At 47.8% G+C, this 115,343-nt stretch carries 90 protein-coding genes, 1 other RNA gene and 1 pseudogene (2 of these 92 only partly in view); 38 read left to right on the top strand and 54 right to left on the bottom strand.

Annotation, left to right across the window (positions count from 1 at the left end):
• From LL912_RS20815 to mnmE, 10 genes are all read right to left on the bottom strand, one after another.
• Positions 1 to 406 carry the beginning of a glycoside hydrolase family 55 protein gene (locus tag LL912_RS20815; RefSeq protein ID WP_235555539.1) on the bottom strand. It extends 1,829 nt beyond the left edge of the window, so the window shows 406 of its 2,235 coding nt (coding positions 1-406); its start codon is at positions 404 to 406; the stop codon falls past the left edge of the window.
• A 15-nt stretch (positions 407 to 421) separates the two neighbouring features.
• Complete coding sequence (locus LL912_RS20810) at positions 422 to 2,374, bottom strand: beta-L-arabinofuranosidase domain-containing protein (protein WP_235555538.1); 1,953 nt, start codon at positions 2,372 to 2,374, stop codon at positions 422 to 424.
• A gap of 10 nt (positions 2,375 to 2,384) precedes the next feature.
• Positions 2,385 to 3,413 carry a DUF5017 domain-containing protein gene (locus tag LL912_RS20805; RefSeq protein WP_235555537.1) on the bottom strand — a complete coding sequence of 343 codons (1,029 nt, stop codon included), beginning with the start codon at positions 3,411 to 3,413 and terminating at the stop codon, positions 2,385 to 2,387.
• A 27-nt stretch (positions 3,414 to 3,440) separates the two neighbouring features.
• Positions 3,441 to 5,321 carry a RagB/SusD family nutrient uptake outer membrane protein gene (locus LL912_RS20800; protein WP_235555536.1) on the bottom strand — a complete coding sequence of 627 codons (1,881 nt, stop codon included), beginning with the start codon at positions 5,319 to 5,321 and terminating at the stop codon, positions 3,441 to 3,443.
• 21 nt (positions 5,322 to 5,342) lie between these two features.
• Complete coding sequence (locus LL912_RS20795) at positions 5,343 to 8,960, bottom strand: TonB-dependent receptor (protein ID WP_235555535.1); 3,618 nt, start codon at positions 8,958 to 8,960, stop codon at positions 5,343 to 5,345.
• A gap of 41 nt (positions 8,961 to 9,001) precedes the next feature.
• Entirely contained in the window at positions 9,002 to 11,371 is a 2,370-nt protein-coding gene (locus tag LL912_RS20790) for a glycoside hydrolase family 55 protein (protein ID WP_235555534.1), read from the bottom strand.
• Positions 11,340 to 12,608 carry a LamG domain-containing protein gene (locus LL912_RS20785; RefSeq protein ID WP_235555533.1) on the bottom strand — a complete coding sequence of 423 codons (1,269 nt, stop codon included), beginning with the start codon at positions 12,606 to 12,608 and terminating at the stop codon, positions 11,340 to 11,342. The genes LL912_RS20790 and LL912_RS20785 overlap by 32 nt, the downstream gene beginning before the upstream one ends.
• A 143-nt stretch (positions 12,609 to 12,751) precedes the next feature.
• The gene (locus tag LL912_RS20780; RefSeq protein WP_235555532.1) at positions 12,752 to 14,671 is read right to left on the bottom strand and encodes a hypothetical protein; all 1,920 of its coding nucleotides are present in this window, start codon (positions 14,669 to 14,671) and stop codon (positions 12,752 to 12,754) included.
• Positions 14,672 to 15,047: 376 nt separating this feature from the next.
• The gene (locus tag LL912_RS20775; RefSeq protein WP_235555531.1) at positions 15,048 to 15,452 is read right to left on the bottom strand and encodes a helix-turn-helix transcriptional regulator; all 405 of its coding nucleotides are present in this window, start codon (positions 15,450 to 15,452) and stop codon (positions 15,048 to 15,050) included.
• A 237-nt stretch (positions 15,453 to 15,689) separates the two neighbouring features.
• Positions 15,690 to 17,084, bottom strand: coding sequence for a tRNA uridine-5-carboxymethylaminomethyl(34) synthesis GTPase MnmE (mnmE, locus tag LL912_RS20770; protein WP_235555530.1), 1,395 nt, complete (start codon positions 17,082 to 17,084; stop codon positions 15,690 to 15,692).
• An 85-nt stretch (positions 17,085 to 17,169) separates the two neighbouring features.
• Here mnmE and LL912_RS20765 point away from each other — a divergent pair, with 85 nt between their 5' ends.
• Both LL912_RS20765 and truB read left to right on the top strand, forming a co-directional pair.
• Positions 17,170 to 17,958, top strand: a complete 789-nt coding sequence (locus LL912_RS20765; protein WP_235555529.1) for an NIPSNAP family protein — start codon at positions 17,170 to 17,172, stop codon at positions 17,956 to 17,958.
• A gap of 80 nt (positions 17,959 to 18,038) precedes the next feature.
• Positions 18,039 to 18,728, top strand: coding sequence for a tRNA pseudouridine(55) synthase TruB (gene truB, locus LL912_RS20760; RefSeq protein ID WP_235555528.1), 690 nt, complete (start codon positions 18,039 to 18,041; stop codon positions 18,726 to 18,728).
• A 388-nt stretch (positions 18,729 to 19,116) separates the two neighbouring features.
• On the opposite strand, the gene tamL is transcribed toward truB, so the two are convergent.
• Entirely contained in the window at positions 19,117 to 21,360 is a 2,244-nt protein-coding gene (gene tamL, locus LL912_RS20755; protein WP_235555527.1) for a translocation and assembly module lipoprotein TamL, read from the bottom strand.
• Between the two features lie 135 nt (positions 21,361 to 21,495).
• Between tamL and LL912_RS20750 the strand changes: the two genes are divergently transcribed.
• On the top strand, positions 21,496 to 22,233 hold the full coding sequence (locus LL912_RS20750; RefSeq protein ID WP_235555526.1) for a TrmH family RNA methyltransferase: 738 nt from the start codon (positions 21,496 to 21,498) through the stop codon (positions 22,231 to 22,233).
• 67 nt (positions 22,234 to 22,300) lie between these two features.
• Here the strand turns inward: LL912_RS20750 and LL912_RS20745 are convergent, their stop codons facing one another.
• The 4 genes from LL912_RS20745 to dinB form a co-directional block, all read right to left on the bottom strand.
• Complete coding sequence (locus LL912_RS20745; protein ID WP_235555525.1) at positions 22,301 to 23,536, bottom strand: ABC transporter permease; 1,236 nt, start codon at positions 23,534 to 23,536, stop codon at positions 22,301 to 22,303.
• A gap of 25 nt (positions 23,537 to 23,561) precedes the next feature.
• Positions 23,562 to 24,215 (bottom strand): fructose-6-phosphate aldolase, encoded by a 654-nt coding sequence (fsa, locus tag LL912_RS20740; protein ID WP_235555524.1) that lies wholly within the window; start codon positions 24,213 to 24,215, stop codon positions 23,562 to 23,564.
• A 123-nt stretch (positions 24,216 to 24,338) separates the two neighbouring features.
• Positions 24,339 to 24,438: signal recognition particle sRNA small type (gene ffs / locus LL912_RS20735), an RNA gene on the bottom strand.
• Positions 24,439 to 24,490: 52 nt separating this feature from the next.
• A complete protein-coding gene (gene dinB, locus LL912_RS20730; protein ID WP_235555523.1) occupies positions 24,491 to 25,663 on the bottom strand; it encodes a DNA polymerase IV in 1,173 nt (390 codons plus the stop codon).
• A gap of 156 nt (positions 25,664 to 25,819) precedes the next feature.
• Here dinB and LL912_RS20725 point away from each other — a divergent pair, with 156 nt between their 5' ends.
• Entirely contained in the window at positions 25,820 to 26,734 is a 915-nt protein-coding gene (locus LL912_RS20725) for a DUF4382 domain-containing protein (protein ID WP_235555522.1), read from the top strand.
• Positions 26,735 to 26,839: 105 nt separating this feature from the next.
• On the opposite strand, the gene LL912_RS20720 is transcribed toward LL912_RS20725, so the two are convergent.
• The gene (locus LL912_RS20720) at positions 26,840 to 27,307 is read right to left on the bottom strand and encodes a DinB family protein (RefSeq protein WP_235555521.1); all 468 of its coding nucleotides are present in this window, start codon (positions 27,305 to 27,307) and stop codon (positions 26,840 to 26,842) included.
• Between the two features lie 149 nt (positions 27,308 to 27,456).
• Between LL912_RS20720 and LL912_RS20715 the strand changes: the two genes are divergently transcribed.
• Entirely contained in the window at positions 27,457 to 29,193 is a 1,737-nt protein-coding gene (locus LL912_RS20715) for an SGNH/GDSL hydrolase family protein (protein ID WP_235555520.1), read from the top strand.
• On the opposite strand, the gene LL912_RS20710 is transcribed toward LL912_RS20715, so the two are convergent.
• Both LL912_RS20710 and rpsP read right to left on the bottom strand, forming a co-directional pair.
• Entirely contained in the window at positions 29,190 to 29,711 is a 522-nt protein-coding gene (locus LL912_RS20710) for a ribosome maturation factor RimM (protein ID WP_235555519.1), read from the bottom strand. The genes LL912_RS20715 and LL912_RS20710 overlap by 4 nt on opposite strands.
• Positions 29,712 to 29,785: 74 nt before the next feature.
• Positions 29,786 to 30,241: a 30S ribosomal protein S16 gene (gene rpsP / locus LL912_RS26350; RefSeq protein WP_090389462.1), complete on the bottom strand. Its 456-nt coding sequence runs from the start codon at positions 30,239 to 30,241 to the stop codon at positions 29,786 to 29,788.
• Positions 30,242 to 30,686: 445 nt separating this feature from the next.
• Between rpsP and LL912_RS20700 the strand changes: the two genes are divergently transcribed.
• The 7 genes from LL912_RS20700 to LL912_RS20670 all read left to right on the top strand — a co-directional run bounded on the left by LL912_RS20700 (position 30,687) and on the right by LL912_RS20670 (position 37,549).
• Positions 30,687 to 31,169 carry a hypothetical protein gene (locus LL912_RS20700; protein ID WP_235555518.1) on the top strand — a complete coding sequence of 161 codons (483 nt, stop codon included), beginning with the start codon at positions 30,687 to 30,689 and terminating at the stop codon, positions 31,167 to 31,169.
• 8 nt (positions 31,170 to 31,177) lie between these two features.
• Complete coding sequence (locus tag LL912_RS20695) at positions 31,178 to 32,095, top strand: hypothetical protein (RefSeq protein ID WP_235555517.1); 918 nt, start codon at positions 31,178 to 31,180, stop codon at positions 32,093 to 32,095.
• Between the two features lie 106 nt (positions 32,096 to 32,201).
• A complete protein-coding gene (locus LL912_RS20690) occupies positions 32,202 to 33,350 on the top strand; it encodes a beta-ketoacyl-ACP synthase III (protein ID WP_235555516.1) in 1,149 nt (382 codons plus the stop codon).
• Positions 33,351 to 33,673: 323 nt separating this feature from the next.
• Complete coding sequence (locus tag LL912_RS20685) at positions 33,674 to 34,084, top strand: hypothetical protein (protein WP_235555515.1); 411 nt, start codon at positions 33,674 to 33,676, stop codon at positions 34,082 to 34,084.
• 76 nt (positions 34,085 to 34,160) lie between these two features.
• The gene (locus LL912_RS20680; RefSeq protein ID WP_235555514.1) at positions 34,161 to 35,192 is read left to right on the top strand and encodes a BtrH N-terminal domain-containing protein; all 1,032 of its coding nucleotides are present in this window, start codon (positions 34,161 to 34,163) and stop codon (positions 35,190 to 35,192) included.
• Positions 35,193 to 35,250: 58 nt separating this feature from the next.
• Positions 35,251 to 35,832: a TlpA family protein disulfide reductase gene (locus LL912_RS20675; RefSeq protein ID WP_235555513.1), complete on the top strand. Its 582-nt coding sequence runs from the start codon at positions 35,251 to 35,253 to the stop codon at positions 35,830 to 35,832.
• Between the two features lie 331 nt (positions 35,833 to 36,163).
• The gene (locus LL912_RS20670; protein WP_235555512.1) at positions 36,164 to 37,549 is read left to right on the top strand and encodes a LutB/LldF family L-lactate oxidation iron-sulfur protein; all 1,386 of its coding nucleotides are present in this window, start codon (positions 36,164 to 36,166) and stop codon (positions 37,547 to 37,549) included.
• 205 nt (positions 37,550 to 37,754) lie between these two features.
• On the opposite strand, the gene LL912_RS20665 is transcribed toward LL912_RS20670, so the two are convergent.
• A complete protein-coding gene (locus tag LL912_RS20665; protein WP_235555511.1) occupies positions 37,755 to 38,345 on the bottom strand; it encodes a hypothetical protein in 591 nt (196 codons plus the stop codon).
• Between the two features lie 290 nt (positions 38,346 to 38,635).
• On the opposite strand from LL912_RS20665, the gene LL912_RS20660 reads away from it, so the two are divergent.
• Positions 38,636 to 39,937 carry a polysaccharide deacetylase family protein gene (locus LL912_RS20660; protein ID WP_235555510.1) on the top strand — a complete coding sequence of 434 codons (1,302 nt, stop codon included), beginning with the start codon at positions 38,636 to 38,638 and terminating at the stop codon, positions 39,935 to 39,937.
• 6 nt (positions 39,938 to 39,943) lie between these two features.
• On the opposite strand, the gene LL912_RS20655 is transcribed toward LL912_RS20660, so the two are convergent.
• Both LL912_RS20655 and LL912_RS20650 read right to left on the bottom strand, forming a co-directional pair.
• Positions 39,944 to 40,351, bottom strand: a complete 408-nt coding sequence (locus tag LL912_RS20655; RefSeq protein ID WP_235555509.1) for a hypothetical protein — start codon at positions 40,349 to 40,351, stop codon at positions 39,944 to 39,946.
• A 127-nt stretch (positions 40,352 to 40,478) separates the two neighbouring features.
• Positions 40,479 to 43,430, bottom strand: a complete 2,952-nt coding sequence (locus LL912_RS20650) for a VIT domain-containing protein (RefSeq protein WP_235555508.1) — start codon at positions 43,428 to 43,430, stop codon at positions 40,479 to 40,481.
• Between the two features lie 295 nt (positions 43,431 to 43,725).
• Between LL912_RS20650 and LL912_RS20645 the strand changes: the two genes are divergently transcribed.
• Positions 43,726 to 44,295, top strand: coding sequence for a rhodanese-like domain-containing protein (locus tag LL912_RS20645; RefSeq protein WP_235555507.1), 570 nt, complete (start codon positions 43,726 to 43,728; stop codon positions 44,293 to 44,295).
• A 284-nt stretch (positions 44,296 to 44,579) separates the two neighbouring features.
• Here the strand turns inward: LL912_RS20645 and LL912_RS20640 are convergent, their stop codons facing one another.
• The 13 genes from LL912_RS20640 to LL912_RS20580 form a co-directional block, all read right to left on the bottom strand.
• Positions 44,580 to 45,272, bottom strand: a complete 693-nt coding sequence (locus tag LL912_RS20640; RefSeq protein ID WP_235555506.1) for a CPBP family intramembrane glutamic endopeptidase — start codon at positions 45,270 to 45,272, stop codon at positions 44,580 to 44,582.
• Between the two features lie 101 nt (positions 45,273 to 45,373).
• Positions 45,374 to 47,020, bottom strand: a complete 1,647-nt coding sequence (locus tag LL912_RS20635) for a ribonucleoside-diphosphate reductase subunit alpha (protein ID WP_235555505.1) — start codon at positions 47,018 to 47,020, stop codon at positions 45,374 to 45,376.
• Positions 47,021 to 47,203: 183 nt separating this feature from the next.
• Complete coding sequence (locus LL912_RS20630; RefSeq protein ID WP_235555504.1) at positions 47,204 to 48,178, bottom strand: ribonucleotide-diphosphate reductase subunit beta; 975 nt, start codon at positions 48,176 to 48,178, stop codon at positions 47,204 to 47,206.
• A gap of 254 nt (positions 48,179 to 48,432) precedes the next feature.
• Entirely contained in the window at positions 48,433 to 48,750 is a 318-nt protein-coding gene (locus tag LL912_RS20625) for an HPF/RaiA family ribosome-associated protein (RefSeq protein ID WP_235555503.1), read from the bottom strand.
• 151 nt (positions 48,751 to 48,901) lie between these two features.
• Complete coding sequence (fabF, locus tag LL912_RS20620) at positions 48,902 to 50,146, bottom strand: beta-ketoacyl-ACP synthase II (RefSeq protein WP_235555502.1); 1,245 nt, start codon at positions 50,144 to 50,146, stop codon at positions 48,902 to 48,904.
• On the bottom strand, positions 50,143 to 50,700 hold the full coding sequence (locus LL912_RS20615) for a TetR/AcrR family transcriptional regulator (RefSeq protein WP_235555501.1): 558 nt from the start codon (positions 50,698 to 50,700) through the stop codon (positions 50,143 to 50,145). Before LL912_RS20615 ends, fabF begins: the two co-directional genes overlap by 4 nt.
• A 68-nt stretch (positions 50,701 to 50,768) precedes the next feature.
• Positions 50,769 to 51,734, bottom strand: coding sequence for a nitrilase family protein (locus LL912_RS20610; protein ID WP_235555500.1), 966 nt, complete (start codon positions 51,732 to 51,734; stop codon positions 50,769 to 50,771).
• Positions 51,735 to 51,800: 66 nt separating this feature from the next.
• The gene (locus LL912_RS20605; protein WP_235555499.1) at positions 51,801 to 52,616 is read right to left on the bottom strand and encodes an AraC family transcriptional regulator; all 816 of its coding nucleotides are present in this window, start codon (positions 52,614 to 52,616) and stop codon (positions 51,801 to 51,803) included.
• Positions 52,617 to 52,639: 23 nt separating this feature from the next.
• Positions 52,640 to 54,163, bottom strand: coding sequence for a bifunctional phosphoribosylaminoimidazolecarboxamide formyltransferase/IMP cyclohydrolase (gene purH / locus LL912_RS20600; RefSeq protein WP_235555498.1), 1,524 nt, complete (start codon positions 54,161 to 54,163; stop codon positions 52,640 to 52,642).
• Between the two features lie 43 nt (positions 54,164 to 54,206).
• Positions 54,207 to 56,285 carry a ComEC/Rec2 family competence protein gene (locus tag LL912_RS20595; RefSeq protein WP_235555497.1) on the bottom strand — a complete coding sequence of 693 codons (2,079 nt, stop codon included), beginning with the start codon at positions 56,283 to 56,285 and terminating at the stop codon, positions 54,207 to 54,209.
• Between the two features lie 188 nt (positions 56,286 to 56,473).
• On the bottom strand, positions 56,474 to 58,843 hold the full coding sequence (locus LL912_RS20590) for a S9 family peptidase (protein ID WP_235555496.1): 2,370 nt from the start codon (positions 58,841 to 58,843) through the stop codon (positions 56,474 to 56,476).
• Positions 58,844 to 59,097: 254 nt separating this feature from the next.
• Positions 59,098 to 60,753 carry a M28 family metallopeptidase gene (locus LL912_RS20585; RefSeq protein ID WP_235555495.1) on the bottom strand — a complete coding sequence of 552 codons (1,656 nt, stop codon included), beginning with the start codon at positions 60,751 to 60,753 and terminating at the stop codon, positions 59,098 to 59,100.
• Between the two features lie 84 nt (positions 60,754 to 60,837).
• Positions 60,838 to 62,085 carry a PQQ-dependent sugar dehydrogenase gene (locus tag LL912_RS20580; RefSeq protein WP_235555494.1) on the bottom strand — a complete coding sequence of 416 codons (1,248 nt, stop codon included), beginning with the start codon at positions 62,083 to 62,085 and terminating at the stop codon, positions 60,838 to 60,840.
• Between the two features lie 339 nt (positions 62,086 to 62,424).
• Between LL912_RS20580 and LL912_RS20575 the strand changes: the two genes are divergently transcribed.
• The 3 genes and pseudogenes from LL912_RS20575 to LL912_RS20565 all read left to right on the top strand — a co-directional run.
• Entirely contained in the window at positions 62,425 to 63,249 is an 825-nt protein-coding gene (locus tag LL912_RS20575; RefSeq protein ID WP_235555493.1) for an SCO family protein, read from the top strand.
• A complete protein-coding gene (locus tag LL912_RS20570) occupies positions 63,221 to 63,760 on the top strand; it encodes a DUF420 domain-containing protein (RefSeq protein ID WP_235555492.1) in 540 nt (179 codons plus the stop codon). The genes LL912_RS20575 and LL912_RS20570 overlap by 29 nt, the downstream gene beginning before the upstream one ends.
• A 323-nt stretch (positions 63,761 to 64,083) precedes the next feature.
• A pseudogene (locus LL912_RS20565) lies at positions 64,084 to 64,959 on the top strand (PDDEXK nuclease domain-containing protein); the annotation flags it as partial.
• 106 nt (positions 64,960 to 65,065) lie between these two features.
• Here LL912_RS20565 and LL912_RS20560 read toward each other — a convergent pair.
• Together LL912_RS20560 and LL912_RS20555 are read right to left on the bottom strand one after the other, a co-directional pair.
• Positions 65,066 to 65,731: a family 16 glycoside hydrolase gene (locus LL912_RS20560; RefSeq protein WP_235555491.1), complete on the bottom strand. Its 666-nt coding sequence runs from the start codon at positions 65,729 to 65,731 to the stop codon at positions 65,066 to 65,068.
• A 34-nt stretch (positions 65,732 to 65,765) separates the two neighbouring features.
• Positions 65,766 to 66,833 carry a right-handed parallel beta-helix repeat-containing protein gene (locus tag LL912_RS20555; protein WP_235555490.1) on the bottom strand — a complete coding sequence of 356 codons (1,068 nt, stop codon included), beginning with the start codon at positions 66,831 to 66,833 and terminating at the stop codon, positions 65,766 to 65,768.
• 105 nt (positions 66,834 to 66,938) lie between these two features.
• Here LL912_RS20555 and LL912_RS20550 point away from each other — a divergent pair, with 105 nt between their 5' ends.
• From LL912_RS20550 to LL912_RS20490, 13 genes are all read left to right on the top strand, one after another.
• Entirely contained in the window at positions 66,939 to 68,168 is a 1,230-nt protein-coding gene (locus tag LL912_RS20550; RefSeq protein WP_235555489.1) for a hypothetical protein, read from the top strand.
• A 75-nt stretch (positions 68,169 to 68,243) separates the two neighbouring features.
• Positions 68,244 to 69,554, top strand: a complete 1,311-nt coding sequence (gene murA, locus LL912_RS20545; RefSeq protein WP_235555488.1) for a UDP-N-acetylglucosamine 1-carboxyvinyltransferase — start codon at positions 68,244 to 68,246, stop codon at positions 69,552 to 69,554.
• Positions 69,551 to 70,462, top strand: a complete 912-nt coding sequence (gene murI / locus LL912_RS20540; protein WP_235555487.1) for a glutamate racemase — start codon at positions 69,551 to 69,553, stop codon at positions 70,460 to 70,462. The genes murA and murI overlap by 4 nt, the downstream gene beginning before the upstream one ends.
• 101 nt (positions 70,463 to 70,563) lie before the next feature.
• Positions 70,564 to 71,427: a sugar phosphate isomerase/epimerase family protein gene (locus LL912_RS20535; RefSeq protein WP_235555486.1), complete on the top strand. Its 864-nt coding sequence runs from the start codon at positions 70,564 to 70,566 to the stop codon at positions 71,425 to 71,427.
• 143 nt (positions 71,428 to 71,570) lie between these two features.
• Positions 71,571 to 71,726: a 50S ribosomal protein L34 gene (rpmH, locus tag LL912_RS20530; RefSeq protein ID WP_026309617.1), complete on the top strand. Its 156-nt coding sequence runs from the start codon at positions 71,571 to 71,573 to the stop codon at positions 71,724 to 71,726.
• A 129-nt stretch (positions 71,727 to 71,855) separates the two neighbouring features.
• On the top strand, positions 71,856 to 74,117 hold the full coding sequence (locus tag LL912_RS20525) for a glycosyl hydrolase family 95 catalytic domain-containing protein (protein ID WP_235555485.1): 2,262 nt from the start codon (positions 71,856 to 71,858) through the stop codon (positions 74,115 to 74,117).
• 320 nt (positions 74,118 to 74,437) lie between these two features.
• Positions 74,438 to 74,905, top strand: a complete 468-nt coding sequence (rnpA, locus tag LL912_RS20520; protein ID WP_235555484.1) for a ribonuclease P protein component — start codon at positions 74,438 to 74,440, stop codon at positions 74,903 to 74,905.
• A complete protein-coding gene (yidD, locus tag LL912_RS20515; RefSeq protein ID WP_235555483.1) occupies positions 74,889 to 75,119 on the top strand; it encodes a membrane protein insertion efficiency factor YidD in 231 nt (76 codons plus the stop codon). Before rnpA ends, yidD begins: the two co-directional genes overlap by 17 nt.
• Before the next feature lie 177 nt (positions 75,120 to 75,296).
• Positions 75,297 to 75,671 (top strand): holo-ACP synthase, encoded by a 375-nt coding sequence (gene acpS, locus LL912_RS20510; protein ID WP_235555482.1) that lies wholly within the window; start codon positions 75,297 to 75,299, stop codon positions 75,669 to 75,671.
• Between the two features lie 109 nt (positions 75,672 to 75,780).
• Positions 75,781 to 77,520, top strand: a complete 1,740-nt coding sequence (locus tag LL912_RS20505; RefSeq protein ID WP_235555481.1) for a tetratricopeptide repeat protein — start codon at positions 75,781 to 75,783, stop codon at positions 77,518 to 77,520.
• Positions 77,521 to 78,154: 634 nt separating this feature from the next.
• Complete coding sequence (locus tag LL912_RS20500; protein WP_235555480.1) at positions 78,155 to 79,495, top strand: phosphatidylinositol-specific phospholipase C; 1,341 nt, start codon at positions 78,155 to 78,157, stop codon at positions 79,493 to 79,495.
• A 305-nt stretch (positions 79,496 to 79,800) separates the two neighbouring features.
• Positions 79,801 to 81,114, top strand: coding sequence for a phenylacetate--CoA ligase family protein (locus LL912_RS20495; protein ID WP_235555479.1), 1,314 nt, complete (start codon positions 79,801 to 79,803; stop codon positions 81,112 to 81,114).
• Positions 81,115 to 81,209: 95 nt separating this feature from the next.
• Positions 81,210 to 82,331, top strand: a complete 1,122-nt coding sequence (locus tag LL912_RS20490) for a family 20 glycosylhydrolase (RefSeq protein ID WP_235555478.1) — start codon at positions 81,210 to 81,212, stop codon at positions 82,329 to 82,331.
• A gap of 73 nt (positions 82,332 to 82,404) precedes the next feature.
• On the opposite strand, the gene LL912_RS20485 is transcribed toward LL912_RS20490, so the two are convergent.
• A complete protein-coding gene (locus LL912_RS20485; RefSeq protein ID WP_235555477.1) occupies positions 82,405 to 82,800 on the bottom strand; it encodes an RDD family protein in 396 nt (131 codons plus the stop codon).
• Between the two features lie 212 nt (positions 82,801 to 83,012).
• Between LL912_RS20485 and LL912_RS20480 the strand changes: the two genes are divergently transcribed.
• The 3 genes from LL912_RS20480 to fabG all read left to right on the top strand — a co-directional run bounded on the left by LL912_RS20480 (position 83,013) and on the right by fabG (position 86,112).
• A complete protein-coding gene (locus LL912_RS20480) occupies positions 83,013 to 83,573 on the top strand; it encodes a hypothetical protein (protein ID WP_235555476.1) in 561 nt (186 codons plus the stop codon).
• 198 nt (positions 83,574 to 83,771) lie between these two features.
• On the top strand, positions 83,772 to 85,307 hold the full coding sequence (locus LL912_RS20475; protein WP_235555475.1) for an HAL/PAL/TAL family ammonia-lyase: 1,536 nt from the start codon (positions 83,772 to 83,774) through the stop codon (positions 85,305 to 85,307).
• 76 nt (positions 85,308 to 85,383) lie between these two features.
• Positions 85,384 to 86,112 carry a 3-oxoacyl-ACP reductase FabG gene (gene fabG / locus LL912_RS20470; RefSeq protein WP_235555474.1) on the top strand — a complete coding sequence of 243 codons (729 nt, stop codon included), beginning with the start codon at positions 85,384 to 85,386 and terminating at the stop codon, positions 86,110 to 86,112.
• Positions 86,113 to 86,397: 285 nt separating this feature from the next.
• On the opposite strand, the gene LL912_RS20465 is transcribed toward fabG, so the two are convergent.
• The 6 genes from LL912_RS20465 to LL912_RS20440 all read right to left on the bottom strand — a co-directional run bounded on the left by LL912_RS20465 (position 86,398) and on the right by LL912_RS20440 (position 95,801).
• The gene (locus LL912_RS20465; RefSeq protein ID WP_235555473.1) at positions 86,398 to 87,933 is read right to left on the bottom strand and encodes a TPM domain-containing protein; all 1,536 of its coding nucleotides are present in this window, start codon (positions 87,931 to 87,933) and stop codon (positions 86,398 to 86,400) included.
• Between the two features lie 120 nt (positions 87,934 to 88,053).
• Positions 88,054 to 89,304, bottom strand: a complete 1,251-nt coding sequence (locus LL912_RS20460) for an alkaline phosphatase family protein (RefSeq protein ID WP_235555472.1) — start codon at positions 89,302 to 89,304, stop codon at positions 88,054 to 88,056.
• A 10-nt stretch (positions 89,305 to 89,314) separates the two neighbouring features.
• On the bottom strand, positions 89,315 to 90,205 hold the full coding sequence (locus LL912_RS20455) for a metallophosphoesterase family protein (RefSeq protein WP_235555471.1): 891 nt from the start codon (positions 90,203 to 90,205) through the stop codon (positions 89,315 to 89,317).
• 12 nt (positions 90,206 to 90,217) lie between these two features.
• On the bottom strand, positions 90,218 to 90,676 hold the full coding sequence (locus LL912_RS20450) for a hypothetical protein (protein ID WP_235555470.1): 459 nt from the start codon (positions 90,674 to 90,676) through the stop codon (positions 90,218 to 90,220).
• A gap of 70 nt (positions 90,677 to 90,746) precedes the next feature.
• Entirely contained in the window at positions 90,747 to 92,543 is a 1,797-nt protein-coding gene (locus LL912_RS20445) for a RagB/SusD family nutrient uptake outer membrane protein (RefSeq protein WP_235555469.1), read from the bottom strand.
• Between the two features lie 27 nt (positions 92,544 to 92,570).
• Positions 92,571 to 95,801 (bottom strand): SusC/RagA family TonB-linked outer membrane protein, encoded by a 3,231-nt coding sequence (locus LL912_RS20440; RefSeq protein ID WP_235555468.1) that lies wholly within the window; start codon positions 95,799 to 95,801, stop codon positions 92,571 to 92,573.
• A gap of 265 nt (positions 95,802 to 96,066) precedes the next feature.
• On the opposite strand from LL912_RS20440, the gene LL912_RS20435 reads away from it, so the two are divergent.
• Positions 96,067 to 96,684 (top strand): TetR/AcrR family transcriptional regulator, encoded by a 618-nt coding sequence (locus LL912_RS20435; protein ID WP_235555467.1) that lies wholly within the window; start codon positions 96,067 to 96,069, stop codon positions 96,682 to 96,684.
• On the opposite strand, the gene LL912_RS20430 is transcribed toward LL912_RS20435, so the two are convergent.
• The 5 genes from LL912_RS20430 to LL912_RS20410 form a co-directional block, all read right to left on the bottom strand.
• Positions 96,659 to 96,934, bottom strand: coding sequence for a CBU_0592 family membrane protein (locus tag LL912_RS20430; protein WP_235555466.1), 276 nt, complete (start codon positions 96,932 to 96,934; stop codon positions 96,659 to 96,661). The two genes, LL912_RS20435 and LL912_RS20430, sit on opposite strands and share 26 nt — an antisense overlap.
• Positions 96,935 to 97,214: 280 nt before the next feature.
• Positions 97,215 to 97,451 (bottom strand): hypothetical protein, encoded by a 237-nt coding sequence (locus LL912_RS20425; protein WP_235555465.1) that lies wholly within the window; start codon positions 97,449 to 97,451, stop codon positions 97,215 to 97,217.
• Between the two features lie 10 nt (positions 97,452 to 97,461).
• Positions 97,462 to 97,758, bottom strand: a complete 297-nt coding sequence (locus LL912_RS20420; RefSeq protein WP_235555464.1) for a DUF1360 domain-containing protein — start codon at positions 97,756 to 97,758, stop codon at positions 97,462 to 97,464.
• A 78-nt stretch (positions 97,759 to 97,836) separates the two neighbouring features.
• Positions 97,837 to 100,101: a hypothetical protein gene (locus LL912_RS20415; protein ID WP_235555463.1), complete on the bottom strand. Its 2,265-nt coding sequence runs from the start codon at positions 100,099 to 100,101 to the stop codon at positions 97,837 to 97,839.
• Between the two features lie 98 nt (positions 100,102 to 100,199).
• Positions 100,200 to 101,516 carry a hypothetical protein gene (locus tag LL912_RS20410; protein WP_235555462.1) on the bottom strand — a complete coding sequence of 439 codons (1,317 nt, stop codon included), beginning with the start codon at positions 101,514 to 101,516 and terminating at the stop codon, positions 100,200 to 100,202.
• 341 nt (positions 101,517 to 101,857) lie between these two features.
• Between LL912_RS20410 and LL912_RS20405 the strand changes: the two genes are divergently transcribed.
• From LL912_RS20405 to LL912_RS20395, 3 genes are all read left to right on the top strand, one after another.
• Complete coding sequence (locus tag LL912_RS20405; RefSeq protein WP_235555461.1) at positions 101,858 to 104,017, top strand: heavy metal translocating P-type ATPase; 2,160 nt, start codon at positions 101,858 to 101,860, stop codon at positions 104,015 to 104,017.
• Positions 104,018 to 104,371: 354 nt separating this feature from the next.
• On the top strand, positions 104,372 to 106,294 hold the full coding sequence (locus tag LL912_RS20400) for a RecQ family ATP-dependent DNA helicase (RefSeq protein ID WP_235555460.1): 1,923 nt from the start codon (positions 104,372 to 104,374) through the stop codon (positions 106,292 to 106,294).
• 356 nt (positions 106,295 to 106,650) lie between these two features.
• On the top strand, positions 106,651 to 107,382 hold the full coding sequence (locus tag LL912_RS20395; RefSeq protein WP_235555459.1) for an SMI1/KNR4 family protein: 732 nt from the start codon (positions 106,651 to 106,653) through the stop codon (positions 107,380 to 107,382).
• Positions 107,383 to 107,387: 5 nt separating this feature from the next.
• Here LL912_RS20395 and LL912_RS20390 read toward each other — a convergent pair whose 3' ends face one another.
• From LL912_RS20390 to LL912_RS20365, 6 genes are all read right to left on the bottom strand, one after another.
• Positions 107,388 to 108,065: a lysoplasmalogenase gene (locus tag LL912_RS20390; protein ID WP_235555458.1), complete on the bottom strand. Its 678-nt coding sequence runs from the start codon at positions 108,063 to 108,065 to the stop codon at positions 107,388 to 107,390.
• A 146-nt stretch (positions 108,066 to 108,211) separates the two neighbouring features.
• Entirely contained in the window at positions 108,212 to 109,162 is a 951-nt protein-coding gene (locus tag LL912_RS20385; RefSeq protein WP_235555457.1) for a 2-dehydro-3-deoxygalactonokinase, read from the bottom strand.
• An 11-nt stretch (positions 109,163 to 109,173) separates the two neighbouring features.
• The gene (locus tag LL912_RS20380) at positions 109,174 to 110,484 is read right to left on the bottom strand and encodes an MFS transporter (RefSeq protein WP_235555456.1); all 1,311 of its coding nucleotides are present in this window, start codon (positions 110,482 to 110,484) and stop codon (positions 109,174 to 109,176) included.
• Positions 110,485 to 110,494: 10 nt separating this feature from the next.
• The gene (dgoD, locus tag LL912_RS20375) at positions 110,495 to 111,643 is read right to left on the bottom strand and encodes a galactonate dehydratase (RefSeq protein ID WP_235555455.1); all 1,149 of its coding nucleotides are present in this window, start codon (positions 111,641 to 111,643) and stop codon (positions 110,495 to 110,497) included.
• Positions 111,644 to 111,653: 10 nt separating this feature from the next.
• Positions 111,654 to 112,277, bottom strand: a complete 624-nt coding sequence (locus tag LL912_RS20370) for a bifunctional 4-hydroxy-2-oxoglutarate aldolase/2-dehydro-3-deoxy-phosphogluconate aldolase (RefSeq protein ID WP_235555454.1) — start codon at positions 112,275 to 112,277, stop codon at positions 111,654 to 111,656.
• 12 nt (positions 112,278 to 112,289) lie between these two features.
• A complete protein-coding gene (locus LL912_RS20365) occupies positions 112,290 to 113,300 on the bottom strand; it encodes an SMP-30/gluconolactonase/LRE family protein (RefSeq protein WP_235555453.1) in 1,011 nt (336 codons plus the stop codon).
• 238 nt (positions 113,301 to 113,538) lie between these two features.
• Here LL912_RS20365 and ispG point away from each other — a divergent pair, with 238 nt between their 5' ends.
• Positions 113,539 to 115,343: the 5' portion of a (E)-4-hydroxy-3-methylbut-2-enyl-diphosphate synthase gene (ispG, locus tag LL912_RS20360; RefSeq protein WP_235555452.1), read on the top strand. It continues 217 nt past the right edge of the window; 1,805 of the gene's 2,022 nt are visible here — the first part of the coding sequence; the start codon lies at positions 113,539 to 113,541; its stop codon lies off the right edge, out of view.

Genomic DNA, 115,343 nt, shown 5'->3' with positions numbered 1-115,343 from the left:
TTGGAGAATCTACAATGCCATAGTCACCCTGTTCTCCGGTATATGTTTGTCCTGTTTTAAGATTGAGCTGCGCCGTAATTTTATAATTGCCTTTGGGAAAATAAATAATTCTGCCACTGGCAGCGGTGTCTATACATTTCTGTACGGCGGTGGTATCATCATGTGAAGCATCGCCTTTTGCGCCAAACCACTTTACGTTAAAGAGATTCGTGTCTGCACGCAGCCATCTGCCTTGCCCGGCTACTACGATAATGGTACCACGGTTATCGCCGCTGGTGTTGGTGGGTTCCCAGTAAAAATCTCCGCCTCCGCCATCGCCGGGGGCATAGTATCCCAGCAACGTGCAAAGTTCATTGGCTGTGGTGCCCGCTGTCGTTTCTAATACTGAAATGCTTGTGATCGTCATTGTAAAAGGACTTTATTAATGAATAATAGGAAATACAGTCAACCGCAATCTTGTAGTACCGTAGGGAACCAATTCCAGCAACCTCGCTGTACTGTCTGAGTTCCGAAGGCCCTGCTTTGGAGCATCTGTCGTAAACCGGTTCTGCAGCAGCTTCCAGTTATATATAAAATGAGCAGGTACCCGGATCACAACAGGGGTATTACCGGGATCAAAGGGATACCCAGTTGTATCTTTCTTAATAACCTTTAACGTTCGCAGTGCTTCAGCTTTGTCCAATCCATAAGCCCAATTACCCGCTGGCCGGATATCCAGTGCCGGAAAACGGGGATCTGCAGATCTTTTACCGTTCAATTCCGGATAAGCAGCCGTGTCTGCAGTTACTTTTTCGGGAATGGGAAAAGAGAATAAAAGAGGCCCTCGATTGATGATGATGCCCGCGCCGGTCCAGTCAGCCAGCCCGGCCGTCATCGGCAGGATCAGCTCTACCTTATCTTTATTTTGAAATCTTCTATGCAAGGTAATAAAAGAGCCCCTTTTGAGTTGTTCAGCGGAGCGTTTGCCGTTTATGTATAGCACAGGTTGCCGGCACCATCCGGGAATTCTAAAGGTAAACGGCATCTGTACCGGTTTTGATAACGTAAAAGTAAAAAGAACCTTCTCCGAAAAAGGATATTGCGTCGTTTCCCGGATATGCCCCTGAACATCTTTATAGGTAAAATCAAAAGACGAGGGGCCATACAGCGTTGCAACAGGACCACCTCCGTTATTTTTCATCCACATCCGGATCGCATAATTGGGCATGAACCGGTGCACGTTCCCCGCACAACACTCTGTTTCATGACAGGGCCAGTAGGCCATCCAGCCCGTTCCAAACGCATGCACATTGTGGTTGGAGGTACCCGTGGCAATAAACTGGTTGACACTGGAAAAATACTGCAGGGTTTTAAAATCCTTTGAAACCGCTCCTGGCCCAGCATTAAAGGCGGCCCGTTCTATTTTATCTGCCCAGCGCGCCTCCCCTGTGATCATCAGCAGGTAACCCAGCGTCCAGGTGTAATCTGAAATATCGCAGGTCTCATGGCTGGTAATAGGGTTTTTACCGGCCAAAAATTCGTTAGAGCTGGGCACTCCATCCGGCAGCAGATGATAGCGGTCCAGTTTATCCACAGCGCTCATCGCTGCTTGTAAATAGATTTTTTTACCGGTATAGCAATACAGCAAAGCCGGCAGCTTCGCCATTTCCATATACGTCACCCCGTGCAAAATCGTGCTGTCCTGATCCAGGCACCGTTGCAGGTTGAGCTCAAAACCTCCGATCGACCAGGCTTTTTCCGCCAGCGATAAAAGGGCGGAGTCTCCGGTCTTTTCAAAAGTCCACAACATGCCTTCTATGTTGACGACCGCTCTTTTGTGATCCCCGATTTCATCGGGTTGATAACTCAGATAATGGCGGTGCAGCGCTGCGATAATCGCAGGGTCCCGGCTGACATTATAAGCTGCCTGCAATACCCTGAAAAAAACAGCTATGGGCCATTGACTCGCAAACATCGAAGGCCCTAAACGTCCGTTGGCCTGCGGATGATCCAGGGTATGGCGAATACCCTGCCAGGCTTTATGGATCATTGCCGTATCATTAAGTAGATAGCCCAGCCGGAGCAGCCCGTCCGTATAATAAGCGGTTTGCTCATACCGCCACCAGTTGTCGCCATGCTGCTCATTGTCCCTTTGTATTGTGCCCGCCCACAGACAGCTGTTAAAAGGATAAGACAGTACTTCAGGATGTCCGGTCAGGCCGCTGCGCTGTCTTTGCAGAAATTCCAATATCCAGCCTTCAGGACGTGTTGTGCTGGCAGCCTGTTCGGTAAAACGAGACCGTACTTCCCCGGGAGCGGCCTGCGCCTGTAACCGTGCCGGCCAGCCGGCAATAAAGATAATGGAGAGGAGCCAGTATAAAAAGATCCTGCGCATTTGAAAGAAGTTATGGCACTACGGTAATTGTTACCTGCCGCACGGCTTCATTAGACTGGTCGCCGGCCGCATTGATCCCGACAAAGCTGGCCGTATAGGTTCCCGGCGCCCGATAAATGTAACTATAGGACTGCAACGGCGTATTTACTATATTTTTGATGACAGCTGCGGCTGCATCTCGCTTCACTTTCTTTAAATCAACCGGCGAGCTGATCAGCCAGTCATCATTAGCCTCATTATTTACATCCGGACCGGGATCAAAGGTCAACGGGTAAGCATTACGGATCTGGATGCCCTGGTCATTATAAACAGCACTGCTGGCAGACTGGTTCCAGCCGCCGACGTTCCATACATTATAGCCGATATGCCCGTTGTCCGCAGTTCCGGGATGGGATTGGTTACCAAGACTAACCTGTACCCATCCTGCATCATTGAAGTTAGCGATCACCGGCGTTACGGTACCATCATTCAGCCGGTTGGTGATCGTCAGGTTCTGCATGACCCATTTACGCTGGCTGTAGTTTACACTACCATTGTTTTTTACACGGAGTGCGATCGTTACCTTGTCGGCATCATTAAAGTCAGTGAGATCGATCGAATCACTGGTCGTAAAACCGGTGCCTAAATTAGGAGGCCATTTGGTATTACGGCTGGTAATATTGGTCCAGGACGCCTTTTGAACAGCCGCAGCATTATAGTCATCAAGCTGGTCCGAGACGAATAATTGTAGTGAATCAGGACTCACTTCGGTAAGCGGTACTCCCTGCTGCATGGAAAGCTGAAAGATCATTTTTGCGATACCCTTTTCACTTACCCGGTCCCTGTTCTCATATTGTTTTCCCGGTTCACCCGAATAAAACACGATCATGTCCGGGTTGCCGATTAAATTAAAAGCAACAGTATCCCCAACTTTATATTGAAAATCAGCCGTTTCCACACTAAAATTTTCAGGAACTCCGGCAGTACGCTCCTTCTGGCAGGCGGCGCAGGCTATCAGCAAAGCCAGGGAGCTAAAAAAGTAAATATTTTTCGTTGTCATAGTTATTCAGTTGTTATAATTATCAATTTACCATCCCTCATTTTGGGTAAGCGCTTTATCCAGCCTGCGCTCTCCTTCGGGGATTGGCAGCAATGCATATTTTTGAGGGTTCGATAAAAAGTTGGCCGCTGCGTAATTCACTGCAGTTAAATAGACTATCGGTGCATTGGCCGTATTATCGGTTTGTACCGCCTGCATAGCCTGGGTCATTTGTCCCCAGCGAATCAGGTCATTATATCGCTGCCCTTCAAAACAAAGCTCTCTTGCCCGCTCATCCATAAGGTCCTGTATGGTAAAAGTGCTGACATCGATCGCAGCGTTGGGCGTGGCAGGATTGTATCGGAAAGCCCTTCTTCTTACCTGGTTAAAGCATTCGATACCGAAGCTGGTAGGTGCGCCGTGTGTTTTCAGATCTGCTTCCGCGGCCATTAACAATACATCGGCATATCTTAAAATAGGAAAGTTGGAAGAGGTATTGTTCTGGGAGCGCACCGGGGGCAGGTTCAGCTCATATTCCCGCCTCCATTTGGCAACTGGCTGGTCGTAGATGGTAGGGTATCCCTGACCACCCTTGGTTACCGTAACCGATATTACCTGCCCCCCTGAAACAGTTGCCGTGGCAGCCGCCATTTTTGCCGGATCGGTTACTGTCTGCTGCGGAACAGCCGGTAGGGCAACCGAACTGTTATTATAGGAAGTAAAACTGATGTCGGGTGCCGTAATATAACCGGTTCCCGGGTTATCAATGACAATCTTCGTAATTTCACCGGAAGGGCCGGTAAATGCCGTTGCACTTGCCCCGCTTCCTCCACCGCCCGTAAAGTTCACCTGCAAATAAGGATAGCGGGTATTGGTCGTATTTTTATAGGAATAAGTCCCTATATTCCAGTCCCTGCGCTGGTCTCCAGGCGCGTATAATTTGAACAATTTCGGAAAAACGCGGTAAGTTGCGGGAGAGTAACCGATGACTCCCGTAGCAGACGCATCAGGGCAATAAATGCCATTCAGGGCGCCCAGCCGCTGGGTAACCAGGTACGCCGTATTTGCGTAGGCGCCAGAGCTATTGGACTTCGACAGAAAGGCTGCATCCCAGATACCTTCAAGCGTATTATTATCCTGCACGTTATTTTGCATATTGTTGATAAAAAGCTTGCTGTAATCCTGGTTCAATCCATGAATGTGACTATCAATGAGTTTTTTGGACCAAAACAGGGCGTCTTCGTATTTAGAGGCGTCATTCAGCGGATACCCTGCCATTTTCAGATATACCCTCACCAGCAGCGCCTGTACAGCGGATTTCGTCACAACGGTGGTGGTCATGGCCTGCTGGATGCCCGGAAGCAGTGGTTCCGCCTCTTTTAATTCGCTAACGATAAAATCATAAACTTTCTTTTGCGGATCTCTGGGCAACTGAAAATTGGTGCCAAGCGATTCTGAAGTCTGTATCTTCAGGGGCACATCGCCAAAATGATTGACAAGCAAATAATAATAATACGCCCTCAAAAAACGGGCTGCTCCTTTGACGCGTGCCCGCTTGGTTTCATCCATTACCGGCACATTCGCCACAGACATAATGATGTTGGCGTTTTCAATTCCTTTGTAAAGGCAGCGCCAGAAAAGCCAGACGTTGGTATTGTCTGCGGGAATATTATACGCCTCCGGCAATACCACCGAAGCACCAATCCCACTGCGGAACCCTTCATCATTACCGGCCACGAAATACCCCCAGAGTCCCTGTGCAAATAACTGGTCCTGGGAAAGCTGGTTGTACATACCGGCCACCTGTTCATCCAGCTGCGCTTCGGTCGTAAACTCCAGCCCCCGGAAGGTGGTCGGGTCAAGCGAAACATCGCAGGCGGTAAATAAAGTTAGTGCCGATAGCAAAACAAATAATTTAAATCGTTTCATATGAATGCAGTATTATGGATCTTAAAAAGTTGCAGTTATGCCGAAAGTTACGGTGACGGCCTGCGGGTACGCGGTATAATCCAGCCCCCCCGAAAGCGCGGTATAACTGCTGCTGGGCTGTATGAACGTAAACCCGGTTCCTCCTGATACCGTTCCCCCACCCGATAAAAACGGTGCATTGGCAGCATTCTGTACCCTGAAAGTGGATACTTCCGGATCAACACCGGAATAAGAAGTCAGGGTCAGCAGGTTCTGTGCAGCCAGGTTGACCCTTAAGGCGCTGAAGCCCATCTTCTTCAGCAGCTGCCGGGGTAAATCATATCCAAAAGAAACTGTTTTTAAGCGCAAAAAAGACGCGTCTTCAATCAGCCGGGATGTTACTTTTGGCGGACTGTTGGTGATATCACTGCGGGTGTTATATAATGCTCTCGGGTATTCATTCGTCGGGTTATCGGGTGTCCACCGGTTGGCGTACTCGGCATACTGATTGCCGTTCAGGAAATAGCCTCCCGTTGTTGCAAAAACCATCCGATTGGCATTGAGCACCTGGTTTCCATAACTCCATTGGAAAAAGATATTTAATGAAAAACTTTTATAACTTAAATTGTTGGAGAAACCGCCGCTGTGTTTTGGAAGCGGAGTGCCGAGTACCGTTTGATCACTGGTGGAAACGACCCCATCATGATTGATATCTTTATACTTGGCATCGCCCGGTTGCACATTGGCCGAATAAGTGGGAATGCCATTTTTTAGTACGTATTTACCATTAGCCTGTTTATTAAAATCACTGTATTGGTACACCCCGTCCCAGACATAACCATAAAACTGGGAGATTGACTCGCCCACTTTAGCAATCCATGCTGTTGTTGAACTTCCGCCGGGCAAATTTAATCCCGTTTCAATCACATCCAGGCCGTTATAAAAAGATCCGATTTTACTCTTGTTAAAACTGATATTAAAATTGCTCGTCCATCTGAAATTTTTGTTCCGGATATTGATCGTGTTGAGGGTTAGCTCCAGGCCTTCATTAAATACCACTCCTGTATTCTGATATTGTTGAGGTTTTGCTGTTGCGCTATAACCTGAAAGGTAAGGAAGGTCAACTAATAGCAAAAAATTCCCTGTCTTTCGTTTATAATAATCGGCCTCGAATGCAATCCGGTCTTTGAAAAAACCCAGCTCCAGCCCCAGGTCCAGCTGGGTGCTGGTTTCCCAGGTCAGCGCCGGATTGCCGTTGAAAAACGGTACCGAACCCCTGATGTACTGGTTGTTAAAAGGATACCCGAACTGCCCCGCCCCGGCCAGACCGGTCATATAACTGAAATCGCCCACCTTGTTATTGCCCACGCTTCCGTAGCTGACCCTGAGCTTTCCGTCACTGAGCAGGCTACCTTTCAAAAACGGCTCTTCACTGAACCGCCAGGCAGCTGCGCCACTGGGGAAAAATCCCCATTGATTGCCCTTGGCAAATTTCGAGGATCCGTCCAGCCTGCCGGTTCCTGTAAGCAGGTACCGTTGCTTAAATGTATAATTGATCCTTCCGAGCCAGGAGTAGAGCTGCCATAGAGACCCACCGCTGTACACCTGGTTGGGTGTTCCGGCTCCAACGCTTTTTATTCCCAGGTATTCTGCGGATTGCGGAATATTGATTGTACGATATCCGTTGCCATCATTGCGCGCATATTGATAAGTAAATCCGCCGACCACATTAAAGGTGTGGTCCTTGCCGATCTTTCCCCGGTAGGTGAGGATATTTTCATTTAAATAATTGCGGTTTGACTGGGTATTGATCCCGCCATTGATGCCGCTGGTATTGGCGATGGCGCCAAAGATATTGCGGTAAAGGTTCCCCTGCTGCGTGCTGGAATTGTAAAAGAATTCCGATGTGGCATTGGTGCTGTTATAGCCGCCCGAAATACGGAACGTAAAGTTTTTCAGGAACTGGTACTCTAAAAATGCATTAACTGTGCCTGTTCCGTTTATGTTTTTTCGATATTCATTTTGCGCCTGTGCCAGGGGGTTGACAACGTTATTACCTAAATTGGACGCATTGCCATTCAGAAAATCTTCAATAGCCAGGCTATCCATAACGGCATTCAGCAGGTCTTCGCTGCCGATCCCTGAAACCGGCCGGTACTGCCACATGGCCTGGACAACGCCGCCATTGAAGCTGGCCGCCGGTATGGTTCCATATCCGGTTGAATTGGAATAGCCGCCGGAAAGCCCGTATCTGAAATGTTGGTTGATCCTGTGATCAAGAGAAAACTTTCCTTCATAACGTTTCAGTCCGGTGTTAATGATCACACCCTGCTGATCGTAATATGACCCGCTCACTACATAACGGAGCTGGTCTGTGCCTCCCGTAATGTTTATGGCATGCTTTTGAGAAATACCGTCGCGAAGCAGCAGATCCTGCCAGTTGTAACCTTCCACATTCCGGTAATAATCCAGATCACGGGGCCTGATTCCCGTAAGCGAATCGATCTGTCCCAGGTAAAGATCATGATTGCTTTTTACAGGACTTGCAGGTGTACTCCGGATACTATCCATTTCCAGCTGCAACCGGACAAACTCATAAGGTTCCATCATCGGGATCTGCTTACGGGTCCGCTGCACCCCGATGGAATAATTATATGTTACCTGCGTACGACCAACCTTGCCTCTTTTGGTCGTAATCATGATCACCCCGTTAGCGCCGCGCGCGCCATAGATGGCAATAGAAGATGCATCTTTCAACACTTCAAAAGAGGCTATATCATCCGGATTGATCGAATTGATATCCATATTCTCAATAGGAAATCCGTCAACGACAAATAAGGGCGATGCATCCTGAGTTACAGAGCTTCCCCTTATGACGATCTGTGATGCCGCGCCCGGCTGTCCGTCGCGCGGTACCACCGCTACCCCTGCAATGCGCCCGGCTAATGCCTGGTCAAAGGAAGGGACCGGTGCCTTTTGCATATCTTCTACATTCGCTTTTCCAACCGCACCGGTGAGGTCTTTCTTTCGGGAAGCGCCATAACCAATAACAACTACATCATTCAGGTCCGACACTTTTTTAACCATTCGGATCGTAACCGGCTGCCCCTTATAACTGACTGTAACCGACTCATACGCTACATGGTTCACCATTAATACGGCCGGCAAGCCGGGAACTTCGATGCTAAATTTACCCGAAGCGTCTGTAGAAACGGCCTTACCGGATCCTTTAATAGTGATAGTTGTTCCTGAAACCGGGTTACCCTCTTCGTCAAGCACAATCCCTTCGGCTGTAACCGCAAGAGATGGTTGGGTTGGCGTTGCAGGAAGAGCAGCCGTTGTTTTTTTGCGTAAAATGATATACCGGTCATTGATCACCCAATCCAGGGAACTTTTGTCTTTCAAAATATAAGCAAGCACCTTGCGGAGCGGCGTTTTGGAAAAATCCACGCTGACCGTCTCTTTATCATTCAGCTGCTGGTTATTGTAAAACACGGTAAGCCCTGTTTGTGCTTTAATGGCCTTGAACACATCCGCCAGGCTGATCTTGTTATTTTTAATGGATATTTGTTCATTCTGCGCCTTGATATATTGGCTGCTGCAACAAAGACAAAGCACGAGCAATCGCAAAACAATCCATTTAAAAGAAAGCTTCCTCATAAATGTTGTTTATTTTATTATTAGACAGTTTTTAGGCAGTATCAGGGTGAAGTATTTTCGTTTTTCTTGCCGGGTTCCGCAGTTTCTGTTACCAGCACCGATTTTAAAAGCGTATTTGAATGAGTATGTAGTCGCTTTTCAACGGACTTATAAATGTTGTTGTGGATCAAAGCATGCTTTGTACTGATGCCGTCGCCCCCCATCTCAATGGCCATCTTCGCTTTTTTAAAGTGATTACCTTCGATGACCAGGTCTACAATCGATTCCGGGTCACGGCCAGGGGCAGTAGTAATGTAGGAAAAGTCGTCCAGTTGATTACCGCGGACGAGTGTTCCCCTGTTCATTCCCGGGCCTCCCGTACCGATGACCTCAATCTTCTGGTACCCGGAGTGCCCACGGTCATCAATACCATACCAATGGCTATAATTTCCTTCTGTTAGCCGGCAATTTAGTACTTCAATATACCAGTTTGGCTGCCGCCCTCCATACAGGGAGGACCCCCTGCTGACGATACCACCGCTCCGTTTCATTTCCAGGCCATCAATGACACAATCCTGAGCCGACCCGTAAAACTGGTATGCGCCGGCATCCTCTACCCGGTTATTGATAAAATATAAATTGGTCCTCACCGTAGTGATGCTGATAATGGAACTGCTGTCCGGGTTGATCTCGAAAGGAGTATCCAGCAGGATCGTATCCTTACCATGACCGGCAATTCTGCGAAACTGACCTGCACCCTTACCGGAAAGAATAAAGACACCGCCGCCTTTCCATTTATCCGGTGTCCAGTTGGTAGTCTTTGCTTCCGGTGGCAGCCAGCAGGTCCGTGACCGGATGCCCGCAATGGTTCCGGTATAGGCGCCACCGCCGCCGTCGAGTGTCATACATTCCCGGTCGTTGGTATAATCGTAGGGTATGTGATTTCTTGCCTCGTACAGGTTGGTACTCTCATCTATTGTAGCTGCATAACCATAGCCATCAGCCGTTTTAAAACAATCTTCGAAGATCAAGCCTTTGGGATGGATCGCCATATAAGGCTGATTGATCCCGGTTCCAAAGCGGGTAAATTTACTGTTCCGGATCCATCCCGATGCATCGGAAAAAGTGTACATACCTGCGATATTAAAGTCGCAGTTGCGGATCTGCAGATGTCCGTGCAATACCAGCCCGGTCCGGTTCCAGCGGCTGTTGAATTCCTTTTCCATCTGGTCCCGGTTGGCCTTTACCATATACATACCACCGCTTACGGCACCGGATTGACGCACAATAAGATTTTCCAGCAGGATATTACCCTGTTCCTCCACCGGCCCGGTTGACAAGATAACGCCCCAGGCGCGCGTCGCCCATATATTCAAATCTTTCAATCCAAAATCATGAGTGCCGCTGATCAGGCTTACGGGCATCTGGTTGACCGGCCAGTTAAGCGGGTTCCAGAAAAGCTGCGTCCGGGCCGCAGATGCACCTTCGATCAGGGTATTGGGATCCAGGATCAACTCCCCGGTGAGTTGATAGCGCCCATCCGGTACAAAGAGCGTTCCGCCGCCTTTTTTCCCAATCGCGTCCAGCGCATCCCGGAAGGCAGCCGTTTCATCATGTAGCCCGTCTCCAACAGCCCCGAAATCCTTTACATTTATTCTATGCTGCAACCAGCGGGGTTCCGATCTTTTCTCTACATGTACTACAAGCGGTTTGCTCCAGGCAAGATTATTTCCATTGCCATTATGATAATACAACTCATACTGACCGGGCGGTACCGCGTCCGGCACTCTACACCTGATCGAATAAGCATCATAGACCGAATCCACGGGAATCATAATGGTCTGCTGCTTATTTTTTAAAAGAACCCGGCCATTCTTCGGGTTACAGGCAAGGTTTCTTCCCTGTAATCTCAATATACTTCCAGCGACCACAGACGCGCCTTCTCTGGTCATGATCCACTGGACCCGGGGCTGGTTCAGCAAATAAAAAGAGTTTTTACCGTCCTGGTCCGTGAGCCGCAATAAATATATCCCTGCCTTTAATCGTTGTGGAACCACAATTTTGACCGACTGATTATTTGCCTGCCACATGGTTGCAGGATAAAATTGCAGCGACGGGTACTCTGTAATTACGCGATCTTCCTGTTGATTTGACCTGTCCGGCTGTGGTGCGTACACAAACCGAGGATTGGAAAAATCAGGTTGCTGTTCAGGGATCCTGGCCAGGCTGGCCTTGAGCAATTTGTCGAACCCCGCACCAACAATTAATATTGTCTCCCCGGGTCGCGCGTATGCATTGGTAATATGGAATACATGAAGGCTCCCTATGGAAGTTTGTGCCCGCAATTGTAAAAGACTTAAAATAAAAAACGCTGTCAATACTATTCGAAGGGATCTCTTTTTAGCGCAGGGAAGGTAAATGCGATATTCCATATTTTTTTAAATATTCCGGTATAGGTCTGGAAAAATAATTTTGTAATAAATTGTCCATCACTCCGTTAACAGGATCTGGTATCGACCGCACGATAACATCATCAAGTTTTACAGCGGCGTTTTGAAATTGAAAAGCGACCTTTCCCATGGTGATCGGCTGCAAGGTATCTTTTCCTGCTGCCAGTAACCTGCCATCGATAAAGACCTGGTAGCTCTGGTCCAGCAATTGCACTTTCAGATGATGAAAGCGGCCGTCATTCAGTTCATCCACCTGAAGAGATTTTACTAGCTGTATATTCCCGGCACGATGTTTTTCAAAAGAAAAACGATTACCCTCTTTTATGACAACCGAAAAATACTGGTCCATCTGCGGGTATAACACCGAAGTACAGTAGCGCAGCCTGAATTCAAGATTTCCGAAGTTTTGATGCTTCTCCTGTGCCGCAAAGGCCAGCGATAGTTCATAGTCACCCCATTGATCGTCGCCTATTGTATAAAAGCCGCTCCCGCTTTTTGCCCAATATCTGCCTCCTGCTGTGTCATAGGGCAGATAGGCATATTCAATTCCTTTCCATAACGGGTTAAAAGGTCGTTCCGGAGGATTACTAAGGCTGCCGTCATCAAAATTTTCACTGGCTAATATTTCCTTGCTGATCGCATCCGGATACTTAAAATGCTGTTCCGGGGAAATAAAATTTTCTGTATAGTCCGACTGCCAGTCTGTGAACCTGGCGCTCATCAATGGACCGACAGCCGCGTCTGAAGGCCTTTCCGACTCACTGCCGGAGCAGCCATAAAAACCAATTAGCTGGTGAGCACCGATCCTGGAAAAGACGGTGCCCGAATCCAGCCATTGCCTCTTGCCATCAGCACTCTTGAATGCACCCGTGAATGCATTTCCATTACGGGTTAACCGAAGTGTGACCGGCAACGATTGTTTGCCCAAACGTTTATAAGAAGTTGACTGATCTTTTTCCGCCCGGCTGAATAACAGCACCTCTCCGGATGTGTTTACCTCCAAGTGTACATTAGCGGCTCCTGCTGAAGTGTCTGCCCGCATCATAATCCCCGCCGTGCCCATATTAAGCGTTGTAATTGTCACTTCAACAGAGGAACGAGAGCATTCATCATAGGGAAATTCCTGTGGCTGCCAGCAGTAGCTGAATTTATCTGATTCAAAGTAACAATGCCGGGTGTTCCGGGTTTGCAATGTAGCTGTGTCTCTCGTCCAGCTCATCTTTCCTTCTGAAAAGGATCCGAAGTTCGCAAACGTCCACCGGTCGCTAGTCTCGGACAATTGCTGAGCGACTGCATAGCTAGACAAAGATAACAGGCCTAGTAGCAATACATAAGCAAAAGGGTTTCTATTTAAAAAACATTTCATGACTTTTGAATCGACAGGGATAAATGAATCGTTCTTGCGTGAATGCGTAGCGGTAACGCCATCAGGCCGGGGACATGGTTAAACCGCCTTTCCGTTGGATCTGTTTTTTCAAAAAGTTGATCAGTCTCCAGCTTTATAATACAGGTCTTCTTTTGGATTTCCACCTTGCTGTCACTAGTAAAGCGCACTTGGTCTTCCGGCAGGCAGATAAGCGGCAGGAAAAAGACGGGCGAATGGTCGTTACCAGCCGGTGTGCAGGCTGCATCAATAAAAACCTGGCTGTTACGGAATGTGTGTTCAATAACCACCGGAGATTTCGAAGCTGCAACCAGCGGTTGCTGAAGCTCATCGGTTAAACCGGACTCAGACTTTAACCGGCAATACTTCGCGTTTGAGTCAGCAGTGATCGTTGCTGTTTTATCATAAATATTGGAATAGGTCTTTCCATTAGAGGAAACCTCAAACCGTGGCGTCAGGCAAATGGAATCCGGATCGTCATCCCTTTGCATATTGAAGGCTTCCACCATCTGATACCGGCCCATACTGGCAGTGAGCAGCGGACCAGACAGCGGGTGCCATAACATAGTGAGTGCACCACCGGTGGCATGTCCTCCCGTAAAATTATATTCCTGATCATAGGCCGTGAGTGTTGCCACCCATTGGTCAAAAGAGACCAAACATGTATCAACATCTTTAAAATACCTAATCCCGTAGGGCTTTTGCCGCGCCAGCGGCGTCCCGGAACGTTTCACGGGCCATAACTGTGGCTTTGCCAGAAGGGTAGCCAGTGACTTGCTATGGGTAAAAGTATGGTGAATACAGGGCAATATATGATGCGTATAGTTATGCGGCCCACCATAAAGTAATCCACTATGGGTACAGCTTTTCATCAGCTTCAGGTTCTGAAGGCAGGCTGTAAGAAAAGAAGGATTTTCATCAGCCATAAACAGATAGGTAGGTGCACAACCGTCGCTGGTCCGGCTGCCCCAGTAGGTCCATTTGAAATTACGGGTTCCCCAGCTGTTGTCCCAACCGCCATCGGGCAGCATAAACTCCAGGTGTTGCTCCAGGGACCGGGCAAGCTGTTTCGCCAGTTCGCTATCTTCAGTCATCTTTGCATACAATACAAGCGCCGGCAGCGACTCTTCCACGTTATAACCCAGATCAATGGAATAGCAGCCTTTCGGCGAAACCTCAGGTACCGGTCTTCCTTCTCCAAAAAGCAGTTGGTCATTGGGTGTAAAATATCTTTTACATTCTTTTATAAGGGCGGCTGCTTTTTGCTGAAACCGGTTTTCATTCAAAAGTGATCCAATCAATTGCAACGCATAACAACAACTCACCGGGTAATTGATATTACCGGTGAGAATATTGAACTGATCATATAAATAACTGCCTGCCTTTTCCAGCCGCTTTTTCCAGGAAGCTAAACGTACGGGGTCAATAATATCAGAACAATGCCTGATGGTTTCTGCCAACGCAATAGCCGCAAATACGGTAGTACCTTTCCAGTCCGACACATTCACTTCATTCAGCCAGGCGCCGTCCGGAGTACTGACCGCCGCTTCCATCCAGTCATAAAGCTGGTAGGCGGCTTCGCTGTATCGCTTATCTTTTGTTTTTTTTGCTAGCAGCAGTAGAGGGAAAATTGCATCCCCGCTTCGCCCGTGAATCGTTCCGCAAGCAGGACAAAGCAATCCTCCGTGCAATCCCGGATCCCCCGGCCGGTTTACCTGGTATCGTAGAAGTGTACTGCCCCAGACTTCCAGTAATGCGGTGGCTTCTTTTTCAATCAGACCCAGCGTGTCATTAGCAGCAGCAGTCCATCCGGCAGGCATCATCAGGCAGGCGCCGGCCAGTGTTCCGTTTCTAATAAACCGGCGACGTGTCAGGGAATGATGAAAATTTGAATTCATTACGACAAAGTAATTTTTCTGTAACAGAGACAGATAGAAGAAACAGATCGGGTGAACATCACCATTAAAAGTTGAAGTATCTCCTATGTTTATTTACCTAGATTCCCTCTATTTTTATAATTTTGCTTGAAGGATGTATTTACATAAATACGGCTTTCCACTGGCAGGCCCTGGTTTTTTATCGTCAGCCTTCTTACAACACAGTACAGCTTATTCTCCCTTTTTTCAAGAGATGTAACAGCATCTTTGTACAAATACAGGCCCAGGAACTCACGCCGTGTGTAAATTTGCTTTCCCGGGTTCCAGACCGGTGGGAAATAGTCAATAAACAGACTGTATTTGCCGGATTTCAGTAATTTTTTTCTTAACGTTCCCCTCATAGCCCTTCACTTTTACTGATGAAATAATCCAGGACCTGCTGTTTGCTAAACAGCAGCCTTCTACCGATTTTGAGTTTTGGAAAGGCGGGATCTTTGATCTGCCTGAAAAGCGTTCTTTCGGCGATACCGAGCAGTTGTGACACATCATGAACGCTGAGCCACTCCATGTGCAATCGGCCCTTTGCAGGCGTTTGCTGAACGGCAGACGCGGCAGCCTGCGACTGCTCCATTGCCTGTTGATTGGTTGCGAGAATCGTTTTTGTAACCTTTTGCTCTTTCTGGCGCTTTTTATAATTGCGGCTGGCGCACTTAAGAGAGCAAAATTTCGTGACAGTTTTTTGTGCAATAAACGGCTGTTTGCACTGCTGGCAGATCTTTTTAACGCGGATGTTCGTACTCATTTTACCTTGTTTTTAAGGCAATCCACGGTAAATCGCTAAGTGAATGACTGGAATTGCCTATGGCTGCCATCCTCTACCCAACCTTCCCAAAATACCCTTTTTGTTCAATGAACTTTTGGGAAAAGGTACAACACATCCATAAAGAGTGGTAAAATGTAGTAAATCCAACTATGCAACATCTTGCATTTTAAATAGTTATAAAATTTAAGCAAAGCTGCGTCAACTGAAATAACCCCGCTACTTTCCAATGCAAAACTTACCGAATATCGTTCCCAGGATATCGCGATCCACTTCTACCTGGCCCGTGATCGCGCCAAGATAGTGTAAGGTACGACGAATGTCAATGGAAAGCAGGTCGCCAGTTAACCCTGCACGCATGCCGGACTCGATGGCTTCCAGGCTTTCCATCATTTTGGAAAGGGCATCAAAATGCCGGGCATTGGTTACGATGGTATTTTCAGTATGAATGGTTTCGCCTACGGCACGTTCATACATCAACTGCTTCAGCGCTTCGATGCCGGTGTTTTTTTTAGCACTGATGGCGATTTGGGATTTGAGACTTGAGATTTGAGGCTTGAGATTTGAGATTTGAGATTGGGTGCCGGATGCCTGGTCCGTCTTATTCAACACGTCAATTGTTTTTCCGGCAAAGGGCTTCAGCCATTCGATCACGGAAGTATCCGGATCGGTTACATCCACCAGGTGCAGGATGAGGTTGGCTTTTTCGGCGTTTTTCCGGCTACGCTCAATACCAATGCTCTCGATCTGGTCGGTTGTATGCTCGCGGATACCGGCCGTATCGATCAGCCGGAACAATACCCCGTTGATGTTGAGGGTTTCTTCAATTGCATCTCTGGTTGTTCCTGCAATGTCGCTGACAATGGCGCGTTCTTCATTCAGCAATGCATTGAGCAGGGTGCTTTTACCAGCATTGGGCTTACCGATGATGGCTACGCTTACTCCATTTTTAATCACATTACCTAAACGGAAGGATTGTAAAAGGCTTGAGACTTGAGATTTGAGATTTGTGATTAACGCCCCGAATTGTGCCCGGTCTGCAAACTCTACATCCTCATCGCTGAAGTCCAGTTCCAGTTCAATAAGCGCCGCGAAGTTGATCAATTGCTCGCGCAATTTCTCCAGGTCGCCGGAAAAACCGCCACGCAATTGTTGTAATGCTGCCTGTTGTTGAGCCTGGCTATCCGCAGCAATCAGGTCCGCTACGGCTTCCGCCTGCGCCAGATCGAGCTTTCCATTTAGAAAGGCGCGCTGCGTATATTCGCCGGCCTTTGCCAGCCTGGCTCCGGCGGTGATGGCCGCCTCCAGTATTTTTTGCAGAATATACGGAGAACCATGTCCGCTGATCTCGATCACGTCTTCCCCTGTATAGCTTTTGGGTCCGCGAAACAGGGTTACCACCACTTCATCAATGATTGTCTGGTCTTCCGGGGAAATGATATGCCCGAAATGCACCGTATGCGATGACTGTGCCGCCAGCTTTTTCCCCTTAAAGATGGCATCAGCCACCAAAAAGGCTGTTTTACCACTGAGCCGTATAACACCGATGGCCCCGATCCCGGGAGGGGTTGCAATTGCCGCAATTGTATCATCAAAACCAGAAAGCACGTTCATTCTTCAAAAGTACGCAATCAGCTGCAGATGAAAAGAAGCGAAAACCGGCCGCATCCACTAACTTTGCGCTCTTCAATTGTATTCCATGAAACCTGCATTTGCCTTTTTGATACTTCCCCTGCTCCTGTTAGTCGCCGGCCGGCCGGTAGCACCGGCCGCTAAATCGCCAAAAGAATATTTCCGGTTACAGGTATTTTATTATACCAGTGCCCAACAGGAACAGCAACTGGACACCTATTTGCAGCAGGCCCTTTTGCCGGCACTCCACCGGCAGCAACTGCAGCGGATCGGGGTGTTTAAGGTACTTGGGAATGACACTGCTACAGAAAAAAAGATCTATGTGCTGGTTTCCTTTAACAACCTGCAGCAATGGACGCAGCTGGATGAACGTTTACAAACAGACCGGGACTATCAACGGGCTGCAACCGATTATAATAACAGTGCCAATAAAGCAGGGATCTATAACCGCATTGAAACCATCTTTTTAAAATCCTTTTCCATGGCACCGGTATTGCAGGCACCCCGGTTGCCAGGTCCAAAAGAACAATGGGTGTATGAACTACGCAGCTACGAAAGCAGCTCCGAAAAAAGGTTCCGCAGCAAGGTAAAAATGTTCAATGAGGGCGGCGAAATCGGCATCTTCAGACGACTGGGCTTTAACGCTGTTTTTTACGGTGAAGTACTGGCAGGGAAGCGTATGCCCAACCTTATGTATATGACCACCCATGCAAATATGGAGGCCCGCAATCAAAACTGGAAGAACTTTGGAAAGGATACCGCGTGGAGACAGCTGAATACACAGGAAGAATATAAAGAAAACGTTTCTCATATTGATGTTACGTTCCTGAAAGCGACCGCTTATTCTGATCTATAACCCCCCTTTTCTGTGATGCCGGGATGAACAGGGTACTTATACCATTTGAATAAATAATATAATATTATTTTCGCGGGCAGATGAAAAAAGAAGATTTAAAGCACATTGACTTTGCGGAAGGAGCCGTACTGCTCATCGACAAACCACTGGACTGGACCTCCTTTGATGCTGTACGAAAAGTGCGCAACCTGGTCCGGATCAAAAAAGTGGGACATGCCGGCACACTGGATCCGCTGGCCAGCGGCCTGCTCATTATCTGTACCGGGAAATTTACCAAACAGATCAATGCCTATATGGCCAAAGAAAAGGAATATACCGGCACCTTCACCATCGGAGCGGTAACACCTACCTATGACCTGGAAAGCGAGCCAACGGATTTCAAGGCCTATGATCAGCTTACCATTTTTGATATGGAAGCTGCCACCCATCAGTTTATCGGCGATATTTTACAGGTTCCCCCGGCCCATTCTGCTATTAAAAAAGATGGAAAACGGGTTTATGAACTGGCAAGAAAGGGTATCGATGTAAAGCTGGATCCCCGGCCCGTAACCATTTCCCGCTTTGAAATTGATGCAACCCATTTGCCCGAGATCGCCTTTAAAGTCGTTTGCTCTACCGGCACCTATATCCGGAGCCTGGCGCACGATTTTGGACAGGCATTGGGCTGCGGAGCTTATCTCAGCAGTTTACGCCGTACCCGCATCGGTGATTTCTTGGTGGAAAACGCGCTTACGATCGAAGCATTTACCGAAGGAATGAGAGAAAAATAGTTTAAAGTTCAAGGCGTGCCCGCCGTGACGGATTGGATCCGTTTTTATGTTTGTTGTGCTTGCTTCCCCTGCTGGCGATTTTCTATTATCTGTGATATATCGATTGGGGTGAAGATCATCAGGCAGTAATGGCGTCTTTATTTTCCAATTCCCACATTCCCTCACTTTTACATTTACTATTTTACATTCCCGCGGGGCAAGGTTTCAAATTTAAGGCGCAGGTTCTGACCTCTGATTTCTGATCTGATCTCTGACTTCTCATTTTCAGATTCCTGACCCAGATATTTCACCAGGATATGTAGCACTGAACAGGAACGGGATCTTCATTTCCGCACTTCCGCATTTTTCATATTCCCATATTTTCAAATTTCCAAATTCCTCACATGCTCTAAAAAATAAACGGATACCCGATACCGATTTGCAGCTGGCTTCCTTTTATGAAGGGATATGCAAAAAATTTATTTCGATAGGACAGATGGTCGGGGGAAGGGCTGGGATCCTTCACCTTATATGCATAGTCCAGCCGGATCACAAAAAAGCCAAGATCTACGCGTACACCGGCTCCTGAACCAACGGCCAGATCGGTGCCCAAACGGCCCAGTTTAAAAATCTCATCCGGCAGACCTGCTTCTTTTTTTAATAGCCACACATTACCAACATCTGTAAATACTGCTCCGTTTATGGGAATTCCACCCATTTTAAACAGGGGTATCCGGTACTCGATGTTGGCCTCCAACTGCATATCTCCAAAGCGATCGGGAAAGCTGTAATCCCCTTCAAAGCTCTTAATGGTGGAGCCGGGCCCCAGCCGTCTGAGCTGCCAGGCCCGCATGCTGTTTGGTCCTCCGCTATAATACTGTTTAAAGAAGGGCATCTGAGCCCGTTTATCGGGATTTGCCGTAGACTCCAGTTCATATCCGGCGCCTGCAAAACCGCGTAATACCAATGATGTCTTGGTCCATTTATACAGTTTTGCATATTCCACATCCAGCTTTACAAAACGGTAGAGGTGTTTGTCAAAAAGAGCGTTCCGGATCATCCCGGTTAACAGTCCCGACTCTTCAAAATTGGCGCGGATTACATTCGTATTATGTCCGTTGATACTACCCCAGGGCATGATAAATTTTACGATGGAGGAAGTAACGAGTCCATCAGAAAATAAATTCTTAATTGAGGGATTCTTAGCAATCATCCTGTCCAGGCTGTCACGCCGGATCAGGTAAGAGTATTCGATGTTCGGAATCTTCACCGAAAGGTTAAAAGTTCGGTTATTACTGCTGTAATCACGGCCCCGCCAGCCAAATTCATATCCCCAGGCGCTGCTGAAGGAGGTAAGATTAAACAGATAACGCCGCTCCGTACTGGCAGCACTCAGGGTAAACAGCGAACGGAAATTGCCCCGAAAATTTTTCTTAAATCCCATCATCCCCGGGAAAATAAAACGGGGATAGGAGATGGTATTGGTAGCACTGAACTGCTGTGTTTGTATAATATCACCTGCCGTTAATTGCCCGAGCTCCACCAGGTAATTCACATTGGTGCTCATCAGGTTGGCGGCCCGGGCAAAGTTGCGGTTTTGCAGCCCCAGACTAAACCCCAGGCCCACAAAGTTCCCCGAAAGAACACTCTGACTAAAGCTTCCTTCAACATTCGTGGTAAAATTGTATTTTTTTGCGGGCAGCAACTTAATGGCAAAGTCTACTGTATCCTGGTGATCCCGCGGCAGTTGGGCAATATCAACCATACGCCAGGAGCCGATATTGTTAAAGCGGTTCAGTGTTCGTATATAACGCCGCTGATCATACGGATCTCCCTTTTTGAGATAAATATTGGGCGGAAATATTTTTGGCTTGAATGCCTTCCCGTTCTGGATAACGGTAACATTATTCAGTACGGTTTCATTCCGGTTGTTGCCGGAGGTATCGCTACTGTTGGGATATACCACAAAATTTCCTACAAAATATTTACGGATGGCAACACTGTCCTCGATCGGCCGTGTACGGATTTCAAGATTGGCCGTGGGATTTAGCCGTCGGTTCCTCAGTCGCTCCAACTGCAATGCCTGGGCCAGTGGATCGGGAGACGATTGCAGCAACGCCACATCCAGTGTGTCCCATAATCCAAAAAGAAGACCGCGCGAAAACCGGAGATACCCATTGTTGCGGTACAACTCTACCAGGCGATCCATTTCTGCCGATATGGGTGCCTGCGCAAACGGATCGCCTTTTTTAATAAATGCGTTCTTTAAGTTGGCTTCCGTTACTTTCTGCAGGCTATCATTTTGGAGTGCATATGCCAGCGAATCGATCCTTGTAACCTGCCGGGGCCATACCAAAAACTGGATGGAGGCCCGGTGCTGCTGTTCCACTTTTTTTACATCAATTGTATACCCGATCGAATCCTGGAAATAGCCCTGCGCATTGAGGTAATAATGCATATTCTGAATCGACTTGCTGATCTGGCTGGTATCCAGCCGGGGTGGATGCTTGATCACGGACCACAAAACTTTATCAACCCTGCGCGACTGCATGCTATCATCCAACTGTTCATTGAGCCCTGCTTCCAGGCGTTCTTTTTCTTCTTTACTCAAAGCATCCTCCACTTTTACCCGGGTTTCAAAAACAAAGGGCATATCCTCCGGATATTTTTTTACAATGGTAAAAACATTGCAGGAAGATAAAAACAGCAACGTAAAAGCGCAGGCAAAAAGAAGAAATGTATTTTTGAAAGATGTTACCAGGATGAAAAGGTTTAAATATTCAATAAGATGCTTAGTAAATCTGAAATCAAATATATTCAAAGTTTGTTCCAAAAAAAATTCAGGGACACAGAAAACTGCTACCTGGCAGAAGGATCAAAAATAGTGGATGAGGCGCTGAATACACCAGGCGTCACTGTTAAAAAAGTTTGGGCACTGAAAGCCTGGGTGCAGCAGCACCAGATCCGGCATCCGGAAGTGGAAATGGTACCGGTGGCTGATTTTGAGCTGGAGAAGATCTCGCAGCTTAAAACCCCCAATGAAACAGTGGCGTTGATTGAAAAAAAAGACAATGAAAATACCGGGTGGCTGGATGCCTCCAAACTGGTACTGGCGCTGGACGGGATCCAGGACCCGGGAAACCTGGGCACTATTATCCGTACAGCAGACTGGTTTGGAGTGCCGGGGATTGTTTGCAGCGAAGACTGTGCCGATGTTTACAACAGTAAAGTGGTGCAATCAACCATGGGCAGCCTGTTCCGTATCCCCGTTGTTTATACAAACCTTGCTGACTGGCTGAAGCGCCACAACAGGGTTCCGGTTTATGGAGCCGTGCTTAACGGAACGCCCCTGGATCAAAAACAGGAGGCGGCGAACGGGATTTTGATCATCGGCAACGAATCAAAAGGCATCCGCCCCGATGTAGCGGCCTACCTCACGCATAAGATTACGATTGAGCGGATCGGAGCCGCAGAATCATTGAATGCAGCGGTGGCTACGGGGATTTTATTAGCACATCTGATATAGTAGTCGGCATTTAGCCTTCAGCCTTCGGAATTGCAGCTGATCGCTGAATGCTGATGACTGACAGCTGTTACCTGAAATGAATGGCTTTTACCACCTGTACTTTTTTAACAATATAAGTGGGAATCATCAGTACCAGCAGGCATACAAGGAATGTTCCGGAGCATATGGCCAGCACTTCCCACAAAGAAATTTTAACAGCAGCCTGACTGAGATAATAGGCCGTTTCATCCAGCTTGATAAAACCAGTTTTCACCTGCACGTACAATAAGCCCAGCGCGCCCACCGCTCCGGCGATGATACCGGTTAGTGTAATCAGCAAACTGTGCTGCAGGAAGATCTTTTGAACCGTCCAGTCGGTGGCGCCCACCGCCTTTAACACGCCGATCATCCGCATCCGCTCCAGCACCAGGATAATCAGGCAGGTTACCAGGTTGATCACGGCCACAACGATCATGATCGCAATGAGCAGATTACGGGTTACGTCCTGCATATTCAGCCAGTCGAAAATATTGGGCGCAAAATTTTTGATATCCTGGGCATCCCATTCTTCTGGCATCTGGGGCAGGGCGGTCACCTGATCTGTTACAGCACCGATTTTTTTATAATCCTTTAAAAAAATCTCGTACCCACCGATCTGGTCCGGTTCCCAGTCATTGAGCCGGCGGATGAGTTTGATATCGCCGATGGCAAAAGTTTTATCGTACTCCTCGATCCCGGTTTTATAAATCCCGGTTACGGTCAAACGGTCCGGCCTCAGCGAATTATCCGGCCGGATGAAATAGATCAGCACCCGGCTTCCGGTATCCAGTTTCATCTGCCGGGCAGTATATTCGGAAATCATAATCTCCCGGGCATACGTAGAATCAATAAAACGGGGCGGGCGACCGCGTTGCATAAAGGATTGCAGGTTTCCGAAATTATAGGTGCTATCCACCCCTTTAACCAGTACCCCTTCCAGGTCATCCTTTGTTTTTATAATTGCATATCGGGTGGCAAAAGGCTGCACTGTACTTACCTGCGGGTTCTCCTTTATCTGGTTAACAAGTGCAGGGCTGGCATTGATGGGTATTTCTTCCGATACCACATATTGATAAGGGGCCATCTCCTGTATACGGATATGGCCCCAGAAACTAAATACTTTTTCGCTTACCTTTTGCTGAAAGCCGTTGGCAAAGGCCAGTGTAATGATCATTACAGCCACACTGATCGCCGTAGCCACTATGGATAACCGGATAATAAACCGGGAAAAAGAGCGTTGTTTATTAAAGGCAATCCGGTGGGCAATAAAGGAAGCGGTATTCAATTGCGACTATTATTTTTTCGCGAATTTATTGAAGCTTCTTTGCATCATCTAAAAATTTCGCCAATCCGCTGTCGGTAAGCGGATGCTTCAGCAATCCGAGAATAGCATCCAGCGGGCTGGTCACCACGTGTGCCCCCACTTCAGCACAACGAACGATATGATTGGCGCTGCGCATGGAAGCCGCCAGTACCTGGGTTTTCAGTCCCTGGATATTATAGATGTGCACAATCTGTTCCACCAGTTGCACCCCATCCCAGCCCGTGTCATCAATACGGCCAACAAACGGAGATACATATTTTGCTCCGGCCTTGGCACATAAGATGGCCTGCCCTGCATTGAATACCAGCGTACAGTTGGTTTTTATCCCGTTATCGGTAAACCATTTAATTGCTTTTACACCATCCTTGATCATGGGTACTTTTACCACGATATTCGGATGAATGGCGGCCAGTTTTTTCCCTTCTTCTATGATATCGTTGAATTCGGTACTTACTACTTCAGCGCTGATATCGCCATCTACCATTTCGCAGATATCCTTATAGTGCTTCATAATAGCATCGTGCCCTTTAATTCCTTCTTTTGCCATCAGTGAGGGATTGGTGGTTACCCCATCCAGGATCCCCAGTTCATTGGCTTCCCTGATCTGGTCGAGATTGGCTGTATCAATAAAAAATTTCATTACAAACTAATTTTATATTAAAAAAAATATTCCTTACGATCTGTGAATGCTGTTCATCTCAATCGTAAAAATCGAGATCCGTTAAAAACCAGTTGTAAAATTAGGTAAATTAGGGAGAGAAAAAAAAGGCAGGCTACTCACATCGCGCCGCTACAACCACCTATCCTTGCTGTCTTCCGACCCTGGGGAGATTCAGTAGGAGCTGGCCGTATGAGACCTGCCGGCGGCAAATATAGGGTAAAGCACTTAAAAGGAAAAGAATCACTGAAATAAAATCATTTTTTACCGGCTGGTGGCGCTTTCCGGGTAACGGCTTTGGAAACCGCTTCCTTACCAAAGCGGTTCTTAATGGCATCTACTGCTTTGTACAGGTTAAGCTTTTCATCCTGGCGGTTGAACAGGTCCATCTGCATGCCGTCATCCGCCAGCTGACTGAAGCGCACACCAATAAGCCGCACCGGACGCCCCTTCTGGTAAAACTTGTCAAAGATCGCCTTTGCTTTTTCAATCAGTGCATCATCCAGGGCCGTGTAAGCCATCGACTCCTGCCGGCTGGTGGTTTCAAAATCGCTGTACCGGATCTTTACGGTAATGCAGCCCGTTAATTTATTATCCTGCCGGAGGTCGTAAGCATTCCGTTCCGTAAGCGCGATCAGTTTTTTATGCAGGAACTCAGGGTCCGTTTGATTTTCATGAAAGGTAGTTTCGTGGCTCATGCTTTTCTGATCCCAGCGGCCTTCTACCTCGCCGCTGCCGATACCCTGGGACTTCAGCCAGAGGTCTTCACCCCATTTTCCCAACTGGCTCACCAGGAGATCTTTGGGCGTAAGCGCAATATCTTTAATGGTATGCAGTCCCAGCCTCCGAAGCCGCTGTTCGGTTTGCTTACCCACTCCATTGATCTTTTCGATACCCAGCGGCCACAAAAAATCTTTTTCCTTTCCATGCGGAATTTCTAAAAAGCCGTTTGGTTTGGCTTCGTTGGTGGCCATTTTACTGATAAACTTTGCCGACGACAATCCACAGGAAATGGGCAGGCTGGTTTCTTTGATAATATATTCACGCAGCTGGCGCGTATACTGGCTTACACCGAAGAACCGGTCCATACCCGTAAGATCACAATAAAACTCGTCGATCGAGGCCTTCTGGTACAGGGGCACTTTTGAGGCAATGATTTCGGTAACCAGTTTCGAATAGTACCCATACTTTTCATGATTTCCTCTTAGTACCACAGCGTGCGGACAAAGCCGCATGGCCCGCTGCATGGGCATTGCAGAATGTACTCCGTATTTACGGGCCTCGTAGCTACAGGTGGATACCACCCCCCGGTTAGCCGAGCCGCCTACGATCACCGGCTTGCCCTTTAGCGAAGGATCCAGCAGGATCTCTACCGCTACAAAAAAGGAGTCCAGGTCAAAATGAACAATATAGGAACCGGATGTTTGCACATGCAAATTTAAGACAAGCCCCCCCCCGATCTGTAGTACCAGCTGATTTTTGCCCGTTTGTTGTTACCCTGGAGCCCGCACCGCCGCTTGTTCATCTTTTTTTCATTTTCCGCTCCGTTATTAGCTTCTTAAACTTTACACTTTAAATTTTTACTTATGCAAAAGAGTCTGCCGGCAGCCCTGCTTATTATCGGCTGTATTGCTGCCGCCTGTAGCAAAAATGCTGTTGAAAACAGCAGTCAGCCCACTAACAACGCCCAAAACAATACCAGCGCTGCCGGAGGATCAAGAAATCTTTCGGTATTCCTAACGGATGCCCCGGGAAGGTTTGACGCCGTCTATATCGATATTGCATCTGTTGAAGTAAAAATAGATACCAGCATTCACCAGAATGACGACCATTACGGCGACGGAGACAAGGATGAAGACAACGACTCAAAAAGACCCGGCACTCTTGCCCAGGACCGGGATCAGTATGGTAAATGGGTGGCATTGAATTTTAATCCGGGATTGTATGATGTACTGGCTTTAAGGAACGGATTGGATACATTACTTGCAAAGGGAACCATCAATGGTACTGCCAGAAAAATCCGGTTTACCCTGGGCGAAAAAAGTTACCTGGTAAAAGACAGCATCGAATACCCCTTAACGATTGTAAGCGCCCGGAAAAACAACTACCTGTATGTGAACCTGCATCAGGAAAGCCGTCAGGAGGACAGTACCAAAGTGGGCGTATGGATCGATTTTGACCTGGGCAGATCCATCATCTACAGAGGAAACCATTTTTTCCTGTTGCCTGTTCTGAAACCTTTTTGCGACCGGAATGCCGCGCAGATCGAAGGCGCCGTAAAACCCGCAGCAGCCGGAGCACTCATAAAAGTGTATAATGCCACTGATACAGCCACGGCCTTTCCTAACCGCGACGGATATTTTAAAATCCGCGGCCTGAAAACCGGGTCTTACAGTGTCCTTTACGACGCATCCAACGGTTATAAGGACACCCTGGTAAACAATATATCCGTAACAAAAGGGAAAACCACAAGCTTACCCGAAATAACGCTTGTTAAATAGACTTTTGCTTTCTTTTTTCCAGGGGCGGTCTTCTTTTGTAACAGAGACTGCCCTTTTGTATGTCTGCCCTCCTGAGTAATGTTTCCAGGTTCAATTGCGACAACTTTAATCAACTGACCGCAGGTATTTTTTGATCATCACGATCTGCCCCAGATGGTAATGGGCATGTTCCACCTGCCCCTGGAAATTTTTGTAGGCGCTGGAATGTTCCGGCAATACCGGTGCATCCAGTTTTTCTTCGTCAAACCCGCGGATTACTGCTGCCAGTTCTGTTGCCGACCGGAACAACTCCTCTTTTAGAGCTTCCCAATGTTCCGGTGTAGCTTCCGGTACCTCAAATCCATTGTGCGCTGCAATTACCGGTTTTACGCCCCTGCCCCGCTCTGCAACGATCCCGTTCCAGTAAGCGATATGATTTAGTATTGAGGCGATGGTATTGGGCGAAAAAGGTACGGTGGCAAATCCTTCTTTCCAGTCAATATCCCTGATCGCATCTGCAATAGCCACACTGGTCCAGTTGTTTCCCAAATGTACATCTGTCAAATGCTGTGCGATCTGATCCGTTTTCTTCATAGTGCTTGTTTTAAATGAGGCATTAAAAAACCGGCTACAAGGTACTCAAACTTTTTAGTTTCGCCGGGTGGTTTTATCTTTATAGGCGAATACCATTAAAAAAGAATGGTATTCAATCATTTATTACTGCCCAGAATTCATTTTCATACATGAAACAGATACTTTTTGCGATTGCTTTTTTATTGCTCTTTTTTGTTACCGGTCTGAAGAGCCAAACCCGCTGGTACAATCCGTTGCTTGCGGAAACCGCTGTAATTCAAAACCAGGGCTGGACTGAAGAAATCGGTCATTCCTTTACCCGTTTGCCCGAACGCGCCGAGAAGGGAGTGCGCAAGGCCGTTTGGAATCTTTCAAAAAACGCAGCGGGCCTTAGCATTCATTTTTATACGAATGCCCCCGAGATCACGATCCGCTACAGCGTTGCCGGCCCCTTTGCCATGAACCATATGCCCGCTACGGGTGTTTCGGGCGTCGATCTGTATGCCATTGATGAAGAGGGCAACTGGAAACGGGCCTGGGGCTCCTATGAATTTTCCGATACAGTACGTTACCAGTATCAGCACCTTTATCCCAGTCGCTATCATAAAAAGGGATTTGAATACCGGCTATACCTGCCGCTTTACAACAGTATCAAATGGATGGAAATAGGCGTTCCCGAAGATGCCTGGTTTGAATTCATTCCGGTGCTGAAAGAAAAACCGGTGATCATTTATGGCACCTCCATCGCCCAGGGCGGATGTGCATCCCGGCCGGCGATGGGCTGGACAAATATTTTATCGCGCAAGCTCGACTACCCCGTAATCAACCTTGCATTCTCGGGGAATGGCCCCTTTGAAAAAGCAGTGGTAGACCTCATTAACGAGCAGGACGCCGCCGCTTATGTATTTGACTGTCTCCCCAATATGGGCGCACTTTCGCAGGATGAGGTATATAACCGGATCCTTTATGGTGTAACCTCCATCCGTAAACGTCATAAAGCGCCCATCCTGCTTACTGATCATATCGGGTATTTTAATGATCAAACCGATTCCACCCGGGCAGCGATATGGCAACGGCTGAATGCCACGCAATGGAAGGCTTATACCGATCTGAAAAAGCAGGGAATCAAAGACCTGCACTACCTTACGCGGGATTCCATCCGGTTTCCGGTAGACGGCACAGTGGATTATGTACATCCCAACGACCTGGGCATGCAGGCCTATGCAGATGCCTACGAACCGGTGCTGCGCAGCCTGCTGAAAATGCAGGAAGCAACAGCAGGCACCACAAAGCCGGTAAGCCAGCGCAGGGAGGCCGGCGGGTACGAATGGAAAAAAAGACATGCACAGGTGCTTCAGTTAAACCAGGAGCAGCCATCAGCAAACCTCATCATCGGCAACTCCATTACGCATTACTGGGCAGGTGAACCTAAAGCGCATATTGCGAGAGGCGAAAAGAGCTGGAATCAATACCTGAACAATTTCCGGAACCTGGGCTTTGGCTGGGACCGTATTGAAAATGTATTGTGGCGGGTATATCATGGGGAGCTGGACGGTTTTACTGCAAAAAATATTGTGTTGATGATTGGCACTAATAATATTGGCAGAAGTACGGATGCGGATATTGTGACCGGTCTGGAGTTTTTACTGAAACAGATCCGGCAACGGCAGCCGCAGGCGAACATTAAGCTTGTAGGCATTTTCCCAAGGAGAAATACCGAAACCAGGATTGCATCCCTGAATAAACAATTGCAGGCGATTGCTAAAAAGAGGGGATTTATTTTTGCCGACCCCGGCAAATACCTGCTGCTGCCCTCCGGAAAAATTAATGAAGCCTTATTTACAGATGGTCTGCATCCCAATGAGGAGGGCTATTCCCGGCTAGCAAAAGTGGTCAGCAACTTTTAACCCAGGTAGATCTCCAGCAACCCATCCGGCAATTTTACCGTGATGTTTCTATATTGGTGATCCACTTTTTTCAGGCTTTCTTCATGCAGGGGAATCAGCACTTCTTTTCCGCGAATTGTAAGACGGCAAAGCACCTGGTGTGGCTGCTCAATAATTTCCTGGATGACCCCCAGTACCTGTTTGCCATCTTTTACCGTATAGCCCAAAAGACTGATGGGTGCTTTTTTACTGGCATACCGTTTAAAATCGGCCCCGCTCAACCATACTTCTTTCCGCAGCAACGACTTTGCAGCTTCGGGCGTTTGAACCTCTTCCAGTTTCAGATAGGCTTCTTCATCGCTCTTTTTGCGCACGCCCTCTACAAACCAGGGCAAAAAACTTCCTGTGGCGTCTTTAATAAATAGCTGCTGTAAACCGTCAAAAGCCGTATCGCCCAATGCATGCTGAAGGATCACTTCTCCTTTGAGGCCATAAACCCCTGCAATTTTTCCGATGCTGATGTAATCTTCCTGTTTCACTTTTACGTGTGGTTATCGAATAAATAAAAAGCGGCTCAGGGCCGCTTTTTATTTTAAGAATCATTTTTCTACTATTATTCGCCGTTGCCTTCAGCGTTTGCTTCGGGAGCAGCGGTTCTGCGCGGAGCAGCGCTGGCTACTCTGCGTTTAGCTTTTCTTTCCTCAATCGCTTTTGCAGTACGTTTTTTAATTTGCTCGTCATGCTCTGCACTCCAGGCGGTGAATTTCTGCATCGCAGCTGCTTCATCAAACAGTCCCAGCTTTACACCACGTAATAAGTGTTTCAGGTATAACACACCTTTAAAACTTAAAATACGACGCACCGTATCAGTAGGAGTAGCTCCTTTATTCAGCCATTCCAGTGCTTTTTGACGATCCAGTTCAATTGTAGCAGGAATGGTCAGCGGATTGTACGTACCTAATTTTTGGATGAATTTACCGTCACGGGGGCTTCTAGCGTCCGCTACTACGATAAAGTAGAAGGGTCTTTTCTTTGACCCATGTCTTTGCAATCTAATCTTAGCTGCCATTTTAAATAGAAATTTAAGGCTTTTAAACAATAAAATTTAATTCCCATACACCTTATACGGGGCACCAAAAGTAACTCATTTTTGAATAATAACAGTCATGTTTTGATAAGTTTAAAAAAAATAGCAGATTTTAAGATTTTCTTATCATGAAGGTTCTTGCTTCATTAAAGAATTTAAAAAAGACTGTTTAAAACAGATTCCGAATGCTCCCCTGGCTGCATTTAAACGGAATCGTTTCATGGAGGTCAACTTGCTTAAAATCAATTTCTAAAAGGCCAGCGACTTCAGGTTTTAACAATTTTAAAAAATATACCGAACAACTATGGTTTCTTTAATTTCATCCTTAAAAAGAAAACAGAAATAGAAAGTATCGAACCGGTAACGAAATCCTTTGAAAAGCCTGCCGATACTCTCAAATAATCCGTTACTTTTGCAAACTTTATTTATGACGAAGCGGTTTTTAACATTTATTGGAACGATCGGGTTTTTGCTCCTGACCATCAATACTGTTACGGCGCAATCAAAGGCAGCATTTTATACTGCGCTGGCCGGCAGTTCGGTAAAGACCATTGATGCACAGATCAGCCAGGTAGCCGGTTATACCACGGCTGCGGAAGCCCCGGCTTTTATTGGTGCCCTTGAAATGCGGAAAGCAGGGCTGGTGACTGTGCCTGCCAAAAAACTTTCCATTTTTAAGCAGGGGCATAAAAAACTGGAATCGGTTATTAAAGCCAACCCTAAAGAGGCGGAATACCGTTTCCTCCGTTTAATGATCCAGGAAAACGCCCCCAAATCGTTGGGATATTCCAAAAACATTACGGAAGACAGCAAAATGATCCGGGATCAGTTTGCGTTACTACCCGCTGTTACCCAGCAAAGCGTAAAAAGTTACAGCAAGAAATCAAAATCACTGTCGGGCCTTTTATAAATCAAGGTATGAGCAAGCATGTATTAGCGGTTTATTTTACACAATCCGGGCAAACCAAGGAGATCCTGGATTCCTTTTTGCAACCGCTTCTTGCAGAGGGTGTTCAGGTAGATTTTTTGGAGGTTAAAACCCGCCACCAGTTCTCGTTTCCCTGGAGCATTCCTGTTTTTTTTGATACGGTACCGGAGTCGGTGGACGTAATTCCTACAGCCCTGGAACCCTGGTCGGTACCCCGGCAGCAATACGACCTGGTGATCCTGGCCTGGCAACCCTGGAACCTGTCGCCCAGCATACCCATTAATTCCATTTTACAGGATGAGGCGTTTAAAGCATTGATAAAAGGCACCCCGCTGGTAACCATTTGCGGTTGCCGCAACATGTGGATCAATGCCCAGGAAAAGAATAAAAAATTGCTTCAGGAAGCTGGTGCCCAACTGGTAGGCAATATTGCTTTGTTTGACCGGCACCCGAACCATCTTAGTTATTTTACCATTTTTCACTGGCTGGGTACGGGCAGAAAAGACCGTAAATGGGGCATTTTCCCCAAGCCCGGTGTGGCACAGGACGATATTGCCCATGCGGCTGTTTTTGGAGCTACTGTAAACCGGTTCCTGCAAGCCGGCAACTGGCAGGGGCTGCAGCCGGAGCTGGTTGGCCAAAAAGCGGTAGTGGTCAAATATTCCCTGATGTATATTGAGCGCAAAGCCGGGAAAATATTCAAAAAATGGGTCGCCATCATTAATAAACACCCCCAAAACAGAAAAAAAATACTTGTAGCCTATAAATATTATCTTGCGGTAGCATTGCTGATTGCATCTCCTATTATTTTATTAGTAGATTTGATCCTGGTGCGCCCGTTCAGCCAACGGAAGATCCGGCGGCAAATGGACTATTACGCAAGTGTGGAATGGAGGGAAAAGATTTAATCGCTCATTGATCAATAACAGCACTATAGTTGAAGGGTGCGACGCAAGGAAGCTGAAAGGTGTTTCTGCAGCCGGGCCCATAAAAAATAAATGATTAAAAAACATTATGAATTTGAACGACGTTTATATTAACCGTACTGCTCATTATTTCCCCAACAACCCGGTATCTAACGACGAAATGGAGGAATACCTGGGCTATATTAATGGAAAACCATCCAAATCCAGACGAATTGTTTTGAGAAACAACGCCATTACCAACCGCTATTATGCATTGGAAAAAGGCGGAAAGATTACCCATACCAATGCCCAGTTAACGGCAGAGGCCATTAAGGAATTGTTTAAGCAGGACCGGGAAGGCATTAAACAGGTGGATGTGCTTTCCTGCGGCACTTCGTCGCCGGACCAGATGATGCCTTCACATGCCGTGATGGTGCATGGCTGGCTGCCGGAGCTGGGTTCCATTGAAGTGGTATCCCCTGCAGGGGTATGCTGTGCGGGTATGCACGCATTGAAATATGCGTATATGTCGGTAAAGACCGGTGATGCGGCCACCGCCGTTGCTACCGGCTCTGAGCGGTTCTCAGCTTCATTGGTGGCCAACCAGTTTGAAGATGAAGTGCATAAACTGGAAGCCCTGGAGGAAAACCCTTACATCAGCTTTGATAAGGAATTCTTACGCTGGATGCTGTCGGACGGAGCTTCTGCATTCTTGATTTCCAATAAAAAGAATGAAGAAGGCCTGAGCCTGAAGATCGAGTGGATGGAAGGTATTTCCTATGCGGACCATATGGAACCCTGTATGTATATGGGTGCCGAGAAACAGGACGACGGTCATTTGAAAAGCTTCCTGGAATTTAACCATGAAGAGCTGAATGAAAAATCCATCCTGAGCATTAAACAGGATGTAAAATTGCTGAGCCCGAATATTGTGCCGTTGGGCGGAAAGATCCTGCCGGAGCTGTTTGAGCGCCGCGGGCTGAACCCGGATGATATTACCTGGTACCTGCCGCATATGAGCAGCAACTTCTTTAAAGATAAAATATACGACGAGCATATTAAGCTGGGGCATCATATTCCTTACGAAAAATGGTTTGTGAATCTGAGCCGTGTGGGAAATGTAGGGGCCGCTTCTGTATACTTTATGGTGGATGAGCTGTTTAACAGCGGGCAACTGAAAAAAGGCGATAAAGTGTTCCTGCTGGTGCCCGAAAGCTCAAGGTTCAGCTATATGTATGCCTTGCTGACGGCGGTGTAAAAGTGAATCGTCAATGGCCATTCAATGCCGTTTCCTTAAGCGGTTTTTATGATTGCAGCCAATTTCGCTGATTGCACCTGTGGCATGATATTTTTGAAACTATTAAAGCCGGAGCTAAATCTGCGAATCTGCGGCTTTAAGGAAACGATATTGAATGGCAAATAGTCAAAAGTGAAAAGACCTGTCGTTTTTTCACTTTTTTATTTTCAAAATACAAAAACCGCCGAATTTTGCGAGCATCCAGCGATTTTTATCCCCCGATTTAGCGAATATTATATCGCCAATTTTTATTAGCTTGCCTCGTTTAAAAATTTTTTCATCATATGAAAAAAGAAGAAATTCCGCAGGATAATGGTGCGCTTGGTAAAATAGCCAAGGAGGTTACGTATGTAGTAGACGAAAACGGCAATTATTCCACCGCCCAAAGCAGCGGTTGGGATGTAAAAACCGAAGCGCTGAATGTAGCCTGGCACGATGTGGAGGCAAAGATCGAAGCGGCCAAACAAAAAGTGCTGAATAACGAGGCTAGTCCGATCCTGTACTTTATGGAGAAAAAGATCATGGACCTGAACATCCTTGCCTCTTATACCGGCTACTGGAAATGGAGCATCAAAAAACACCTGAAGCCCTCCGGCTTTCAGAAACTATCGGACAATAAATTTAAAAAGTATGCAGCGCTTTTTGAAATAAGCGTGGAAGAATTAAAAGACCCTTTTAACGGGGGTAGCAAGTAGCAAGCGGGCAGTTTTCCCTATTCACTATTTTCTACTCACCATTCACTTCTCACTATTCACTACTAATAAAAAAAACTTGGAACTTCAACATACAAATTTTAAACATCTCCAGGCCGCGCATTGCGAGAACGGCGTTACCACTGCATTACTGCGTCATTACGGTATTACGAAAATTACCGAACCGCTGGCTTTTGGTATGGGCTCCGGACTGTTTTATATACAACTGCCGTTTATGAAGGTGAATGGGGGGCCGGCCATTTCTTTCCGGACCATGCCCGGCCTGATCTTTAAACGTACCTGTACCGCATTGGGTGTTCCGGTTACCCGCAAAAAATTCCGGTCGCATGAAAAAGCCATGCAGGAGCTGGACGAACGCATACTGGCCGGCAAACCTACCGCCTGCCAGGTAGGTGTTTTTTACCTGACCTATTTTCCCAAGGAATACCGGTTTCATTTCAATGCGCATAACCTGATCGTGGTAGATAAAAAAGGAGATGACTATTATATCAGCGACCCTATTATGGAAGGACTCGTTACCATGAATAGTTACGAGCTGGAGCGGGTGCGCTTTGCCAAAGGGGCTTTTGCTCCGCGTGGACAAATGTATTATCCGGGCGATCAGTTGCAGGAGCCCACAGACGAACAAATGAAACAAGGCATTATCAAGGGTATCAAACGCAATTGCAGGGATATGCTGCATATTCCGGGTTCCTTTGGCGGCGTCAGTGGTATTGCCTATACCGGCCGGCAGATTAAAAAATGGAAAACCAAACTGGGCGATGAAAAAGCCCGCAGTTACCTGGCTCAACTGGTGCGGATGCAGGAAGAGATCGGTACCGGCGGCGGCGGTTTCCGGTTTATTTATGGTGCGTTCTTACAACAGGCCCACCCCTACTTAAAGGCCGATGAGCTGTTTGACCTTTCCAAGCAATTTACCGCTACCGGCGACAAATGGCGGGATGCTGCCATCCAGGCTTCCGGCATCTACAAAGGCCGGTTGAACACCCAGGCCGATTACGATAATATGGGTGACCGGCTGATTGAAATATCGGCACTGGAGAAACAGGCGTTTCAACAGCTGAAAGCGCTGATCGGGAAAGTGAAGTAGCCATTTATGAAAGCCGCAACCATTTCCGGACGGCAATGTTATTCCTAAAACAGATTCAGTGGCGCTATCAGGAAGGAAAATAGGATCGAATGGGCTTACAGCCGTTCTGCTGGTTGCAGCCCTGTCTCTTTTTATATTCCCGGAATTCAAAGCGGTGGTGATCCGCGGGCTGATGAGGGTAGGATTTTTTCAACCCCGGGTAGCGGCCATACCTGCTCGGCCGCCTGAAGCTACTACGGGATCCATGCAGTTTATTACGGCAACCGGGGAAACGCATACCCCGGAATCCTTAAAAGGAAAAGTTGTGTTCATCAATTTCTGGGCCACCTGGTGCCCTCCCTGTATTGCGGAAATGCCGGCCATCGATGAACTATATACTACTTTTAAAAACAATCCCAATATGGTATTCCTGTTAGTGGATGCCGACCAGGACCTGCCCAAAGCAGCGGATTTTATAAAGAAAAAGCAATTCAATCTTCCCGTGGCGAGCTTCCGGGGAACGGTACCCACCTCCTGGTATAGCGGTACGCTACCCACTACCGTGGTACTTGATAAAATGGGCAATATAGTGTATCACCACGAAGGAGCGGCCGATTTCAGCAATAAAAAATTCCGGGCGTTTTTGGAAACACTTCTGTAATAGCGCCGAAAAAACCGCAACGTACGCAAAGGACACGCAGGGGCCGCAACGATACACAATACATTTTCTGCATACCACCCCCCAAGAAAATATCAGGCGCAGTTTTTTCTTTCGCCTTTGCACCATTGCCTTTTTCCGATTCAGCAGGTCTCCATGAAGCCTATAGGTCACTCCACTAAATCTTCGCGCGCCTTGCGAAAACCCTTGCGAACATTGCGTTTTAAACTGAACCATGATATGCGCAATAATCTGCAAGCAACACTGCTACAAATCAAACGCGCCTGCCATTCAAAAGAAGGCGAATTCGCCGCATTTGGCTAAATTTGTTCCCATGTCGCATACAGCATCTCAATTTCAAAAGAAAAGCAAGGAAAAGGCTTACGACCGCGAGCACCGGAAGGTAATCAATTTCAATATTTCCCGGTACAATGTAGCCGTACCCGGCGGACAAGCGCAGTTTGCCGACCTGAACCTGGCGCGGGAGCGGGCTAAGAATTTAAAATGGAAAGCGATTGAGGTGCTGGACCAGACCCTTGAAAATTTTGAAGCCAATATTACAAAGCGCGGCACCAAAGTGATCTGGTGCGAGGATGCCAAACATGCCAATGAAGTGATCCTGGAGATCTGCCAGCAAAAAAACTGCAAAACGCTGGTGAAAAGCAAGAGCATGGTAACAGAGGAATTGCACCTCAATGATCAACTGTCTAAGCATGGTATTGAGAGCGTGGAAACAGACCTGGGTGAATACATCCAGCAGCTGGCGGGAGAACCGCCCTACCATATTGTAACCCCTGCGATGCATAAAAGCCGGGAGCAAATTGCAGCACTGTTTGCAGAAAAACTGGGAACCGATCCCAATGACAGCGCAGAAAAGCTTACCCTTACTGCCCGTGAAAAGCTACGTCAAAAATATGCAGAGGCGGAAGTAGGTGTTACCGGCGCTAATTTTATCATTGCAGATATCGGAGGCATCGCCATTACGGAAAACGAAGGCAACGCTAGACTGAGCTGTTCGATGCCCAAAACACATATTGTGGTAGCAGGCATCGAAAAAGTAATTCCTTCCATGACGGATCTTGCGCTCTTCTGGCCCTTGCTCAGCAGCTTTGGCACCGGCCAGCGCATTACCTCGTATAGTACGATTGTAACCGGCCCCCGCCAGGAAAATGAAGTGGATGGTCCGGAAGAAATGTATGTGATCCTGCTGGATAACGGCCGCAGCAAAATGCTGGCCAACGAAAAAGCCCGTGAGGCCTTGTATTGCATCCGCTGCGGCGCCTGCCTGAATGCCTGCCCCGTTTACAAAAACATCGGCGGCCATACCTATAACACCACCTATAGTGGACCGATTGGTTCTGTGATTACCCCACAGCTAAAAGACATGAAAGAGTGGAAGCACCTCAGTAACGCCTCCTCGCTCTGTGGCAATTGTACCGAGGTATGCGCGGTAAAGATCAACCTGCATGAGCTGCTGCTGGAAAACCGGTATGAGGCCGTGGAGGAAGGCTATGCGCCCCTGGCTGAAAAATTTTCCTGGAAGATGTGGAAAACCGCCATGCTCAAACGCAGCATGGTCAATATGGTAAACGGTAGCTTCAAAAGTACATTTATCAATATGGTGGCCGGTGCCTGGACCAAGAATCACAGCAAGCTCAAATTCCCCAAAAAATCATTTAATGAACAGTGGGAAGAGCGGAAGAAACAGGGAAAGGCCTGATATAACTTATGCGAACGGATTCCCGGCAGGTTAACGATCTTATTATTTTTATCCTAACTGCAGTACAGGTGGCAGCTTCGTTGCGTCGCACACTTGTGCTGCAGTGCATCGTTCCTCACTTGCGCAGGCCTCCCGGCCTGTGTATACCGTCACTCATTCCGGCAAATAAGTAACGGCAAGGCACTGGTCACAGACCAGCGCAAGATTAGTCGCTCAAAAAGTCCAGATCAAAATAATAGGTACTCCTCTTTGTTTTATCTACATAGAGATCCGTCTGCTGTTGATTGTCTAAATAGAACGAAAGCGTGATTTTATCTTTTGGAATAACCCGGCTTATAAATTTTTCGATTGTTCCCGTTTGCTGGTTATGATAATTAAAAATAATTACCGCCTGCTTCACCTCTACCTTTTCTACATTTCGTATGGAACCCCCTCCCATGGCATTCCAACTTTGTATCTGCCGTTCAAACGGCAATACCAATAATTCATTGGAGTGTCCGTATTTCTCCTGTTCTTCTGTATAGTGGTGCTCTTTTATATCGCATTGGGTAAGATCTACCGAAATTTTGTCTCCATTGGCTTTAAGATCAGCAATGGCTGTCATAAATTGTTTTTGGACATTTGCCTCCTTTGTTGTTGGCGTATACCGCAAGAATAAAAGGCCGCCCAAAAACAGGACCAGTCCCAATAAATAAAAAAAAGAAGGATGGGGTATCATTTCCCCCGTGTATTTCCTGAAGAAGGTTATGGTTAAAAACCCCAGCCCAAATAAAAGGTACGCCAGTATCCGTCTCATAAGTTGTAAGTTTTTTGTTTCCCAAAAATCAAAAGCACTTCTAAATTATCGTCTCGGGAAGCAGGAATATCATTTATTGGGTAACGTTTTTCTTGCGGCCATTATTTGTTTCGCCTTTTTATTTACTCCAATTATCTTACCGAGGGGTTCCCGCTAAAAATACTCTTTTTTTAGCAAAGGATAAAAATCCAACAAAACCAGGCCTTAAGGCTTAATCCTCTTTCTTTTTTGCGTGAACCCTTTTAGTGTAAAGAAAAAACCTGCAATATTCATCTTATTTTTGAATAACCATGTTGGTTTACAGTGCGTATATCACCCCAAGGTTGCAGTATATTACCCGGTTCTTTTCAAAAGAGCTGGGCACACCGGAGTGGCAGCTTACAACTGACGCCCAGGCGTTCCTTACGGAGCAGGGTGCGCGGATTAATTATTCCACGGAGATCCTGGATACACAATGCCTGCATATTATACCGCAGGGCCTGTTATCCCAAACAGGTATTCAGCAGCAGCCCCTAAACGTTACCCGGTTAAACGGATTGCCGGTATTTTTCCAAACGGGCGGGGCATTGGGTTTCGATATGTTTGCAGCCGCTTTTTATTTGCTGAGCCGTTATGAGGAATACCTGCCTTTTGAAAAAGACCAGTATGGAAGATTTCCGGCTACGGCATCCCTGGCGCATAAAAACGGCTTTTTGAAAACGCCGCTGATCAATTACTGGGCCCGGTCATTAAAAGAACAACTCACCTTAGTGTTCCCAGGTGCATCGTTCCGGGAAACAACCTTCCTGTTTGTTCCCACCTATGATATTGATATGGCCTGGAGCTACCAGTATAAGGGCTTTTGGAGGAATGGGCTTAATTTTATAAAAGAAGCGGTTGGTTTTCAGTTTTCTGCTTTCAGCAAACGCTTTAAGGTATTAACCGGCAAAGAAAAAGACCCCTTTGATCAGTTTGGCTGGCTCAACCGGCTGCATGAACAATACCAGCTGAAGCCTTATTATTTTTTCTTGGTTGCCGAACAAACTAACCGTTACGATAAAAACATTTCGCCGCATAACAAAGCGATGAAGGCACTCGTTACAGATCATGCGATCCGTTATCCCGTTGGCCTGCATCCCTCCTGGCGGAGCAATATTGCATTTGGCGTTCTTAAAAAAGAAAAGGAGCTTTTGTCGGCCATTACCGGCACCGTTATCAATGCTTCCAGGCAGCACTTTTTGAAACTTGCTTTCCCTCAAACCTATCGACACTTGTTAAAGGCCGGTATCCTCTTTGATTTTTCGATGGGCTATGCCGATGATAACGGGTTCCGCGCTTCCGTGGCATCGCCTTTTTGCTGGTATGATCTGGATGCAGAAACCGCTACCGATCTATTGATCTTCCCGTTCTGCTTTATGGAAGGCACGTCTGTCTTTTATAAAAAGGAGGGCCCGGATGCCGGACTGGCGGAGCTGCAAAAACTCTATAACGAAGTAAAAAATGTCAAGGGCTTTTTCAGCATAATCTGGCACAATTCCTCCTTTACAGATGAAGGCGTATTTAAAGGATGGAAACAGGTTTATGAAACCTTTGTAGCCCAACAGCCAGTATAGCCGGGCCTATTTATCTTCCACAACTACTTCGTTTTTGCCGGAAATTTTTTCGATATGGCAGCCGTTGTTTTTAAAAACATAGGGTTCGTTTACAAGGGCCTTTTCGTTCTTAATACCAATGAAACGCAGTTCCGTATTTTTACCTTCTTTTAAAAGCAGCAGCTGATCATCGCTGATGACTCCATATCGGCCGGCATCAGTACCCAGCATCGGACTGCTGGCATGGAAACTTGTATTCGTGGCTACGATGCGCGTGTAAAAAGTATCCAGGGTTACGGCTTCGCCGGAAGCGGTAAGCAATTTGACGTTGAAAAACCGGTACTCCGCAGTACAGATCCGGTCTCCAATCCCCGGTCCTCTTTGACAGGCTGCCAGCAGCAGGGCCCCGAGAAGAAACACCACTATTGTTTTCATAATTGAAGCTATTTTCCTGTAAAACGGCATATACCGGCAAAACGCAACGGGGTGATGCAGGTTTTTAAAAAAGGGAGTAACAAGAATGAAACTCCCTCTTAAACCTTACTTAAACCCTATTAAACCGCTAAAATTCAAATTCAGCTATCAGGGTCTGACCGTCGCTGCGATTGGCATTGCTTCCTTTTGCATCCTGGAATACAATGATCTTGCGCTCTTCATTTCCCGAAGCATACCGCAGGAATACTTCCGCCATCAATGTGGGCGGACCAGCCACCGTAACCTGGCGTTCTCCAAAAAAATTCGTTTTGATCTGATATTTTCCTTTGACGGCTTTCTTTAACAGGAATTGTTCCGGACCAAAACCATCCGTAAAATCATTGCTGATGCGCCCGCCCAGGGAGGTCTCCCGGCTTCCGTAATAACATTCCTCATTCTTAGGATCTGTTACATGCAGGTCAATGTCCGTATGATCCATGTTCCAGTTCAGCACCACCCGGATATCCACCGGCAGCCGGTATAACAGTGCTTTGTCTATTTTTGATGTGTTTACCCTTGCATTGTAGCGGCTGACAATATTATTGAGCTCCATCAGCAATACCTCCTCAATACCCTCATCCCGCGTTCTTGTTTCTTCCGTATAGCTTTGTGTAAGCGCCGTATACAGTGTATCCAGGGCCTGCTGGTATTTCCCGTTGTCTTCCAGTGCCAATGCATAATCGCGATAACTCTGCGGATCCATGGGGCGCCAGTCCAGCACTTTTTTGGTAATGACCAGCTCCTTCCCATAAGCTTCATATTTTTTTAGGATATAGGCTACTGTTTTATACAATACTGCATCCTCCAGCTCCAGTTCTACCAGGTTGCTTACAATGCTTATCGCCCGTTCTGTTTCCTTTTTACGGTAAAACCAGTTCGCCATATCAAAATAAAAGGAGGGAGTTGTCTGGTAATTTTCCCGCAGCCTCAGATAGGTTTTGTACGCCGCATCTGTGTTTGAGGAGCCTTCCATCGGCTTCATGTATGCTGCATCACTTTTTACATCAATGGCGGTCACTTTCCCTCTGGATATGGCCCCATAACCCACCACAACCGTCTCCTCCATTTTTGAAGCGGCCGCATTTAATCCTGCCACTTTTCGCTGAACAAATCCGGCGACATCTGCAGTAGACGTATTCCTTGAAGCTGTTCCTGAAATGGCTTGATCATTAAGCTTACCCGCTTCCTGTACGGGAGCTGCTTCATACATTACGTTCCGGTCATTGACCGGCCGGGGTACGGTAAACTTTTTTGTGGATTGTTTTAGAGGATAGCTTGTATGCCACCATTCTTTCAATTCCTTCATCCGTTCGCGGGCGGCAGCCAGGTAATCGCCCCAGGCTTCTTCCTGTTGCTGCTTTCTTCTTTTTACAAGAGTCTTATACTCCTGCAACAATTCATCCGGCGGCGTGATCTTATACTTTACATAATCCGCTACGTTTTCCAAAACGATCAGGCTTGTGTTGGGCGTTACAATACCAAACTCCTTTCCCAACCGGGAAATGGCCTCCTTGTTCTGATCATAAAAAGGTTCCAGCGCGGCCAGCTGCTGTTGCGCCCAAAAGGTTTCAATCGCCCAGTCACTGGCCGTTTGCTGTGCATCCAGTGTAACAGGGATCTCCTGCTCTACCGTAGTTGCATGTCCGAATTGCAGGGTAAGGGTTACCGGCAGTTTACGGGTAATGCCTGTTATCATCAGGTTTTCTTCCGAAACCACTGTTGTGGCAGGATTAACGCTATTAACATCGTATAAATATTTAATCCCTAAAAAGCGATACGGCTTGCGAAGCAACTTTGCCGCAGCATCTGTTATCTCCATTTCATTGAGGTTAATCAGTTGCCCACCGGTGCTGCTGCTGAAGTAATGCAGCTTGCTGTAATTAGCCACCGGTGTAGCTACCACCGGATAAACGGGTCTGGAGGGCAATTTGCTCCACTCTCCGAAATTGGAAAGACCATCGGTAAAAAAAAGCACGTCGCCACCTCCGGCCAGAAGTTCAGGTATGGTGCTGTAATCCGTGGCGCCATCGTAAGTCATTCCATCCACAGCTTTCATTAATGCTTCGATGGCGCCATTGGATATGGTGTAATCACCCACTTTTTTAGTGGAGGTAGCAACGGCGTAAAGTGTAACCTGTATATTGCTTTTGGTTGCAAACAATTTTTCCAAGAAGGCCCGCTCCTTTTTATGATCCCGTTTCCGGCCGCTTAAGGATTGATCCCATAAAATGGTAAGCTGTTGCAGCGGTTTTACTTCAGGTGCAGGAGGTGTAATTTGTACATTGGTTAAAAAATACCAGGAATCCGCATCCTTTCTTTTGACAAGGCTTTTGGGAGCATTCACCCGTTGGGGAACTGCAATTTTCAACGACTGCTCCGGTGTAAAATCCGATTTGCTGACAGAGGCTTTCCATGCATTTTCCTTTTTCTCAAAAACAAAACTGCCGTCCGGTTTTTCAATAAGCTGTGGCACTTCAACCGTTTCGTATACACAGACCGACAGGGAAAAGGAAGTAATTTTCTTATTAGCCAGCGGCAGATAGTACACCAACTGGCCATTGCTGTTTCGCAGCTCCTGGTTATAGGTAATTTCAATAGTGCGGGCGCCATCCGGGTTTAAAGGATACACCCTGGTTCTGAAATTATTGCCTTCTGTTTTTTCCAGGATACCAGGATCCACCTGCCGGCGCTCAATGCTCTCAAAAACCGCCGTGGCCTTCTCTTTCTCCACCGGTACCGCCTTTCGCGGCACACCATTAATGTCCAGCGCGAAGCCGCTTACACTAACTCCTTCAGGCAGGGGAAAGGTCAGACGCCCTTCTTTTAACCGGTTCGAGCGGTTATAAAAGCGCATCTGCATGGTGGTGGTAGCAATATTCCCTATAATCTTAACATCGGCTGAAAGCTGCTGTAGCACTACCGTCTGGTCTGTATGGTATTTGCCATTTTCATTGATCTCCATTACGGGCACCTGCGCCTGTGTAACAATAGCCAGGAATGATGCAAGGGGTGTTAATATAAGCCGGCAGATCCTTTTCATATACATCTCCATTTCGTTCTTTTGGAATAAGATGCAGAAACGGAAAGATTACATAAACACCCTGGAAAAGTTATTTCATTCATCAACGGCAGGTCCGGGTTCCGGAACCTATGGCCGGCAGGGTTGCAGCAGCAGACGGCAGTCCCATACTCTTGCAGCAATATTTTATTAGCCCTGTTGTTGCGTTTATGCGGGATCCGGCGTTATCCCGGTTTGGAGGGCTGGTTGCCCTGAACCAACCGCAATTCAGACTAACGAAGCGAAACTGATATGTAATTAACTATAAAAAAAGCGTATGAAAAAAAAGCTATTGATTGCAACCGCAGCATCTGTATTATTCTCTGGTAGCGTTTTGCTGTATTCATGTACTAAAAGTAACGCAGAGACCAAAGCATATCCCAAAGCACTGGCCAACTACAGTGATTTTAAAAACCTGGTAAACGTAATAGAACAACACAGACAGGAACGGCTCGTGAGCCTCGATGATTTGCTTCAAATGCAGAAAGAAGCCAATACCGTTCTGCTGGATACGCGTTCTGCCAACCGCTATGCAAGCAGGCATCTGAAAGGAGCCATATCCCTGCCTTTCACAGATTTTACACAAGCCAATCTTAACCGGCTGATTCCCGATGCCAATACGCGTATATTGATTTACTGCAATAATAATTTTCTGGGCGACCAGGTAAACTTTACTACCAAAACCGCAGCGCCGTCGGCAGCCAATAATCATACGCCATTAACCCTGGCATTAAATATTCCGACCTATATCAATCTCTTTGGCTATGGCTATAAAAATGTTTATGAACTGGACGAACTGGTAAATATCTCTGATAGCAGAATCCAATTTGAAGGGGCGGCAAAATAACAGCCACCGGGTTTGCAGGATCTCCGCCTCCGGCTGTTTGTTAATCATAAAAGATACAGCACTTCGATGTTGCATATCTGCCAGCGATTATATCGTAGCTTCGGCTGTTACGATTCAGGTGCCTGCAGCACCCATAAATATTCTCCATTTCATCAGGAATGTTCTGGCTGCGCCGGCCGCAGGGATCCTATATCCGGCTTCCAGGCCTCGTCCAGTAATTTGTTTATTCAGCCTTCCCATGTTCTTATACGGCCGGTCGTCCCGCTTGTTCAAAAAAGACCGCGTTAAACAGCAGACGGCTTTCGCTTTTTAAAAACGCGGAGGTATCCCAGCACCAGCAATGGCAATACAAGCACCTGGAAAAGAAAAAGAAAAAGCGACGGCAGCCCTGCGGGCTTCAGGTCCCCGTTCCGGAATAACCATTGCCGGCCCAGCGGCCCGTTTGAAAACACGATGATATTTACCAGGTTCCATCCCAGGTGCAACCCCACCGGCAGGTATAAAGATCCTGTTCTTGAAAAAGCACAAGCATACATCAATCCGGCAAGGCCGGTGATCAGGAAGATGATCACCATTTGGACAGGATTGCCAAAGACGCCGTATGAAAACCAGTGATAGATACCAAAAGCAATGGCAGCCACCCAACAGGCTTTGGACGCTCCTATATATTTTATCAGCAGGTATAGCAGGGCGCCTCTGAACAGGAGTTCTTCAAACAGGACTGATTTTAATACCCACCAAAAGCTACTGACAAAGTCACGAGGGGTAAACGCAACATTCCATTGCCAGGGGTCCTTTACTACGCCGGCCGTGGCAATATGATAAATGGCATTGACGATGCCGGCCACTATCAACCCCAGCAGCAGCGCCCGCATCCGTCGCTTTTTAGGGAAGATACCCAATACTGTCAGGGACTGCTTTTGAAGCAACCAAAGCAATATCCAGGACAAGGCCAGTTCTACAATAATTCCAAGCATATCGTTTTACTTCCGAATATAAATTATATTCAGGACCATATAAAAAAAGATCAGGGGTTTCTCCTGATCTTTTAAGAATGTATCTGTTCAAAATCGCTTGTTTACGATTCGCAACTGCTGCACACCGTTAGTGTATTCACCAGTTCTTTTGAAACACTCTGACTACGCTGGTAGTACAGGGTTTTTACGCCCAGCTTCCAGGCTTCGATCAGCAATTTGTTTACTTCCTTTACGGGCAGTCCCGGAGGAATGTTCAGGTTCAGGCTCTGTCCCTGGTCAACAAATTTCTGACGGATGGAAGCCTGCTGAATGATCTCCAGCTGGCTGATTTCACGGAAAGTTTTGAATACATCTTTTTCATGCTCCGTCAACCCTTCCAGGTGCTGAACACTGCCATGGTTCAGCATGATGCTGCGCCACACGTCTTCTGTGTCCATTCCCTTTTCTTCCAGCAAAGCTTTCAGGTATTTGTTTTTGCGGATAAAGTTTCCTTTTGATAAACCTGCTTTGTAATAGTTGCTAACGAAGGGCTCAATACCCGGTGAAGATTGCCCCAGGATGGCAGACGAGGAAGTAGTCGGCGCAATCGCCATCACCGTGGTATTGCGGCGGCCATATCCTTTCAGCAATTCCGGTTCGCCATAAATGCGGGCCAGTTCCATCGTGGCCTTTTCTGTTTTTTCATGCAGCTCGGCGAAGATGGAATGTGTGAGCTGCTTGGCCTTCATGCTTTCAAATGCAATCATATTGCGCTGTAAGTATGAATGCCATCCCAAAACACCCAGTCCCAATGCCCGGTGCCGTTTTGCAAAGCGGTTGGCATTGGCCAGGTAATGGTTTCCTTCTGTTTTTGCAATGAACTCCTGCAACACGGCATCCAGGAAGAATACGGCCAGCTTAATGGCATCCGTATCTTTCCATTCATCATACAACTCCAGGTTCAGAGAAGATAAACAGCAGATAAACGATTCATCTTCTGTAGAAGGCAGCATGATCTCCGAACAAAGGTTACTTCCGTTAATGGTCAGGTTATGGTCTTTATATACCTGGGGCTTGTTCTTGTTCACATTATCCGTATAAAAAATATACGGCAATCCTTTCTGTTGACGGCTTTCCAGCACCCGTGCCCATATTTCTCTTTTTGCAATATCGCCATCGATCATTTCCTGCATCCAGTAGTCCGGTACGCACACGGCATTGAATAAATTCTGGATGGGGTGCCCGATATCTTTAATATTCAAAAACTCGCCAATATCCGGATGATCAATATCGAGGTAAGCCGCAAAGGCACCCCGGCGTACCCCCCCTTGAGAAATGGTGTCCATCGCTGTATCAAACAGGCGCATAAAGCTTACCGCACCACTGCTCTTCCCGTTATCCGTAACCGCACTGCCCCTTCCGCGCAGGGAGCCAAAATATGCCGAAGTTCCGCCGCCGATCTTGGTTTGCATGATCACTTCACCCAGCTTGTGAGTAATGCCTTCAATATTATCCGGCATATGTACATTAAAACAGGAGATGGGCAATCCTCTTTCGGTACCCATATTGGCCCATATCGGCGAGCTGAAGCTCATCCAGCCATTCTCCACCATTTCTTTAAAGGCTTCTTTCAGTTCCGGTTTGTACAGACGCTGGGCGGCAGCGGTACACACACGGTCGATTGCTTTTTCTACTGTTTCTCCGTTTAACAGGTATCCCCGGTTCAGGATCTGTTCGCTTTCTTCATTTTTCCACCAAAGCCTTTCCATGTAAAAAATTTATTGTTTAAAGTTCAAGGTTTAAGGTTCAAAGTTTAAGGTTCTATTGTCCATCATTATTTTTATACCAGCTGCAGTGCAGGTAGCCTCTTCCTTGCGTCGCACCCTGCATCGTTCCGGCTATATAGCGTCTTACTTTTCCCCCGCTCTTTTTTGGAGTGGGCAGGATCGCGGCTAAAACAGGTCGTTATATGTAATACTCTTATCGTGCTTGGTATATTCCACCGGCCGTTTTGCAAAGAAATCATCCAGGCTGTTAGCAAAAACCTCTTCTTCAAACCATTGCATTGGCCGGTATTCCTCCAGTGAAACATTGAATTGTTTGGAAAAACCCAATTTTTCAAAGCTCTCATCAACCCGGAACTTCATAAAGTTCAGCAGGTTGGTTTTGTTGATCGTGTCGATCTCCCCTTCGGAGAAGATCCAGTCGATGATGCGGCCTTCCACTTCAATCGAATCCCGCACCAGGGCCATAATGCGGTATTCCATGGCTTCGTCGATCAGTTCGGGATACTCGTCACGGATCTTATTGATCAGGTATACACCCGCATTCGCATGGATCTGTTCATCCACCGAAGTCCAGGCAATAATATTACTTACGTTCTTCATCAATCCGCGGAAGCGGGTGAACGAGAGAATGATTGCAAATTGACTGAAAAGGGATACATTTTCAATCAGGATCGCAAAAAGGATCAGTGACAGCGTGTACTCTTTAGGATCTGCAGATTTGGCATCCTTTAACGCTTCTGAAAGATATTTAATACGTTCTGCAATTACCGGTTCTTCGATCAGTTTGGAAAACTCATCATTATAACCCAGCACTTCCAGCAGGCGGGAGTAGGCTTCAGAATGCCGGAATTCGCATTCTGCAAAAGTGCTGCCAAGGCCGTTCAGCTCCGGTTTGGGCATATGATTATATAAATTACCCCAGAACGATTTTACCGCCACCTCGATCTGTGCGATGGCCAGCAGGCTATTCTTAATGGCATTCCGTTGTGCGGTGTTCAGGTGACTGTGAAAATCCTGCACATCTGCTGTAAAATCTACCTCCGAGTGCACCCAAAATGATTTATTAATTGCTTCTGTAAACTTTAAAACCTCCGGGTACTCAAAAGGTTTATAGTTTACGCGTTTATCAAATAAGCCCATATATAAATATTATTCTTGTTCTTTAAAATCGGTTTTTCAAACGCTGAAAGCAGTGGCGACAATGACCCCGTTGGAAATAGTTGTATTTCCTACCAGGATAAAGCCAGCTTTCTGCCCGAAAGCATCCTATGATGACAAAAAGGGAAGGCTTTTAGTGGCTGGATCCGGGATCTTTTACCAAAAAAGCCGACTACAAATTAATCATATAAAGTCGAGACGCGGGAAACTTGTTATACACAGGCTGTGGAAATATTTTACCCCTTATTTTGCAATTTCCCGATGCGACTGTCCAGCAAATTTCTTATTTTATCCACAGCTCCGTTGAAGGCATGATCTACGGTATCGGCAAAATGCGTTACGGCTTCGGGGTGCAGGTTTCGGGGGCGCACTTCAATGGTGCAGCGCTTATCATGGGTACCGGTTTTACCACTGTTTTCATCTCCAAAAAACACTTCAGCGGTGGTGACATATTCGCTAAAACGATGCAGTTTTCTGGTCAGCTCGGCGCTTACTTTTTCAAAAAAAGCTTCGGAGGCCGTGAAATTATTATCCGTATTCAACCGTATTTCCATAGCGTGATGATTTGATCTACCAATATTACAATTCCGGAGGGAAAAGGTTGGAAGACCAGGAATCGAGAATTGAGATTTCAGATTTCAAATGGGCAATCCGGGATCGGAATGCCTCGCTTCTCGATTCTCAATTCTCGATTCTCAACACTCCTTAACCCTCATACTTCTTAAACACAGAAGTAGCAATATGTCCGCCAAATCCAAACGTATTGCTCATGGCATAACGCACCTCCTTTTCCTGTGCCTTGTGTAAGGTAAGGTCAAATATATCTTTGAACGCCGGCTCAATTTCTTTTGAATTGATCGTGGGTGGTATCACATTTTTTTCAACAGCCTTGATACAGGCGATCGCTTCAACTGCCCCCGCGGCTCCCAATAAATGTCCGGTCATTGATTTGGTGGCGCTGATATTTAGCTTGCTTTCTGTACCAAATACGCGCGCTGCGGCCTTTAACTCGCTTAAATCTCCCTGTTGCGTGGAGGTGGCATGTGTGTTCAAATAGTCGATCTCGCCGGGTGTAATACCTGCATCTTCCAGCGCGGCCAGCATACCCAAACGGGCACCATCGCCTTCCGGATGGGTTCCTGTAAGGTGATAGGCATCGCCGGCCATACCACCGCCCACAATTTCGGCAATAATGGGTGCGCCCCTGCGTTTGGCATGTTCCCATTCTTCCAGGATGATGGCACCGGCTCCTTCCCCAATCACAAATCCATCCCTGGTTATATCAAAGGGCCGGGAAGCGGTCGCCGCTTCTTCGTTGTTGGTAGAAAGTGCTTTTGCGGCGTTAAACCCGCCCACTCCGGTTTCATTGATGGCCGCTTCAGAACCACCGGTAACGATCATATCGGCCTTGCCCCATTTGATATAGTTAAATGCGTCGATAATGGCCGTATTAGAAGTGGCGCAGGCGGAAACAGTGGTAAAATTGATCCCCCGCAAGCCATATTTAATAGAGATGACACCGGAGGCTATATCCACGATCATTTTGGGAATAAAGAACGGGTTGAACCGGGGCGTGCCGTCGCCTTGTGCAAATTCCATCACCTGTTGCTGAAACGTTTGTATCCCCCCGTTGCCCGAGCCCCAGATCACGCCGATGCGATCACGGTTCAAGGTCTCAAAAGAGATGCCTGCGCTTTGCACGGCTTCCGCCACACTGATCAGCGCATACTGGGTGTACAGGTCATAACGCCGGGCCTCCGCCTTTTCGATATAGGTAAGCGGATCAAAATTTTTGAGTTCGCAGGCAAAGCGGGTCTTGAATTTGGAAGCATCAAACTTTGTAATGGGCGCCGCACCACTAACACCGTTGATCAGGGCCTGCCAGAAATCATTTACATTATTGCCAATTGGGGTTAATGCACCCAGTCCTGTTACAACTACACGTTTCATTGTTTATGTATTAATTCGTTTATTAATGTCTGTTTTATTTCTTTAAAATCTTTTTTTCCGGTAACCCGCGTCAACTGCAGTGCCGCAATCATATTGGTGGTAATCATTAATGCTTTTGTCCGCACCGGAAGCTCGAAAAAAAAGATTCCCTGCACTTTTCCTTCCTCCAGTATGGAGATCAGCCAGTTTAGTACCTGTTGCACCATTTTGCCGAGCGCTTCTTGCATTTCGGCATCTACCGTATAAAAATCAGTAGCCAAAGCACCTACCAGGCAGATCTTATTTTCTTCTTTTGCAGCAATATACACATTAAAAAACGCTTCCAGCTTTTCCATCACCGGCTGGTTCTTCAAATCCTGCCGGAGCTGGGCAAACCGTTTCTCATATTCGGCGATAATTGCCAGTCCCAACGCTGTTTTTGTCGGAAAATGATAATGAATAGAGGCGTTTTTAATATGCAGCCGGTGTGAAATGTCTGAAAAACTAAAGGCATTGAAGCCCCGCTCCCTTAAAAGGGCGTCCCCGATGCGTATGATCTCCGACCGCGTACTCATTTCGCTGTCAAAGATACCTACCTATTAGTAGGTAGACAAATTTTCCTTGAAAAAATGTAGCCTGCAGATCAGGGCCCGGACATTTCATCTTTGTTCAGCCAAACCACCTGCTGGTTTGAAGTATGGGCTTTGCCCAGGATGTCTTTGTACAGTTCCGGTCTTCGTGCGTTGATATAGCGATGGCCTCCGGCTTTCCGCAAATGCTCTTTATACAATTTGGCAATTACAAAACCATTTTCAAAAAAACGGCATTCGGCCACTACATCGCCATAGGGATCAATGATCATGGAACAGCCGTTCTTCAGCTGATCGTCGTCCATACCGATCGGATTTGAAAAAATCACATAAGCCGCATTGTCGTAAGCTCTTGCCGGCAGCCACTTCATCAGCCAGTCGCGCCCTTTCATCCCGTCAAATTCCAGTCGCAGGGAGGTGGGATCTTTTTCACGGTTCTCCCATAACTGCGGATCTACAAAACCGGCACCCGGCCGGGTGGAGGGTGTGCACATCGTTACATGCGGCATAAAAATAATCTCGGCCCCCAGTAACCGGGTTGCCCGTACATTTTCAACAATATTGTTATCATAGCAGATCAGGACGCCGCATTTCCAGCCCAGGATCTCAAATACACAATATGCATCGCCGGGCAATAAGTGCGGATTGATAAACGGATGCAGCTTACGGTATTTTGCCAATAGCCCGTTTTTATCTACGCATACATAGGCTTTATACAACCGGTCCTGCGCATCTTTCTCAAACAATCCTGCCAGGATGATGATATCATTATCCATGGCAATTTGTTGCAAACGATGTGTGCTTTCCCCTTCCGGAATCGGCTCGGCAATGGCCGTAAGTGCTTCGCGGGAAAGATGCCGTGCAAAAGTATAACCGGTAATGGAGCACTCGTGAAAAGCGATCACCTGTGCTCCCGCCTCCGCCGCCTTGCGGGAAAGCGATGCGATCACCGAAAGATTATAGGCTTTATCGCCGCTTTTGTTTTCAAACTGAGCCGTAGCAATCTTCAATCCATCCATAAAATTGATTTTGATGCAAAGTTCTTACTTGTAAATCTGCAAAAATTGTATCATTCCGACAAGTCTTCAGGCCCCGCTATTGCCGGCTACCGATCCTATAAAATTACGGGCCAGTTTATGATCTGCGTTCAGATACCCCGTTGGTGTAAGCCCCGTAACCTTCCGGAAAGCTTTGATCAGGTGCGATTGATCGGCATACCGGGCATTATACGCCAGTCGGGTAAGCGACTCGTTAGGATGTTGTTCCAGGTATTTTAAAAACCGGTGTATGCGCAGAATACCCGCATAAGCCGAAGGAGTGTTACCCGTTTCAAAAAGGAATTTACGTTCCACCTGCCGTTCAGAATAACCAAGCAAGCGGGTAAGCTGTCCAGAGGAAATAATGCCGGCATTATTATGGATATAGCAAAGCGCTGCAGTTACAATACCGTCACTTCGATTCGGCATTGCATACGTGCTCCAAAAGTGATTGAGGATGTCGGACCAGGTAGCAATACCAGACGTATACAGCCGGTCGTACAGTTGCTGAATCCGGGTGCCTAAAGCTGTATCCGGTAGCAAAATGCGATCTTTCAGCTGCAATGCCGGTATTCCCAACAACCGGTAAAGCCCGTCAGGCCGAAAAACTATGGCGACGATCCGCACTACGTCCCTTACCAGTACCTCTTCATACGTAGAACGGGCTCCGTACAGGAATGCTTCCGGCAGCATGCTTGTTTCGGTACCAGCCGGCCGGTACAACCTGGCACCAAACGTAAGGACCAGCGAACTGCTCCCGTCCGGGAAAAAACGCAACCATTGCTCCGCCTCGGCTCCGTTAATATCCAGGAACAGGTAATGCCTGATAAAAGGTTTTAATATATCGGAAGGAGGTACCTGCATGGATACCATTAATTTCAGCCTCTTTAGTGCTTGAAATGCCGCATACCGGTGATCACCATCGCCAGGTTATTTTGCTGCGCATATTCAATAGAGTCCTTGTCGCGGATCGATCCGCCGGGTTGAATGAACGCTTCAATACCTGCCTGGTGGCCAATCTGCACACAATCATTAAACGGGAAGAATGCATCGCTTGCCAGTACCGCGCCTTTCAGATCAAAACCAAATTGCCTTGCTTTTTCAATGGCATGACGCAGGGCATCGATACGGCTTGTTTGACCGGCGCCCTTGCCCACCAATTGCTTGTTTTTTACCAATGCAATGGCATTTGATTTTAAGTGCTTGCCGATGATATTGGCAAATTCCAGGTCTGCTTTTTCTGCTGCGGTGGTTTCGCGGCCTCCGGCTTCTTTCCATTCCGCGTAGCTGCCTTTGTCCTGTTCCTGGATAAGCACGCCGTTGAGAACGGATTTGGATTGAGATTTGAGATTTGAGGTTTGAGATTTGAGCTGTAACAGGATCCGGTTCTTTTTAGACTTTAGGATATTCAGCGCGGCTTCATCAAATGCAGGTGCGATCAGTACTTCAAAAAAAATCTCGTTGATGGCATTGGCAGTTGCTTCATCTACCGTACCATTGGTTACCAGCACGCCGCCAAAAGCGCTTTCCGGATCTCCGGCCAGTGCCTCCTTCCAGGCTTCGCTTACCGTGTTCCTTGCTGCTACGCCGCAAACATTGGTATGTTTAATAATGGCAAATACCACCTCTCCGCCTTGCGGAAACTCATGGATCAGCTGCACTGCGGCATCCACATCCACCAGGTTGTTATAGGAAAGTTCCTTACCGTTCAGCTGGTTAAACAGCGCGTCCAGGTTGCCATAGAAGGTACCCGACTGGTGCGGGTTTTCGCCATAGCGCATAGCTTTGGGACTGTTTACAGATTGTAAAAAGTATTCACCGTTGTTTCCGTTAAAATAAGCGGAAATGGCCACATCATAATGCGCTACGATCTCAAACGCCTTTGCAGCAAAGGATTTGCGTTGCTCAATGGAGGTTTCACCGTTTTGCGTTTTCAGCAGTTCTTCCAGGCCGGCATAATCTTTTTTAGCCGCTACCACTACTACGTCCTTAAAGTTCTTGGCCGCTGCACGGATCATGGAGGGACCACCGATATCGATCTTTTCGATGATCAGCTTTTCTTCGTTGGTGCTTGCCAGGGTTTCTTCAAAAGGATACAGGTCTACAATTACCAGGTCGATTTCGGGGATCTTGTATTCTGCCATTTCTGCTACATCCGATTCCAGGTCTCTTCTACCCAAAATACCTCCAAACACGGATGGGTGCAGGGTTTTCACGCGTCCGCCGAGTATGGAGGGATAGGTAGTGAGCTGCTCCACGGGAACCACCTGTATACCCATCTCTTCAATAAATTTTTGGGTACCGCCGGTAGAATAGATGGTAATGCCCAGACGGGACAATTCCTTTACAATGGGTTCCAGGCCATCCTTATAAAAAACGGAAATGAGTGCAGATTGTATCTTTTTGTTCATAAAAACTGAATTGGAGTGCTTATTGAGCCGCAAAGGTAAGCGTTCAAAGGCTCATTACAAAAGCTCCTTTCTCCAAAACCTGATGGCAGGGAATCCCCAGCGAGTCGCAGTCTTGCTGCCAGCGACGCGCCTTCCAGCCTGGCACCGCACCATCGATTACTATCTGCCGGGGCTGTACCCTTTGCAACAGATCCGAAATATACAAACGTGGATTCCCGCTGAGGATCACCAGATCTGCGATCCCGTAAACCGTATCCTCCAACGGCGTCCTGACGAGCAACACCGGCCGTCCGTCAAAGAACAAACGGTCGTTTTTGCAGATCGTTTCGATCGTTTCCGGAGACCGAAGCCGATAGCTGACCGCCGCGGGTTGCAGCACATTTCTGCTGACTGCAGGATCCGCTATAGCCAGGGAGTCGGCATACAACAGCTGATCCCTTCCCCTGATAAAACTCACAGCAGCTCCACGGGGAATATTATAAACGATGATCTGTTTCTGCTGCATTGCCCTGGAAAAGGAAACCATCCGGATCCCCATGATTACACATAGTGCCAGTGCTGCTGCCCATAAACCTTGCTTTTGTTTTTGTATACAGACCACCGCAGCGCCTGTTATAAAAATATAGAGCATCAGTACCTGCGGTATATTTATAACCAACCCTTTCCACAGTGCAAAGGGATACCAGCTCAGCGTTTCAACCATACGATTCATCCACCAGATGATGCCCTCCAGTATGCGGCCGGTAAAAACGGCAAGCGGAGTAACAGGGGCGATCAGTACCAATACCAGTTCGCCGATCAGCACTACACTGGATACCGGTACCACCAGCAGGTTGGTGATCAGAAAATAAACCGGGAACTGGTGGAAATGGTAGACGCTCAACGGAGTAGTCAGAACCTGGGCAGCGATACTCACGGCACAGAGTTGCCATACCGCATCCAGCAACCGGTTATTGATCGTAATAAGGTGATACAGGGGCTTGTAAAAAACAACAATACTCAGCACCGCGGCATAGGAAAGCTGGAATCCTATATCCCACAACCAGTAAGGATTGTAACAAAGTAGTAAAAAAGCCGAGGCAGCCAGCGTATTATAAACAGAAGCGCTGCGTCCCATTTGTTTTCCCAGCAACAGGCAGGTAAACATCACCGCAGCCCGTACGATGGAAGCGGCCGCACCTGCCAGCAAACTAAAAACCCACAGGATCCCCAATACGAGAACCGGATGCAGCCAACGTGTTTGCCGCCTTTTCCGCAATGGACTTAATAAAAAATCGAGCAGCCAGTAGATCAATCCCAGATGCATACCGGAGACAGCGATCACATGCACCACACCTGTATCGCTGTAAGATTGCAGCAGATCCTTGTCGAGGTCATCGCGATACCCGATTAACAAAGCCTCTGCCAGCCCCAGTTCCTTTGCACCATGTATATACTTTTTTAAAATACCCAGGATGGATGCCCGTAGCCGGTACAACCAGAGCCAGACACCGGATTCCTTTTGCATAACCGGTACCGCTATGTCTTTTTGAGTAAGATACACCTGGTGTGTGATCCCGTTCATGAAGGCATAGCGTTTGTAATCGAAGGCTCCGGGATTTCCCGGGTTCCTGATCTCTTGCGGCTTCCTGCTAAAAATCAGCTGAGTACCAGCCCTGAGCCGCTTTATTCCCGGCTCTTTTTTAAAATATAGAATGATCCGTCCGCTAACCGTTTCCGCACCGGCATGGGTGAGCAGGTGCCGGACTCCGGCTTCCGCTTTATAAGAACGTTTTTTTTCAACCGGTTGTTCCAGGAGGGTAACATGCAAATACATGCCAGGCCGGTACTGGTGCTGAAACCAGTTGCCACGTGCCCGCACATCTTTTGCAGCTGTGATCAGCATACCCAGGAAAACAAAGACGGCCGCTATCAGCAATGCTTCTACCCATTGCAGCTGTAACCGCCGGTATCCCCGAATTGTGCGGAACAGCAGGACCATTGCAGCGGATACCAGGAAACCCATCGCGCAGCCCACCACGGGCACCGGTCGATACATATACAACAGAATGCCACCGGCAAACGGAAGCAATAATTTTAAGAACGGCGCCCGGGCCAGGAACAGGTCAGCAGAAGATAACATAGGTGTTGTGTTAGCACCCTGAAGTTACATCATTTTCATATATTATTTTTTTTAAATAAAAATAGATGTCATTGGCAGGCCAGACAACACGTGGGAACATCCTGCAATACGCCGCCGAATCCCGGTGCCTTACCTGCGCTGCAGGAAAACGTCCAATATCCGCAATGATGGGCATCCGGCTTGAATGCCTATTTCTTCAGCGTTTGCTCAAAAATTTTAAAGATCCGTTTATACTCGTCTGTCCAGCTAGCTGGCTCTACAAACCCATGGTCTTCCATAGGATAGGAAGCCAGTTCCCAGTTGTCTTTTTTTAGTTCCATCAGGCGTTGTGCCAGTTTCACCGCGTCCTGGTAATGTACGTTTACATCTACCATTCCATGACAGATCAGCAGGTTGCCCTTTAGTCCTTTTGCAAAATAGACCGGCGAACTTTTATGATAGGCAATACTATCGGTAAACGGTTCGTTCAGAATATTGGAGGTATATCCATGGTTGTAGTTGGCCCAATCGGTAACCGGCCGTAGCGCTGCCCCGCTCGTAAATACATCCGGCATTGTAAACAAAGCCATCAGGGTCATAAAGCCCCCATAAGACCCGCCATATATGCCCACTTTTGCAGGATCGATCTTATAGGTATCGGTTAAATATTTTACGGCATCTACATGATCGGTCAGATCCCTGCCACCCATATGCCGGTAAATACCGGTACGCCAGTTGCGGCCATAACCGGCACTACCCCGATAGTCGATATCCATTACGTAATAACCATTGTCCGCAAGAAGATTATTGAACATATATTCCCGGAAATAGGAGCTCCACCATTTATGCGCATTTTGCAGGTATCCCGCGCCATGTACAAAAAGCACCGCCGGCATACCGGGTTTGGGATTCTCCGGTTTGTAAACCCTTGCATATACCGGTGCCCCATCCCTGGCAGCAAAGGAGATCACCTCCGGTATACGCCAGTGATACTGGAGATACGCCTTTGACTGCGCCATATGCGTGATCTGGACCAGCTTTGCACCTGCTTTGTTTTCCTGCAGAAACAGCTCCCAGGGCCTGTTGATATAAGAATTCCGGATGGCCAGGTATTTTTCATCGGGCGACAGGTTAACCTCATTAGCGCCCTCAAGCGTGGTAAGTCTTTGGGCTGTTCCGGTTTTTATATTCAGTTTATAAAACTGCTTTTCGCCCGGGTGTACCTCGTTGGTTGTAATATAAAAGGATTGCTTATCGTTGGAGAGTTTCGCGTCCTGTACTTCGTAGTTGCCTTTTGTGAGCGCCCGTTCGGTACCGGATGCCAGGGAATAAAGATACAGATGCGAATATCCGGTACTTTCGCTTTGAAACCAGGCCGTTTCACTGTTGATCCACCCGATGGAACGCGGGTCAATGCCCGGCCCGCCGACCCAGGCATCATCGTGTTGCCGATTCACCAGTTTCAGGTTCCTTGTGGCAGTATCCATCAGCATCAGCCACCGGTCTTTGTTATCATCGGCATATACGTCCAGCAGGGCGTATTTGCCGTTGGGCGACCACACTACACCCCATATATTTACATTACGGAGCGGCGGATCTTTTTTTAGCTTTTCCCATTGCGCCGGATAGTCTTTTACAAATGCCGGTATGTCACGGATGCCGGGGATCAGTTCGGTGTTAATTTTATAGGCTGTATCTTTTATACGATCATAAACAAAAAAACGCGCGCTGCCCTGGGGACTGCCCACTTTTGTGCGACCGGAAATATCGGTGGTATAGCCGCTTTCCGTTACATAATCCGGTACGACAGTTCTTTTACCGTTTCCTGCAGTGTACAGCTGGTAAGTTACAAACCGCCCATCGGGACTGATGGCAACTCCTGTGAGCATATTACCTCCGAGATAAACCGGCCGCAGTTCTACCCGCTCCACTGCTTTTTGATAACGCGCTGTAGCAAGACGCTTGTTGCTCCGTTCCCGCAATACATCCATGGTAGCCAGTTGATCCTGTTTTAGCCATTCCTCCTCTGCGTTTCCTTTTTTATTTTTATCTGCCGGCGCATCGCTTGTAAAATTGGTCAGTTGTTGGGATGCACCGGTAGCAATGTCCCAGGAATAAAGATTCTGGCCACGGGTATATACGATTCGTGTATCGTTAAAGCTGAACACAGGGTTATATTCTCCTTCCAGGGTTTGTGTGACCCGCGTTACCCTGCCGCCGGATGCCCGGTAATAGACATCTCCCTCCTTTGCCCAAACAGCTGCAGTCCGCTTGCCATTGTAGCGCAATTGGTATGCATATACAGCCCGGAGCTGTTCTTCCGGCGCCAGCTTATGCGGAGTTTTGTCTGCCATGGTTACCCGGTATAGTGAATCAGCCGGATTACGATCGGGATTCCAGTTAAACAACAACGTATGCCCATCATTTGCCCAAGCTATATCAGCGGGAGAACTGCCCATCCATTTCGGATCACGCATGATCTCCTCTACGGTTAATACTCCCGGGTTATTCTGTGCTGATACAGTAACAGCGGCCATCATTGCAGCAACTGCAGTGGTTTTTGTCAATAGACTCTTCATATTGTAAAGCAGAAAATTTATTTACCTGTTTGACCTCGGTGCGTCCGCCCATGGTGAAACACAATTACATCCGCTTTACAAAAATAAGGGACAGGTACTTTCAGATGCCTTGAGCGCTCAACATTTTCCTGTTCTGCTAACTCATAATGTAATGATGCCGCAGGAATCGGGGCCTGCTGTTATGAATAGCTCCAGAATATGGGAACAGGCCTATACTTCGTATTCCTTAAAGGAAGCCGGCATTCCGGCTGCAGCTATTTTGTCCGCTCCGCGGCGGTCTTTTCCCGTTCGGCTTTAAACTCAGAACCCGCCTTCCATCCGGGCCAGGCATGCCCGTAGGCCAATCTTTTACCAACCCTAAAAAGCAGTTGCAGATCATCCACTGCCCCGCTCAGATCCCAACTGGCCTGATATTCATCCGAAGGGCCATGGTAATGCTGTGCATTAAACTCCTCCTGCATTTTTTTACCATATGCTGTTCCCTTTCCCACCACATCGATCCCAAAACCCTGTGCCAGCGCCGGCACGCCCGCTTTGGCAAAACTGAAATGATCCGAGCGGAAATAATGCCCGGCCTCCGGGGTCGCATCATAAGAAATATAGCGGCCCAGTTTCCCGGCTTCCTCCTTTAAAAGATCTTCCATCTCCGATTGCCCCTGTCCAACCACCATGATATCCTTTGTGCGGCCATAATTGTTCACCTCATCCACGTTCAATACGCCAACCGTTTTTGCAAGCGGGTACACTGGGTGCTGTGCATAATAAGCCGATCCCAGCAACCCCTGCTCTTCTGCAGTTACGGCCAGAAAAACGACGGTACGCTCGGGTGGGGTTTGCCGGCTTTTCCACACTCTGGCAAACTCCAGCAAGGCAGCCGTACCGCTGGCATTGTCCAGTGCCCCGTTATAAATAGAATCGCCTTTTGCATCTGGTTTGCCAATACCGAGGTGGTCCCAGTGCGCGGTATACAATACATATTCATCGGGGTATTTGCTGCCGGTAACCTTCGCAATTACATTGTGCGATTTGCTGCGCGTAACCTTCGTTTTAATATGGGTGGAAACGGTTTCATTCAGCGGCACTGCTTTAAATCCGGGTATGTCTGCTTTAGCAATGATCGATGTATCCTGCCCGCCGGCAACGATCAGCTTTTTTGCCGCTTCCATGGCGATCCAACCCTGAGCCTCCAGTAATTTTTCATCTTTATTGTCGAGCCGCAACTCTGATTCATTCCAGCTGTTCTGCACCACGCTGAACGGATAGCTGGCTGCGGCCGTGCTATGGATCACCAGACAGCCGCGGGCGCCCTGCCGGGCCGCTTCTTCAAATTTATAGGTCCAGCGGCCGTAGTAGGTCATCGTTTTGCCTTTAAACAGCGTCGTATCCCCATTATTAAAACCAGGGTCGTTCACCAGTACCATTACAATCTTTCCTTTTACATCCAGTCCTTCATAATCGTTCCAGTTATATTCAGGAGCCACCACGCCATAGCCTGCAAATACTACCGGCACATTCTCCAGGTTTACAGTGGCCTCTGTTTTCGGCGTTGACAACACATACTCGTCAAATCCCTTTAATTGCAGGGCTCCGTTTGGAGTACGCACCTGCATGATGGTATCGGGCTGCGACAGGATATCGATCATCGGTACTTCCTGCAGATAGCTGCTGCCATTACCCGGCTCCGCTCCCAGCGAACGGAACTGTTCCTGCAGATATGCGATCGTTTTTGCTTCTCCATCGGTAAAAGGTTTGCGCCCCTGGAATGCATCCGAAGACAGGATCTTGATATGCTTTACAAGGCTATCTGTATGGAATACCAGGGACTCCTCTTTACCAGCGCCGTTTTTTGCCAGGTTATTACAGGATATATAAGCAAGCGCTATTAATACACCAGCGAGCAGTTTCTTCATTGAATATTTATTTTGAGAATTGAGATCTGAAAACGCAAAAAAACATACTATCAACCTGAATTCTCCAAATCTCAATTCTGCAGACTATTTCTTCCCGATCCGGAACAACCTTCCTTTTTCTCCATCAGTAATTGCATACAATGCCCCATCCGTGCCCTGTGCCACATCCCGGAACCGCTGCTGCTGATCGGCCAGCAAGCGCTCTTCGCCCACTACCTTATTATTTTCGATCACCAGTCGCACAATATGCATACCGCTCAATGCCCCGATAAACAAATTATTTTTCCACTCTGGTATCAGGCCTCCGCTATAAAAAATAGCGCCGCTGGGCGACACCACCGGATCCCAGTAATACACCGGTTGCTCCAGACCGTCTTTTTGTGTAATGCCCTCCCCCACCTTTTTACCACTGTATTCCAGTCCGTAAGTGATGGTGGGCCAGCCGTAGTTCTTCCCGGGTTCAATCCGGTTTACTTCGTCGCCGCCCTTGGGCCCAAATTCGTCTTCCCAAAGATCACCGGTAACCGGGTGAATGGCCAGTCCCTGCACATTGCGATGCCCGTAGGACCAGATTTCCGGGCGGGCACCGGCCTCGCTAAATTTGGGATTACCGGGGGCCGGCTTCCCTTCTTTTGTGATCCGTAATATCTTACCCAATGCAGAATTTAAATGCTGGGCCTGCGGGCGGGATACCGTATCGGAGCGCTCGCCGGTGCTTACAAAAAGATTTCCTTCTTTATCCCATACCAACCGGCCACCATAATGCAGTTTACTGGGGAAGGCCGGCAGAGCCTGGTAAATAACCGTTGCTCCTTCCACCGTTTTTTCATCAGCGGCCAGTTTCCCCTTGCCTACGGCGGTTAGGGTCCCGGGAGGAACATCCTGCGAAAACGTAAAATAAATGGTGCGGTTCGACGCAAAATCCGGATCAATGGCCACATCGAGCAATCCGCCCTGCCCTTCACTGTTCACTTTTGGCAAACCGGTGATGGGCGTACTCAATTGACCGCTGGTAGTGGCAATACGAAGGGTACCATTCTTCTCCGTGATCAAAAAACGCCCGTCTGGCAACGCAGTGATGCCCCAGGGATTTACCAGTCCGTCGGAAAGCATTTTTACATCCAGGGCCGTTTGGGTATGTACGCCTTTTATACGGGTTTGTCCCTCAAATGCCGGTTTATAATCGCTGTTGGGCGTTTTGGTTTCTACAGCGGCTGCGGAAGAATCGGTATCTCCGCCGGGCTTGGCATTATGTGATTGATCATCATTACAGGCAATGAGCAGGGAGGCCGCCAGCACCCCTGTTAACAGTGGTTTAGCATTAAAATACATTGTAGGATCATTTTAGAGAGTCTAAAAATAGTACAAATCCTATGAAATGGGGCGGTTTTGCATACAAAATCAGGGCTATGGCATCCGACGATATTGCCGCAGATGCACAGATCCCCTTGACCGCTGCCGCAAATTTTTTGGAGCACCTGCCACACATCTGCAAACGTGTGGCATTTAAAACAGCAAGCTTAACCCCGCGCTTAAACTATTTTTATGCCGCTGTGCTGCTAACAAAACAACGCAAAAGCGTTTCATATAGAAAATATATTTCTTAAAAAAACGAAGCCTTTAAAAGCTTTTTACGACTTTTGCGGCTCGAAATCTTTAATTAAGTTTGTTTTGAACAAAAAGGCAATATACGGTCTCCTCATTGCGATCATTTTACCGCTCACCTGCTATTTTATCATCAAGCATTACAGCGATCAGGCCGTGGTATTACCGCAGCGTTATTTTCCGGACTCGATCAACTCCTCGCTCAAAGATGGCAAAAAGGTTTCGGATACGGTATGGCATCGCCTCAGCGATTTTAAGCTGACCAACCAGCTGGGGGAAACCGTTACCCTGGATAAATACCGGGGCAAGATCATCATTGCCGATTTTTTCTTTACGCATTGTCCCACCATCTGCCCGCCGCTCACCCTCAACATGAAGCGGTTGCAGGGCTCGATTACCAATTCGGAACGGGTGGGTGACCGTACCAATGATGACGTACAGTTTATCTCTTTCAGTATTGATCCTGAACGGGACTCGGTGCACCAGCTGAAAGCCTGGGCCGACCGTTTCCAGATCAATCCCCAGCAATGGGACCTCCTGACCGGTGACAAAAAGACCATTTATGACCTGGCGCTGAAAGACATGCGGATTGGCCTTGTGGACGGAAAAGGTATTGATACCAGCTTTATCCATACCGATCATTTTGTATTGATTGATAGCAGCCGGGTGATCCGGGGATTTTATCATGGGCTCGATAGTGCCTCCCTGGCAAAGATTTCCCGCGATATTGTATTGCTGACACTTGAGAAAAACCCCAATGAAAAAAGTGCGCTCTCCGGGCAGTTCAATCTCCTGGCGATCGTGTTCTTAGTGGCCGCCGTAATGGTAGGCTTATTCCTGATCGTGTTTAAAAAGAAAAAAAATGTTGACCCCGTCGTGGACCAAAAATGATAAGAAGGCCAACCTTCTTATCTATACTTTTTCCGTTATCGTATTTGCTGTGGTAGTAGCGCTGGGACGTGTTCAGCTGAACATTCAGCCGGGTTTTGACGTACATATTTTTGCGCGGATCAATGCCGTCATCAACTCCGTTGTTGCCGTACTTTTGGTGATAGCCCTGTTTGCTGTCAAAAGCGGTAAATACCTGCTGCATAAACGGCTGATGCTGGTGGCCATGGTGCTTTCCATCCTGTTCCTGGTGAGTTATATTGCGCACCACCTGCTAGCGGGTGACACCAAATTCGGCGGCACCGGATCCATTCGGTTTATTTATTACTTCATTCTTGGTACACATATTCCGCTTGCGGGCATCATCCTTCCGTTTATTTTATTTACGGCGTACAGGGGCCTCATCGGCGAATATCCCCGGCACCGGAAAATAGCCCGCATTACCTGGCCCATCTGGTTCTATGTGGCCGTAACCGGTCCCATCATTTATATATTAATCAGTCCGTATTACTAAATCAGTCCTATCTGTTTGATCTTACAAAAGGGGCCACAGTACTTTCCGGTCCCTTTGGCAACAATTATATTTGTTAAATCCATCGCTGCATTGAGGACCCCGCCAGTCCGTTGAACACCATTTATAAAAATTATTTTTCATGCTTTTTTAGTAGTGTCTTCATAGCAGCAACGTCTTTCTTAACAGCAGACGCCGGATAAAGGCTTTTTATATACAACCTATGAACAAGATAACATCTAACCAAAGCAAGGAGAAAAATACCTCCTCAAAAAAGCGGTTATCACCGGAACAAGCGCTACTCGCCGATCTCTCACAGCTTATAGATCAAAGTTCAACATCAATTTGTACAGCAGGCAAACAGTGCCCTTACGATGCTTTTTTGGCATATTGGCAAGCGCATCAATGAAGATATCCTCCAAAACAGGCGTGCCAGTTATGGCAGACAGATCGTGCCTGCATTGGCGGCACAATTAAAAGCCCGCTACGGTCGCAATTTTGAAGAAAAAAACCTGCGCAGAATGCTGCAGTTTGCAGAACAATTCCAGTCAGAGGAAATTGTCGTGACGCTGTCACGACAATTGAGCTGGTCGCATATCCTGGTATTGTTACTACTGCAAGACCCGGAATCAAAACTGTATTACGCCCGCATAACAGCCAACAATGTATTGAGTGTAAGGTCATTGCGCCATCAAATAGCCACTAAGGAATATGAACGTACCACCATTGCCAATTTACAGAATACCCGCAATCATCCGGCGCTTCAAAACAATTTCAAAGACCCTTACTTCCCGGATTTTCTTGGTCTTCAAAATACCTACCTGGAAAAAGATTTAGAAGCCGCTATTTTAAAAGAACTGGAAACCTTCATCCTTGAGTTGGGAAGCGGTTTTGCTTTTATTGATCGCCGGAAAAGAATGATCATTGACGGGGAAGACTTTTACCCGGACCTCCTGTTTTATCACCGGGTTTTAAAACGGCTGGTAGCCATAGAACTGAAGCTCGGGAAATTTGAAGCCAAACATAAAGGACAAATGGAGCTTTATCTCCGGTGGTTGGGCAAGCACGAAAGGCAGGAAGGTGAGCTTCCTCCGGTTGGTCTGATTCTTTGCACAGAAAGCAGTCGTGAACAGATCGAGTTACTGGAAATGCATAAGGACGGCATTATGGTGGCGGAATACTGGACCGAGTTACCCCTTAAGAAAGAATTGGAAAAGAAAAATACATCACATCCTTATAAAAGCCCGCGAACGCATCGAAAACAACCGGCTGTTGGAATCATTAGCGCCTGCCGATTAGCTCCTGATCTTATTTTGGAATCACTTTCAAATTGGCAAAACTACCATCCGACTGATGCCCGGTCCAAAAACCAATACAGCCTTCGCTCCTGCTGCTTAACCGCATTGCCACCAGGTCAGGTTCCGGATGATTATTTACAAATACCCTTACTTCCGAGTGATCAATGACCACACGCACATGAAACCATTCATCCGGTTGAGGAGGATGTTTGAGCGCCTGTTCATATTGATTGGGATGTTCAGTCCTGAGTTTTTTCCAGTCGTTGTCCGGCAATGAAATATACTGAACAGAATGGCTCCTTCTCGTTGTATCGGTTGCCTGAAAATTAAACGGGCGGAAGTAAACCACCTCCATGGTGCTGTCATTTAAGCCGTGAAACGCAATGCCAACAAAGCTTTGCTGTAATAGATCTCTTCCCTTTACATCAAATTCCAGGATGCCATTGTCCAGCTGATAGCCGGTCAGCCAGGCCACTCCATAGTTGTCCTTTGCATTCAAATAAAGGATTTTCTTATTGGCTGAATCCTTCAGCAGCGTCACATTGCGGTTAAAAACAGTCATCTTTTTTGCGGCAGCCAGTTTATCCAGCTCAGGTTTTAATTCCCTTACAGACTGCCCCTGGGAATGTATTGCAAAAAATGCCAGCGAAATCAATACAAATGTTTTTAGCATCATTTCTGTTTATTGGTTAAAATTTAAAGGACGATTCTTATTCTCTGCTTTCCGATTCATGCTTCTTGGTCCTGCTGCTGAAAATACCAGCAGCAATATCATATCCATCCGACTTCGGAGAAAGGTTCAGGTACCCTTTTTGCATTCCATCCATCTCCACTTCATTTAGCACCACGCTGGCTTTTTTCCGGATATGGTTTTCTTTAAAATTGTTTTTATCAATGGGAGCCAGCCCCCCGGCAGTGCGGTATACACCGGTATAATTTTTATTATTGGCAATAATAGAATTACTGAAGGTGTATTCCGGATAGGTATCTTCGGGGCGTAACCAGAAGAAATTACAGTTTGACACCACATTATCCCTGAATGAGAAGTCGTCCGTAAAAGGTCCGAACCAGACCGCCGCTTCGTAAGCTCCGTAAATAATGGAATGTGTGAGCGAGAAATCCTTTATTCCCCGGAAAAGCAGCAACGCATTTTTACAGCCGTAAAAGATACAATGCTCCACTTCTGTGCGCGACCCATGTGCCCAAAGCGCACCCTGTATAGGCGCAACATTTTTATCTCCTACAAAATAACATTGTGCAACTTTTAAACCACTGTAAAGGGTATCTTCTTTTTTTACCGGATAATAATAGTTTACACCCGGATGAGCGTTTCCGGTAAACTTCAGCCCCTGTATTACGACATTATTGGCCGCAATGAGCAAGCCTACGCAATGCGGAAATTTCCGGTTAGGATCATTGTTGTTGCCGGAAACCGATTGGATCACGGGCATTTTTTCCGGCGTCCAGGCCGTGTCATCCGGCATTACAGTAGCTTCAATTGTAAACCGGGCGCCGAACCCGTAGGCTTTTCCTGTGGCAACTGTTACCTTATTTTTAAGCAGGTACAAACCAGGCGCCAGTTTAATGGTAATGGCGGCATTACCAGGAAGCGCCGCTGCAGCCAGGGCCGCTTTTTCCAGACTGGCAAACGGTGCATCCGATGTGCCCGGAGATTGATCATCTCCTTTTACCGGGTCTACAAAAATGGTTTGGGCACCGGCACCATGGCAGGCAATGATCATCATCGCCGCTGAAAACAATTTTAGGAGGTTTCGCATTTTTATGATTTAGTGAAAAATAACAGCACAAATTTGTACGCACTGCCAGAAATTGTAAATTCATAGCCTGTTCAAGTTTGTTCAAATCGCATCACAGCATTGATTATGGATGAAAACACAGATTATTTACTAAAATGCCGGGAAGCGGTCGAAAAAAAACTGGCCTGGGGCGATCCTTCAGGGTGGCAGCACCAGGACTTTGAAAACCTGGGTGACCGTATCTTTGAGTTGACCGGGGTGGTATTGAGTGCCAGTACGCTCAAGCGCATCTGGGGCAAAGTGCAGTACAACAGTAAACCCAACCTTAGCACGCTGGATGCCCTGGCCCGGTTTATCGGATTTTCTAACTGGAGGACTTTTACTGCAGCCCAGGACGTTTCCCAAAATGAAATACCCTTGCCGCAACCGAAAAAACGGAGCGCAGGCAAGGTTGTTATATGGCTGCTGCTGGTTGCTGCGGGAGTCCTCGGGTTTGCCCTGATAACAAAAACCTCAAAAAAGATCACCCATGGTATTGTGCGTTTCTCCAGCAGACCGGTGACCAGGGGGGTACCCAATACGGTGGTTTTTGAATACGATGCCCGCCAATCAAGTGCCGACAGTGTTTTCATCCAGCAAAGCTGGGATCCCAAAAGGCGGTTCCGTGTTGATAAAAACGGTCGTCAGTATGCCAGCACTTATTATTTACCGGGTTATTACCGTGCAAAGCTGATCCTTAACGATTCCGTAGTAAAAGAGCATGATGTGTATATAGAATCCAATGGATGGATGGGTGCCCTGGACCAGGAGCCGGCGCCCATCTACCTGGGAAACCGGATCTTTAAACCGAAAGGACAGATGGGAATCACCGAACAGGATCTCCGCGAGCTGCATATAGACACGCTTAAAACAGCCCCCAAACTGATCCTTACCTATGTAAGCCGGAGTATAAACCTTAACAGCACTCATTTCCTGCTGAACCTGCAACTCCAAAATACCTATACCAGTATTCACAACGCTGTTTGCCGGAAAACAACTGTCACCCTTCTGGGCACCGAAGGCGCCATTGTGATTCCATTGTCCAGGACCGGATGCACGGGCGAACTCAACCTGCTGCTTGGCCCCAAACAGTTTGTAAGCGGCACTACAAACGACTTGTCTGCATTTGGAGCAGACTTTAGCCGGCCGGTTGCCCTGCAATGTATTTCAAAACAGGGCAGGATTAAAATAGCCATTAATAACAGGCCGGCATTCGAAGGCCCGTTTAAAGCCCCCATTGGTAGCATCACCGGCATCAGGATCGGCTTTGAGGGTGTAGGTATGGTTCAATCTGTTGAATTAAAACCCGCAGGATAATCGACAATACTCCGTTTTCGTTTTATCTTCGCCGACTGTTGGCACTATTAATTTTTAACCGGCAAATAATCTGGCATGAATGTATTTGAAGTAAGAGGAGGAAATCGTTTAAAAGGAGCAATCCACCCGCAGGGTGCAAAGAATGAGGCGTTGCAAATTATTTGTGCGGTACTACTGACTCCCGAAGAAGTGACAATCAAAAACATCCCGGATATCCTGGATGTGAACCTGCTCATCGAGCTGCTTGCGGAAATGAATGTGGATGTAAACCGGGTAGATCGGAGCACCTGCATCTTCCGGGCAAAAGATGTAAATATCGACTACCTGCACAGCGAGGCCTTCCGTAAAAAAAGCGGAAAGCTGCGCGGCTCGGTAATGCTGGCGGGAGCCATGCTGGCACGCTATAAAAAGGCATTCATCCCCAAACCAGGGGGCGATCAAATCGGCCGCCGCAGGCTGGACACCCATGTGATTGGTTTTGAAAAATTTGGTATCGATATCAATCATAATGAAGAAGACGGTTTTTTTCACCTGTCGGCAAAAGAGCTGAAGGGTACTTATATGCTGCTGGATGAGCCCTCCGTAACCGGCACCGCCAATGTAGTAATGGCCGCAACCATGGCTACGGGAACTACCACCATTTACAATGCGGCCTGCGAGCCCTATCTGCAGCAGCTTTGCAAAATGCTGAACCGGATGGGCGCAAAGATCAGCGGTATTGGCAGTAACCTGCTGACGATTGAGGGTGTAGATTATCTTGGCGGTACTGAGCATACGATCCTCCCGGACATGATCGAAGTCGGCTCTTTTATCGGCCTGGCCGCCATGACGCAGAGCGATATCCTGATCAAAAATGTAAGCGTTCCGGACCTGGGTGTAATCCCGAATCGTTTTGAACAATTGGGTATCCAGCTTGAAATAAAAGGCGACGATATCCACATTCCCTCCCAGGAAAGTTATACCATCCAAAAATATTTCGATGGTGGCGTGTTGACCATCTACGACCACCCCTGGCCGGGCTTTACGCCGGATTTGTTAAGCATTGTGCTGGTAACCGCCATCCAGGCGCACGGAAGCGTGCTCATTCACCAGAAAATGTTTGAGAGCCGTCTTTTCTTTGTAGATAAGCTTATTGATATGGGCGCCCAGATCATTCTCTGCGACCCGCACCGCGCCGTAGTAATTGGTCTTGGCCGCGAACGGAGGTTGCGCGGCATTACCATGAGCAGCCCGGATATCCGTGCCGGAGTGGCCTTATTGATTGCCGCGTTGAGCGCGGAAGGAAAAAGCATTATCCAGAATATTGAACAGATCGACCGGGGATACCAGCAGATCGACACGCGGTTGCAGGCCCTGGGAGCGGATATTAAGAGAAGTCAGAAATGAGCCATCAGCCATCAGATATCAGCAACCAGCTGTCAGCAATCGGACAGCAGCTATCAGCCATCAGCAATAAGACCGCAGCTGTCAGCAGTAATGCAGCGCCCATCGGGGTGTTCGATTCTGGTTATGGCGGTCTGACGGTATTGAAAGAACTGGTCAAAGTGTTGCCGCAATACGATTATCTGTACCTGGGCGATAACGGCCGCGCCCCTTATGGCAACCGCTCTTTTGAAACCGTGTATGAATATACCCTTCAATGTGTGGAATGGTTCTTTCAGCAGGGCTGCAGCCTGGTGATCCTGGCCTGCAATACGGCCTCTGCGAAAGCCTTGCGCAGTATCCAGCAGAACGACCTGCCCCGGATTGCTCCGGACAAACGGGTATTGGGCGTCATCCGTCCTACAACGGAAGTGATTGGTAATTATTCCGAAAACGGGGAAATCGGTATCCTGGCTACAAAAGGTACAGTTCACTCCGGATCCTATCCCATCGAAATCCATAAGTTTTTCCCTGGAATGAGGGTATACCAGGAAGCCTGCCCTATGTGGGTGCCCATCGTAGAGAACAACGAAATCGATACGGCCGGTGCCGACTTTTTTATAAAAAAGAACCTGCATTCCCTGTTTCTGAAAGGCCCAAAAGTGGATGCCGTGTTGCTTGCCTGCACGCATTATCCTTTATTAAAAGACAAAATACGCGAACATCTGCCCATTGATGTAAAACTGATCTCCCAGGGAGAACTGGTAGCAGAAAGCCTGGCCGATTATTTCCGCCGGCATCCGGAGATGGAGCAGCGCTGCAGCAAGAACGGACAGCTGCAATTTTTCACCACTGATTCCACCGAAGATTTCGACAGCCATGGCAGTTTGTTTTTTGGAGCACCGGTTAGCAGCACCCATGTAGCCCTGTAATGCACACCCCGGCGCGTTATAAAAAGGGATTGGAATCTGCCCGATTTCTGCTAACTTCAAGGAACCATCTCACTATTTTTTTTACCAAAAACCGGAATGCAATGAACAGAAGTTCCTTCCTCAAAACGATCGCCGCAGGCGCAGCAGGCTTATATGCAGCCAACCTGTTTGCGGGCAATGCAAAGAAAAAATACATGGCCGTGCAATTGTTTTCCGTAAGGGAAGCCGTGTCAAAAAACCTGGAAGGCACGCTGGAAAAACTGGTTGGGATTGGCTATAATGAACTGGAAATTTATGGATACGACGGCCTTTTTTTTGGCAAAACGCCCGCTGAATTCAAAACCATTTTAAAAAATACCGGAGTAAAAGTGGTGAGCTCGCACCATCTTACCGGCTTCGAATTAAAATCAAAGGGAACATTGAAAAACGGCTGGGAGCAGGCTGTGGAGGATTTACATTCAATAGGGGCGCAATATATGGCCTGTGCTTACTTATTTCCCAATGAAAGAACCACTGAGGTATACGCGGCGCTTCCGGACCTGCTCAACAAATCCGGCGAAAAAGCCGCTGCTGCCGGAATCGGGTTTGCTTATCACAACCATGATTTTGAGTTTGAGAAGTATAATAACACGCTGGTATACGACCACCTCATCACCAACACCTCCTCAAAGCTGGTAAATATGGAACTAGATCTGTACTGGATCAGCAAGGCCGGAAAAGACCCGGTGGCCTATTTTAATAAATATCCTGGCCGGTTCCCGCTTTGGCATGTAAAAGACATGGAGGCGGGCACCGGTGCAATAACCGAAGTGGGGCATGGGACTATTAACTTTGACCGGATTTTTGCCGCACGGAAAACGGCCGGATTAAAAAAATGGTTTGTAGAACAGGACACCAGCAAGGGCGATATCTTTGAGAGCCTCAAATTCAGCTATGATTACCTGGCAGAAAAAAAATACATTTAGACCCGTTAGCGCCATTTTCCCCGTTTTTCCCTACCTTTGCCGTCCTTTCACAAACCAACGGGAGTGGTGTCCTGTGGTGGAAACTTGAAAACCAGCATGTTCTCCCATGCGCATTCAAAAAATAGTGAAAATTTAAAGATATTATGAAACGTACATTTCAACCCCATCGTCGTCGCCGTAAAACCGTTCATGGTTTTCGTAAACGTATGCAAACCGCTAACGGCCGTAAAGTACTGGCCAGCCGCCGTGCAAAAGGACGTAAGAAATTAACAGTTTCTGACGAGCGGAAGTTAAAGTAAGCCGTCACGAACACTAAAGAAATTGTAGCTCCGGTATCGGGGCTATTTTTTTTGCTCCGCAGCCTTTTGTGCAAACGATTGCTCCTTCTTCCGGGACGCGAATCCCTAAAAATAGTTGTAAGTTCGGGAATGATGAACCGTTTACACCGCTTGCCCGCGTTAATAAGTTGCCTATTATTTTCCTTATTTGTAACCGCACAGCCCGCGGCCAGGCACAACCTGGAATTTGATCACCTGGCGTCCCGCTGGGATGAGGCCATGCCGCTGGGCAATGGCATGCTGGGCGCCCTGGTATGGCAAAAAAAGGACCGCCTCCGGTTGTCGCTGGACCGTGCAGATCTCTGGGATGAACGGAAGGCCCTGGATCTTTCAAAATTCAGCTTCCGGTGGGTGGAGCAACAGGTATTAAAAAAAGACTACAAACCGGTACAACAATTAGGTGACCACCCCTACGACAATAGCCCTTATCCAACCAAATTGCCTGCGGCAGCATTACAATTCAACCTGAAAGAACTGGGGCAGGTAGTATCCAATAAGCTCGATATTGCAACCGCTATAAATACAGTAACTTTTCAGTCCGGCGCCGTATTCCGCACTTATATTCATGCCACACAACAAACCGGGTATTTTGAATTTGAAAACCTGCCTGCTGCTGTTACCCGGCAGCTGATTCCCGAGCTGGAAATTCACAACTATAATTCCGGGAAATCTGCTGCGGAAAACGACAACAGCCATTCGGGCGAAGGCCTGGAGAAGCTGGGCTATACCAAGGGAACCGTAGCTTCCGGCGCCAGCAGCATCCGCTATCACCAGCCCACCTACCAGCACCACTACTTTGAAGTACTGGTGCGCTGGGCGAAAACGGGGAACCGGCTTACCGGCTCCTGGACCATTTCCAATGATAGGCCGGCCTTCCTGCCGGAATCCGGTTTAAAAGCAATTGAAAACAGTCACCGGCAATGGTGGACCCGCTTTTGGAACCAGTCTGCAGTACAATTGCCGGATGCCGCAGTTGAAAAACAATATTACCTGGAACTGTATAAGCTGGGAGCCGTAAGCCGTAAAGGAGCGCCGGCCATTACCCTACAGGCTGTATGGACTGCCGACAACGGCAGCCTGCCCCCATGGAAAGGCGATTTTCACAATGACCTGAATACACAACTGAGCTACTGGCCGGCCTATACAGGGAACCATCTGGAAGAAGCCGCCACGTTTACCGACTGGCTTTGGAAGATGCGGGCAAAAAACCAGCAATACACCCGTCAGTATTTTGAAGTAGAAGGGCTAAATGTTCCGGGTGTTGCCACCCTCAGTGGCGACCCCATGGGCGGCTGGATCCAGTATTCTCTATCCCCCACGGTAAGCGCCTGGTGCGCCCAGCACTTTTACTGGCAATGGAAATATTCAATGGATGAAGCGTTCCTGAAAACCCGGGCGTGGCCGTACATTCATGATGCGGCCGTTTACCTCGAAAACATAACACGGCTGCAGCAAGGCACCCGAAAGCTTCCCCTTAGCTCCAGTCCGGAATACAATGACAATGCCATCAATGCCTGGTTCCGCGACTGGACCAATTTTGACCTGGCTTTAGCAAAGTTCCTGTTTACGGCAGCAGCTGAAACCGCAGCAGCTATGAAGCAGCCCGCAGAGGCCGGGCGATGGAAGCAGCGGCTGTCCGAACTGCCGGCTTATAACGTGAACGAAACCGGTTTAACGATTGCACCCGGGCAAAGCATGGAGTCTTCGCATCGTCATTTCTCACCATATATGGCCATTTACCCGCTGGTCTTACTAGACGTTAATCGTCCGGAAGATAAACGCATCATCGAAAAATCGTTGCGGCACATTGAGGCAAAAGGCACCCGTGCCTGGTGCGGCTATTCGTTTAGCTGGATGGCCTCCCTGTATGCCCGTGCGCAGCAGGCCGACAGCGCCCTGCGGCAATTACAGATCTTCGCCTCCAACTTTTGCTCGCCCAACAGCTTCCATCTGAACGGAGATCAAAAAGGCGGGCAATATTCCGGGTTCACTTACCGTCCGTTTACACTGGAAGGCAATTTTGCTTTTGCGCAGGGCGTGCAGGAATTATTACTCCAAAGTAAACAGGGCTATATAGCGGTTTTTCCGGCCGTTCCTGCCAGCTGGAAAAATGTCCGTTTCACCAATCTTCGTGCGGAAGGAGCCTTCCTCATAAGTGCGGAAATGAAAAACGGCGATATCAGCCGCATTAAAATTGTAGCAGAAAAAGGCGGGCGGGCAACATTTAAGCTCCCCTTTCTAAAATTCAGGATCCATGCACAGAGCAATCTGCAGATGAAAGAATCCGGCAACGGGTTTGTACACCTGAACGGCAAACCCGGCGGGATGGTAGTGCTCGGCAGTGCAGGTTAAGGATCCCCGGTTGCGGAATACGATTATTGGGTAACCAACTTCTGTACGGCTATCCGCTTTGCTTGCGTCGCACCCTTTGACTTCAGTACTTCTATCAGCAATTAAAGCCAAATTTCAGGGGTAAAGAACGCTGTTCTGTATATATAAATTTTATATCATTTCTTAAAGCCGCGGATCCCGCCCGGGGCGTGACCAATTTCGCTGATTATAAGCGGCGCCTAATCTGCGGATCAGCGACCTTAATGAAGTTGAAAACAAAAAATTCAAAAAATTTTTCGCACTTAACACGGCAATTATAAAAATCGCTTAAGGAAACGACATTGATATATAAACGACCGGCAGGTACTGAAACAAGGCAGATCATCTTATTTTTGCATTTTATCCATTTGCAGCAGTCAAAAACATATCCGTTTCCAAAAAGCGCCCGGTTAAAAAGCCGTAAAACGCTACAGGAAGTTTTTAGTAACGGTAAACGTTTGCATTCCGGCTTTATAAAGTTGTTCTACCTTACCGGGCCGGCAGCACAGCCAGACATAAAATGCGGTGTGGGAGTCAGCAGCCGGTATTTTAAAAAAGCAGTGGACCGGAACCGCATCAAACGTCTGTTACGGGAAGCGTACCGGCTGCAGCAGGAAGCATTAAAACAAAAGGTGCTTCAAACCCAAAACCAGGTTTCGTTGTTTTTATTGTTTACCGGAAAAGAACTCCCGGACTATGAAGCCGTTTATAAACAAACCGGCAACCTGTTACAAAAATTAGCCGACCGGATCAATGAAGTGGCTCCTTAAAATAGCAAGTCTGCCGTTTATCGTACTGATACGGTTCTACCAGCTGGTCATTTCCCCCTGGATGGGGCCCAAATGCCGCTATACGCCCACCTGCAGCCATTATGCGCTGGAAGCATTTAAAAAATACGGGCCCTTTAAAGGATTCTGGCTTTCGTTCAAACGCATTTCCCGCTGTCATCCGTGGGGAGGAAGCGGGTATGATCCCGTGCCATAGGACCCGTTTCTTGTTCCAGGGCTACCATGTAAAAACTAAAAAAGAGCAAAAAAAACAGATTAAGAAAAAGCGAGCAGCGAATGGGGAACATACCGTATCAATTTCCAGAGATCGGGGAACATCGAGTATAAAGCGGCAATAACGTGAAACTTTAACCATTAAACCTGGAACAAAAATATGATCACCGGACTTGGACTTGACGTAATCGAAACCGAACGGGTAGCAGAAAAGATCCAAAAGGAACAAGGCTTCCGTGAACTGGTTTTTTCTGCAGAGGAGATCGCCTATTGTGAACCCAAGGCACACAAATATGAGCATTATGCTGCCCGCTTTGCCGCCAAGGAAGCCTTCTTTAAAGCGCTGGGAACGGGCTGGGCAACGGGTACCGCTTTCAATGAAATTGCCATTTTAGGCGATGAGAACGGGAAGCCGGTACTGCAACTAAACGGTCAAACTGCTCAAACCCTGCAACACCTGGATCTGAAAAAGATCAGCGTATCGCTCAGCCACCTGAAAAATATCGCCGCCGCTGTAGTCATCATCGAAGCATAACCCGCCCTGTCTCGGCAATCCGGCGAAGCAGTCGGTTCCACCGCACATTCCGGACATCTCCGCTTCTTTTGCTTTAATAATCACCTATTTTTACATTAAGTTTGTTGTGGTGAAACTCCTATTTTGTCTCTGCCTGATTGCAATATGCCCGCCCTCGGCTGCCCAGGATGCCGATATTATTCCTTATCTGGAAGCATGGAGGGTTTCGGACCGGTCGCAAAGCTACCGGGCACAGGTATTTTTCGACTCCCTCCGTATCCATAAAAGCGAGGCCATCTACCGGAAAAAATACCTGGATCATATTGCAAAGCTCCGCCAGTATCTGCAGCGGAACCCTAACCGGCGATTAGAAGTACGGTTGATGATGTTTGAGATCATGGCGGGCAGGGAATACCAGATGGAAGAACGCTATTATACGACTATTAATGAAGCCATTAAAAAAGCCTACCCGTTGCGGGACGACCAGCTCAATGCCGAACTCTACAGCATCCGGGCCGATATTCCCCCTGCACCGGAAACACATCTTTTGTATAACTTAAAGGCTATTGAGATTCAGCGCAGGATCGGGTTTGAGCACTTTCCATATGTTCAGAACCGATTTTTTGGAGTGAGTTATGTGTTATATGGACAAGGCGATTACATACAGGCCATCGCATACGGCCGTCAGTGTCTTAAGAAATGGACACTGGACTCCACGCACCGCGATTCCAGGGTTTTTATTTTTCAATGCGATATCCTGGGAGCCGCTTATAAAAAACTCAACCAGTTCGATAGCGTCCGGAAGTATTATAACCGGATACTCCAGGCATTAAATGAGGAACCAGACCAGAAGGTAGCCTCGCTTTGGCGGGGAATCGCCCTGGGAAATATCGGGCAAACCTATACAAAAGAGCTACGTTTTTCGGAGGCGCAGCCGCTACTGACCGAATACCTGCAAAATAGCCTGGTCTATCCCGATTCACTCAATATTGCGATGGCGCAAAATGCCTTTGCCTCTTTTTATTTTCAACAAAAAAAATATGACCAGGCCCTGCTTGCCGCAAGACAGGCCTGGCAGATCGCCAACCGCCAGCATATCTATGCAGAACTGACCGCGGCGGCCGACCTTTTGAGTGCCATTTGCCGGCAAACCGGACAGGCGGACAGTGCCTTTTATTACCACGAGCGCTCCGATAGTTATAAAGAAATTACAAGAGAACGGATTAAAAAAAGAGAGCTGTCCGTAGTCAACGCCCAGATCGCTTTTGACAACCTCAGGTATTCACTGGTATTGGCTCAATCCCTGGCCAATAAAGAAAAAAGCATTCGAAACGCTGTTCTGGCGGGCATCGTATTGCTTACAGTCATTGCACTGTTATTGTACAACCGGAAGCGGGTAAAAGACCAGTATCAAATGCGGGTTATGGCGCTAAACCATGATACTGCAAAAAGGGATATACAGGAGGCCAGGGAAAAAATATCGGTTTTCACCAATAACCTCATTGAAAAAAACGAATTAATCCGGAATTTAGAACAGCAACTGGCCAATACACGACCCGCCGGATCTGAAATATCAGAACAATTGCTCAACTACCCGCTGCTCACCGAAGAAGGATGGGAGCAGTTCCGGAATGCGTTTACCAAGGCCTATCCCGCGTTCTTCAACAATCTGCGCCGGGATATCGATAACCTCACTCCTGCCATGGAGCGGCTGGCTGCGCTTGTTTTTTTACAGCTCACCAACTATCAGATCGCCAATACCCTGGGCATCAGTAAAGACAGCGTAGCCCGCAGCAAACGCCGTTTACGTACAGGCCTGACCCTTGCTGCAGAGCAGTCACTGGAAAACTATATAGCCACCCTGGCCTGAAACTCGATGCCGTCGCAGGGCGTCTTGCCGGCGAAAAAATAAAAATTTATTGAATACGTAATTACATATATACAACTCCGTTACACCAAATCCGGGGTTGTCCTTTTTTTGTCCGCCCCGAAACTTGGAGCGCCCGGTTTTTGCGGGCATCTTTACCAAACAACATGAAACCAAATCGATCGTTTAATATCACCCTTCTAATCCTGATCGTGGCCATCCTTCTTTTAGTGGCCGCGTGGATCTACTTTGATCGAAGAATCCGTGCACTTTAATTCAGACTGGTCAGGGGGTCGCAATCAAAATCATGCTTCAGGCAGGTATTTAATACCTGCTTTTTTTATTTGCCTTACCCGGCTCCGGAGCACATAAGCAGTATGCCGGTACGCGGCAAACACCCATCCCCTACCCCAATGCACCCGTCCGTCCTTTGTCCGCCCCGGGTCCGGTTTTCGTCCTGCCTGATCTTTGGATGGCCGGTTTGAATACCGCACCTTTAAAAAACAGGCGTGCAACGCACACGGCCCGTTCGGATATTTTCAAAAAAGATTGGCCTGCCCTTAAACAGAAAATTAATGCCCTTTTTTGAGCTGTATCCTTACGCTTTTAAACCAGCAACCAATTAAAACAATAGCATATGCAACAGCCCTCTCATCAAAAATGGATGCATTACGTAGACGGAAACGAAAAGCTTTCCAAACTCACCATTCCCGGCACCCACGATAGTGGTACTTATCCTTCAGACCTGGAATCGGCAAAATGCCAGGGGATGACCCTGGAACAACAACTCAATGCCGGTATCCGGTTTATTGACATCCGGTTAACCTTCGGTTTTGAGGACGATGGACTGCTATGGGTTGCCCACGGGATTGACAGTTTTTTGGGGCTGAACTTTGAGACCGACATTATCGGTACCTGTAAAAAGTTTTTATCGCAAAACCCGTCGGAGACAATCCTGATGTCGATCAAAAACGAATCCCTGACAGAAAAATGGGGGGATGATGCAAAATTCTACGGTGACCTGTCTGCCATAATTAACCGGTCAAAAACGATCTTTTATTTAAAAGAATCGATGCCTGCCCTGCAGGAGGTAAGAGGCAAAATCGTACTGTTTCGTCGGTTTCCTGTAAAAATAAACATGATTCCTGGCACAAAGCCCCACGATCCGCCCCGCCCGGCAACGCCGATACTTGCTAATAATGGCTTGAACATTTATGACCATTTTCCGGCGGATGATGCTGCACCGTTTACTAATGCATCTATCAAATATTATGTTCAGGACAGGTACTTCCGGTGGTCTGGTGGCTCAAACCGTTCGGAAAAATTTACCGCCTGGGTAGCACCCACGCTCAATAAGGCGGCAGCGGTTACGGAGCAGGATACCTGCTATATTAATTTTACAAGTGCAACAGGAAGATTCGGCGGCGCCCTGCCCTTTACATCTACCCCCTTGGATTTAGCTAAAACCGTGGTGCCGTTATTCAATAACTATTTAAGCAGCAACCCGCCCCACCGTTTTGGCATTATTCCAATGGACTTTCCGGAGTTGACACCTTATTTAATAACCCAGCTCATCCATTGCAATTATCAAAATCCCATGGTGTTTCCAAGACTGCGGAACCGTTCCAATGGGGCCGAATATCTCAATTTCGATGGAAAACTACACCATATCCCCAACCCGGCTATTGCCGCAAACCTTTTCAAAAAGGATTGGGACTGGCAGTCCATTCCCAACTTTAATTTTACGCCCGCTCCTGCTTGTACAGGTGTTCCTCTGTTAAACGGAAAGCTGCTTTCTTTTTCAGGAAGACCGGAGTTGTACATATGCTATAATATAGCCGGGAGCTCCCGGCCGGTGTTACGCCATATCCTCAATCCATCCACACAAAATGCCTATGGACTTTTTGGAACAATCAACCCGGTTCCGGAAGCAACAAAAGGCAATTATGAATTTCTGTCCCCGATCAGCTGGCAATAAGAACAGGCAATGGAAGCAGCCAAACATGTAATAATGGTCCACAGATTGCACGGCTTTTCACAGAAGTCGCCCCACCGAACAAGACTTCTATCTGTGAAAAGCCGTGCAATCCATGCGCAAAAATTTCAGTGGGTTCCGTGATTCGACACGCATGTCCCAGGACACACAGAATATACCGCAGGGGTAGCACCCCACCTTAAACCGAGAATAATCACTGATCCCGCCGCGCGTTGTTATCACCCCTGGCAAACTGGAAAATACCAGCAGGTTGCTGCAGAAAATATATAAATCCTACTTTTGACCCAATGAACGAGTTACCATCCTTATCCTTTCAGCCGGCAGAACAAATAAAGGCCTACCAGGAAAAAAAACTGGTGAACCTGATCCAGTACCTAAACCTGCACTCACCTTTTTATAAACGCCTGTTCCGGGAACACCAGGTCGATCCGGATACGATCCGGGGTATTGAGGACCTGGTTCGCATTCCACCAACAGAAAAGGAACATCTGCAACGCTACAATAAAGCGTTTGTTTGTGTACCACAACACCAGATCGTGGAATACATGGCTACTTCGGGAACCGTAGGCAGCCCAGTAACCATTGCCTTAACCGAAAACGACCTGCAGCGTCTTGCTTATAACGAATACAGTTCCTTTGCCTGTGCCGATGGCAGCGCTTCCGATATCTACCAGCTGATGCTCACCCTCGACCGGCAGTTCATGGCCGGTATTGCGTATTACCTGGGTATCCGCAAGCTTGGGGCCGGACAGGTACGTGTAGGGCCCGGTGTGCCGTCTCTGCAATGGGAGGTAATTGAGCGGCTACAGCCGAACGCAATCGTGGCAGTACCCTCTTTTATTATAAAGCTCATCCAATATGCAAAAGAAAACGGCATCGACCTGAATCAGTCTTCCGTAAAAAAAGCGATCTGTATTGGAGAAAACCTGCGGAAGGAGGATCTGAGCCTGAACATCCTGGGCAGCCGCATTACCGAGAACTGGGATATACAGCTGTATTCAACCTACGCCTCTACCGAAATGCAAACCGCTTTTACAGAATGTTCAGCAGGCAAAGGAGGCCATCAGAACCCGGAGCTGGTGATCCTGGAGCTTATTGATGACGATGGCAACCCGGTTGCTCCCGGAGAAATTGGGGAGGTCACCATTACCACGCTGGGAGTAGAAGGCATGCCCCTCCTGCGGTATAAGACCGGCGACCTCTGCCGTGCTTTTTATGAACCCTGCGCCTGCGGCCGGCATACCACAAGGTTATCGCCTGTTATCGGCCGTAAAAAACAAATGATCAAATTCAAAGGCACTACCCTGTTTGCCCCGGCGCTGTTTGAGATCATTCATAAAATAGACGCCATTAAGGAATATGTAGCCGAGGTATACAGTAACGAGATCGGCACCGATGAAGTACTGTTGTATATCCTCCCTGCCAATACCTCCGAAGAAACCGACGGAAAAATAAAAACGTATTTGCAGGCCCGTCTGCGGGTAATGCCGCATATCAAATACCTCACCAGAGAAGAAATGCAACGTCTTCAGTTCCCTGAAGGTGCCCGTAAACCGGTAAAGTTTATCGATAAAAGAAGGGGATCTAATGGGGGCGTTTAAAGGGGCATGCCATTTTTCTGATCTGTGAAGACAGTCCAGGAAACAAGTGGTGATCGCCGGACGAACACCGGCAAAAAATTCTTATATTAGTAGTTATGCAAACGAAAATGTCCCTTCGCCTTTTGCTTATCTGCTGTACGCTCTTGTTCCCGGTTCATCAAATAAATGCAGCCATTCATCCGGACAGTCTGCTGCCCGTTCGCGGGTTGTGCATTGAAGCTCCCCGCCCTTCCGGCGTGGACTCCTTTGTAACCTTCATCCATAGGGAGCTGGGGCCAAGAAAGGTCAATACACTGATCCTGCGGATCGACTTTAATTACCAGTTTAAAAGCCATCCGGAACTCAGAGACAGCATTGCCCTGTCTGAGGCCGATGTAAAAAAAATGGTGACCGTATGTAAGCAAAACAACATCACACTGATACCGCAAATAAACCTGCTGGGGCATCAGTCATGGGCCAGCAAAACGCATAACCTGCTAAAGAAATACCCGGAGTTTGACGAAACGCCATGGGTTAAAATGCCCGAAAAATATGCCTGGCCCAATAACGACAGTCTTTATTGTAAAAGCTATTGCTCCAGGCACCCCCGCGTGCATAAAATAGTTTTTGCACTGGTCGATGAGATCTGCCAGGTATTTGAAGCCAACACGTTTCATGCGGGTATGGATGAGGTCTTTTATATCGGTTATGCGCGGTGCCGGCGATGCCGCAAAAAAGACAAAGCACAGCTATTTGCAGACGAAGTATGGCGCATCCGGAACCACCTGGCCGCCGCAAACCGTACCCTCTGGATCTGGGGCGATCGCATGCTGGACGGGCATGCAACAGGAATGGGCATGTGGGAAGCCAGTCATAACGGTACGCATCCTTCGGTTGACCAGGTGCCTAAAGACATCGTTGTTTGTGACTGGCACTATGAACGGGCCGACAAATCGGCCGTCTATTTTGCCATGAAGGGATTTAAAGTGGTTACCTGCCCCTGGCGCGACCCCCTGATTGCCATTGAGCAACTGCAGGATATGATCAACTTCCGGAGAACGGCTACTCCGCAGCTCAAACCCCTGTTTGGAGGAATGCTGCAAACGATATGGTCGCCCAACGGGGCTTTTTTAAAGGAATTTTACAACAAACCGCAAAAAAGCTCGGGCACCGGCGGGAAAAGCAACACCCAATGGGAATGTTTCACCCGGCTTTTTGATACCATCAACCAGTTGTAACCTGTTCTTTTAGCACCTGTATTTTTGCATTTTACGGCCTGTTTTATCCATTTGGCAACAATATATTTTACCGTTAACGCTGCAGCCGGATCATTACCGTGCCGGAAACCAGATCGTGGATTGCCCGTTTCCTGGGATTGGTGCGGATGGTTATAAAGGAGATCCATCCCAGCAGCACCTTAACAGGATACCGGATAAATGCCTGCAGCAGGCCGATCCGCCTGGATGCATCGGAAAACCGGCGAACACGGATGCCTTTCAGGTAGTTGCCCAATGTACATCCCAGAACGAGGCAAACCGGCTCATACAGTACAAAAAGGCTGATAAACAACACCATCCGCACCCAATCCGGCACCTGTTCATACCGATCGAGCAAACCTCCGGCAATAAATGCCAGGATGATCACAAAAAGCATATCTATAAACGTCGATTGAATTCGATCGGTTAGTTCCGGATATTGTTCTTCCATAGCAGTTACTGGTATTATTTAAAAGTAAATGTAGTACGAATTCCCCCTTTTCTGAAAAAAAATCTGCACTGCGCTGTGAAATTTGAAAACAGCTCATTGCTGTTGCAGGCATCACACCCTTGTAACAGGCGGTTCTGTATTGCAACGGCCATAGTGTGCTTCTTTACATCCGGAACAGGCACCGTATTTGTGCCACTATCACTAAAACGATTATGGATACCAACAAAAACGAACAGGACCTGCGGGATACCGAAGCAGACAAGGAAAAATTGAAACCGGACGAAGGAACATTGGACCTGCCGGAAGTTAAAGACATTCCCGGGCAGGAACATATTCATCCACCCGACCTGCGTGAAATGGCCGATACCACTATTGCCTCTGATGACGAAGAAGGAGTAGGTATTTTTGACACTGACAACGAACGCCTGGTACGCGGCAACCTGCCGGTGGAGGATCCGGAAACCGCCCTGCCTCCGGAACCGGACTTTGAAGCAGGATCCGGCGACGAAGCGGACGATGCCGGTATCACCGGGGATGAAATCACACAGGAAGAAATCGACGCGCTGGATCAAACAGGCTCTGTTGATGACGAAAGCCAGCGCCGTGCCCGTCCGGACAACAGCGATACCGAAGGCGATCCGCTGAACGAGAACATAGAAAATTCCGGGGAAGACCTGGACATTCCCGGCGAGGAACTGGACGATGAAGAAGAGGAAAAAGGCGAGGAAGACGAAGAAAACAACGTTTACAGCCTGGATACCGACAACGAGTAGTCCTGGAGCCATTTGCGCCGCAGCTGGTGCGGAAATGCACAGATCAGTATGTCAGTGTCCCACGAAATCTACACCATTAACGGGATACAATCCCAAAGGCCATTTATTGTATAAAACCCCCATCACCTAATAATTTTTTTGATACCAGTGATCTTTTTCGTTTTTTTGCGCCTTGTTTAATAAATTACGCATACAAAAATGATCACAGTAGGGGGAAAACGGCTTTCACTGCAGGATTTTAACGCAATCTTAATTGATGGCCAACCTATTACACTTGATGAAGCTGCTTTGCAGCAGGTAAACACCAGCTTCGAATTTCTGAAACAATTTTCCAGTCATAAGCTGATTTACGGCATCAATACGGGTTTTGGTCCCATGGCGCAATATAAGATCAGCGACGAAAATATTTTAGAACTGCAATACAACCTGATCCGCAGTCATAGCAGTGGCGGAGGTAACGTGCTTCCGCTCTTGCAGGGAAAGGCCGTAATGCTGGCCCGTCTTAATAATTTAATGCAGGGCTATTCCGGTGTGGATCCAAAACTGGCCATCCTCCTGGCCAATATGATCAATCATAACCTGGTGCCCTGTATCTACGAACACGGAGGAGTGGGCGCCAGCGGCGACTTGGTGCAACTCGCACACCTGGCGCTGGGCATTATCGGAGAAGGGGAAGCCTGGTATGAGGGCCGCATTCAACCCACTGCCGAAGCCTTCAAAAAGGCCGGGCTGGAACCGCTGAAGGTTCAGATCCGCGAAGGCCTGGCGCTGATCAATGGCACTTCTGCTATGACGGGCGTGGGCCTGCTGAACCTGTTACAGGCACAGCAGTTACTAAACTGGTCGATCATGCTTTCAGCCATTACGAACGAGATCATGGAAGTATATGACGATCATTATTCGCACGAGCTGAACATTGTAAAACATCATACCGGCCAGCAACATATTGCCCGCCAGATGCGCGCTATCCTGGAAGACAGTAAACTCATCCGCAGCCGGTCCGAACATTTATACAACCCCGAGAATATTCAGCACGATGTATTTGAAGACAAAGTGCAGGAATATTACTCGCTCCGCTGTATCACGCAGGTACTGGGACCGGTTTACGATGCCCTTGCGCACACTGAAGAAACGGTGGTAAATGAGCTTAATTCGGTAAATGATAACCCGGTAGTGGACGTAGCTAATCACAATATTTTTCACGGCGGCAATTTTCACGGCGACTATGTATCTTTTGAAATGGACAAAATGAAGATCGCCATTACCAAATTAACCATGCTGAGCGAACGGCAGCTGAACTACCTGCTGAACGCGCGACTGAACCAGAAGTTTCCACCCTTTGTGAACCACGGCGTGCTGGGGTTGAATTTTGGCATGCAGGGCATCCAGTTTACGGCTACATCCACCACGGCAGAGAACCAGACCCTCTCTTTCCCGATGTATGTACACAGTATTCCCAACAATAACGATAACCAGGATATTGTAAGCATGGGTTTTAATGCGGCACAAATCGCCAAAAAAGTGATTGAAAACGCATACGAAGTGCTGGCCATCCAGGCCATGACCCTGTTGCAGGCGATCGACTACCTGGACCGGCACGATCAGATGGCAGCAAAGACCAAGGCTATTTATGCTTCCCTGCGGGAGCAGTTTCCGAAATTCAGCAAGGACTATCCGCTTTATAAAGACCTGGCAAAAGTGCGCGATTTTATGAAAGTGCACCAGCCGTTTTAAATTTATAGTTTTGAGTTTATGGTCTATCGTTTGTTCAAACCATAAACTATAAACAACAAACAAGAAGCTAAAAATTATGAACTGGGCATTAGTAACCGGAGGATCCCGTGGCATCGGAAAAGCGATCTGCATACAACTGGCCAAACAGGGCTTTAATATATTGATCAACTATAAAGGCAACCGGGAAAAGGCCGAAGAAACCCTTGCAGAAGTAGAAAAAGCTGGTGTTACCGGAGCCTTGCTGGCCTTTGATGTGGCCGACCGCGAAGCGGTACAACAAACTCTGGGCGGATGGATGGAAGCCAATACCGATAAGACCATTGAAGTGCTGGTGAATAATGCCGGTATCAAAGACGACGTGCTGCTGATGTGGATGAAGGATGAGCAATGGGATGGCGTGGTAAACACCAGCCTTGGAGGCTTTTTCAATGTAACCCGGCTGGTGGTCAATAACATGCTGCGCCAGCGTTACGGCCGCATCATCAACGTGGTGTCCCTCTCAGGATTAAAAGGTCTGGCCGGACAAACCAATTATTCCGCTGCCAAAGGTGGTGTCATTGCCGCTACCAAGGCCCTGGCCCAGGAAGTAGGAAAACGGAATATCACAGTAAACGCCGTAGCCCCGGGCTTTATTAAAACAGACATGACGGAAGACATTGATGAAGGCCAGATGAAACAAATCATTCCCGCCAACCGTTTTGGCACGCCGGAGGAAGTAGCACATGCAGTGGGCTTTTTTGCCACAAAAGAAGCGGCTTATATCACCGGACAGGTACTTTCCATTAACGGAGGGTTGTATACCTGATCTTTTACTATTACTGGTAATGAGCTGAAATCAAAACAAGTTCTGTTTTTGGTCAGGAAATACCAATTTAATACCAGTCATCAAGAATACGCATACTCAAAATCCTTGCCGTTAGGTTTGTGCGACATCAATCTTTACACGGGAAGCTTAAACCTTTGCACGTATTACAGTCGACAGCCACGACCGGTGTCCTCACTGGTCGGTTAGACTAAAAACCCCTGCGGCCAGAAAGTCGGTGCGAACACCAATCTTTACTCGGGAAGCGCAAATCGCTGGCGGCAGTCGTCACCAGCTACTACCAGCACCGCCGCCGCCGGAACTGCCTCCACCCCAGCTGCTGCCGGAGCTGGAAGAACCGCTGCTCCATGAGCTGCCCGAACTGCTGCCAGAGCTGGATTGGGATTTTCGCGGAATAGCATACTCTTTGGTTTCCTGGTAGTGACAGAATTTGCAGGCATATACTTTCAGTCCCACTCCACTGCTGGAATAAGTAGCCGGTTCAATAGTGCGGTCGGATTCCAGGAAATAAGCCATGGTATTGCATTTAGGGCAATGGCTGTACTTACTGCTTAACAACACACCATGCAATTTGAAGGCCTTGCCTTGCTTCTCGGCCCATACATCATAATCGACCGACTTGAGTTGCTCTTCCATTTTTTGAGCTTCGGTCAGGTAGGCATTGTCCTGTTTTTCATCCAGCAGGCGCATCTCATTGCCCGTGTCGCTGATCACCATTCCTGCTTTTAATCTGTCCAGGTACTGCCCTACCTGCTCCCGGTAATAAAGCAGCGGAAACGGAAGGAGCTTATTGGCCAGCGACTTTTTCCAACGCTGGTCCAGTTGCCGGGCATAAAAATACATCACATCATCTTCCGTACCCCGCTGCTCCTCCCGGCGAAGCTGCCCCAGCAGCCGGAATACGGTAATACCGGTGGCCGCTAAAGCCAATACATAGAAGAAGGCCACGCCCGTAAAAATATTTACAGGCACCCCGGCAATTACAAAGACCATAACCGGCAACAGCACATAACAAACCAGAAACCGGAGCAGTAAAAACCACCAGGGGCTTGCCTTATCAAAAAATTGATCGTGGACCTTTTTTTTAAACAGAGCTATCAGCCCCGCTACGAAAAAAAAGGCATAAAACAACAATACCCAAAAGCCACCCCATCCCACATGCTTTTGATACAGGTTTATAAGCCCCCCGGAACCGGAAGTATTACCATATGAAGGCTCCGATGCTTCCGCAGGAAAAGCTGCATCAGCAGGCACCGCTTCTGTATAGGAATCGACTTCAACCGCCCCGGAGAGCATCCCTGCCACCTGCTGTACACCATTTAATACGGCTGCATCATAATTCCCCTGCTTGGCGAAAGGCACCATATACTCCTCCTGAATCTGTTTAGAAACAAGGTCCGTTAGTTTTCCTTCCAGGCCGTAGCCTACTTCAAATTCCATGCGGCGCTGATCCATCACCAATAGCATCACCACGCCGTTATTCTTATCCTTCCGGCCCACGCCCCAATACCGCAACAGCTCCATCGCAAAATCCCGCGGTACTTTTTTTCCGATGGACTGCAGCACCACAACGGCCACCTGGTCCGTGGTGGAATCCTCCAGCCGTTTCAAATGACCGTTAATTGCTGCTACCGTGTTATTGCTTAATATGCCGTCAGGATTACTTACATAGTTGAAGCTGGGCGTACGTTTAGGGTCCGGAACTTCCTTAACGGTCCACTTCCGTTGTGCTGTAATGGGCATGCAGATCTGCAACAGCAGCAAAACAAACAGGGCAGGAAGTGGTCGAAACAGGTGTGTCATGAAAGAAATTGGGTTGTTAGCAACAAAATAACAAAAAGATCAGGGAACCGGATGTATTTTATTACACCTGATTCCCTGAAAAAGCCGGATCCGTTTTTGAGTTCCGGTTTGTTAGGGCCTTTATTTCTTTTCATCCAGCACAATCCACCGGTTCAGCGTATTATGCGCCGATTCCAGCACCACTTTATAATAACTGGAGGGCTGATCCTTTACATCAATAGTAACATGCTTTTGGCGGAGCGGAATTTCATCTGCCAGTTTATACGAATCGGTACCGCCTGTTTTTGTTTGATTAGTAGTGCTGATCCAAACCTTTACCGTACCCTGCTCCGCCGGATGAAGCGGCGTCCAGGTAATGTCCAGTTTATGCTGAAAATAATTTACCCGCATATCCGCCAGCGAAATCTTCCCGATCATCGCCACACCGTCCAACTCCCGTGCTACAGCCGCAGGAATGTGAATATTCATATACCGGGCTATTGTTGGAAAAATATCTACTACGCCTGGAATGTAATAATCCGGGTAAGCATTTAAGCCCGGGTTATTGGTGATCATCCAGGTGCTGCGTTGCCGGGGCGACTGGCCGCCATGTCCCTTTCCGTTAGCTTCCGAGCGCCCGTGATCGGTGGTTATAATAATCATCCAGTCTTCCTTAAACCGGTTCTGCCGGTACCGGATCGCCTCCCATACACACCCCATTTGCCGGTCGAGCATTTCGACCGCTTCATAAAATTTCGGGCTGTCGCCATAACCATGGCCCATATCATCTGTATATTCAAGATAGATCCAGGAAAGATCGGGTGCCTGTTGCCGGATCTTTTGTGTGGCTTTATCAATTACCTGCTCATCGATCAAATGCATCCGGTGCACCGGTCCGTTTTTGGGAAACTTTAGGGTATCGTGCTCGAAACCATCGGCTGCAATATCAACATGGATCTTTCCGGTTTCCGGAAGCCCGTCCCCTACAAGTTTGGTACGGTTATCCAGCCAGCTGGAAAAAACAGCGATCTTCTTCTGCGGGTATTGATCCTTTAACAGGCGGAAAATGGTTGGATAATGATAGTTGGGCGCCGCAATATCATTGTCCCAAACATTATGTTTATTGGCCCATGTGCCTGTGAGCAGACTGTTATAGCCTACCGCAGAAATAGTAGGCGTTTCTGAATAAGTTCCTTTGCCACCACCCACATAAGCCCGCATATACCGGCCCGCCCGCGCAATGGCGTCCATATGCGGTGTGGCCACCGATTCGATCACATCCGCCGGGATACCGTCTGCAATTACAAATACTACTTTGGGAGCGCGTTGGGCAAACAATGCCAAAGAGCCGGCCAGGAAGGCCATTATAACCAGGATTCCTTTTCGTATCATATCTTTTCTTTTAAAAGCCGTGTGCAATATATTCACTCTCAAAATCACCGTTCTTAAATAATTTTAAAATAGCATAACCTGGCGGTGTTTCCAGGTAGTAGCCTGGGCCGGCTGATTCCTTATCGCCCTGCCCCCACCAAAAGCCACTCATGGCACCATTACAGCAATACCAGACGCCATTATAAGACGTTTTATCACAAAGATGATTGTGCCCGCTGAGCGAAGCTCTTACCTTGTCTTTATGCTTATAAAGGAGCGTTTTTAATCTTTTGTAATCGCTGTGATGACCGCCCACCAGTATCGGGGTTGCACCAAAAGTAGGATAATGCGACATGATTAGGGTTGGTGTGTGAGCAGGTGTTGCCGCCAGGTCGTCTTCCAGCCATTTAAACTGTGTTTCATCCAGGGAAATATTGTGGTTATTGCCATCCAACACAATAAAATGCCAGCCACCGCGGGTAAAGCTGTAATACCGGTGCGGTATCTTTAATCGCTTTACTACATAATCCTTCCCATACATGGCATCCTGCTTATCCGGGGCGGCCCACCACATATCGTGATTGCCCAGGCAACTGTAAATATCATAGCCTTTTATTTCCGATAGGCATTCATCCCATAATTGCCATTGTTCGGTTACACTATCTCTTTTCACATGGTCGTAAGAAGCGTCATGAATGGAATCGCCCGTATTCAGGAAAAAATCAATACCGGTTGCTTTTATTTTCTTCAAACAATTTCTAAAACGCTGCGGTGCATTATCCCCTGGTCGAATATGCACGTCTGTAATATGCGCAAGCATAAGTACGGGTTTCTCTTTTCGCCTGCCAGCGGCCGCCATTCCGCCGGTGAGTACGGACCCTGTTAATAGAGACGTTCCTTTAATAAACGATTTTCTGTTCATGCCTGCTGCTATCTAAAGATTGATTACGAAGTTTTCAAACGGCGTCCAGGACCCACTATCATTATAGGATACGCGTAAAAGCCGCGTTGAACCGCATCCTGACTCTGATTTGAAGAAAATACCAAAAATATTTTCGGCGCCGGTAACGGGCACATAAGTAACCGGTGCACCGGCATTTACAACATAAAACGGACACCCGTCCACACTTTCTACTTTGAAATAATTTCCGGATATGCTGCCATACTTAAAATAAACGGAGTTTTGATATGGCGCCGGTGGCGCGGGAGCAGGATTGATCGTAATACTGGTAAACTTCCAGGGATTTGTTATCATGCCATAGAATGGCATACCGGCATAAGCAGCCATCCCTTTTTCTCCGGAATGATTCCTGTGAGGACCAGCAAGCGGCATAAAGGATACTAAAGCAAGGAACAACGGAAGTACCATCAGTGGTAAGCATTTCTTTTTCATAAAAAATGGTTGAGGATATTTAAAATTTTGAATTACAGCATAGACCCGGGCCTCAGAAGTAGCTTCATCGCTATTGCCATCCAAAAGGCTGCTTTAAATTAGGGTTCATTGTTGTTTGTGAAAATGGTATCGGCATATAATAATACTTGGGTTCTACAAACGTCCTGACCGTACTGGGGTTTACAGTAACGATCTGCCCACCGCTATCGCCATTTTCAAAATACGTACCCGATCCCGCCTGGCCATATGATCCCATTTTGTAATAAATCAGTGTTACGCCCAGTTCGTTCTTTTCGCGCTGTGCTGCCGGAGGTATGGTAGTGGCATTCGTTACCAGCTTAATATCGGCAATATTATCTCCTGTTAAATCATAATTTCCCGGTCCAGGAAAATACATACCCGTAGCCCTTTTCTCAAACAGCTTCCCTGCCGCCCAACGCATCAGGTCTTCAAAACGGTAGGTACCTTCAAGCGCAAACTCTACCCTCCGTTCTCTTCTTATTTCCAGGATCAGGCCTTTATTGACACCGCTTACGTTTGGATAATCCGCCGCCAATACCGGGTCCGGATTCGCATTGGCAGCCGCTACATTTAGCGGGGGCATAGAAACCCGGGCACGAAGCAGGTTTACAGACCTATCGATATCACTTTGCGAAGCCGTACCGAGCTCGGCCGCTGCCTCAGCATAAGTAAGCAACACCTCGGCATAACGCAATACGGGAATATCGGTATTGTTGATTACATTGTTGTCTGTAGTGTTAATATATCCTTTGATCTGGTGATAACCGGTAAAATTGGTACTGAATTCAGAAACATAGGGCGTTGCGGACTGAACAAGTGTGAAACCCGGAGGAGCAATGGTGGCAGATAAACGCGGGTCGCGGTCGGCAAATTCCTGCACATAAAGCATCTGTTTATAGCCAGGCAGATCGGTAAAACGGGTACCATCTTTCTTCAGATAAGTTTGCACAAGGTCCCTGGCGGGAGATTGCTCATAAAGACCGAATATATTAAAATTTCCGATACCCGAACTCTTTCCTTTTGCAACATCATAAGGATTGTTCAGGATCACTTCCTTAACCGTGCTTAGATCCTGGTTATTGAACAATGATGCATAGCTGGCCGCAAGACTGAATTTGTTGGCCGTAATGATTTCATCCGATTGTTTCTTCGCCAGTTCAAAATATTTATTGGCAGTATGCTGCAGGTTCAGCTCCGGGTGATATTTCCGGTACGTTCCTTCATAAAGCGCAAAGCGGGCGTAAATGGTTTTTACAGCGTACAGCCCGGGTGTAGCCGCCGGCACATTTTCCCGAACATTGGTGGCCGCAAATTCAAGGTCATTCATGATGCTGTCTATGATAAGCGTCCGGGGAGACTGTGTCATATAGAGTGCGGTTGAATCATCCGGGTTGAGCGTTTTACCGTACCAGGGTGCATCCGAATAAGTCAGCACCTTATTCATATAAAACTTCGCACGGTAGTAACGGGCCAGCCCCGCATAATGGTTCTTTACGGCATCCGGAACCTGGGCCCTGCTGTAGTTTTCAAGAAAATAATTAATCGTACGCAATCCGCCCCAGGTCCAGAAATTGGGTGTGTTTTGAGATGTAGTGGTGCCTGCCAGCACTGCCTTAAAATAAACCTGGCCCGTGGTAGCGTAGTTATCCGTCGATTGCCCCGTCCCGTTTACATAAAGCCCGGAACCAGTAAGGTCCAGCATGCCATTTACATACATAGAAAGATCGCTCTCCGTATTAAAGAATAACTGTGGACTTACTTCTGTTTGAGGATAGCGGTCCAGGAAACCTTTTTTACAGGAAGTGAGGGTCGCCGTAAACAGGAGGATATATAGTAACTTTTTCATTGTAATTGTTTTTTGACGTTAATAATCTTATAGCGTAACATTAATGCCTACAGAGTATTTCCGCTGGTAAGGGTATGCCCATCCGTACCCGTCTACGATTGATTCAGGATCTACAAATTTTTTGATCTTTGAAACTTCAAAAATATTTTCACCGGTAAAGAAAATGCGGAGTCTTTCGATGCCAAAACGCTGCAACATGTTTTGGGGCAGTGTATACCCTACTGTAAGATTCTTGATCCTCAGGTATGCCGCACTTAGCAGGTACTTGGTTTGGGGAATGTCCAGCCCCTTTCCGTCATTATCATCCGCCAGCCACGATTGCAATACCGGGTAAAAAGCACCCGTATTGGCGTTTGCCAGTCCCAGGTCAGTATAGGCTTTGGGATAGGTAGCGATCTCTTCCGGCGTTGCGGCGGTGCCCCTGTAAAAATCCAGGTTCCAGGGATAGATATTCGCGTAGGGCTGCTGGTAAGGCCCCCAAAACAGGTAGTGCTGCGGATAATAATCCATTTTACCAACACCCTGTAAAAAGAGCGACAGGTCAATATTATTCCAACCCATTTCAAGGTTAAACCCATACCGGTAGCGGGGCGTATTGTTACCGATCACACGAAGGTCTTTCGGATCCAGATCGCTGGTCCCCCGCAGAATCTTTTTATCACCATCAAGGTCTTTGTACCGTGGCCATCCTGGCACTACCTTTATTTCTCCCCAGGGAATAATCGCGGTTTGATCAATTTCAGCGATTTCCTCCTTCGTTTCAAAAATGCCATCGTTAGTTAGCCCCCATATTTCTCCAACTACCTGACCGGGCCGGTAGGCACCGCTAAACAGATGCAGGGGATTATCATATTTCAGGATTTTGCTCCTGCTGTCCCATATCCTTGCTTTCACGCCCAGTGAAAAGGGCTTTTGTGCCACCATATAGGTTTCATTGTACCCCAGGCTCAGCTCCCAACCTTTGGTTTCCATATCCGCCGCATTCTGCTGGGGGGCATTGGTACCCAACACAGCAGGTAATACCCGTGAAGGCGCCAGCATGCCCGTGGTCTTTCTTATATAATAATCAAACCCCGCGGTGAGCCGGTCTTTGAGAAAACCAAGATCGACACCAAAATTGGAACCCGCAACCGTTTCCCAGGTATAGTTCGTAGGATCTACTCTAAGTGGCGGTGCACCTGTAATAACCTGCGGCGGTGTATTGCCGCCGATCAGATAGGAGCTGGGTCCCACTCCAAGCGTCTGGATGTAGTCATAATACTTTACCGATTGGTTAGCCTGCCGTGCATAGGAATACCTGAGTTTCAACGCAGAGAAGGCCGGCATTAACGCCTCCCAGAACCGCTCCCTGTTTACGACCCAGGCGGCGGATACAGCGGGAGTAAAGGCCCACCGGTCCTGCGGCGGAAAACGCGACGAGCCGTCGCGCCGGGCCACCAGGTCAATGATGTACTTATTATCATAAGCATAGTTCAGCCGGCCGAAATAGCTACGCACCGCATAATCATAAAACTTGTCACCAAAGCCGGTTTGTCCAATGGTTATATTGGTGCCTGTGGTAAGACTGATATAAGGAAGATCTTTGGAGATCAACTGGTCCCTGCTTACATTTACCGGGCTCCATTCATACATTTCCTGGTTGTAAACAGCAGAGAGATTGAACGCATGCAGGTTTATTTTTTTTGTATAGTTACCAAACAGGTCATAGACATCCTGTTTTACCGTTCCATTTACTTCCGTTACACTGCCATTACCACCTACCATCCGGATATCTTTGGGGCCATATCCTATCTGGTATGGCAATACGATGGAATGTGATTTCCATAGCTCCCGTTTATTGCTTGCCGTAGCCCGAACCGTCAGGCTTCCCTTTAAAGCAGTCACCGTAGCGCTTAAGTTGTTGGTAAACCCAAACCGGGTTTCTGTGCCGCTGCCTCCGTCGGTAAGCTGTGCAGCCAGTATACCGGCCGTATTATTGGCCCAGGTGCCGTCGGGATTTTTGGCGACATTAGTGGGCTGGGTGTAATATACGTCTGTAATGTTGTAAGATGGAAATACCTTTTGCAGCTGATAAACAGCCAGGTTATCATCCACCTTCAACCACGGCAGCGGGTTAAGGCCCAGGTTAGAGCGAAGACCATAACGGTTCCAGTCGTCCCGGGCAAGCTTATTTAACCCGTTTTCTTTTGTGTAATCCGCAGACAGTAAATAACGTATAGGCCTTGGTCCGGAAGAAGAACCGCTGATGGAAAGGTTATGATATTGGGAGAAGTTGGATTTTGCAAAGAAATAATCATTCCAGTTATTGCTTCCCATATAGGCCCATTTGGTAGCATCAAGCGGGTTAACCCGCACATCTTCTACAGATGGATTCTCCGATCTTTCTTTTGCCCATACCTGCTGCCATTCGGGAAACGGCGCATAGCTGGAGGAAGTCCATGGCGTATTATCGGTGGCAATCTGCATTAATTTCTTATACACGAAAGGATCGGTAATCGGCTCGGGCGTCAGGGTTCTTTTGGAACGCGCAAAGTAGTTGTTATAACTGATGTTTTGTTTGCCTCCCAGCGCACCCTTACGCGTGGTGATGATCAATACGCCAAAGGCCGCTCTTGCCCCGTAAATGGCGGATGAGCCCCCATCTTTCAATAAAGAATACGACTCAATATCTGAAGGATTGAGCCGCAGTAAGTCATCCGTTTGAGAAGCAATATTGTCGATAAGAATCAACGGCCCGCCACCGCCGCCATTGATAGAGCCCATGCCCCGGATGTTGATACTGGGAGTAGCTCCGGGTCTTCCGCCCGGATAAGTGATATTCAAACCTGCCGCAACCCCCTGCAACCCCTGCAGGATATTTGCTACAGGCCGTTTTGAAATACTTTCCCCCGATACCTGGTCAATAGCACCGGTAACCAGTATACGCTTCCGCTGACCGTACCCGGTCACCACCACTTCATCCATGCCCCCGCTTACCGCTGTCAGGATTACATGCAATAACGATGAGTCTGCCCGCACCTCCTTTGATTCATAGCCGATAGCTGTAAATAAGAGTTGGGCTCTTTGAGGAACCTTTATGGTAAAGCTCCCTTTTTCTGATGCAACCGTTGTGTTCTTTGTACCGCTTTGCGTAACAGTAACCCCCGGCAAGGGTTGATTTGCACCATCCGTTACAGTACCCGTAACGGTTATAGATTGTGTTTGGCCAAAATGCCAAAACAATAGCAAAGCCACAACTGTAAAAATGGGTCTAAGCATATTATTGGTTTTATAATTTGAGCGTTCTGTATATGTTTCGAAACCGACCAATCATCAGAGAACTGCGGTAGATCTGTATATATGTTACAGCCTTCCCGTCTGACAAGCAAAATTGGATAAGACAAATATATATTGAATGAACGTTCAATTAATTTATTATTAAGTTTTGCGCAACCGTTTGCACAAAAAAACACGTGAAAACCCGCCGGCATTCACGCCGGGTGAAACATTATATTTGCAATGCGATTGCTCAAAAAAACAACACATGGGAAGAAAAAGCCTGAAAGCGTCTCGGCAGAAAGAAATCATTAAAGCCTTTTACAAACTGGCTAAAAAAGAAGGCCTAGAAAATGCATCCATTGCCAAAACGGCCGAGCTCCTCGCTATCAACCCCAGCCTGGTCATCCATTATTTTAAAACCAAGGAGCACCTAGTATATGGTCTTGTGGAATATATACTGGACCGCTACCTTCTGATCTTTGATGTACCGGAAAGTGCACAGAACAATCCCAAAAAAAAGCTGCTAGCCGTTATTGATAATATTTTCTCGCACAAGTGGAACACACTATTTGACGATAGTGTTTCTTATAGCTGCTACTCGCTGGCGTTTCGTGATAAGGTGATCAAGGAAAAATATAAGATCCTGCTGGACAGTCTTCGCAGAAACCTGGAAGAGCTGATCATCGAATGCAGGGAAAAGGGATACCTGAAGGTTGATGATACGGCAGCGGCAGCCGACCTGGTATTTATCCTGGTGGATGGCGCGTATTATTACCTGAGCCTGGTCTCCAACAAAAAAGAATACAAGCAAAAACTCAATGTATACAAGAAAAGGGCCCTTAGCCTGTTAAACTTTTCTATTCCGGCTTCTTCCGGAGGATGAATACCACCGCCGTTATTGCAATAATACCCCAGGCCAGGTTTACCACCAGGTTAGGATAGTCTTTCAGGTTAATGGCATGGATGATCAGTCCCAGGGCGCCGAGCATATTCAGCAAATGATAAAGGGGGCGTCCGGATTTCAACCGGTTCAGGCTTAAAAACAGGTAGGCCAGCAGATACGCAATACTGCCTACCCATCCCATGACCGATGACATATTATCGCCCGACAAAAAAAGAAAAAAATGCAGCATGACCTTATTGAGCTGGTTTCATAATTTAAACGGATATGCACGACGTGGCATTCCGTTCATCCTGATTCCGGTCATAAAATTAACAGAAACATTTTTTGTGCTTGCGATTTATATATGAAGATTTTAAGAACAGGGCCGGTTAATGAACAACAGCCTTCAGCTTATCCTTTATTTTGGTGATGCCGCAACTCCGCCCGGCCAGCGCAGCAATATGCACAAAAAAGCGCCTTAACGGCGCATAAAGGGATTGAAATAGTTAGAAGCCTCCCCCCTGCTGTGCTTATTTTCGCTTTAAGGAAGGCACCAAAAGCATTTTTGACGCATCCCTGTAGTCGACAAGCAATACAGCTCCGGGCGTTGAAAACCGGTAGGTTCTGCCGGTAATAAATCCTTTTACTGTTAGGGCCGACCGACCGGTATATTCAAACCAGATATCACTCCAGATACCGGTGCCCGCCGCCGCCGCATGACCGCTGCTGAGCACCAGTTGACTTCTTTTATCACCACAATTACACATAAACGTTATTTTAATCTTCTTTAAAAAATGGAGTATCCGGTTTGTCTGTTGCCCGTTCCAGCAGGCAGGCAGCTCCGGAAAGGGCCCACCAATCTAACAAACGCTCCCACCAACTGGTGCCGAGCCAGTACCCAAAAGGCAACGCTATCCATACACTGCTGCAATAAAAACAATCCATCAGCTTTCCCCAAAAGCTGCGGCCCGCTTTTTTACGAAGGAGGAACACCACATCAAAAGGTCCGTCCTCCCGGACAATCAGATGGGTGATCCTCCAAACGGCTAAAACAGAAAACAGGAAGTAACACATGTTTTTTTAAATTCCCGGCGTTTTAGTGCCGGCATTATATTTACAGATACCGGATCCGTACAACCCTGGCCCGGATCATCAGGGCTCCAGCGCAAAAGCTGCTACCCGGTAAGGAGCATCTTTGCCGCTTTGCCGGAAGGTGCCGTCTGTAGCCATCGCAATCACCGATAGCGTTTCCGCAAAAGCAGCCTTACCATTTCCTCCGGCATAACAGGTATCCAGTAACTGAACAGGCGTAAAATGTTTACGGTAAATGCCTCCTGCCAGGATGTATCCAGATGCATCATCAATAACCATTCCCAACGCGCCTGCATTGGCTACACCGCCGCAGGTTCCCTTTGCCACACCAAAACTGAATACCGCAAAATCATTCGGGTGGGTAGCCAGGAACGAAAGCTCCAGATCCGCTTCCACACCGCCTGGTTTATACTTCACAAAACCACAGCAATCCGATGCCGCGGGCATACCATTTACATTGACCGTAAACACCGCGGAATTACAGGCGCTATTATCCACACGTACCAATACCTTAAAGGCATCCGCGGTGGTTGCCGTAGCACCGGCCAGTAATACGTCCGGGGCATTTACGCTGGTGTCTGCATCATCAAACTTCGGTACCTTAAAGGTCGATTTCGGGATATTGGTCAGCAGCGTACCAGACTGGTTAAATAATTCCAGCTTAAACTCATACATACCATCACCACCCGGCGTAGCACCATTCCTCAACTGAGCCGAATCAATACCAATGGTATGTGTATTGTGCGTACGCTCATACCACTGCGGGTCCGTTTGCGGCGCATTGAATGGCGCCTGGCTGGGCCGCTCGGGCGGAATGATATACAGGTTGTTTTCGCTACCAATCGTAAAGGGGCCCAGTTTCACCTTGTCGTGACCAATCTGCTGATCGCCGTTGCCATCGATAAAAATAAAATCATAACTTTTATATTCCGGCGTATCTATTTGCTCTACCGTTCCGCTTACGGGATTCAAATCAGCAGCATTGATCTTCCGGTAACTCCACCGGTAATAATAGATCTCATTGCGTGGCAACCCCTGTCCAAAGCCCATATAAAAATGAAAGGTGCCGCCAAAGGGACGCTTATAATCCCCCACTGAAGTGCTGAAAAACCCGTCGCCGATTGCTGCTGCGTCTGTAAGTCCGATGCGGTTATAGGCAACCGATTGCCCTGCAGGCGCCTGCAGAAAGCTTTGCTGGTTGATATGGGTAACACTGGTACTGCCGATGCTCCGGATCATGACCAGATCACCGGGAAGCGGACAATTACAACAGCAATCCACCGGAACGCGCGGATCGGTTATATGAATGGAGAGCTCAGTGCCGCACTGATAATTCCAATAGGTATTGCAGGGTTTGGGAGGATTGTAAACCGTCGTCCACACGCCATTCACCAGGTATTCTACCCAGATGTACAGATCGGGCCGGTCGCCAAAACAACGGTATGATATAGTGGTATCAAAACGTCCGCTGACATCTGTATACACTACTTTCCGTTCTGTACAGCGATAGAGCCAGGGCCACCACCAGGGCCGTAAACAAAACCAGGGATGCAGCAACTCATAATTGCTGACGATGGTGTTGCGGATCTGATCCAGGTTCCCTGATAAAAGTTGTTGTCTTACATCTGCACCAATATCAGGAAGCTTTTCAGCCACCTGTAATTGCAGTTGTTCCGGAGACCGGGTTTCAAAAACCGACATTTCCGGGGCCGCTATATTCCGGGACGTTTTCAAAAACGGCGGCGGGTCCGGAACAGGAATCGGATTCCGGATCACTTCAGCCGGATTCAGAAATAGTTCCGGGATTTTTGCAATCACCGGATCGGGGATCCTGCGAATCCAGTAAATGATCGGATCGATTTCACAGATATGCACCCGGGCCCGGCATACCGGGCGGTCTTCCCAGCTGTCGCCAAGATGAAACCATTTGGAAACCGTACCCGTAACCCTGCACCGGCAAACCGGCCAGAAACGGCTGACGGCCGCCGGAACGGGCAAAATCGATAAGGACGCACTTTCTGCATTACTATTGAGAATGGCTTCATAAGGCTGCAGCTTTTCAAGCTCAGCGATGGTTCTTACTTTTTGCACCTCCTTATCGGTACCTGGTACCAGGAACACGCGCAGTTCATCAGCGCGCAGGCCGCTCTTATCCGCCCGGAATGCTGCGGCTTTTGAAAGATCAAATTCCAGCAGGTTGTTCCGAACCGGCTGTACCTGCAGCAGCAACCCGTTGCAGTAAAAAAGAAATCCAAAAACAGACAGTTCTTTTTCCGGCGGCTGCTCGTAGTTCACCGCCAGCGATAGTTTTCGTATTGCTTCCATAAAATATATTTAAAGGATGAGAATTAAGATTTTGGGATGGAGGACCGAGAATTGAGATTTGAGATTGGATTTGGAGTTTGAAATTCAGCACTCAAAGCTTACTCACTCTTATCATCCGCAACCGGGCAACAGCGGTACTCCTGCGATTTTTCAAGCAGTTCAATCTGTTTCCGTAACAGGTCGTTCTCCAGTTGCAGGCGTTCTTTTAACAATGGCTCACAAACATCACATTCATCCAAACAGCCTTTTACAATGATACCGGGTGTTGGCAGCGAGAACTCCGCTTCAAACCCGATCGTTTGTTTGATCTCATTGCTTACTTTCCCGGTTTTGTCGATCAGGCCTTTGGCTGCCAACTGCTCATCTACCTCCCTGATCGCTTTCGTTCTTGTAGCATCGTCAATAGGGCTTCCGGCGTCTGCTTTAAAGCCGCCCCCTGCCAGTACCGTGGCTTTTGGCCCTTCAAACAAGGCGCTGAGATTGGTGTTTACCGACAGCGTATTTATGCGGCCGGCCACCGCGGTTTCGGCCACCCGGTTCAGGGCAACCGTAGCGGGTATATCCTGCGGCACAAACGCCACAGGCAGCTTTGCCGCACCGGGTTTCAGCACGCCTCCTACCGGTGCATTCTCATCCAGCACGCGCCTTTCGATGGCCATCAATTCAAATTTTATTTTCTGCTTCTTGTTTAGCCGGTAAAACATATAGGTAACCGCATGACACTTATTGAGATTACTGAACTCCCTTGAAGAAGCTTCAAAATGATCCTGCGATTCTCCTTCAATATGGGTGCGGCTGCTGACCTCACCAATAGAAACCGCATGGGTTTTTCTTGAAGCCTCTACGGCCTGGGAAGCAGCGCTTTCCATATGCGAACGCTGCTGATTGAGGTAATCGAAAGTAGAATGACTGTTATGACTGCCCCGGGCGTTGGTACTGGCGCTGGCACTAAGACTAAACGGGTTCACACTTCCGCTGGCATCTCCGTGAAAATCCCATTTTCCTTCTGAGGAACTGTCGGCTTCACCGGACTGTGCAGCGGAAGCATCTGCCATATACTTTTGCACGGCCGACATGTAGTATTGCTCCTCCGATATCTGCTCACTCCGGTAACTAAGTTTGGTTTCACTGTCATAGCTAAACGTACTTCTCCGGTCGGTGGTTGAAAGACGTACTTTCTCTCCCGGAAGCAGTGTGGTGCTGTATACGGGATCGCCCAGTACCAGGCCCATCGTGCATCTTGAAAACCGGAAACGAAGGATCACTTCCACCACTACATTCCGCCGGCCGGCAACCAATGTGGCTGTAGGATAGGTTAATACCCGGCTGAAATTAATCACATCGCAGTGATCGTCAGGGATGAGCTCCGGACAGCAGGGTATAGCCGGCTCCTTCTCCGAAATATGTTTTGACATTTCTTTGAGTTTTAAGGTTAAGAAAATGAAGGGCTACAGTTTAAAGAGAGGCAGCGAAAGAACATTCAATGGTCCGGCCGGATAAAGAAATCATGATACCACTCTATATAACATTATTTACAAACGTCTTTCCTTAAAGGCAGCTTTGATACAAAACTACTATGCGGCTGGGCCGAAGTCAATCGCCAAATAAAGGGAGGCCGCGTCCGGTGGGGGTTATACGCGCCAACAGGTGGTTTTTGAAACCGGGTTTCAATAAAAGAGCACCGTTCTGCAACATGGTTTTAATAATAATCCGGATTTGATCCTGCCGCCTTTTTTTGTTGTAGTAATTTTGCAATATGGAAGCAACAGAAAAGATCAAATGGAAAGTGACAGGCATGGATTGTCCAACCTGTGCCCTTACCATTAATAAGTACCTGGAAAAGGAAGGCATGGAAAATGTGAAAGTAAATTTTGCTACCGGTGATGTCAGTTTTGAGTTGAAAGGGCAAAAGAATGAATCAATATTATCGAAGGGATTAAGCGGTCTGGGATATACCGTCATCGACCATGATGACGCACATGCACCGGCCCAGCAGCATACACATGACCACGACCATGGGAAACCGGGCGGCTGGTTAAAGACCAATATGCAACGTTTTTGGTTTTGTTTACCCTTTACCCTGGTATTGATGCTGCATATGATACCCGCCTTGCGGCATTCATGGTTGATGCAGCCATGGATCCAGTTCGCCATCACCCTGCCGGTGCTGGCGGCAGGCATGTCTTATTTTGGCGTCAGCGCCATTAAAAGCATTCGTAACCGGATGCCCAACATGAATGTGCTGGTAACCATCGGAGCCCTGGCAGCGTTTATTTACAGCCTATATGGAACAGTTACCGGCCAGCACGATTATATTTTTTATGAAACCGCCGCCACGGTGATCACCCTTGTATTCCTGGGCAATTATATGGAAGAGCATACGGTTTCATCTACCCAGGCACAGTTAAAAAAACTGGCCCAAACACAGGTAGTGATGGCCAATATGATTGCCTATGACCAGGAACACAATGAAAATATCTTTCCGGTAGAAAGCAGTGCCCTAAGGACCGGCGACCTCATCCTTATCAAAAGCGGTGAGCAGGTACCGGCAGACTGCAAAATATTATGGGGTGATGCGCAGGTGAACGAAGCCATTATTACTGGTGAAAGCGTTCCTGTAAAAAAGGAATCAAGGGATACACTGATCGGTGGCAGCATTATGGTGGATGGCACGGTAAAGGCACAGGTAACAGCTGTTGGAAAAGATACGGTTATGGCCGGTATTATCAACCTGGTAAATGAAGCCCAGGGTGAAAAACCACCCGTGCAGCAAATGGCGGATAGGATCAGTGCTGTTTTTGTTCCATTGGTGATCGGCGTTGCTTTTCTCACATTTATTATCAACTGGTTGATCCTGCAGGATTTCACTCCTGCTTTAATGCGGGCGATTGCCGTACTGGTCATTGCATGCCCCTGTGCGATGGGCCTGGCCACACCGGCGGCCATTGCCGTTGGGCTGGGACGCGGTGCGCGTAATGGGGTATTGTTCCGAAATGCCACCAGTCTCGAAAATTTCAAAGATATCCGCCAGGTGGTATTTGACAAAACCGGCACCCTTACTACCGGAAATTTTTCCATTGCCGGTTTTCAGATTTTGGATAAGAATATTTCTGAAGAAGTTTTTAAAAACATTGTATACTCGCTGGAAAAATATTCCAATCATCCCGTTGCAAAAAGCATTACCCGTAACTGGAAAACCAGGAATGACGTTCGCTGGAAACAGATCAGAGAAGAAAAAGGCAAGGGTATGTTTGCAACCGATAAGGAAGGAATTGAATATGGGGCCGGTTCTTTTGAGATCAGCGACGGACAAACAGGTGCAGACCAGCATAATATATACATCATCCGCAACCAACAACTGATCGGCACCATCGATCTGAAAGACGAACTGCGACCGGAAGCAAAAACCGTTATCAGTTATTTTCGCAGTAAAAACATCAAAACCGTTTTGCTGAGCGGCGACCGGCATTCAAAGGCTGACCAGATTGCAGCGGAGTTGGGAATTGACGAAGTGATTGCCGAAAAAACACCCGAGGAGAAACTGCAGATCATCGCTGAAAAAAACACCCAGACCCCAACTGCAATGGTAGGCGACGGCATTAATGATGCACCGGCGCTGGCTAAGGCCACCATTGGCATCAGCATGAGCGACGCCTCACAAATTGCCATGCAAACCGCACAAGTGGTGCTTACGAATTATGGCTTAAAGCACCTGCCCCTGGCAATGGGGTTGGGCAAGCACACCTATAAAACCATTAAGGAAAACCTTTTCTGGGCCTTTTCTTACAATATTGTTGCCATACCGGTGGCAGCCATCGGGCTGCTCACCCCCATGTTTGGAGCGCTGATTATGGCCTTCAGCGATGTGGTACTGGCCCTCAACAGCGGCAGGCTGATGGTAAAAAAAGTAGTGTAACGCAGCTCCCGACAATGCCCCAAAACAGGCAGCCGGCCCTGCTATTGATCGTGACATGTTCCTGTCAAAACAAAATAACAGGTGTGGATCTGCAGTTTAGTAAAAACAATTCCGCTATAAATCTATGTTAAAAACAGCGGCGGAAGCCATGTTTTTTTGCTGCATGCTGCCTTCAAATGCCTGAAATTGCGGTGTTATTACCCCACCTGCTGGTCTACACTAAATTAATTGTTCAAAAACCTAAAAAACAGCTGCATTCCGGTTTTCCCGGCTCTTCCGGATTTGAAAAATCAGTGTAACTTTGAAAAGTAAACGAACGGAACTCAGTATCCGATTATCAGAAGATCAGCATCTATGGAACAGGCGTTGCGGGAAACTTTAAAGAAGTATTTTGGGTATGACCATTTTCGTCCGTTGCAGTCAGCAATCATTCAAACGGCCATTGAGGGAAAGGACGTGCTGGCACTCATGCCTACGGGCGGAGGTAAATCGCTCTGTTACCAGATTCCGGGTTTATACAAAGAAGGGCTTTGCCTTGTTATTTCTCCTTTGATCGCCCTTATGAACGACCAGGTCCGGAACCTGCGCAAAAAGAATATCACGGCTTTTGCGATTCATACCGGTATGTCGCGTAAAGAGGTCATCCAGATACTGAAAACGGCTGCGTACAGTAATTGCAAATTTCTTTATGTTTCCCCGGAGCGACTGGAAACAAATTTGTTTAAAGAATACCTTCCTGCATTACATATCAACCTGATTGCTGTGGATGAAGCCCACTGCATTTCTCAATGGGGATATGATTTCCGCCCTCCCTACCTACGCATCGCAGGCTTACGCCAGGAGCTGCCGGGTATACCTGTAATGGCGCTTACCGCTTCAGCCACTCCCAAAGTACAGGAAGATATCTGTGAAAAACTTTCACCGGAAGGCATCAACACATTTAAGGTATACCGTCAGTCTTTTGAACGGCCCAATTTATCTTACAGTGTTTTCAGGGTGGCCAGCCGTATCCATAAAATAACCGAGATCCTGAAAAATGTGCCGGGGTCGGCAATTGTGTATTGCAAAACACGCAAACATACCAAAGAGCTAAAAGACCTGCTGCTGCTGGAAGGGATTGCCGCCGATTACTATAATGCCGGCTTACCTGCTGAAGAGCGTACTCAAAAGCAGCAGGACTGGATCCTCAATAAAACACGGGTGATTGTATGCACCAATGCTTTCGGAATGGGCATTGATAAACCAGATGTACGGGTGGTGATCCACGCGGATGTTCCGGACTGCCTGGAAAATTACTACCAGGAAGCAGGGCGCGCGGGAAGGGACGGTGAACGATCGTATGCTGTATTGCTTTACAGCGATGCAGAACTGGAAGTACTGGAAAAAATGCCCGACCAACGTTTTCCCGACCTGGAAACCATTCGAAAAGTGTATGGCAGCGTAGTGCATTACCTCCGGTTACCCGAAGGAGAACCGCCCGGCGAATTTTATGATTTTGATTTGAAAGACTTCATAAAAAAATTCGGGCTGGATGTAACCACCGCGATATACGCCTTAAAGGCATTGGAACAGGATGGCTGGCTTACGTTTAATGAGCAGGTTTTTATACCGTCGATGGTGCGGTTTACAGTGTATAAGGACGCCCTATATGAATACGAAGCCACACATGCAGATTCAGAACCACTGGTCAAAACACTTCTGAGAACCTACGAAGGGATCTACGATTATCCGATCGGAATTTCAGAAAGCTATATCGCCTACCTGATGAAAACAGACGCGGCGGTGGTTAAAGAACAATTACTTCGGCTGCATGCCGATGGTATTATCGATTATCAGCCAAGGAAAGAGGATCCGCAACTGATGCTGACCCGTACGCGGATCCGGATCACGGAGTTACAGATCAATATGAAAAACCACATGGCCCGTAAGCACCTGTTTACAGAAAGAGTGGCACAGATGAAACAATTCGTTCAAAATGAAAAAGAATGCCGCAGCAAGATGATCGGACGGTATTTTGGCGATACGGCGATAAAAGATTGCGGCGTTTGCGACAATTGCTTAAAAAGAAAAAACAACCTGCTTACGCATGAGGTTTTCGAAACCATTCAATCCAGGATCCGCGAAACCCTTATAGCCCCCTGTACCATTCCGCAACTGATGGCACAATTGCAGGGCATTGAAAAAGAACATATCTGGACGGTGATCAATTTTCTCACTCGTGAAGAACAGATCCGGATGCTGGAAGACGGCACCATCAGCTGGAAAAACAACCGGTGAACCCGATCCCTGATCCCTGGTTTATAAGGCAGTACCTCATGTAAACCGGCATTAACAGGCCGTTGCTGTCTCCGTTTTGAGCCTCATCCTGTAGATTTTTTTTGCACAAAAAAGGCCGATTGTAAAAACAATCAGCCGTTGCTAACCTATGAAAAACACCTACCGTGAAGGTACGAAAAAGGTCGTTTAAAAAAACAAGGATCCCGAATTTTCTTAAACATTTGTCAAAAATCATTGAAAATCCCGGGATACCGATCCTTGCTTTTCAGCAAAATTTAGTACCCGGTTAAGTAATGGCTTGGTTCTTGTGCTATTTGCATACCCCTCATTACCTTTTAACAATTGTGAATACACGCATGCAGCAAATAAACAGGATCCGGGAAAAGCTCAGCCAGCTCCGGAATACAGATACAAAACGGGAATTACCAGGCGCAGGTATCCATCAATACCGGTTGAATCCGCCGTTAGAGCCGGAACAGGTGCAATTATTTGAAGCAACACACCGGGTCCAACTTCCGGATGAATACATCGCCTTCCTTACAATACTGGGCGATGGCGGCGCCGGTCCTTTTTACGGCCTTCGCCGGTTAGAGACAAGCAATATCTGCTTTTTTGACCCCTCCGGAGAAGCGGCACACCAATACTTTGATTTAAGCCGGCCCTTTCCGCATACAGCATCATGGAATATGGAAGCCGAGCTGGAGCAGCTGGATGCCCGGCTGGAAGCCGCCTATGAAGCAGGAAACCAACAATTGGAAAAACTGCTTTTTGAAAAGAAATGGGAGCTGATCAGCGGAACCGAACATGACCAGGGCCGGTTATGTTTGGCTGATGACGGTTGTATACAGGTCAGCCTGATCATAAACGGGCCTGAAAAAGGAAATATGTGGGCTGATGAACGGATCAACGATGGCGATATGCATCCGTTAAACCAATTGGGCAGTACCGAAAGATTAACTTTTTTGAACTGGTACGAGCTATGGCTGGATCAGGCATTAGCAAAAATACAGGGTACCCAACGCAGGTTCTTTTCAGTGTTGCTTCCCAACGGAACCCGTAAGGTTCCGGATTATATTCCCTGCAAATAATGGCCCTACAATACCTGCTCCCTGATATACCGGGTCATTCCGCGTGTCAGTAGCCATTGCGCCAGTGTATAAGTACCCATAATAGCCCAACCGCCCCATGCAACCGGGTGATGGAATTTATTCACTGCGAGCACCGAATCCGATACTGCAAAAAAGACAGCGCCCGTTAAAATGATACGTGCCGTTTTGTGATTGGGCAAGTCATATAAGTGCATAGCCAGCAGGAGCATAAAACTGATAACGACACCGTAGATCAGTACCGGTATTTTTAATACGCCCAGATGCGGCAGCAAAAAGCTCATGATGAAAAAGTAATACACTCCTACAATAATAGCTGTATACCATTTGCCGGAAATAGATGCTTTTACTTTTATAAAATGAAAACAAAGGATATAAAAGATATGGGCAATCAAAAAGCAAACCAGTCCTAAAATAAAGTACCGTTCGTTGTCATTGGCAAACATTAGTAGTGTATCCCCACCAACGGAGCATACCAGGGCGCCGACCACCCATTTTTTAAACGGCGAACCGCTGCCAGCAGTTGCTGAAATAAAGCCACCCAGCAGCGTGCTTACCAGCAAGGGTTTTAGCAAAAACTGCAGGGCGTCGTTTTGCAGGGCCATGGCCAAAAAATAGAGCACCACTACGCAGATAAAAGCAATATGCCAGGCAACCGGTTTCATTGGATATAAAAATAAGAAATAAGGAAATACCGCCGGTAGTATGAAGTACCGGATGCAGCAATACCAGGTGGCAACCTACCCTGGCTGTCTCAAATTCGGGGTATACCCGGGCTGGCAATGCAGTATTCCGGCGGGGATGTAACCCGCTAATGCATCTGATGCCGTTTTAAGATCTCCAGCTGTCCCTTCACCAGTGCCTGGTCTGCATCCGGTAACAGGATTGTTTTAATGCCCAGCGTCTCACAGGCAAGGGTATATGCCGCCAAATGTGTGGTGCTGCCCAGCAGGTATACCGGTTGATCAGCCAGCAGGGTCTTCAGTTCCTCGCCAATCAGCAGGCCACTGAGGTAATGATAGTTATGTTCCGGTGGTATTTTTTTTAACAGCTGATTTGTGCGTACCCCAAACAAATGATGTAATAAAGAATGCGTTTGGCTGAGGTGTACGCCACGCATAAAATACGCATGGCTTGAGGGGTCACTCAGCTCATTGTTACGGGTTACCGAGCCTGCCAGGATGCTCTGTGCTGCAAGCAGGCCAAAAACTTCCCCCGTCATAAACGTTCGGAAGGCCGTTACCATGCGGTTATGGACCTGTATATGCTTGGGGTGGGTTCCGGGCAGCAACAGCAACAGCTCCTGCTCCGTGTCGGGCAAAGCGTCTGCTGCTCCCACGATTTTTGTTTCCTCGCCGCGCATCACATCTGTTGCAGTACAGGCACCGGAGATCAGCAACAAAGGATGGCGATCATCGGGAATGGTCTGCACTATGAGACCGGAACCATCTATCGAAAATGGCAGTGCTTTATAGGGCAATTCGGTTACCCCGATGGAGGACGAAGCCATACCCGACAACACAATCGGAATACCGGTCAGTGAATGCCCCAGTTGTTGTTCCAGGGTTTGAATTTGCTGGTTTAAAAAACGGATATAATATGCTTCCCTGCTGATGGCTTCGCCCTTTTGCTGCCATTCCGCTGCCGTTTGAGCGATGCCCTGCGCAAGTTGAACAGTTGCTTGTATGACTAAACCGGTTACCTGTATCAGCCGTAACCGGAATGTACTCGTTCCCCAATCGCAACTTAAAAAAAAATCCATACAATTAATGATTATTGATCCCGTGCATTTTCCACCGTTACCCGCTCAACATTTCCTACCAGGAAGATGTAAGAACAAGCACCCAACGCCCCGAGCACTGCAATGAAAATAAGCGCCGGCGCAAAATTGCCGCCGCTGGCCAGAAAGCCGATCACCACCGGCACTACAATACCGGAGAGCTGACCAATAAAATTAAAGACACCCCCGGTTACGTCGATCAGGTACTCAGGCGCAAGCGTGGATACAAAGATCCAGGTAATGGAAGCAAATCCTACTCCAAAAAAAGACAGAGACATAAACAGGATGATCCACCCCGGTGTATGCACATAATTAGCGCCCACAATGCATACGGACAACAGCAGACCGGCAATAATGGGCCATTTGCGGGCACGGGCAGCCGGTACACCCCGGCGCACCAGGTAATCGGAAAGGAAGCCCGAGCTCAGTACGCCTGCAAATGCCGACAGGTAGGGAACAGAAGCCCAATAACCGGATTGGATAAAATTCATTCCCCTGTAATCGACCAGGTATTTAGGAAACCAGGTCAAAAAGAACCACAAGGCTCCGTTCACCGCAAATTGTCCCAGGTAGATCCCCCATAGCTTCCGGTACGATAATACCACGCGCAGGTCCTTCCATTGAAAAGACCGTTTGATCTTATCATCCTGCCGGCTGTTGAATATGCCACCGCCATCCTCTATATGTCTAAGCTCTTCCTGATTCGCCCTTTTATGCTGCAGGGGGTCCCGGTAAAGGAAGTACCATATCAATCCCCATACCATTCCAATCAGCCCAGTAATCACAAAGAGCCCCTTCCACCCGGCCTGCAGCTGGATTTTTGAAAGAACCGGCATCAGGAAGGCCAGTCCCAGAAACTGTCCGGAGGTATATACGGCAATGGCTGAAGCCCGCTCCTGCACGGGGAACCAGCTGCTGACCACGCGGTTATTAATGGGGAAAGCCGGCGCCTCAAGCGCCCCGGTAGCCATCCGCAATCCAAATAAGGAAACAAAGCCTTTTGCAAACCCTTGCAACACGGTGGCCAGTGACCAGCCGATAAGACTAACGGCGTAGAGCACCCGGGGAGTGAACCGTTTCACCAGGATGCCACCGGGAACCTGGAATAACAGGTAGGTCCAGCTGAATGCAGAAAAAATAAGCCCCATCTGCACAGAAGAAAACCGGAATTCCTTTCCGATAGCAGAAGCAGCCACAGCCAGGTTACTGCGGTCCATATAATTGATGACTACGTTCACGAATATGAGGAACAATACCTGGTAGCGGACCCGGGTAGGCCTAACAGCCGGAATGTTGGAGTTCATATTTTTTGTTTTACCATTCTGCAATGCTTCCATCCTTGTGCCGCCATACGGGGTTCCGCCAGTTATGGCCTATGGCTGCCATTTTACGTACATGCGCTTCGTTGATATTGATACCCAACCCAGGCTGATCCGGTATTTTTACATACCCGTTCCTGTATTCAAGCACGGTTTTATCTGTCAGATAATCGAGAAGGTCACTGCCCTGGTTGTAATGGATGCCCAGGCTCTGCTCCTGGATAAAAGCATTATGGCAGGTAGCATCTACCTGTAAACAGGCGGCCAGTGCAATAGGCCCCAGCGGACAATGCGGGGCCGCAGCCACATCAAAGGCCTCTGCCATGGAAAGGATCTTCTTGCATTCTGTAATACCTCCTGCATGCGATACATCCGGCTGAATGATATCGGCATAACCTTCAGTGAGCAGGGTTTTGAACTGCCACCTGGAAAACATCCGCTCGCCGGTGGCAATCGGGATGGATACATGGTTTGCAATTTCGCGCAGCGCCTCATTGTTTTCCGGAAGTACCGGCTCCTCAATAAACATGGGCCGGAACGGTTCCAGTTCTTTCGCCAGGATCTTTGCCATTGGTTTGTGTACCCGGCCATGGAAATCGATACCGACCCCAAAGTCCTGACCGGTAGCCTCGCGCACTGCTGCAATACGGGCTACTGCCTGGTCTATTTTATCATAGCTGTCCACATATTGTAATTCCTCGGTGGCATTCATTTTCACCGCAAGGAACCCCTGCTCCGCCATCTGCCGTGCTGCAGCGCCTACATCTGCCGGCCGGTCGCCACCGATCCAGGAATATACCTTCATTGAATCATGCGCCCTGCCTCCCAAAAGCTGATGCACCGGCGCATGATAGTATTTTCCCTTAATATCCCACAGCGCCTGGTCGATACCGGCAATTGCACTCATCAGGATCGGTCCTCCCCGGTAAAACCCTGCCCGGTACATTGTGTTCCAGTGGTCCTCAATATGTAAGGGATCCTTACCTTCCAGGTATTCCATCAACTCGTCCACCGCAGCTTTTACAGTAGCCGCTCTTCCCTCGATCACCGGTTCGCCCCAGCCGGTGATGCCTTCATCTGTTTCGATCTTTAAAAAGAGCCAGCGGGGCGGCACCAGGAACAGTTCATATCCTTTTATTTTCATGATGTTCTTTTTAGGATTGAATGGCCTGCACAAACTGGCGGGCATTTTCTTTTAGCGTTTCCAGGTATGCATCGGTTACCGGTTGTTTGGTATCGACCAATGCACTGCCGATACCAAATCCCACGGCCCCGGTTTTCAGATACGCACCAATATTTTCCGGTGTAATGCCCCCTGTAGGCAATAAGGGAATATGTGGCAGCGGGGCTCTGAGGTCTTTGATGTATGCAGGAGAGTTGGCAGGAAACACTTTCACGATATCAGCGCCGGCTTTGTGAGCCGTATAAATTTCGGTAGCCGTATAGGCTCCCGGAATGCTAACAGCACCCAGCCTCTTACTTGCATCAATGACGCGTTCTTCCACAACCGGAGAAAGAATAAAACGGGCTCCGGCACGCACTGCATCCGCAGCGTGGGCGGCATCAAGGACTGTTCCGGCACCAATTATCATCGCATCGCCCAGTTTATCGGCTACCTGCTCGATGGCCTGTAGTGGTGCTTCTGAATTCATGGTAATTTCCAGCAGCCGGATGCCCCCTTCATATAATGCGGTAGCAATACGGACCACCTCCGAAGGAGCAGCACCTCTTAAAATGGCAATGAGTTTATTTCGGGTTATTTGTTGATAAACGGTCATATGTTGTTGCTGTTATTTTAATGTTACTTTTAATACACAATGATCAGCGGTAATAAAGAGCGTGCGGTAATCTTCCGAAAACGCACAATTAGACGTAATCAAGCTGGTCTTGATTCTGCCCAGTGCCCGGCCTTCTTTATTAAAGATCCATACGCCGCCCGGCCCCGGCGCAAAAACAACCCCTCTTTTATTGATCTTAATTCCATCCGGTGTGCGGTGCTCTTTTTGGAAAATGGCCGTACCATTAAAAAAAACACGTCCGTTGGCAAGCCCGCCCTCTTTATCCAGATCATAGATATACCAGTGCGGTTTTTGCGGATCCGAGTTGGCAATCAGCAACTGCTTTTCGCCCGGAAAAAAAGCAATACCATTCGGCCGGGTCAGGCTGTCGGCCAATAAGGTAACATGTCCGTCCTTTGCAATGCGGTACACCCCATGAAACGGCAGTTCCCTTGCAGGATCTTCCGGTCCCTGTTCCAATCCGTAAGGCGGGTCTGTAAAATAGATGGCGCCATTGCTTTTAACGGCCAGGTCATTGGGACTATTGAACTTTTTGTTCCGATAGTCGCCGGCGGCTGTAATAAATGCCGGTTCTGGGTTTGCAAGCGGAGCATTCATTACTGAGATGCGGCGGTCGCCATGCTGGCAAAGCACCAGCTGACCACGGGCATTGATGGCCAGTCCGTTTGACCCCAGTTCTTTACCCCGCGGAACAGCGGCTGTGTATCCCGAAGGCTCCAAGTAAATCCGGGTACCTTTTTCCGCAGTCCACTTATAGATCCTGTTGTTCAATACATCGGAAAACAGCAACATCTTTTCCGCCTCCACCCATAAAGGTCCTTCTACCCATCCGAAGCCATCCGCAATTACCGATACTGTGGCATGGGTATCGATCACGGCATCCAGGTTTGGGTGCAGCCGTTCAATAACCGCCACCGGTGGTTGCTGTGCCCGGGTTGTTAAGGCAAGCAACATCAAAAACGCAATAAACGTACGTACAGACACAGGCTTTTTAATAAACATGAAGCGCATCGTTAACCGGGAGGAAAGATAAACAGAAAAGATGGAACAGCCAATGTCCTGCTCCCGCAGATCCGCGGATAAGTGCAAAAGAAAGCGATCACCATCAACCCGGGCCAAAGATGCAAAAATCAGAATCTGCACAGAAGACGAAACTGCCATGAGATACCTGAACAAAAAACCGCCAGCAGCTGCAAGTTTATAAATGAATGTACACTCAAACATTGGTTATCTTTGCAGCATGGAATTATACGCAGCATCACTCACTTCATATAAAAGACTGTTAACCAAAGAGGTAAAGATTGGAGATTTATTATTAGGTAATAACCATCCCATCCGGGTGCAAACCATGACCACCACCGATACGATGGATACCATCAGTACAGTGGAACAATCCATCCGGTGTATTGAAGCCGGAGCCGAGCTGGTCCGCATTACAGCGCCATCCAAAAAGGAAGCCGAGAACCTGCTGAATATTAAGAATGAATTGCATAAAAGGGGCTATCATACACCGCTGGTAGCCGATATTCATTTTACACCGAATGCTGCTGAAATTGCCGCGCGTATCGTTGAAAAAGTGCGGGTGAACCCGGGCAATTATGTTGATAAAAAGAAATTTGAACAGCTCGAATACACAGATGCGGAATATGCGGAAGAAATTGACCGGATCCGCGAACGGTTCACTCCCCTGATCAAAGTATGTAAGGAATATGGAACGGCTATGCGCATCGGTACCAATCATGGCAGCCTGAGCGACCGGATCATGAGCCGTTATGGCGACACCCCCATGGGAATGGTGGAAAGTGCCATGGAGTTCCTGCGTATTGCAAGAGATGAAAATTATCACCAGATCGTGCTGAGCATGAAGGCCAGCAATCCTATCGTGATGGTACAGGCCTACCGGTTGCTGATCAAAACGATGGATGAAGAGTTTGGGGAGATCTATCCTTTGCACCTGGGCGTTACCGAAGCAGGCGATGGCGAAGACGGCCGTATCAAATCGGCCATTGGTATTGGTACGCTTATGGAAGACGGTATCGGTGATACGATCCGTGTTTCACTGACCGAAGACCCCGAGCTGGAGATCCCCGTATGCCGGGATATTGTGAAGCGGTATGAAAGCAATTCGTTAAAGGACTCGCCAGCGGATACGCACTCACCAAGATCAGCAGGCCAGCCGGTTGACCTGGCCACCGCCAAATACAACCCTTTTCAGTCGCAAAAACATCGGACTACAAGCGTTGGAAACATAGGAGGCGAACAGGTACCGGTGGTAGTAGCCGATCTTAGCAAGCTAAACACGATTACCCCGGCGTCCTTACAGGCCGTAGGTTATACGTACGATGCAGGGAATGATAAATGGCATGTTGCCGACGCCGCAGCGGATTATATTTATACCGCGAAGGCCGAACTGGATTTTCCCCTGCCGGGAATGTTGAAAGTGATCACTACACCGGAACATTGGGCAACGGCGCAGGACCCGACAAAATATTTTCCCCTATATGAGACCGGTGCATTCATCAATACGGCCCCTACAAGTCCGCTGCTGAATTTTGTAATGCTGGATGCAGACAACCTGCAAGACCTGAATGCCCTGGCGGGTAAAACGAATATCGTACTCTGCCTGAGCAGCCGCCGGAAAAATGCGATGCAATCTGTACGCCGTATGTGTATTGAACTGGAGGAACGCGGTATCCAACATCCATTGGTCTTTATTACAGACAGTGACTGGAGCACGGCCGATGAGCATTTAATCCACTTTGCTACTGAAACCGGCGCCTTGTTCCTGGATGGTTATGGCAACGGTATTTGCCTGGGCATGAGCGCCGAAGCTTACAATACATTTAACGACGCTCAGTTGAGCGGACGGCGCTATACATTGGCCACAGATACCGGAGCTGCAGAGCAGTTTATGAACAACACAGCTTTCAGTATTTTACAGGCCACCCGCACCCGCATTTCCAAAACAGAATATATTTCCTGCCCTTCCTGTGGCCGGACGCTGTTTGATCTACAGGAAACCACCACAAAGATCCGCTCCGTTAC

It is taken from the genome of Niabella agricola, from assembly GCF_021538615.1.
Lineage (GTDB): Bacteria > Bacteroidota > Bacteroidia > Chitinophagales > Chitinophagaceae > Niabella > Niabella agricola.
The sequence above is the reverse complement of the archived record's forward strand: the minus strand, read 5'-3'. Positions and strand labels throughout refer to the sequence as shown.

Bases quoted from the DNA above. Each gene is read 5' to 3' on its own strand.
- LL912_RS20410 (WP_235555462.1), bottom strand. From the start codon at position 101,516: ATGTCAAAACATATTTCGGAGAAGGAGCCGGCTATACCCTGCTGTCCG.
- fabG (WP_235555474.1), top strand. From the start codon at position 85,384: ATGAACTGGGCATTAGTAACCGGAGGATCCCGTGGCATCGGAAAAGCG.
- LL912_RS20450 (WP_235555470.1), bottom strand. From the start codon at position 90,676: ATGAAAAAGAAATGCTTACCACTGATGGTACTTCCGTTGTTCCTTGCT.
- LL912_RS20615 (WP_235555501.1), bottom strand. From the start codon at position 50,700: ATGAGTACGCGGTCGGAGATCATACGCATCGGGGACGCCCTTTTAAGG.
- LL912_RS20715 (WP_235555520.1), top strand. From the start codon at position 27,457: ATGAAACAGATACTTTTTGCGATTGCTTTTTTATTGCTCTTTTTTGTT.
- LL912_RS20655 (WP_235555509.1), bottom strand. From the start codon at position 40,351: ATGAAAACAATAGTGGTGTTTCTTCTCGGGGCCCTGCTGCTGGCAGCC.
- LL912_RS20640 (WP_235555506.1), bottom strand. From the start codon at position 45,272: ATGCTTGGAATTATTGTAGAACTGGCCTTGTCCTGGATATTGCTTTGG.
- LL912_RS20750 (WP_235555526.1), top strand. From the start codon at position 21,496: ATGCTTAGTAAATCTGAAATCAAATATATTCAAAGTTTGTTCCAAAAA.
- LL912_RS20500 (WP_235555480.1), top strand. From the start codon at position 78,155: ATGCAACAGCCCTCTCATCAAAAATGGATGCATTACGTAGACGGAAAC.
- LL912_RS20495 (WP_235555479.1), top strand. From the start codon at position 79,801: ATGAACGAGTTACCATCCTTATCCTTTCAGCCGGCAGAACAAATAAAG.
- murA (WP_235555488.1), top strand. From the start codon at position 68,244: ATGAATGTATTTGAAGTAAGAGGAGGAAATCGTTTAAAAGGAGCAATC.
- LL912_RS20725 (WP_235555522.1), top strand. From the start codon at position 25,820: ATGCAAAAGAGTCTGCCGGCAGCCCTGCTTATTATCGGCTGTATTGCT.
- LL912_RS20420 (WP_235555464.1), bottom strand. From the start codon at position 97,758: ATGTGTTACTTCCTGTTTTCTGTTTTAGCCGTTTGGAGGATCACCCAT.
- LL912_RS20685 (WP_235555515.1), top strand. From the start codon at position 33,674: ATGAAAAAAGAAGAAATTCCGCAGGATAATGGTGCGCTTGGTAAAATA.
- LL912_RS20525 (WP_235555485.1), top strand. From the start codon at position 71,856: ATGATGAACCGTTTACACCGCTTGCCCGCGTTAATAAGTTGCCTATTA.
- LL912_RS20780 (WP_235555532.1), bottom strand. From the start codon at position 14,671: ATGAATTCAAATTTTCATCATTCCCTGACACGTCGCCGGTTTATTAGA.
- LL912_RS20650 (WP_235555508.1), bottom strand. From the start codon at position 43,430: ATGAAAAGGATCTGCCGGCTTATATTAACACCCCTTGCATCATTCCTG.
- LL912_RS20810 (WP_235555538.1), bottom strand. From the start codon at position 2,374: ATGCGCAGGATCTTTTTATACTGGCTCCTCTCCATTATCTTTATTGCC.
- LL912_RS20370 (WP_235555454.1), bottom strand. From the start codon at position 112,277: ATGACCGTTTATCAACAAATAACCCGAAATAAACTCATTGCCATTTTA.
- LL912_RS20690 (WP_235555516.1), top strand. From the start codon at position 32,202: ATGAATTTGAACGACGTTTATATTAACCGTACTGCTCATTATTTCCCC.
- LL912_RS20400 (WP_235555460.1), top strand. From the start codon at position 104,372: ATGGAACAGGCGTTGCGGGAAACTTTAAAGAAGTATTTTGGGTATGAC.
- LL912_RS20630 (WP_235555504.1), bottom strand. From the start codon at position 48,178: ATGGGCTTATTTGATAAACGCGTAAACTATAAACCTTTTGAGTACCCG.
- LL912_RS20460 (WP_235555472.1), bottom strand. From the start codon at position 89,304: ATGATACGAAAAGGAATCCTGGTTATAATGGCCTTCCTGGCCGGCTCT.
- LL912_RS20720 (WP_235555521.1), bottom strand. From the start codon at position 27,307: ATGAAGAAAACGGATCAGATCGCACAGCATTTGACAGATGTACATTTG.
- LL912_RS20610 (WP_235555500.1), bottom strand. From the start codon at position 51,734: ATGGATGGATTGAAGATTGCTACGGCTCAGTTTGAAAACAAAAGCGGC.
- LL912_RS20425 (WP_235555465.1), bottom strand. From the start codon at position 97,451: ATGTGTAATTGTGGTGATAAAAGAAGTCAACTGGTGCTCAGCAGCGGT.
- LL912_RS20670 (WP_235555512.1), top strand. From the start codon at position 36,164: ATGTCGCATACAGCATCTCAATTTCAAAAGAAAAGCAAGGAAAAGGCT.
- LL912_RS20595 (WP_235555497.1), bottom strand. From the start codon at position 56,285: ATGTTATCTTCTGCTGACCTGTTCCTGGCCCGGGCGCCGTTCTTAAAA.
- LL912_RS20435 (WP_235555467.1), top strand. From the start codon at position 96,067: ATGGGAAGAAAAAGCCTGAAAGCGTCTCGGCAGAAAGAAATCATTAAA.
- LL912_RS20480 (WP_235555476.1), top strand. From the start codon at position 83,013: ATGGATACCAACAAAAACGAACAGGACCTGCGGGATACCGAAGCAGAC.
- LL912_RS20700 (WP_235555518.1), top strand. From the start codon at position 30,687: ATGACGAAGCGGTTTTTAACATTTATTGGAACGATCGGGTTTTTGCTC.
- LL912_RS20560 (WP_235555491.1), bottom strand. From the start codon at position 65,731: ATGATGCTAAAAACATTTGTATTGATTTCGCTGGCATTTTTTGCAATA.
- LL912_RS20535 (WP_235555486.1), top strand. From the start codon at position 70,564: ATGAACAGAAGTTCCTTCCTCAAAACGATCGCCGCAGGCGCAGCAGGC.
- LL912_RS20580 (WP_235555494.1), bottom strand. From the start codon at position 62,085: ATGTATTTTAATGCTAAACCACTGTTAACAGGGGTGCTGGCGGCCTCC.
- acpS (WP_235555482.1), top strand. From the start codon at position 75,297: ATGATCACCGGACTTGGACTTGACGTAATCGAAACCGAACGGGTAGCA.
- LL912_RS20555 (WP_235555490.1), bottom strand. From the start codon at position 66,833: ATGCGAAACCTCCTAAAATTGTTTTCAGCGGCGATGATGATCATTGCC.
- LL912_RS20390 (WP_235555458.1), bottom strand. From the start codon at position 108,065: ATGAAACCGGTTGCCTGGCATATTGCTTTTATCTGCGTAGTGGTGCTC.
- murI (WP_235555487.1), top strand. From the start codon at position 69,551: ATGAGCCATCAGCCATCAGATATCAGCAACCAGCTGTCAGCAATCGGA.
- fabF (WP_235555502.1), bottom strand. From the start codon at position 50,146: ATGAAACGTGTAGTTGTAACAGGACTGGGTGCATTAACCCCAATTGGC.
- LL912_RS20430 (WP_235555466.1), bottom strand. From the start codon at position 96,934: ATGCTGCATTTTTTTCTTTTTTTGTCGGGCGATAATATGTCATCGGTC.
- LL912_RS20455 (WP_235555471.1), bottom strand. From the start codon at position 90,205: ATGAACAGAAAATCGTTTATTAAAGGAACGTCTCTATTAACAGGGTCC.
- LL912_RS20395 (WP_235555459.1), top strand. From the start codon at position 106,651: ATGCAGCAAATAAACAGGATCCGGGAAAAGCTCAGCCAGCTCCGGAAT.
- LL912_RS20550 (WP_235555489.1), top strand. From the start codon at position 66,939: ATGGATGAAAACACAGATTATTTACTAAAATGCCGGGAAGCGGTCGAA.
- LL912_RS20475 (WP_235555475.1), top strand. From the start codon at position 83,772: ATGATCACAGTAGGGGGAAAACGGCTTTCACTGCAGGATTTTAACGCA.
- LL912_RS20485 (WP_235555477.1), bottom strand. From the start codon at position 82,800: ATGGAAGAACAATATCCGGAACTAACCGATCGAATTCAATCGACGTTT.
- LL912_RS20765 (WP_235555529.1), top strand. From the start codon at position 17,170: ATGAAACCTGCATTTGCCTTTTTGATACTTCCCCTGCTCCTGTTAGTC.
- LL912_RS20785 (WP_235555533.1), bottom strand. From the start codon at position 12,608: ATGAGCTGGACGAGAGACACAGCTACATTGCAAACCCGGAACACCCGG.
- LL912_RS20570 (WP_235555492.1), top strand. From the start codon at position 63,221: ATGTTGACCCCGTCGTGGACCAAAAATGATAAGAAGGCCAACCTTCTT.
- LL912_RS20635 (WP_235555505.1), bottom strand. From the start codon at position 47,020: ATGGAAAGGCTTTGGTGGAAAAATGAAGAAAGCGAACAGATCCTGAAC.
- rpmH (WP_026309617.1), top strand. From the start codon at position 71,571: ATGAAACGTACATTTCAACCCCATCGTCGTCGCCGTAAAACCGTTCAT.
- dgoD (WP_235555455.1), bottom strand. From the start codon at position 111,643: ATGAAAATAAAAGGATATGAACTGTTCCTGGTGCCGCCCCGCTGGCTC.
- LL912_RS20365 (WP_235555453.1), bottom strand. From the start codon at position 113,300: ATGTTTATTAAAAAGCCTGTGTCTGTACGTACGTTTATTGCGTTTTTG.
- LL912_RS20805 (WP_235555537.1), bottom strand. From the start codon at position 3,413: ATGACAACGAAAAATATTTACTTTTTTAGCTCCCTGGCTTTGCTGATA.
- LL912_RS20645 (WP_235555507.1), top strand. From the start codon at position 43,726: ATGAAAAAAAAGCTATTGATTGCAACCGCAGCATCTGTATTATTCTCT.
- LL912_RS20405 (WP_235555461.1), top strand. From the start codon at position 101,858: ATGGAAGCAACAGAAAAGATCAAATGGAAAGTGACAGGCATGGATTGT.
- LL912_RS20380 (WP_235555456.1), bottom strand. From the start codon at position 110,484: ATGAACTCCAACATTCCGGCTGTTAGGCCTACCCGGGTCCGCTACCAG.
- LL912_RS20660 (WP_235555510.1), top strand. From the start codon at position 38,636: ATGTTGGTTTACAGTGCGTATATCACCCCAAGGTTGCAGTATATTACC.
- LL912_RS20585 (WP_235555495.1), bottom strand. From the start codon at position 60,753: ATGAAGAAACTGCTCGCTGGTGTATTAATAGCGCTTGCTTATATATCC.
- LL912_RS20795 (WP_235555535.1), bottom strand. From the start codon at position 8,960: ATGAGGAAGCTTTCTTTTAAATGGATTGTTTTGCGATTGCTCGTGCTT.
- LL912_RS20605 (WP_235555499.1), bottom strand. From the start codon at position 52,616: ATGCAGGTACCTCCTTCCGATATATTAAAACCTTTTATCAGGCATTAC.
- LL912_RS20440 (WP_235555468.1), bottom strand. From the start codon at position 95,801: ATGCTTAGACCCATTTTTACAGTTGTGGCTTTGCTATTGTTTTGGCAT.
- LL912_RS20445 (WP_235555469.1), bottom strand. From the start codon at position 92,543: ATGAAAAAGTTACTATATATCCTCCTGTTTACGGCGACCCTCACTTCC.
- LL912_RS20800 (WP_235555536.1), bottom strand. From the start codon at position 5,321: ATGAAACGATTTAAATTATTTGTTTTGCTATCGGCACTAACTTTATTT.
- LL912_RS20590 (WP_235555496.1), bottom strand. From the start codon at position 58,843: ATGAAGAGTCTATTGACAAAAACCACTGCAGTTGCTGCAATGATGGCC.
- LL912_RS20625 (WP_235555503.1), bottom strand. From the start codon at position 48,750: ATGGAAATACGGTTGAATACGGATAATAATTTCACGGCCTCCGAAGCT.
- LL912_RS20465 (WP_235555473.1), bottom strand. From the start codon at position 87,933: ATGACACACCTGTTTCGACCACTTCCTGCCCTGTTTGTTTTGCTGCTG.
- tamL (WP_235555527.1), bottom strand. From the start codon at position 21,360: ATGCCCTTTGTTTTTGAAACCCGGGTAAAAGTGGAGGATGCTTTGAGT.
- LL912_RS20385 (WP_235555457.1), bottom strand. From the start codon at position 109,162: ATGGATTTTTTTTTAAGTTGCGATTGGGGAACGAGTACATTCCGGTTA.
- fsa (WP_235555524.1), bottom strand. From the start codon at position 24,215: ATGAAATTTTTTATTGATACAGCCAATCTCGACCAGATCAGGGAAGCC.
- truB (WP_235555528.1), top strand. From the start codon at position 18,039: ATGAAAAAAGAAGATTTAAAGCACATTGACTTTGCGGAAGGAGCCGTA.
- LL912_RS20490 (WP_235555478.1), top strand. From the start codon at position 81,210: ATGCAAACGAAAATGTCCCTTCGCCTTTTGCTTATCTGCTGTACGCTC.
- rpsP (WP_090389462.1), bottom strand. From the start codon at position 30,241: ATGGCAGCTAAGATTAGATTGCAAAGACATGGGTCAAAGAAAAGACCC.
- LL912_RS20415 (WP_235555463.1), bottom strand. From the start codon at position 100,101: ATGGAAGCAATACGAAAACTATCGCTGGCGGTGAACTACGAGCAGCCG.
- LL912_RS20775 (WP_235555531.1), bottom strand. From the start codon at position 15,452: ATGAGTACGAACATCCGCGTTAAAAAGATCTGCCAGCAGTGCAAACAG.
- LL912_RS20790 (WP_235555534.1), bottom strand. From the start codon at position 11,371: ATGGAATATCGCATTTACCTTCCCTGCGCTAAAAAGAGATCCCTTCGA.
- mnmE (WP_235555530.1), bottom strand. From the start codon at position 17,084: ATGAACGTGCTTTCTGGTTTTGATGATACAATTGCGGCAATTGCAACC.
- LL912_RS20695 (WP_235555517.1), top strand. From the start codon at position 31,178: ATGAGCAAGCATGTATTAGCGGTTTATTTTACACAATCCGGGCAAACC.
- yidD (WP_235555483.1), top strand. From the start codon at position 74,889: ATGAAGTGGCTCCTTAAAATAGCAAGTCTGCCGTTTATCGTACTGATA.
- purH (WP_235555498.1), bottom strand. From the start codon at position 54,163: ATGAACAAAAAGATACAATCTGCACTCATTTCCGTTTTTTATAAGGAT.
- LL912_RS20665 (WP_235555511.1), bottom strand. From the start codon at position 38,345: ATGAGACGGATACTGGCGTACCTTTTATTTGGGCTGGGGTTTTTAACC.